At 54.3% G+C, this 84,345-nt stretch carries 78 protein-coding genes and 3 tRNA genes; 50 read left to right on the plus strand and 31 right to left on the minus strand.

All coding sequences use genetic code 11. From position 1 onward, the window contains the following. Window positions 1-218 precede the first annotated feature (218 nt). On the plus strand, window positions 219-1,259 hold the full coding sequence (locus tag VMX96_07495) for a hypothetical protein (GenBank protein HUU63741.1): 1,041 nt from the start codon (window positions 219-221) through the stop codon (window positions 1,257-1,259). Window positions 1,260-1,304: 45 nt separating this feature from the next. Here the strand turns inward: VMX96_07495 and VMX96_07500 are convergent, their stop codons facing one another. From VMX96_07500 to VMX96_07520, 5 genes are all read right to left on the minus strand, one after another. Beyond that, a complete protein-coding gene (locus VMX96_07500) occupies window positions 1,305-1,502 on the minus strand; it encodes a hypothetical protein (GenBank protein ID HUU63742.1) in 198 nt (65 codons plus the stop codon). A gap of 119 nt (window positions 1,503-1,621) precedes the next feature. Beyond that, window positions 1,622-3,034, minus strand: a complete 1,413-nt coding sequence (locus VMX96_07505; protein HUU63743.1) for a CoA-binding protein — start codon at window positions 3,032-3,034, stop codon at window positions 1,622-1,624. Window positions 3,035-3,573: 539 nt separating this feature from the next. Then, window positions 3,574-4,842: a 4Fe-4S dicluster domain-containing protein gene (locus VMX96_07510; GenBank protein HUU63744.1), complete on the minus strand. Its 1,269-nt coding sequence runs from the start codon at window positions 4,840-4,842 to the stop codon at window positions 3,574-3,576. Window positions 4,843-5,128: 286 nt separating this feature from the next. After that, on the minus strand, window positions 5,129-6,868 hold the full coding sequence (locus VMX96_07515; protein HUU63745.1) for an NAD(P)/FAD-dependent oxidoreductase: 1,740 nt from the start codon (window positions 6,866-6,868) through the stop codon (window positions 5,129-5,131). 187 nt (window positions 6,869-7,055) lie between these two features. Then, complete coding sequence (locus VMX96_07520) at window positions 7,056-7,223, minus strand: hypothetical protein (protein ID HUU63746.1); 168 nt, start codon at window positions 7,221-7,223, stop codon at window positions 7,056-7,058. Between the two features lie 139 nt (window positions 7,224-7,362). On the opposite strand from VMX96_07520, the gene rpsO reads away from it, so the two are divergent. From rpsO to VMX96_07550, 6 genes are all read left to right on the plus strand, one after another. Then, a complete protein-coding gene (rpsO, locus tag VMX96_07525) occupies window positions 7,363-7,626 on the plus strand; it encodes a 30S ribosomal protein S15 (protein HUU63747.1) in 264 nt (87 codons plus the stop codon). Window positions 7,627-7,642: 16 nt separating this feature from the next. Next, a complete protein-coding gene (locus tag VMX96_07530; protein HUU63748.1) occupies window positions 7,643-9,871 on the plus strand; it encodes a polyribonucleotide nucleotidyltransferase in 2,229 nt (742 codons plus the stop codon). 25 nt (window positions 9,872-9,896) lie between these two features. Beyond that, the gene (gene dapB / locus VMX96_07535) at window positions 9,897-10,688 is read left to right on the plus strand and encodes a 4-hydroxy-tetrahydrodipicolinate reductase (protein HUU63749.1); all 792 of its coding nucleotides are present in this window, start codon (window positions 9,897-9,899) and stop codon (window positions 10,686-10,688) included. 4 nt (window positions 10,689-10,692) lie between these two features. Beyond that, window positions 10,693-11,712 carry an aspartate-semialdehyde dehydrogenase gene (locus VMX96_07540; GenBank protein ID HUU63750.1) on the plus strand — a complete coding sequence of 340 codons (1,020 nt, stop codon included), beginning with the start codon at window positions 10,693-10,695 and terminating at the stop codon, window positions 11,710-11,712. Continuing rightward, a complete protein-coding gene (gene dapA / locus VMX96_07545) occupies window positions 11,712-12,602 on the plus strand; it encodes a 4-hydroxy-tetrahydrodipicolinate synthase (protein ID HUU63751.1) in 891 nt (296 codons plus the stop codon). Before VMX96_07540 ends, dapA begins: the two co-directional genes overlap by 1 nt. A 247-nt stretch (window positions 12,603-12,849) precedes the next feature. Next, window positions 12,850-13,107 carry a hypothetical protein gene (locus tag VMX96_07550; protein HUU63752.1) on the plus strand — a complete coding sequence of 86 codons (258 nt, stop codon included), beginning with the start codon at window positions 12,850-12,852 and terminating at the stop codon, window positions 13,105-13,107. A 168-nt stretch (window positions 13,108-13,275) separates the two neighbouring features. Here VMX96_07550 and VMX96_07555 read toward each other — a convergent pair whose 3' ends face one another. The 3 genes from VMX96_07555 to VMX96_07565 form a co-directional block, all read right to left on the minus strand. Then, entirely contained in the window at window positions 13,276-13,611 is a 336-nt protein-coding gene (locus VMX96_07555) for a hypothetical protein (GenBank protein HUU63753.1), read from the minus strand. Window positions 13,612-13,728: 117 nt separating this feature from the next. Next, window positions 13,729-14,940 carry an amino acid ABC transporter substrate-binding protein gene (locus VMX96_07560; protein HUU63754.1) on the minus strand — a complete coding sequence of 404 codons (1,212 nt, stop codon included), beginning with the start codon at window positions 14,938-14,940 and terminating at the stop codon, window positions 13,729-13,731. A 106-nt stretch (window positions 14,941-15,046) separates the two neighbouring features. Further along, on the minus strand, window positions 15,047-16,330 hold the full coding sequence (locus VMX96_07565) for an adenylosuccinate synthase (protein HUU63755.1): 1,284 nt from the start codon (window positions 16,328-16,330) through the stop codon (window positions 15,047-15,049). A gap of 800 nt (window positions 16,331-17,130) precedes the next feature. On the opposite strand from VMX96_07565, the gene VMX96_07570 reads away from it, so the two are divergent. From VMX96_07570 to VMX96_07670, 21 genes are all read left to right on the plus strand, one after another. Then, window positions 17,131-17,202, plus strand: a tRNA-Thr gene (locus tag VMX96_07570). A gap of 26 nt (window positions 17,203-17,228) precedes the next feature. Then, window positions 17,229-17,314, plus strand: a tRNA-Tyr gene (locus VMX96_07575). Between the two features lie 532 nt (window positions 17,315-17,846). Next, the gene (locus VMX96_07580) at window positions 17,847-18,251 is read left to right on the plus strand and encodes a hypothetical protein (protein HUU63756.1); all 405 of its coding nucleotides are present in this window, start codon (window positions 17,847-17,849) and stop codon (window positions 18,249-18,251) included. Between the two features lie 523 nt (window positions 18,252-18,774). After that, the gene (locus VMX96_07585) at window positions 18,775-18,909 is read left to right on the plus strand and encodes an NINE protein (GenBank protein HUU63757.1); all 135 of its coding nucleotides are present in this window, start codon (window positions 18,775-18,777) and stop codon (window positions 18,907-18,909) included. A gap of 71 nt (window positions 18,910-18,980) precedes the next feature. After that, complete coding sequence (locus VMX96_07590) at window positions 18,981-19,226, plus strand: hypothetical protein (GenBank protein HUU63758.1); 246 nt, start codon at window positions 18,981-18,983, stop codon at window positions 19,224-19,226. 967 nt (window positions 19,227-20,193) lie between these two features. After that, window positions 20,194-20,589: a gamma-glutamylcyclotransferase family protein gene (locus tag VMX96_07595; protein HUU63759.1), complete on the plus strand. Its 396-nt coding sequence runs from the start codon at window positions 20,194-20,196 to the stop codon at window positions 20,587-20,589. Window positions 20,590-20,793: 204 nt separating this feature from the next. Next, window positions 20,794-22,266 carry an NAD(P)/FAD-dependent oxidoreductase gene (locus VMX96_07600; GenBank protein ID HUU63760.1) on the plus strand — a complete coding sequence of 491 codons (1,473 nt, stop codon included), beginning with the start codon at window positions 20,794-20,796 and terminating at the stop codon, window positions 22,264-22,266. A 56-nt stretch (window positions 22,267-22,322) separates the two neighbouring features. Beyond that, complete coding sequence (locus tag VMX96_07605) at window positions 22,323-23,882, plus strand: NAD(P)/FAD-dependent oxidoreductase (protein HUU63761.1); 1,560 nt, start codon at window positions 22,323-22,325, stop codon at window positions 23,880-23,882. A 10-nt stretch (window positions 23,883-23,892) separates the two neighbouring features. After that, the gene (locus VMX96_07610; GenBank protein HUU63762.1) at window positions 23,893-24,444 is read left to right on the plus strand and encodes a DUF6125 family protein; all 552 of its coding nucleotides are present in this window, start codon (window positions 23,893-23,895) and stop codon (window positions 24,442-24,444) included. Further along, window positions 24,441-24,704 (plus strand): hypothetical protein, encoded by a 264-nt coding sequence (locus VMX96_07615; GenBank protein ID HUU63763.1) that lies wholly within the window; start codon window positions 24,441-24,443, stop codon window positions 24,702-24,704. Before VMX96_07610 ends, VMX96_07615 begins: the two co-directional genes overlap by 4 nt. A gap of 286 nt (window positions 24,705-24,990) precedes the next feature. Continuing rightward, the gene (locus VMX96_07620) at window positions 24,991-26,184 is read left to right on the plus strand and encodes an ABC transporter substrate-binding protein (protein HUU63764.1); all 1,194 of its coding nucleotides are present in this window, start codon (window positions 24,991-24,993) and stop codon (window positions 26,182-26,184) included. Between the two features lie 94 nt (window positions 26,185-26,278). After that, window positions 26,279-27,163, plus strand: a complete 885-nt coding sequence (locus VMX96_07625) for a branched-chain amino acid ABC transporter permease (protein HUU63765.1) — start codon at window positions 26,279-26,281, stop codon at window positions 27,161-27,163. Then, window positions 27,163-28,146, plus strand: a complete 984-nt coding sequence (locus VMX96_07630) for a branched-chain amino acid ABC transporter permease (protein ID HUU63766.1) — start codon at window positions 27,163-27,165, stop codon at window positions 28,144-28,146. The genes VMX96_07625 and VMX96_07630 overlap by 1 nt, the downstream gene beginning before the upstream one ends. Beyond that, entirely contained in the window at window positions 28,143-28,913 is a 771-nt protein-coding gene (locus VMX96_07635) for an ABC transporter ATP-binding protein (protein HUU63767.1), read from the plus strand. The genes VMX96_07630 and VMX96_07635 overlap by 4 nt, the downstream gene beginning before the upstream one ends. Beyond that, a complete protein-coding gene (locus tag VMX96_07640) occupies window positions 28,913-29,671 on the plus strand; it encodes an ABC transporter ATP-binding protein (GenBank protein HUU63768.1) in 759 nt (252 codons plus the stop codon). Before VMX96_07635 ends, VMX96_07640 begins: the two co-directional genes overlap by 1 nt. Window positions 29,672-29,716: 45 nt before the next feature. Further along, on the plus strand, window positions 29,717-31,549 hold the full coding sequence (iorA, locus tag VMX96_07645; protein ID HUU63769.1) for an indolepyruvate ferredoxin oxidoreductase subunit alpha: 1,833 nt from the start codon (window positions 29,717-29,719) through the stop codon (window positions 31,547-31,549). Then, on the plus strand, window positions 31,546-32,160 hold the full coding sequence (locus VMX96_07650; GenBank protein HUU63770.1) for an indolepyruvate oxidoreductase subunit beta: 615 nt from the start codon (window positions 31,546-31,548) through the stop codon (window positions 32,158-32,160). Before iorA ends, VMX96_07650 begins: the two co-directional genes overlap by 4 nt. Next, window positions 32,157-33,461: a phenylacetate--CoA ligase gene (locus VMX96_07655; protein HUU63771.1), complete on the plus strand. Its 1,305-nt coding sequence runs from the start codon at window positions 32,157-32,159 to the stop codon at window positions 33,459-33,461. Before VMX96_07650 ends, VMX96_07655 begins: the two co-directional genes overlap by 4 nt. 165 nt (window positions 33,462-33,626) lie before the next feature. Beyond that, window positions 33,627-34,025 carry an amino acid-binding protein gene (locus VMX96_07660; GenBank protein ID HUU63772.1) on the plus strand — a complete coding sequence of 133 codons (399 nt, stop codon included), beginning with the start codon at window positions 33,627-33,629 and terminating at the stop codon, window positions 34,023-34,025. Between the two features lie 39 nt (window positions 34,026-34,064). Next, complete coding sequence (locus VMX96_07665) at window positions 34,065-35,936, plus strand: aldehyde ferredoxin oxidoreductase family protein (GenBank protein ID HUU63773.1); 1,872 nt, start codon at window positions 34,065-34,067, stop codon at window positions 35,934-35,936. After that, window positions 35,911-36,375 (plus strand): 4Fe-4S dicluster domain-containing protein, encoded by a 465-nt coding sequence (locus VMX96_07670; protein ID HUU63774.1) that lies wholly within the window; start codon window positions 35,911-35,913, stop codon window positions 36,373-36,375. The genes VMX96_07665 and VMX96_07670 overlap by 26 nt, the downstream gene beginning before the upstream one ends. 41 nt (window positions 36,376-36,416) lie before the next feature. On the opposite strand, the gene VMX96_07675 is transcribed toward VMX96_07670, so the two are convergent. The 4 genes from VMX96_07675 to VMX96_07690 form a co-directional block, all read right to left on the minus strand. Continuing rightward, window positions 36,417-37,604: a pyridoxal phosphate-dependent aminotransferase gene (locus tag VMX96_07675; GenBank protein HUU63775.1), complete on the minus strand. Its 1,188-nt coding sequence runs from the start codon at window positions 37,602-37,604 to the stop codon at window positions 36,417-36,419. Window positions 37,605-37,873: 269 nt separating this feature from the next. Then, window positions 37,874-38,890 (minus strand): 3-deoxy-7-phosphoheptulonate synthase, encoded by a 1,017-nt coding sequence (gene aroF / locus VMX96_07680; protein ID HUU63776.1) that lies wholly within the window; start codon window positions 38,888-38,890, stop codon window positions 37,874-37,876. Between the two features lie 48 nt (window positions 38,891-38,938). Continuing rightward, a complete protein-coding gene (locus VMX96_07685; protein ID HUU63777.1) occupies window positions 38,939-39,343 on the minus strand; it encodes a PaaI family thioesterase in 405 nt (134 codons plus the stop codon). After that, a complete protein-coding gene (locus tag VMX96_07690; GenBank protein ID HUU63778.1) occupies window positions 39,336-39,509 on the minus strand; it encodes a hypothetical protein in 174 nt (57 codons plus the stop codon). Before VMX96_07690 ends, VMX96_07685 begins: the two co-directional genes overlap by 8 nt. Window positions 39,510-40,295: 786 nt before the next feature. Here VMX96_07690 and hpt point away from each other — a divergent pair. The 16 genes from hpt to VMX96_07770 all read left to right on the plus strand — a co-directional run bounded on the left by hpt (window position 40,296) and on the right by VMX96_07770 (window position 52,279). Beyond that, window positions 40,296-41,774 (plus strand): hypoxanthine phosphoribosyltransferase, encoded by a 1,479-nt coding sequence (hpt, locus tag VMX96_07695; protein ID HUU63779.1) that lies wholly within the window; start codon window positions 40,296-40,298, stop codon window positions 41,772-41,774. Between the two features lie 579 nt (window positions 41,775-42,353). Next, window positions 42,354-42,827, plus strand: coding sequence for a PPC domain-containing DNA-binding protein (locus tag VMX96_07700; GenBank protein ID HUU63780.1), 474 nt, complete (start codon window positions 42,354-42,356; stop codon window positions 42,825-42,827). Window positions 42,828-43,174: 347 nt separating this feature from the next. Continuing rightward, window positions 43,175-44,017, plus strand: a complete 843-nt coding sequence (locus VMX96_07705; protein ID HUU63781.1) for a hypothetical protein — start codon at window positions 43,175-43,177, stop codon at window positions 44,015-44,017. Window positions 44,018-44,537: 520 nt separating this feature from the next. Further along, entirely contained in the window at window positions 44,538-45,191 is a 654-nt protein-coding gene (locus VMX96_07710) for a LysE family transporter (GenBank protein HUU63782.1), read from the plus strand. A gap of 147 nt (window positions 45,192-45,338) precedes the next feature. Continuing rightward, window positions 45,339-45,698 (plus strand): helix-turn-helix domain-containing protein, encoded by a 360-nt coding sequence (locus VMX96_07715; protein HUU63783.1) that lies wholly within the window; start codon window positions 45,339-45,341, stop codon window positions 45,696-45,698. A gap of 1,093 nt (window positions 45,699-46,791) precedes the next feature. Then, window positions 46,792-46,863: transfer RNA gene (locus VMX96_07720), tRNA-Thr, on the plus strand. A gap of 17 nt (window positions 46,864-46,880) precedes the next feature. Beyond that, on the plus strand, window positions 46,881-48,083 hold the full coding sequence (gene tuf / locus VMX96_07725; protein ID HUU63784.1) for an elongation factor Tu: 1,203 nt from the start codon (window positions 46,881-46,883) through the stop codon (window positions 48,081-48,083). Window positions 48,084-48,094: 11 nt separating this feature from the next. Continuing rightward, window positions 48,095-48,262, plus strand: a complete 168-nt coding sequence (gene rpmG, locus VMX96_07730; protein HUU63785.1) for a 50S ribosomal protein L33 — start codon at window positions 48,095-48,097, stop codon at window positions 48,260-48,262. Window position 48,263: 1 nt separating this feature from the next. After that, complete coding sequence (secE, locus tag VMX96_07735; protein ID HUU63786.1) at window positions 48,264-48,488, plus strand: preprotein translocase subunit SecE; 225 nt, start codon at window positions 48,264-48,266, stop codon at window positions 48,486-48,488. Window positions 48,489-48,640: 152 nt separating this feature from the next. Beyond that, window positions 48,641-49,174 (plus strand): transcription termination/antitermination protein NusG, encoded by a 534-nt coding sequence (gene nusG, locus VMX96_07740; GenBank protein HUU63787.1) that lies wholly within the window; start codon window positions 48,641-48,643, stop codon window positions 49,172-49,174. Between the two features lie 31 nt (window positions 49,175-49,205). Beyond that, the gene (gene rplK / locus VMX96_07745; GenBank protein ID HUU63788.1) at window positions 49,206-49,628 is read left to right on the plus strand and encodes a 50S ribosomal protein L11; all 423 of its coding nucleotides are present in this window, start codon (window positions 49,206-49,208) and stop codon (window positions 49,626-49,628) included. Then, entirely contained in the window at window positions 49,628-50,341 is a 714-nt protein-coding gene (rplA, locus tag VMX96_07750) for a 50S ribosomal protein L1 (GenBank protein HUU63789.1), read from the plus strand. The genes rplK and rplA overlap by 1 nt, the downstream gene beginning before the upstream one ends. Before the next feature lie 16 nt (window positions 50,342-50,357). Next, a complete protein-coding gene (locus tag VMX96_07755; GenBank protein HUU63790.1) occupies window positions 50,358-50,564 on the plus strand; it encodes a DUF2892 domain-containing protein in 207 nt (68 codons plus the stop codon). 248 nt (window positions 50,565-50,812) lie between these two features. Next, window positions 50,813-51,337, plus strand: coding sequence for a 50S ribosomal protein L10 (gene rplJ / locus VMX96_07760; GenBank protein ID HUU63791.1), 525 nt, complete (start codon window positions 50,813-50,815; stop codon window positions 51,335-51,337). A 220-nt stretch (window positions 51,338-51,557) separates the two neighbouring features. Next, entirely contained in the window at window positions 51,558-51,938 is a 381-nt protein-coding gene (gene rplL, locus VMX96_07765; protein HUU63792.1) for a 50S ribosomal protein L7/L12, read from the plus strand. A 29-nt stretch (window positions 51,939-51,967) separates the two neighbouring features. Further along, entirely contained in the window at window positions 51,968-52,279 is a 312-nt protein-coding gene (locus tag VMX96_07770) for an antibiotic biosynthesis monooxygenase (GenBank protein HUU63793.1), read from the plus strand. Window positions 52,280-52,323: 44 nt separating this feature from the next. Here VMX96_07770 and VMX96_07775 read toward each other — a convergent pair whose 3' ends face one another. Next, window positions 52,324-52,497: a hypothetical protein gene (locus VMX96_07775; protein ID HUU63794.1), complete on the minus strand. Its 174-nt coding sequence runs from the start codon at window positions 52,495-52,497 to the stop codon at window positions 52,324-52,326. A 211-nt stretch (window positions 52,498-52,708) separates the two neighbouring features. Between VMX96_07775 and VMX96_07780 the strand changes: the two genes are divergently transcribed. Then, window positions 52,709-54,148 carry an NAD-dependent epimerase/dehydratase family protein gene (locus VMX96_07780; GenBank protein ID HUU63795.1) on the plus strand — a complete coding sequence of 480 codons (1,440 nt, stop codon included), beginning with the start codon at window positions 52,709-52,711 and terminating at the stop codon, window positions 54,146-54,148. A 5-nt stretch (window positions 54,149-54,153) separates the two neighbouring features. Further along, window positions 54,154-54,738 (plus strand): rhomboid family intramembrane serine protease, encoded by a 585-nt coding sequence (locus tag VMX96_07785; GenBank protein HUU63796.1) that lies wholly within the window; start codon window positions 54,154-54,156, stop codon window positions 54,736-54,738. Window positions 54,739-54,999: 261 nt separating this feature from the next. Here VMX96_07785 and VMX96_07790 read toward each other — a convergent pair whose 3' ends face one another. From VMX96_07790 to VMX96_07800, 3 genes are all read right to left on the minus strand, one after another. Then, a complete protein-coding gene (locus tag VMX96_07790; protein HUU63797.1) occupies window positions 55,000-55,866 on the minus strand; it encodes a GIY-YIG nuclease family protein in 867 nt (288 codons plus the stop codon). A gap of 122 nt (window positions 55,867-55,988) precedes the next feature. Continuing rightward, window positions 55,989-56,636, minus strand: coding sequence for a hypothetical protein (locus tag VMX96_07795; GenBank protein ID HUU63798.1), 648 nt, complete (start codon window positions 56,634-56,636; stop codon window positions 55,989-55,991). Between the two features lie 37 nt (window positions 56,637-56,673). Then, a complete protein-coding gene (locus VMX96_07800; GenBank protein HUU63799.1) occupies window positions 56,674-57,147 on the minus strand; it encodes a hypothetical protein in 474 nt (157 codons plus the stop codon). A 434-nt stretch (window positions 57,148-57,581) separates the two neighbouring features. Between VMX96_07800 and VMX96_07805 the strand changes: the two genes are divergently transcribed. Beyond that, window positions 57,582-58,463: a serine protease gene (locus VMX96_07805; GenBank protein ID HUU63800.1), complete on the plus strand. Its 882-nt coding sequence runs from the start codon at window positions 57,582-57,584 to the stop codon at window positions 58,461-58,463. Window positions 58,464-58,532: 69 nt separating this feature from the next. Here the strand turns inward: VMX96_07805 and VMX96_07810 are convergent, their stop codons facing one another. Further along, complete coding sequence (locus VMX96_07810) at window positions 58,533-59,111, minus strand: Maf family protein (GenBank protein ID HUU63801.1); 579 nt, start codon at window positions 59,109-59,111, stop codon at window positions 58,533-58,535. Window positions 59,112-59,194: 83 nt separating this feature from the next. Here VMX96_07810 and VMX96_07815 point away from each other — a divergent pair, with 83 nt between their 5' ends. Further along, window positions 59,195-60,562 (plus strand): malic enzyme-like NAD(P)-binding protein, encoded by a 1,368-nt coding sequence (locus VMX96_07815; GenBank protein HUU63802.1) that lies wholly within the window; start codon window positions 59,195-59,197, stop codon window positions 60,560-60,562. Window positions 60,563-60,723: 161 nt separating this feature from the next. Here VMX96_07815 and VMX96_07820 read toward each other — a convergent pair whose 3' ends face one another. Then, window positions 60,724-62,532 carry a Maf family nucleotide pyrophosphatase gene (locus VMX96_07820; GenBank protein ID HUU63803.1) on the minus strand — a complete coding sequence of 603 codons (1,809 nt, stop codon included), beginning with the start codon at window positions 62,530-62,532 and terminating at the stop codon, window positions 60,724-60,726. A 359-nt stretch (window positions 62,533-62,891) separates the two neighbouring features. After that, window positions 62,892-64,880, minus strand: coding sequence for an anaerobic carbon-monoxide dehydrogenase catalytic subunit (cooS, locus tag VMX96_07825; protein ID HUU63804.1), 1,989 nt, complete (start codon window positions 64,878-64,880; stop codon window positions 62,892-62,894). Between the two features lie 574 nt (window positions 64,881-65,454). Here cooS and larB point away from each other — a divergent pair. Continuing rightward, window positions 65,455-66,198 (plus strand): nickel pincer cofactor biosynthesis protein LarB, encoded by a 744-nt coding sequence (gene larB / locus VMX96_07830; GenBank protein HUU63805.1) that lies wholly within the window; start codon window positions 65,455-65,457, stop codon window positions 66,196-66,198. A gap of 6 nt (window positions 66,199-66,204) precedes the next feature. Here larB and rpoC read toward each other — a convergent pair whose 3' ends face one another. The 8 genes from rpoC to meaB form a co-directional block, all read right to left on the minus strand. Continuing rightward, window positions 66,205-70,071 carry a DNA-directed RNA polymerase subunit beta' gene (gene rpoC, locus VMX96_07835; GenBank protein ID HUU63806.1) on the minus strand — a complete coding sequence of 1,289 codons (3,867 nt, stop codon included), beginning with the start codon at window positions 70,069-70,071 and terminating at the stop codon, window positions 66,205-66,207. Window positions 70,072-70,073: 2 nt separating this feature from the next. Further along, window positions 70,074-73,859 carry a DNA-directed RNA polymerase subunit beta gene (gene rpoB / locus VMX96_07840; protein ID HUU63807.1) on the minus strand — a complete coding sequence of 1,262 codons (3,786 nt, stop codon included), beginning with the start codon at window positions 73,857-73,859 and terminating at the stop codon, window positions 70,074-70,076. Between the two features lie 374 nt (window positions 73,860-74,233). Continuing rightward, a complete protein-coding gene (locus VMX96_07845; protein ID HUU63808.1) occupies window positions 74,234-74,746 on the minus strand; it encodes a hypothetical protein in 513 nt (170 codons plus the stop codon). A 4-nt stretch (window positions 74,747-74,750) separates the two neighbouring features. Then, window positions 74,751-76,154 carry an NAD(P)/FAD-dependent oxidoreductase gene (locus VMX96_07850; GenBank protein ID HUU63809.1) on the minus strand — a complete coding sequence of 468 codons (1,404 nt, stop codon included), beginning with the start codon at window positions 76,152-76,154 and terminating at the stop codon, window positions 74,751-74,753. Between the two features lie 261 nt (window positions 76,155-76,415). Continuing rightward, the gene (locus VMX96_07855; protein ID HUU63810.1) at window positions 76,416-77,873 is read right to left on the minus strand and encodes a radical SAM protein; all 1,458 of its coding nucleotides are present in this window, start codon (window positions 77,871-77,873) and stop codon (window positions 76,416-76,418) included. Further along, window positions 77,860-78,633, minus strand: a complete 774-nt coding sequence (locus VMX96_07860) for a DUF166 family protein (GenBank protein HUU63811.1) — start codon at window positions 78,631-78,633, stop codon at window positions 77,860-77,862. The genes VMX96_07855 and VMX96_07860 overlap by 14 nt, the downstream gene beginning before the upstream one ends. A gap of 13 nt (window positions 78,634-78,646) precedes the next feature. Beyond that, entirely contained in the window at window positions 78,647-80,128 is a 1,482-nt protein-coding gene (locus VMX96_07865) for a CoA-binding protein (GenBank protein ID HUU63812.1), read from the minus strand. Further along, complete coding sequence (meaB, locus tag VMX96_07870) at window positions 80,019-81,020, minus strand: methylmalonyl Co-A mutase-associated GTPase MeaB (GenBank protein HUU63813.1); 1,002 nt, start codon at window positions 81,018-81,020, stop codon at window positions 80,019-80,021. Before meaB ends, VMX96_07865 begins: the two co-directional genes overlap by 110 nt. 525 nt (window positions 81,021-81,545) lie before the next feature. On the opposite strand from meaB, the gene VMX96_07875 reads away from it, so the two are divergent. Then, window positions 81,546-81,797 carry a translation elongation factor-like protein gene (locus VMX96_07875; protein HUU63814.1) on the plus strand — a complete coding sequence of 84 codons (252 nt, stop codon included), beginning with the start codon at window positions 81,546-81,548 and terminating at the stop codon, window positions 81,795-81,797. On the opposite strand, the gene ribE is transcribed toward VMX96_07875, so the two are convergent. The 4 genes from ribE to VMX96_07895 all read right to left on the minus strand — a co-directional run. Then, the gene (gene ribE / locus VMX96_07880; GenBank protein ID HUU63815.1) at window positions 81,787-82,257 is read right to left on the minus strand and encodes a 6,7-dimethyl-8-ribityllumazine synthase; all 471 of its coding nucleotides are present in this window, start codon (window positions 82,255-82,257) and stop codon (window positions 81,787-81,789) included. The two genes, VMX96_07875 and ribE, sit on opposite strands and share 11 nt — an antisense overlap. Before the next feature lie 24 nt (window positions 82,258-82,281). Beyond that, window positions 82,282-82,587, minus strand: coding sequence for a DUF6506 family protein (locus VMX96_07885; protein ID HUU63816.1), 306 nt, complete (start codon window positions 82,585-82,587; stop codon window positions 82,282-82,284). A 19-nt stretch (window positions 82,588-82,606) separates the two neighbouring features. After that, the gene (locus tag VMX96_07890) at window positions 82,607-83,830 is read right to left on the minus strand and encodes a bifunctional 3,4-dihydroxy-2-butanone-4-phosphate synthase/GTP cyclohydrolase II (GenBank protein ID HUU63817.1); all 1,224 of its coding nucleotides are present in this window, start codon (window positions 83,828-83,830) and stop codon (window positions 82,607-82,609) included. Window positions 83,831-83,911: 81 nt separating this feature from the next. Then, on the minus strand, window positions 83,912-84,345 hold a 434-nt coding region (locus VMX96_07895), incomplete at its 5' end, for a riboflavin synthase (GenBank protein ID HUU63818.1).

Genomic DNA, 84,345 nt, shown 5'->3' on the forward strand with positions numbered 1-84,345 from the left:
TATTTGCTAAATGCGGTTTCGCCGATTGGCACAATCCATGCAATCGCCCCTCCACGGTTCGGGTGCTTGACAGGGGCAGCCCAGCTAGCTAAAGTGTCCACGGCTAATATGTGTTAAGGATGCTGATGACTCACGCAAACAGAACCTACTTATTAAATTTTGGTGCAATTATTAATTTCCTCTATGTAAAACAACCAAGTGCATGAAGGAGGGAGATTATGAAAGTAATTTGCCAAGAACAAACCGTTAGGGAGATCGCAGAGCCTCTAACTATCGGCCAATCCGACGATGCCTGGCATCCGATAGAGGACCCGAACTATATCGAGTGGTGGTACTTCGACATAATGAACGGAGACGGGAGCATTATTAGAGGCCAGTTCTATATTTCCGGCGATGTTTCCCGGCCGCGAAGGGTAAGGACTGGTGTCAGGGCCAGCTACGTTAGGCCCGACGGGACTGAGCTCCAAATAGATGAGAAGTTCCCCTACTCATCCTTTAAGTCTTCAACCGAAGTCTGTGAGGTTGAAATCGGTAAAAACTTCATTAGGGGAGATATTTCTCATTGCGAGCTTCATATCGAGAACGGAGAGAAATCCCTGGACCTGCAACTCGATGCAGGAATTAAAGGCATCAAAAGCCACGCTTGCTTTGGCGACGAGACGAAGTGTATGCATTGGGTTGTCCCGCAGCCACGTGGCAAAGCCAAGGGCACCTTCAGAACAAAGGAGGAAACCCTCAGTATCGATGGGCTGGGATACCGCGACCACAACTGGTTAAACTTCTCTCCCCTCGACGTTATAGCATACTGGGACTGGGGAAGGGTCTACGATGAGGAATATACTATTATCTTTGCGGATATCGTTACGAGTAAGAAATTCGATAATGCCAGAATAAAGCCCCTCATAATTTACGATACGGGCAAGCTGCTTTATATGACATCAGAAACCAAGAAATGGAGCCTTACTAAAGCTGATATGAGGTTCGACCCGATGGCTCAGATGGAACTTCCCCAGACACATCTAGTGAAGCTTCAGGATGAAGATTTATCCCTGGAGATGAATCTGCGTCTGGAGAAGGTCTTTCAAAAGATAGACCCTCTGTCTGATTTCAACCCGCTGGTAAGATTCCTCATCCGGACCTTTAAAGCGAAACCTTCGATTATCTCACTCTACTCCGTCGGCCCGGGAACATTAAACCTGGCTGGACGAGAGAATGCTTTGACCTGCACCGCAGTACACGAGCTTGTCCGCAATACCTGATTATACACTCGCACTTCATCCAGGTTATCAAAGCATGGGTTCTGCTCAATTACCATGTATGCTTCTATGTCCTTTTCTCATACCCCCCTGGGTAATAGCCAAACTAGCAAGCCCCGCAATATTGAAAACAGCGAATGTTACGGTGGCAGCTCTCCCCCAATCAAAAGCAAACTCATTTATTAGAAGACCGAGAGTGCCGATCAGGAGTAAAATAAATCCAATTAGTTTAACGACTTCCCTCATAGATATACCTCCGAGCCCCAATTGCATAAATGGCGGATATAACTATCAAAATAGGGTGTCAACCAAAACTGGTAAGAATCAAGGCGCGCACGCCCTGACCGCTTCGCCAGGGTAGCTAGCTATGGTTTTTTCCTGCCGCGCCTTTCATGGTACTCCACATATCTATTTATGGCCCGCGCCGCCCTGTAAACCGAAGGGTAGAAGGGCACCTTGCGCTCTGCGCACATTGTCCGCATGGTCTCCAGAGTCTCCAAGCCGTAGCTAGCTTCTACTCCATGGACAACAACAGCGGCCGGCTTCTGCAGCCCGTGGAACGCCTCTAATATGCGGCCTCTCACTTCTCTGCAGAACTGTCGATAGAAACCTTCTATAAAAGGCTCGATCTCCGGAGCAATCTGCCACAGAAACATATCCGGCTCTGCCCAGCCATCAATGCGCTTTATTGCAGCAGCCCAGTCATTGCGGTAATTACCCAAGTCAAAGGGATTTCTCAGCATGCTGCCTGCCACGGGGACAATGCGTTCAATCTCAGTCACCAGCGCCTCTGGAGCTGGGGGAAGGGTAAGACCTCCGCGCTCGCATTCGTCTGAGGCCCGTACGCTGGCACCACCCCCTAGACCCACCACAGCTACCTTTCGCCCCCGGGGCAGGGGAAAGAACTGGAAGGTTACCAGCAGGTCAATCATCTCCTCTAAGTCCTCCACGCGGATGGCGCCGGTCTGCCTTAGTAGCGCTTCCCATATCGCGTCATTTCCAGCCAGCGCCCCGGTATGGGAGAGCGCACCGCGGCTACCTGCTGCGGTGCCGCCTTTCTTGATAATAATCACCGGCTTTTTCGCTGCCGCTTCAATAAGCACCCTTCGCAGACGCTTCCCATCCCTGGTTCCCTCGATATAGGCAGCAATAACCTCCGTCTCCCGGTCATGCGCCAGATATTCCAGTAGGTCGGTTTCACTGATGTCGCTGGCGTTCCCGTAGCTCACCACCTTGCTGAAGCGCACCCCCCGTGCGGCTGCCCCCCGCACCACCAGGATCGAGTAGCTTCCGCTCTGAGAGATGAAGCCCACATTCCCCGGCTCCCGGGGGAAGTCAGCGCAATAGGAGATACCGGAGCGGGGATAGTATATCCCCATACAATTAGGGCCTATGATACGGATGCCACCGCTGCGGGCGATAGAGACCAGCTCGTCCTGGAGCCTACTTCTATCTTCCTCACCGGTCTCGGCAAAGCCTGAGGTGTAGAGGTGAACAGTATTCACTCCCTTGTCAACGCAATCTTCGAGGAGCTGACGAGTTGCCTCCGCAGGAATAAGAGAGATAACGTGATCAACCGGTCCGGGGACATCCCGTACGTTGGGGTAGGATTTCAGACCCGACACTTCGTCCCACTTGGGATTGATCGGGTAGACTTCGCCTTTATACCCGAACTGGGCCAGGGTATCTAAAAATAGATTGGTAGCGGCGTTCCAGGGGCCCATGCTCGCGCCAACCACCGCTATCGAGCGGGGCTGGAATATATAGTCCAGTGTCATATTATATCTAAGCTTTTCGCTAGTTCCTCTCGGAAAAGTGCCTCCCCCTTTTCAGGAGAGGCACTTTAAATCACATTAATTCATCTATACCTATTTTACTTGGAAACTCCCCCAATAGCAAGGATTTGCACTTATCCGGTACATTGGCGATACACACCGCTAGCCAGCTTTTCCCTGTCATTGCGAGGATCCCTCCGCCTTGCGAGAGTCCGATTTATCGGACGATTTAGGCCGAGGAGTCACCGTTTAGGCCAAAGTGTCGGGGCCGAAGGTCGGCCGACACAGTCGTGCCCCGACCTGTCGGCCTAGTAGGGTATACGAGGGAGAGATGTACGGGGGGAGTCCCCCGATATAATCGGGGGCAGGGGTCTCTATGACTTATCGGAGTATAAATACGTATCAGGGTGGGTGGGTAAAGGTGAGATTGTTTCGCGGAGTTTACCCTGAGCAAGATTCTTCGATCGCTTTATTCCCTCAGAGTGATAGAAAGCGAATGAGGGGGAGCCAACCACTGGTGGGCTAGTCCACCGTCGCAGTCCTCAGCCATCAACGGTACCCTGCCTCAGTTCCGGATGAGAGTAGTCCGTGGTTTGCCCATGATTATAGAGCCTGTCAAATAGTGTATAGTATTCCATCTTGGTCAGAGCATTGAGAAATCTTGAGCGGATCTGGCGCTGGGCCAGTAGCCTTTTTACCGGTTCCAGAGAAAGGAATACGCTCAAGAAGCGGCGCAACAGATCATGCGTCCAGAGCGTATAATCATCGAAGAGCACATTCTGCAGCCTTCCCGTTGAAATGGCGCTCAGAATGAAGCGCTCAAAGGTATCCTTCGGAACAAACGCAGTCTCTTTCCTTCTTGCCATGATACGGCTCCCGCTGGGGCAGAACCTGACACAGACACCGCAACCAATGCACCTCGTCGCATCAACGCAGGCATAGTTGCTACCATTGCTGTCTTCGCGTAGTTTGATGGCGTCCACGGGACACCGTTCAACGCAATCGCTGCACCCCGTGCAATCTTCCTCTCCGTGCTCGGAGACAAAGTTGGTGGTGATCCTGGCGTTGTATCCCAGCTTTCTGTAGGCAACTAGAGCCTCGCAACAACAAGAGCAGCAATTGCAGATCCAGTTGACCCCTTCCTGGACATTGTCCCCGATTTGGACCAGGCCCAGTTCCATGCATTGTTCGAGAATCCGGTGGGCTTGCCTCTGGCTGATTTGTCTGGCTATCCCGTGTTTGGCAAGGCTTTCCGCTGACTTATTGAAGGTGAGGCAGACTTCCTGTGGATTATTGCAGGCTTTCCCCAGATGCTCCATCTTATGGCGACAGTAGCAGATACCCACGGTAATGCAGGTAGCTGTGTCTATTATGTGGCTGGCTCGTTCGTAATCGAGGACAATCACCCTGTCTTCCTTTTCGATGGTGTCTTCGTACACCAAGGCCCTCAGTATGCTTGGTTCAATGGAGAATATCTTTCGTATGAAATCTCCTTCGGTATTAACATACTGGTAATAGAGTTCAGACAACACTTGCTTATCGAAACGGCCATCCAAACGCATCAAGGAGAATTCGAAGAATCCTGCCATTGTGGGTGTAAGGATATAGGCCTGTGTTTCACCGGTGGCGAAATCGAAGAGGATGCCTTTATCAGCCAATGTATTTAGTATCACTCTCGTCTCATTGCTTGACTTCTTGAAGAGTTTGGCTGCCTCTTCGACGGTGAAAAGGTTGATGGGAAGAACAGAGACAAGATCAGCCTCCCCTTCCGTAAACAGGATCTCCAGTATCTTCAAGAGGGTCTTCGACATGGGAGCACCCTGTGGTGGCTGGTCTAGCCTTCTCTGCAACCTATCAAGGCTTCTTGAGGTTACGTGTGCCATAGCGTCTAGGCGTTCTACCGCGTTTTAATCCCCTCATAGGTTCTCCGAGCATAGAGTAAATACGGTTCGTTGTTGCGCCAAACCCGCTCGCAGATCAACTATCCGATAGAAATGCGGTGATGTCCTCTCACTCCAGTAGATTCTGGGCCACCGTGCGCCGAGCGTCATAAAATTGCCCCCCATTCGCCCTTTTTATGGTCGACCGGCACCGGCGCTATCTACCCGTCGCCTTGCCCGACTCCTCCAGCTTTTTAAGGATCATCAGCCATTGCTGATAAAGGGACTCGGGCTCCTCTTTCCCCGGTTCCTGCCACGGCCCCGGCAGTTTCATGTCCTTGGCGATGATCTTGTAGCAGCTGTACACCTCGGTCACCCCTGAGTTGGCACCCACGTGCCAGGCAGCACCGGTGGCATAAAGGTTCTTGATGGGGGTCCTGTGGTTTGCCAGCTCCGGGGTCGGCCGCTTGTCCTCTACCTGGTGGGTGACGCGGTCGAGGACCCCTATCGACCCGTCGGGCATCAGGTTCTTCATCCGCAGGTGGTCATACGGAGAGTTGTAGTCGCACCCGATGACGTTGTCCCACGTCATATTGGGGGCATGCCTCTGCCACAGGGTCATCAGGTTTTCGGCGTACTGCTTTTTTATGTCCAGCCACTCCCGCTCGGTGTGCATGCTGGCTGGTGGCCCGAGCTGCTCGTTGTTGGCGACGTGCTTACCTGGCGGCGCGTATGAGGGATCGGCCAGGCTGTGGCACCACACGGTGGGGCAGTAGTCATCCAAGCTCGGAGGGAACATGCCCAGCCTTGAATAATGGACCTCCCTGGCGATATGCTCGGGGTCTGGATCCTCCGCCAGCCCCAGCCAATATGTGTCATTGATGTCGGGGTTGAATGCGGCAGCCTCATACCTTGGCGCCTCATGGAGGGCAAAGGTATACCACATCAGGCAGCCGAAAGAGGTTTCCAGAAGCTCCACCCGGCGCGCCAGCTTCTCGTCAACATGCTCCCTGCCGATCAGGTCGAATATAAGCTGCTGCGGATTTAAAGTGCTCACCACGAGCTTTTTTGCCTTTATCTCACTACCATCGCTGAGGCGGACGCCCTTAGCCTCGCCGTTCTCGATGATAACCTTCTCAACCTCGGCTCCGAGGAAGAATTTTGCCCCATCGCGAACCAGTATCTTGTGGGCGGCATGGGCTACCTGGTGGGTTCCTCCGGGGCAGAAGGCTATCGACGGCAACATCGCTGCCAGGCCGAAAGTCCACTGTCCTTGCCCCGGTTGGGTGGGATCTATCGCCCCGGAAAGCACGAACCTCAGGTTACAGTACTGCACCTCCGGGCTTTCCCATAGCTCCTTCACATTCCGCGTGTGGGGAGATGAGAGCACCAGCGCGTCCGGATCCACGCCCGCCCCAACCTCTACCAGCAATGGGTATACCGCTATTTGCCTCTCCAGCACCTTGGGATCGGCTTTCTCCTCCGCGGGCATGAAGAAGTAATCCATCTGCACGCGCTGGAACTCTGGGCTGAGCCACATTTTCCTCATCCTGAGCCACTTCTCGGCATCCTTTTCCGAGAAGCGGGCGATTTCCTTCGCCGTCCGCTCCTGGCTCATGTCATACTTCTCGCTGTAGATTGCCAGGCAGTTCTGATTTTTACGAAATACGGCTCCATCGCTGCAAAGGTGCTGGTCGATCTTGGCCCCGTAGTCCCAGAACTCGGGGAAATCACGCCACAGGGGAACGTAGTAGAAGGGTAACTGTATCGAGGCGTGGGTATTACCACGAAAGCCTGGGGCTGCGATTTCCTCGGTGGCCAGGCACCCGCCGATCTCGTGACGCCGCTCAAGTATACCGACACTCATGTCGGCATACTTGACCAGGTACATCGCAAGGAACAGGGCCTTATTCCCGCCACCAACTATCACTGCATCAAAGGTCTCATCAGCCATCATATCCCCCTTAACTTAAATAGTGGCAAGCTTACCGCACTAACTCTTCCCTAACTAAAACAAAAATCAGGTATATGAAAAAAACCATTGCCTCCATTCCCCAGAAAATCCAATTATAAGGCTCAGAAGCTCTCCCTCACCCTAGACCACATAGCAATTACTGACACCCTTTACCCTGGCTTTGGGCAATTTACCCCACAAAATATAGTCTGCCACCCATCTCTATTGCCATGTAATAACCTGTTGGATCGTGATTTCCCATAAAAGCAATCGATGGATTCATGTCCGGTGCCCAATAGCGCTGGCTAAGGATAGCACCCTGCTCCACGGCAGTCAATCCCACGTACTCGTCCAGCACCCTCGTTATACATCACCGCTACTCTATCATGTATGTGTATCATCGCGAATGAATTAAATCAATCTTACCTTTTCCCACAACCACCCGGTTTGGGGTTATTTACATGGTGCATTGATTATGTTATAATGCTCATTCTGAAATGGAGAAGGAAAAAAGGCAGACCATTATAGAGGATTTTCGACTTCACGAGGAGGACACCGGCTCCCCCGAGGTTCAGGTCGCCCTCCTTACAGAGCGGATAAATCGCCTGACCGAGCACATGAGGGTTCACCGCCACGATTATCACTCCCTGCGCGGGCTTCTTATGATGGTGGGGCAACGGCAGCGACACCTAACGTATTTAAACCGGATCGACCCTCAGCGTTACCGCTCGGTAATTAAAAGGCTCGGTATCCGAAAGTAAGGAGGTTAACCCGACAATGCCGCAGATTTTTGAGTGTCTGTTAGGCGACCGTTCCCTTATTATCGAGACAGGAAGGCTTGCCAACCAGGCTGGTGGCTCGGTCACTGTTCAGTATGGTGATACCCTGATACTGGCTACCGCCTGCGTCTCCAGCGAGCCACGCGAGGGGGCCGATTTTCTCCCCTTGACCGTGGACTATGAGGAGAAACACTATGCTGCTGGCAAGATCCCGGGGAGCTTCATCAGAAGGGAAAGCCGCCCCAGCCAGGATGCTATCCTCGCCGACCGGCTCACCGACCGCTCGCTCCGCCCCCTCTTTCCCAAGGGCTTCCGTAACGAGATCCAGGTGGTTATCACCGTCCTCTCTGCGGATCAAGAGAACGACCCCGACGTGCTGGCCATAGTTGGCGCCTCGGCAGCGCTCTCGATCTCCACCATCCCCTTTGAGGGACCAGTGGGAGCGGTACGTGTCGGTTGCCTCGATGGGGAGCTGGTACTCAATCCCACCTTCACCCAGCTGATCAGTAGCTCTCTGAACCTCGTAGTCGCCGGCACCAGCGATGCACTGGTCATGGTGGAGGCAGGAGCAAAGGAGATACCCGACCAGCTCATCCTTGATGCCATCAAGTTCGGGCAGCAGGCGAATCTGGATATCACCAGGCTACAACAGCAAATCATCGATGCCTGTGGCAAGCCCAAGATGGATTTCAAGCCCACCGAGGAAAACCCTGAGGTGGAGGAAGCGGTCTCCGCCATTACTGGAGGCAGGCTTAAGGAGTTGGTCTACAGGCCGAAGGCGGAGCGTGAGGAGGCACTCGCCACCATCAAGAAGGAGCTTTCCCGGGAGCTGGAGGAGAAGTTCCCCTCTAAAGAGATTAAATCCGCCCTCGATTCCCTGTTACGCAGGGAGGTGAGGTCCCAAATCCTGGAGCGGGGTGCTCGAGTCGGCGGTCGCGGGTTGAGCGAGGTTCGTCCCATCTCCTGTGAGGTTGGCCTCCTACCCCGCACTCATGGCTCGGCGCTATTCAGCCGCGGAGGCACCCAGGTACTCACCACCACCACGCTGGACTCGGTAAGAAAGGAGCAGCTTATCGATACCATCAGCCCTGAAGAGACCAAGCGTTTCCTGCATCACTACAATTTCCCTCCTTACTCCAACGGCGAGGTGAAACGTATGGTTGGGCCGGGGCGACGGGAGATCGGACACGGTGCCCTGGTGGCAAAGGCCCTTGCCCCCGTGCTTCCCAGTGAGGTGGATTTTCCCTATACTATCCGCCTGGTCTCCGAGGCGCTCTCCTCCAATGGCTCCACCTCTATGGCCAGCGTGTGCGCCAGTGCCCTGTCCCTTATGGATGCTGGCATTCCCATAAGTGCACCCGTAGCTGGGGTGGCCATGGGGGTTATCGCCGAGGATGATAAATTTGTCCTGCTCACCGATATCGAGGGGCTGGAAGATGCCTATGGCAATATGGATTTCAAGGTGGCGGGAACGGCCCAGGGGATCACCGCCCTCCAAATGGACATCAAGCTCAAAGGGATCCCCTACCAGGTTATCGAGAACGCGATTAAGCAGGCCAACGATGCCCGCCGCTTCATCCTGGATAAGATGAGCCAGACCATAAGCTCCAGTCGCCCCGAGCTCAGCAAATATGCCCCCCGGATGTACAAGATAACCATTGACCCCGCTAAGATCGGTACCGTCATCGGCCCCGGGGGCAAGATGATAAGGTCTATCACCGAGGAGACTAAGGCTACCATAGACGTTGAAAATGATGGCACTGTAATTATCGGCTCCACCAGCGAGGAGGGGGCACAGAAGGCGATCAAGATCATCGAGGATTTGACCCGGGATATAGAGGTTGGCGCTACGTACACCGGGAAGGTGACCCGGGTGATCAACATCGGCGCCTTCGTGGAGATCCTCCACGGCAAGGAGGGGATGGTCCATATCAGCGAGCTTGCCGACTACCGGGTGCCCAGCGTTGAGGATGTGGTCAAGGTGGGCGATGAGATTACGGTCATGGTCACCGAGATCGACCGCATGGGGCGGGTAAACCTCTCCCGCCGCGCCGTACTTCAGGGGCTCTCAAAGACGGACATGGTGAAGGATACCGCGGCACCAGGCTTTCCCGGAAAATCATATAATCCTCCCCCTCGGTCCCGGGGCGGTAATCTGGAGCGAAGACCCGGAGGAGGGCCGCCGCGGCGTTTTCCAGATAGAGGCAGGAAACCTCCCCAGAGGTAATCGGGTAGCGAGGTCTTATCCAACGATGATAAGGGTACTGGTTCATGGTGCCGAGGGGAGGATGGGGTGTGAGGTTCTGCGAGCCCTGTGCTCCGATACGGAGCTAGAGGCAGTGGGCGCGGTTGATTTGAAGGCAGATCGAGAGCACCTGCCCCTTCCCGACGAATCCGGCAAGATCCCTTCCTCTCGAGACCTGGAGACCATCATTTCACAAACAAGGCCCGATGTGATGGTGGATTTCACCATCAGGGATGCTACCATGCCTGCAGTGCGCCTCGCCGGCGGGCACGGCGTTAATCTGGTTATCGGCACCACCGGCCTATCACCGGAGGACCTTGACGAGATCGAAAGGTTAACTCACCAGAACGATATCGGCGCAGTGGTAGCCCCTAACTTCTCCCTAGGGGCGGTTCTGATGATCCATATGGCGAAACTGGCAGCCAGATATTTCGATTACGCCGAGGTCATCGAAAAGCACCATGAGGGTAAGGCCGATGCTCCATCGGGCACCGCCCTGGCCACTGCACGGGCGATGGTGGAGACACGGGGAGAGCCCTTTTTATATCCCGCGCTGAAGAAGGAGATCCTCAGTGGCACCCGCGGCGGGCAGGTCGATGGAATCAGCGTGCATAGCGTACGTCTTCCCGGGTATTTAGCACATCAGGAGGTGATCCTGGGGGCAACGGGGCAGACTCTGAGCATTAGTCATGACGCGATAAGCCGCGAGTCGTTCATGCCAGGGGTTGTCATGGCAGTAAAACATGTGGTAAAAAATAAGGGGCTTGTCTATGGCCTTGAGAAACTGCTAGGATTATAGGGATATGGTAATAAAAAAATGCAACGTTGCCATAGTGGGCGCCACCGGACTGGTGGGGCAGGAGTTTATCAAGGTGCTGGGGCAGCGCAATTTCCCCATGAGCTCACTTCAACTCTTCGCCTCGGACCGCTCCGCAGGACGCAGGCTCACCGTCGATGATGAGGAGATAGAGGTTAAGGAGACCACGCCACAGTCTTTTGATGGAATAGACATCGCACTGTTCTCCGCCGGCTCTGAAATCAGCCACCACTTCGCCCCCATCGCGGCGCAATCGGGGGCAGTGGTCATCGATAATAGCGCTGCCTTCAGGATGGAGCCCGATGTTCCCCTGGTGGTTCCCGAGGTCAATGCCGACGACATAAAGAATCATAGTGGGATCATCGCCAACCCAAACTGTTCCACCATTCAGCTGGTGGTAGCTCTCTACCCCCTGCACAGGGTCAATCCCATCAAGCGCTTCATCGTTGATAGCTATCAAGCGGTTTCGGGTACCGGTGCTGCCGCCCTGGAGGAACTAAGCGAGCAAGCCAGGGCTGTGCTGGAGGGACGCAGCGTGGTGCCCCATGTCTACCCCCACCAGATCGCATTCAACGTACTGCCAGAGATCGACCTCTTCCTGGACAATGGTTACTCCAAGGAAGAGTGGAAGTTGGTAGAGGAAAGTAAGAAGATCATGCATGCCGAGAATATAGCCATTTCGGCTACCTGTGTGCGGGTTCCCGTATTCATCGGTCACAGTGAGGCTATCCATATCGAATTTAGCGAGCCGATGTCCCCTGACACAGCGCGGCGCATCCTCGCCGAGGCACCCGGGGTCAGGGTGCTCGATGACCCCAATATTAGCCTCTATCCCCAGCCCTGGTCTGTCGCGGGCTCGGACGAGGTATTCGTGGGACGCATACGCCGTGATGCCTCCAACGATCGTGGCCTGGTCATATGGGTGGTTGCCGATAACCTCAGAAAAGGGGCTGCCCTCAATGCCATCCAGATCGCGGAGATAGCGGTGGAGAGGAGCTGGATATGATGACTGAGCTGGGCAGACTGCTCACCGCTATGGTAACCCCCTTCGATGAAGAAGGCAGGGTTGACTATGAGCAGATGAAGCGCCTATCCCTAGCGCTCTTGGACTCGGGGAGCGACGGGCTGCTGGTTTCCGGCACAACGGGGGAACGCCCCACGCTGACCGATGAAGAGCAACTTAAACTATTCGCCACGGTGAAGGAAACGGTGGGGGCAAGAGGGACGGTGATGGCCGGCACGGGAAGCAACTGCACCAGGGAAGGCGTGGAGATGACCAGAGCGGCGGAGCGGGTCGGCGTGGACGCCATACTGCTGGTAGTGCCCTATTACAACAAGCCAACCCAGGAGGGGCTGTACGCCCATTTCAAGGCCATCGCCCAAAGCACCTCACTGCCCTGCATCCTCTACAACGTGCCCAGCCGCACCGTCACCAACCTGGCACCAGATACCGTGATCAGGCTGAGTCAGGTCGATAATATAGTTGGTATCAAGGAGGCAAGCGGCAACCTGGGCCAGATTGCCAAGATCATCGATGGTACCGGTAAGGATTTCCTGGTCTATAGCGGCAACGATGGCGATACCTTTCCCATCATGGCCATGGGTGGCTACGGGGTTATAAGCGTGGTCTCACACCTGGTGGGCAATCAGATGCAGGATATGCTCCAGAAGCTGGTTAGCGGCAATATGAAAGAGGCAGCGGCGATTCATCATCGCCTGCTTCCCCTGATAAACGCCCTCTTCGTCGTTTCCAACCCCATCCCCATCAAATACGCCCTGAACCATGTGGGATTCAGTGTGGGCAATCCTCGCCTGCCCCTCACCGAGCCCGACGAGAAGTCGGCGGCTACCATCGAGGCGACGCTCAAAAACTACCGCATCGACCTAAAAGTTTGAGGGTCCGCCCCCACAAGGTATAGTTCCGATGAAGCCAATCCTAGTCGAATAGGTTTACCATCTCAGCGAGCCGGCCTCGCTATCTGTGCCCGAAGGGACACCATTACAGGAAGTCGTCGCCAGACTCGCCCAAGAGCCAGAACTTCGGGCGATTTTTCTTGTGGATTCGCATCAAAGATTCGCCGGGACGATTAGGCGTGCCGATCTCCTAAAGTGGTTATATTTTCAACTTTTCGGAAAGTTAGGAGTGGAAAAGGGATCTACTGGGGAGATCATTCATCTCGCATTTGCCACAAGGGCGAAAGACCTGGCACGCGGCGATTGGCGCTACTTCGGTGTCAAGGTAAGCGACACTATACAGGATGCCTTAGAGCGAATGATCGCCTGTGGAGATGCCATTATTCCCGTGCTGGATAACGAAGGCAAGGTTCTAGGCGACCTCAGAGTTACTGAGATCCTTATAAAGGCGCTTGAATTCGGGAAGCTAGACCAGCCTCCAGATTAAAGATAACTGCGCAAACGCCTAAGCGGGTTAACGAACTCGCTCACCATTATGGTCTGCTCCCACTGCTCACTACGAAGATTATGCTAGCAGGGCAACTAAATAACTCCTCAAGCCCCTCCATATAATAGGTGAGCGCCGCTCTTGGTAAATCCTCAAAGCGCCGTTATTTTACCAGAATTCTACGTTCTGGTTCTGGACGTATTGCCCCTCCTGGAGAATGGCCGTAATCTCCCGCCTCGCTTCCTTATCGGCGACCGGCTCCACCTCGGAAACCGGCATACCTGTATCGTTGACCCTATATTTCCAGTTTACAATGTATCCGGGCACAATAGCATAGGCGCAGCCACCGGTGCCACAGCAACTGGATTCAATAACCCCGAGCCCGGTTATACAAAGCGCCTCTTTCCCATCGTGCTCCAGCCTCAGCTCATTCATTGGAGTATAGTACCCCGCCAGGGCATTTACATCCTTACCAAGCTCCTGGTGAACGTATTCCATCTTCATCTCAACTCCCTCCCAAAACTGAGGCCGACCACAGGTCGCCGGCCGTGCTGAGGCGGCGCTCAGAAGTTTTCAACCCTTTTTTAAACGTTTAAAATGTTCATAGCGGCTAGCTCACCATTATGGCGTGCCATCCCCCGGAGCAGGATACGACGCCGAACCGGTTGCAAGGCTCTCCGGGAAAATGATAACGATATTTCCATCTTGAATCTGAACTGCCACCATGGGGCAATAGGCTATCCTTCCATCAGCGCCAAAATTAATTCGCCCGTAGAAGGTCTCGGCATCTAGTGCTCCCAGCGCATCTCTGACATCATCACGGTCAAGCGAACCTGCCTCCTCCAGGGCGAGCTGATAGCTCACCCCGCAGGCGCTGGCAGCAGCCGAGTGGTAATCCGGCTCCCTTCCGTACTCCTGCTGGAAAAGCTGGGCATAGCCTTCAGCGCTTCCGAAGACGGAGCCATTATAGGACACGTCAGGTACCCACTGTGAGGTGCCGAATACGTAATCGGCATCGGCCCCCAGATCATCGACGAAAGCAGGGTCTGAGGGTGCCACGGTGATACCGAACATTTCGGGGCTTAACCCCACATCCTTGGCAGTTTCGACGAAGGACAACGCCTCCTCGAAGTGTGCGGAGAAGAGCACCATATCCGGATCATCATCTGTAAGGTTACCCAGAATACCGGGCAGGTCGCCCTCCTGCTCGAATGTGGCAAATGAGATCACATCGTATCCCAGTTCCCCGGCATACTGCTCCGCCCCCTCAGCGGCACTTAAAGAGAATACGTCATCCGCAGATACTATGGCCACCGTATTCGGCCCCGGTTCGATGCCGGTCCCCCATTCCAGGATGCTGTCAAAATAATCGCTGGCTGGGTTCAGCAGCCCGAAGACGTACTCGAAGCCCGAAGTGAAGATTTCCTCCGCGGCGCCCCCGCCTTGAACCATGGGTACACCGTATTCATCCGCCACCGCAGCCGCTTCGAGGTTGGCACTGCTCCCGTAGGGGCCTAAGAGGAAATCTACCCCATCCTCGGTGATGAGCTTCTCCACCAGCTCGCCGGTCTGCTGGGTGTCGCTCTCATCATCGTAATATAGTATGTCGACCTGGTAGCTCTCGCCACCTATCGATATACCGCCCCCTGAATTCACCCTCTCCTTCCACAGTTCATACCCCTCTAGATAGAGGCTGCCCGTTTCCTCAAGCTCGCCGCTCAGGCTCAGCGCACAGCCGAACAGTACCGGCTCCGGCCCTTCACCGGCGCAGCCAGCAAGCGCCGGCGGCAGCAGGGCTACCAGTATCAAAGCGACTTTGACTCTGCGACCCAACACAGCTTCGCTCCTTTCGAAAAACAGTATCCAAACTAATATTATTCATTATAAGACCACCTCAGCATGATGCGCAACGGCTTTAAACCGCGGCTGGGTCGACCGCTCAAAATAGCTCGCTCACCATTATCGTCTGTTCCCGCCGCTCCCCCACGGAGATGATGCTTGCGGGGCAACCAAGCAGCCCCTCCAGCCTCTCCACATATTTGCGAGCCTCCACTGGCAGGTCCTCAAAGCGGCGGATGTCGCTGATGTCTGTTTTCCATCCGGGAAGCTCCTCATATACCGGCTCACACCTCGCCAGCTCGGCCACGCTGGAGGGGGGGCTGGTAATGGTCTTTCCCTCAATCCGATAGGCGATACATATTTTCATGGAGGACAGGATACTGAGTATATCCAGGCGGGTGAGGATAAATGAGGAAAAGCCATTTACGCGGGCGCTGAAGCCACCCACCACCCCATCGAACCAGCCGCAGCGTCGTGGACGCCCGGTGGTGGTGCCGCGCTCATGGGCATGCTGGCGAATCAGCTCCCCGGTCTCGTCCAGAAGCTCCGTGGGCATGGGACCGCTCCCTACCCTCGTAGTATAGGCCTTAAACACTCCAGCGATGCCATCGAGCTTCAGCGGGCTGAGTCCCACTCCGGAGCAAGCAGCCCCCGCCATGGTGGTGGTGGAGGTAACATAGGGGTAGGTGCCGAAATCAACATCGAGCATGGTTCCCTGTGCCCCCTCAAGCAAGATCTTATCCTTTCTCTCCAGAGCCTCCTGTACCATTAGATCGGTTTCCCTGATGAAGGGAGCAAAGAGCTCACCATAATGGCAGTACTTTTCATAGACCTCCTCCAGCACCAGCGGCTCAGAGTCAAAGACCCGGGTTAGGATACGGTTCTTCTGCTCTAGCACCAAGCTAAGCCTCTCCAGAAAGGCGCCCTTATCCAGAAGGTCACCGGCGCGTATCCCCAGCCGGCCCGCCTTATCCATATAGGCAGGGCCGATCCCCCTCCTGGTAGTCCCTATCGCTCCACTGCCGCGCGATTCCTCCTCCAGTCCATCAATCAGGAGGTGATAGGGCATTATCAGGTGAGCGCGGTCGCTCACAAAAAGCCTGTCCATTGATATATCCTGCCTCTTCAGCGCTTCGACCTCTTCGAAGAGCACGGCAGGGTCTATTACCACACCGTTGCCGATAATGCAGTTAACCCCTCTATGGAAAATACCCGAGGGAATAAGGTGCATCTTGAACTCGCCATATGGATTAATCACGGTATGGCCAGCATTGCTCCCCCCGGAGAAACGAACTACCATGTTCGCCTTTTCCGCCAATAGGTCTACGATCTTACCCTTCCCCTCGTCACCCCATTGCCCCCCAATAACAGCGATTACCGGCATGACATCCTCCTACCTATCTCCTCTAAATACCCGGTGAGCGCTCTATTCTTATCCTTTTCTGATCTCCCCACCACGCCCTCCCACTCTTTAGAACTCATAACTACGCCCACCCGACCACGCAGTATAACAGACGGGCACCCTTTTGATAAGGGGGCACACCAGGAGAAACCAATATTAGCCCCTCAGGTAGATAGGTGAAACATGGCAGCGTGGATTTCGCTTCATCTGCCCTCACGATCAACTCTGTGATGAGTCAGCCCAAGTGCCTAAAAGGTGGGTGGTAATAGACAGGTTTCTTCTCATTTTCTTCCTACAAAGGGGAGTCCGGAGGGGAATCCCCTCTGGCAGGGGTTTGGGGGTGTCCCCCAAGAAAAACATGTCAGGGCGGGTGGGTGGAAAAATACAAGTTCCTCCTTTCCAAAATCTTGCGAGCGCCGTGAAACAATCCTCACATTGGAATACTATCCCGGGGATTGCCACGTCCGGCGAGGCCGAAGCCTATATCAGGTAAGAATTACAAATGGGCAGTAACTACTCTGACCAACGTGCCCGACTGTTGGCCGTCCGAGGATCTGTACATCAAATCGAACGCCCGTGTTACAAGGTAAACCTGGAAATGTCCATAGCTGTATTCTGTGGCAACGACACCCACAATAGGCCAGCGATAGCGCCAGTACTAGTGTACCGGGGCGGAAAAACCATATTGACAACGATACTTAAAGGTGATAACTTTACTTAGTCAAAATCGTATTGCAATAAATACAGCACACTACTTTATAGCCCCTCAAGTTAAAAAGAATGCCCGAGTGGCGCAACGGTAGCGCAGCCGACTTGTAATCGGCAGGGTAGCGGTTCGAATCCGCTCTCGGGCTGTGTTATGTGCATGGCGAAACGGGGAGGCGGGGTGGGTGAGTGGCTAAAACCAGCAGACTGTAAATCTGCCGCCGACAGGCTTCGTAGGTTCGAATCCTACCCCCGCCACCATATTTTGCCTAACAGTTTGCTTAACTTTTGGCATTGCTCCCTCCCACCCCAACTCCAACTCCCACACTAACCCCATCAGAGCCAACATTCCCCAGTTCATCCTATGCTTCTATTGCCATTGGGGGATATGTTCATTCGATTGGCCTCTATCAAAATGATAGCCTACAGCATTTTATATCCGAGTCCGATATAATTGAGACTTGGGGAACCGGTGAGGCAGCATCTTATTCACTACTTCTCCTGGAGTATCAGCTTTCAGATTCCGGAAGCCAAAGAAGAAGCGTAGCAGTGGGAAGCGAGGTGGCTTTGTTAAAATACAGACGAGCAAGAATTCAATCGTTATCGGAACATTTAAGGAATTATGAGTTCCATAGCGTTACAAATTGATTCTGCCTATGCGCATGCGACTATCTAGGCAGATTATAGGTGGCTACCCGAGTATGTGTAGCCCCTTATATTTTTACCCACAGCATTGACAGCCTATGCTCCCCAGGAGTATGCTCACCACATCATAATATGAGGTGTTTAGTAATTGGAGGACGAAATAAGTCGTGTACTGCTCAAGTATGAGAAGTATATTTGGGAACATTCTAAAGCTCATGAACTCTGCGAAATAATTGCTAATCGAATCGAGAGAAGGGTTCATCGCCAGGTAACACTCCATGAATGGAAAACAGATATTGGATGGTCGTTTTATTCTACAAGGAATTTTGCCTCTGCTGGATGGAGGAAAGCAAAACAGTCATTGGTTATAGATACCAATAAGAAATGGGCAGACCGAGCAGGTGTTTCCGAACTTGCTGATGCTACTACAGAAAATGGCTGGCACGGGGAGCCAAGCTGCATTTGGTATGTGCAAGCAGGCGATGTTGAGAAGCGGGAAAGAGTAGCTGGATACCTAGCTCAGGTTTGCATAGCTCGGCATCGCCGAATGTAGGTCCACCAGGTTTATTGCGAAGGGCTATCCGAAAACCGAAAATGGGTGGCCCCTCTTTTCATACCCCATGCAACCTACCTTAATGCCGCCTTAGCTATAAAAAGCATACTAGTCACCTTGTGATAGGCATCCACAGCTCCACTGTTGCACCTATGAGGCTGCCACCAGCCCGCATCCAGCCAACCCGCATCCTTGAGCCTGACAGCCCTTACTACGGTATTGACGTGTGTCAAAGCCTCCCTACAAAAAACCAAAATATTGTCAGGGATTTCCCCACATAAAAAAATACAGACTTTCCCCACAAAAAATACAGACTTTCCCGACAGACAAATGGCGCATCTTGTGTTACCGTAAATGTGAGCGTTTCGCCAGGCACTTCCTGCAGATAGCCACAATCACATACGGGCAAGACTGAGGATTCACACAAAAAAGAATATCGGCTCAGGAAGTATGGTGACCTATGGTTTTGCCCAAAAAACCTTTAAGCGGGGTATCAAAGCCCAGCGCTGCAGCTACATAGATTCTGTGGTTTTTAGATATATTTGGAGCTCATAGGTTCTATCTAGGTGACTACGGCAGAGCAGTCGGCATGTTTCTCACGCTTGTAGGGTTTTTATTTGGGCTTTGGTCTACGCTTTCTTCATACCATCTGCGTTGAGGCTTAAAGAGGGTGAGGTACGGGAAGAAGTGCTTTTAGAAATCGCTGCGAGGAGGTCGAAGGAATAAACTATGTGGGTAGTAGGTCGCATTCTACTTGTCATCCTGATGGTCATCGGTGTTCTTCTGGTTGCGGCAGGTACAGCAAGCCTTGTAGGAGCTGATAGTTGGACTGGCCAAATATATGATATTAACATTGACTCTGGAGTTTTCATGGGAGTTGGGGATGGGGGAGTGGCTCTGGGAGTAATACTATTGGCAGCCAGTATTATAATGAAGCTAAGACCTACTAATTTGTATTTCTTACCTGCTTTTTAGGTTGGGGGGATAGGGCTTAGTGACTGAATAGCCTGTTCAGTTATAGAACACCCTTATCGCTCGGAAGTAAGCATTTTTACCGCCTGGAGAGCAATCCCACGAGTTAATGTAGTCGTTTATTGTGCCAGGCATTGTGGTTAGCCCTATAGCAGGAATAGCCTTTGTCAAAAAGGGTTTATAAAACCTGTTTATAGTTTCCAGCGATGTGCTATTTACCCTCTATTTTTGGAAAGAGGTCAATTGCACTATGCATATTAGCTACACTCTTCCCCCTGTTGGTGATATAATAGTAATCCGTTAGCGCCAGGCGCAATTTTCCGGACGGTGGATGCTTTCTTTGCTTAACCTGGGAGATGTATGGTTTGCTTAAATTGCTTAACTCCGCTATCTGGGAGGCAGTCATTTTGTTAAGCAATTTAGATACGTCTGAGCAGACCGTCAATCTGCCGCCGACAGGCTTTATAGGTTCGAATCCTACCCCCGCCACCATACAGGTAGCTTACCGGGATTGTCCCCGCGGCCCCAAATTAGGGTGCCACGCGCATTTAATTAATTTATCTGTCGCCCCCGTCCTTGAATCGCCCCAAACGCATCAAATTTCAACGGCTTAAGGGGTAATTTCAGAGTTCTATAACTTAATGTGGTGGGGATACAAATTATCAGCGACAACCTTGATTTAATCGTCAGCGTCGATACGCCCTGGTTAAATAGCGAAAAATCTAACCCTTTCTCACTCTAAAAGGTACGTTCAGTTCCGGTCAATCACCATATAAGAGATTGTGATTTTAATACAATTGCATCAGGCAGCAGTATTGTCCAGTCTATCCAATATCCAGCGGTGCTGTAACACTTCGGTGCAGCATGTGCTTTGCAGCTGTGAGAAAAATTTTAACCAATGGGCGTCTGGGGTTAGAGACGATGAAGAGCATCGGCAATAAGCGAGCTATACGGTGCGGGAGGGGATAGAGTGCATTACTTTGCGTATGCCTCAAATCTAAATCGCAGGCAGATGTCGGAACGCTGCCCCGGGAGCCAGCCCAAGTTCACCGCCACCCTGCCCAATCACCAGTTAATATTTGCCGGCTGGTCGAGGAACTGGCACGGAGGGGTCGCCAGCATCAAGCTATCTAAAGGGGAGAAGGTTATCGGTGCTGTCTACGAAGTGTCAGAGGGCTGTCTGGCGAAACTGGATATATACGAAGGGGCGAAATATGAACGGAGGTCTAAAACCGTATTTGCCGAGCTTGGTGAAGCGGTGGAGGTTGTAACCTACATCATGCGAGAACATTCGGAAGAAACCAAACCCTCACCGGAATACCTCGCTGTTATCCAGCAGGGCTACAGGGATTGGGGAATTGTCTAACGATAATGATATATATGCGCTAATATAACAAAATGCCTGTCCTGCCTGCACGACCTCACGCTGCAATTTTGTAACTACCCCTAGCACGATAACATATTCCGAAACTGCTGCTCCCTGTTACTGGAGCAAACATATCCGAAACCCCTTGATTTTCTATCTCCAGGTCTTTATGATAGCGCTACACCACAGCAACGGAGAATCAGGATGTCTGGTAAATATGACGTGATCGTGGTTGGGGCAGGCCCCGGGGGTGTAACATGTGGAGCACTGCTGGCCAAGCTTGGCCTTAACACCCTTGTGCTGGACAAGAACTCTCAGGTTGGCGGCAAGGCCATGACCCTTTCCAAAAGGGGGTTTCGATATGAATATTACCCAATCTGGCCATGTCCAGGTGCGGATTCCCAAATCCATGCCGCGCTGAAGGCGCTGGGGCTGGAGGAGCAGGTGGAGCTTATCCAGCCCGACCCCTTCGGACTCATGCACTATGAGACCCCGTTGGGCGAGATAAGGACCATGGTAATGCGTGGCCCCGGTCACCCCACGGACCAGCAAGAACTCTTCGGCCTACTTGGTGTAAAGGAAACTGAAATGGAGGAGGTTCTCCGACTGTTCGGGGAGATTGTACTGATGTCTCCCCAAGACCGGGACCTCCTGGACGATGTCTCCACCCTTGAGTTCCTCGACCGTTATAACATCCCGAGATCGGTTTATTCCTTCATCGCCACCCTCCAAAGCGAAGGCACCATAGAAGTCCCGGGCGACGTCGCCTGCGCATCCGAGGTGGTAAAGATCTTCCAGCAGCTCATCACCGGGGGCAGCGGGTGCTACCCTGCAGGCGGCCTCGGCGCAATGTATGAGGCCATAGCCGGAGCAGCCCGGGCAAACGGAGGTGACATTCGGTTAGAAACTAAGGTCGATCGAATAGTGGTGCAGAACGGGCGAGTGAGCGGCGTTCATACTGAGAAAGGTGATTTCTACGCACCCATAGTTGTGAGCAATGCGGGCATCCAGCCCACGGTGCTCAAGCTGGTGGGAGAGGAGCACTTCGACAGGAGCTATGTGAACTACGTGAGGGATCTGGTACCCAGTCTCGGCTTCGCCGGGGCCAGATACATCCTGAGCAAGCCGGTACTGGAATACCCCGTTTATATATATTTCTCCGATAATACCGTATCCACTACGGACCATATACTAGAAGAGGAGTCCGGTCAAATGCCCGAACAGATCTACGTGTTCGTCTCAACCAACTCACTCTTCCCCGGCATGGCTCCCCCTGGCAAGCAACTCGTGCACACCGGCATCTCTTGCCCCGCCGACCCTAAGGTTGACCCCAAGACCTGGATGGACAAGGTGGAGGCCGAGGTTGCCAGGATCTGGCCCGATGTGGTCGAGCACATTGAGGAGAGAGAGTACTACGGCTCGGCGCACATATCCGCTCTCAGCAGGGACTCAGTGGTTCCCGGCACTGGTGGTGAGTGCATCGGTCTGGGGCAGATAGTTGGTCAGTGCGGCAGGCACAAACCCTCAGCAAAGGCCCCGGTCGGCGGTCTTTTCTATGTCGGCGCCGATGCGGGTAGTACCGGTTTCTTTGCCAACAACCTGGCGGTAGCGTCCGGCCTGAACGTGGCCAAAACGGTTCTACAATACTTCAAGACGCATCCCGTTAGGTCGGTATAGAGCGATCCAGGGCACTTCTCGGGTACCTGCTAAAATAGAAAAAAGGGAGGCTTAAAATGGCTGACTACGATGCGATCGTTGTAGGAGCGGGCCACAATGGCCTTGCCGCTGCCACCATTCTGGCGAAAGCGGGCTTGAAGGTTCTGGACGTGGAAAAGAACGGATACGTGGGCGGAATGGCAGCCACCAGAGAGGTTATTAAGGGTTTCAGGCACAATGTCGGCGCCTGGGCATTCATGGTTTTCAGCCCACAACTTATGGAGGTCTTCGAGCTGGAAAAGTACGGCCTTGAGGTTTTCGAGCCCACAACCTCTTTTTGTAACTTTGGCGTCCCTGATGAAAACCCATTTGTCCTTTATAACGACCCGGGCAAACTGATAGAGCATCTGCAAAGGGATCACGGGGAAGGCGCTCTGGAGGGCATGATGGGCGTGCTTGAATTCTGCCGTCCCTTCGCCGAGGCGTGGAATGCAGCGCGCTTCGATCCGCCCCCCTCCATAGGCTCTATAATCGAGGCCGCTCCCAGCCCTAAGGTTAAAGACGCCCTGAGAAAGTGCTTCTATGCCAGCACCATGGATATAGTCGATGAGTTTTTCCCCGACCCACAGAAGCACAAGCTGATTAAGTCCATGTTTGCCGGGATGTCCACCGATGCAATTTCCCTGGGACCCTATGAACCGGGGACCGCCTTTTCCCTGGCTTACCACCTCGTTCCTGCCGGCATTGGACAGTTTTACAAGCTGGCTAAAGGCGGCATGGGTATGGTCTCGGAAGCCCTGAAGAGGTCCTTCGAGGAAAAAGGCGGTGAGGTCAGGCTCAATGCCAGGGTAAGGAGGATCCTGGCAGAAAACGGAAAGGCCACTGGGGTAGAGCTCAGTAATGGTGAAAGGATAACCTCCAGAGTGGTCCTTTCTAATCTCGATGCCTATGCCAGCTTCATAGGCCTGGTTGGGGAGGACAACCTGCCCTCCGATTTCGTTCGCATGGTCAAGAGGATAAAGTACGGTACCCCATTCATACAGGTTCATTGTACTTTGAAAGAGCTACCTGAATTCACTGGGGACCTTGCCTTTGTCAACGAGGACAATACCAGGTGGTTTATGAGCTATACCCGCGGCCCGGAGCACTATCAGCACTGTACAGACGCGATTAAATGGGGGAAGATACCTGAAGACCCGATGTTTGCTTACTATATCCCCAGTATTTGGGATGATAGCATGGCTCCAGCGGGCTATCACACAATTACCTTCTTTTCATTCTATTTCCCAATACTGCCCCCGGGAGATGAGCATGACCGGATGAAAGAAGAAGTAACAAACAAACTAATAGACAAAATGAATGAATATGCCCCGAATCTAAAGGACGCCATCGTGGACCGGGTAGCCTTCACCTCGATGCATTTCGAGAAGATGTGTGGCATTACCAGAGGCGATTACGCTCACGGCCTGCTTCTCCCCGGCCAGATGTTTGACTTCAGGCCGGTGGTAGGGTGGTCAGGATACAAGACACCGGTGGAAAACCTTTATCTCTGTGGTTCGGCCTGCCATCCCGGCCCGGGGGTGACAGCGGTACCAGGCTACAACAGCGCCCGCGAGGTGCTGAAGAACTGGAAGTAATGAGGCAATTGTGAAGGAAGAAAACGCCGGACGGCCAGTAGAATCCAAGGCACAATTGGAGGAGCTCTCCAAAGCGGAGCTTGTTGATCTCATCCGATTGTATTCCAAATTGTTCCTGGCGGTGGACGCCTTCTGGTATCTGGCAGTCAGGGAAAAAGTGGACGAGGATACCGCTACCGCCTGTGACATCTGGGTATGGGAGAAATATACCCCCTACGAGCTCAAAAGGCTGATGCCGCTCAGGAACATAAAAGGTAGTGACCTGGAAGCCTTCGCCACCGCCCTGGGCTTCTCGCCCTGGTTCGCCAACCTGAAATACAGGCTCACCCGCGAGGGTGAAAACAGGCTGACCTTTACCGTGCTGGAATGTCCCACTCTAGAGGCGCTAAAACGGGAGGGCTCAGGAAGGGAGAATGTCATCTGCCGGCAGGTAGACCCGAAGCTTTTTCAAATCATGATCCAGTGCTTCAACCCCAGGGGCAAGGCCACCCCAGTTGAGCTGCCTCCCCAGACAAACGGTAAAAGCATATGCTGCCGCTGGCAGTTCTCAATAGAGGAGTGAGAAGCAACCAGTGGGATACCCCGGTTGTCCTCCCGGCTCCCATGCTAGTGCTAGGCACATTCTGTCAACTGTACCTATCGGTGGCGCGGAAGCTCTATCCTATGTCCCCTCCCGTGTATCACATACTCGACCTAATACAGACGGCCATCGGGGAGCAGCCAGCGCTCCGACACTCGGAGCGGGCCGGCCAGATGATAAGGTACATGACCTTTAGCCTGCCCCGGATGGTTTCACCAGGGAGGAGCTGGGTCGAGGTCTAGTGCGCCACAGCAGCCCTGCCTTTGGCGATAGCAGACCATATCGTCATTACAAGCCTCAGGCGAAGTAATCGCCTCAGGCGTGGGTTTGAAGTAATGCCCACAGCCTATTAGTGCTGATGTCCTGGACACCGCGCAACGTAAACATTGCACCCCTTGTTTTTGTGTGCTATACTCTCTGCGAAATTGCACTTAGGAGGGGGTGGTATGTGACATATTTGGCAAGACAGGTATAGCCTGCCATAGTGTAATCAAAGAACGATATATAACATAAAAGGAGGGAAGACGATTGAAGAAGTACATGAAGTGGTCGGTAACCCTAACCCTGATGCTAGCACTGGTTGCAATGAGCAGCATGAGTTGCGCCCAAGAAACAGTAATAGAAGAAGGGGATACCTACAACGTGGGAGCACTATTTTCTACTACTGGCCCCGCTTCAAACCTTGGAGTACCTGAAAAGAACACGGTGGAGATGATGGTGGACCAGATCAACGATGCGGGCGGCATCAACGGACATCCTCTGGAGGTCACTATCTACAATGACGAGAGCCTTCCGGAGAAGTGCGCCACGCTGGCGAACACGCTTATCGAGGATGGTATGCTGGCCATAATTGGGCCCACCACCAGCGGGAATAGCCTGGCCATCCTCGATATTGTGACCACAGCAGAGATCCCACTGGTCTCCTGCGCCGCCAGCATCGACATTGTGGAACCGGTGGAGGATCGTTACTGGATATTCAAGACCCCGCAGACCGACAAAGAGGCGGTTACCGAGATATACACCTATCTCGAGGAAACAGCAAATATAACCAATATAGCCCTCATAACCGCCACCTCCGGGTATGGAACTTCCGGTAGGGGCATCCTCATAGCTGATGCTCCCGACTTCGGGCTCACTGTTGTGGATGACCAAACATTTGCTGAGACTGACACTATCATGCAGTCTCAGCTTACCCATATCGGGGGTACCGATGCGGAAGCGGTAGTTTGTTGGGCTACCGATAAGGAATCCGCCTCCGTCGCCAAGGACATGCAGACGCTGCAGATGGAGATCCCGCTGTTTTGCAGCCATGGAATAGCCAACATGGACTTTATTACCGCGGCGGGAGATGCTGCCAACGGGGTTATCTTCCCCGCAGGCAAGCTGCTAATCGCTGACCTAGTTCCGGCCGATGACCCTCAGAAAGAAGTATTGACGAATTATATAGCGGACTACGAGGCTCTCGGCGAGGGAACTTTCAGCACATTTGGCGGACATGCCTACGACGCCCTCAGCATGGTGGTTATGGCTCTTGACGGATTAGATGAAGGTCTAACCATCACGGAAGCCAGGGCTGCAGTCAGAGATGGGTTAGAAGGGATTACAAATTTCGCTGGCACCGGTGGTATCTTCACTATGTCGCCTACCAACCACCTGGGAATGGCTCCCGGCTCTCTGGCCATGATCGAGATCGTCAATGGGGAGTGGACCTGGCTCAAGTAAAAAACCGACTGTCTGATAGACTCTGGATGTGACCAAGGGGGAAAGTGCAGCTTTCCCCCTTGTTGTCTGGTAATACCGTAAGGAGATCTGACGTTTGTCAGCAGACCAGTTCCTTCAGTACCTCGTATCCGGTCTTACCCAGGGCAGCATCTACGCCCTGGTAGGCCTGGGTTTTACCATCATTTATGCCGTAACCCGCATCATTAACTTCGCCCAGGGCGAATTCGTGATGCTGGGGGGCATGCTATCATTTACACTCGCCTGCTCCGCCGGGATACCCCTGGCTCCCGCCCTGCTCCTTTCAGTGCTCATCGCAGCAGCTATTGGCGCCATTATGTATCTACTCGCCATCCGCACCGCCAGGAAGGCTTCGGTTATCAGCCTTATCATCACCACCATCGGAGTCGCTATCTTCATTCGCGGAATCGCCGGGGTGCTATGGGGTGTGGACTACGTACGCCCCCCATTCTTCACCGGGGATGAATCCATATCCTTCCTGGGTGCCTACATTCACCCCCAGGCACTGTGGATAATCGGCACCACGCTGGTGGTGACCATTCTGCTGCACCTCTTCCTCACCCATACAATGGTGGGTAAGGCGCTTAAGGCATGTGCCATAAACCCAAGGGCATCGGGCCTGGTGGGAATCAATACCAGAGCAATGTCTCTCATCGCCTTCGCCATAGCGGCAGCCCTGGGCGGTATCGGCGGGGTGGTCATGGCCCCGCTCACCCTTACCTCGTACAACGTAGGTGTCATGCTGGGGCTCAAGGGCTTTGTGGCAGCATCCATCGGCGGCTTCAAGAGCCCGGTTGCAGCGGTTATCGGGGGCCTTATGCTGGGAATCGTTGAGTCCCTGGCAGTGGGACTGGACTGGGGCCCATTTACCTCGGCATATAAGGATGTCATCGCCCTGGTGGTCCTGCTTCTAATACTGGTAATCAGGTCGGGCAGGCTGGCGGCGGAGGAGGCAGGCTGATGCTGGCAATGGTAAAGGGTAAGTGGGTTTATCTGGTGATTGCCGCCCTGCTGGCGTTCCTGATATTGATACCCTTCGATTGGTTCCTGGGTCACTACACCACCCTTATGATCTTCATCGGCATCAGCACCATGGTTACGGTGGGGCTGTGCCTCCTGATGGGCTATACCGGGCAGGTATCTCTGGGACAGGCCGCCTTCTATGGCCTAGGCGCCTATTTCTCCGCCGTCCTGAGCAAGACCTATAGCGTCAACCCCTGGCTGGCAATGCTGATAGCAGCTATAGCTACCGGCGCCTTTGCCTATGTCATCGGCTATCCCATCCTCAGGCTCAGAGGTAACTACTTGGCCATGGCCACACTGGGACTGGGCCTGATCATGTGGATCCTGTTCGGGCAACTTAGCCAATTCACCGGCGGACCCGATGGCATGGCAGGAATTCCCTACCTTTCCATCGGCGGTTTTGTCTTCGATACCTCCTTCAAACGGTATTTCCTGGTCTGGTTCTTCTGCCTGGCTATACTTTTTATCTCACAGAACATCGTCAGATCGCGGTCAGGCAGGGCGCTCAGGGCCATTCACGGCAGTGAGGCTGCCGCCGAGTCGATAGGCATCAATGTTGCCCGGTTCAAGGTAAAGATCTTTGTGCTGAGCGCCGTCTATGCCTCACTGGCAGGAAGCCTCTTCGTCCACCACCTACGCTTCGTCAGCCCCCAGTCCTTCGACTTCCTCGCCTCGGTAAAGTTTGTGGTGATGGCGGTGATAGGGGGTCTGGCGAGTATCTGGGGCGCTATCTTCGGGGCCGGCACCACCCGTATGCTGAGCGACGAGCTGCTGCTCGGGTTCGGTGAATGGGATGTTGTTGTCTATGGAGCCATCCTGGTCATAGTGATGATCTTCATGCCCGAAGGTCTTTTTGTTAAACTCAAGGAGCTTATAGGGCGATGGCGACTGAGGTATGCTGAGAGAGGGTCTGAAACGTGAGCGAATCAATACTGGAGACTAAGGGCCTGAGCAAGGCCTTCGGGGGCCTCGTAGCTCTGGATAAATTGAACCTTGCAATTGAGAAAGGCACGATCACTGCCATCATCGGCCCCAACGGGGCAGGGAAGACCACGCTCTTCAACGTTATCACCGGTGTCTACCCGGCTAGTGACGGCGAGATACTTTTTGAGGGCACGCCGCTCAAGGACGCTGCACCTCATAAACGGGCGGCGCTGGGCATCGCACGTACCTTTCAGAATGTCCTCCTGTTCGGCAACATGACCGTCCTGGAGAATATAATGACAGGCCAGCACCCCCGCAGCCACTACGGCTTTCTGGGGGCTGCCCTCCGCCTTCCCCGTGCTCACCGTGAGGAGGAGACCATCTCCTTAAACGCCATGAAATACCTCAACATGGTGGGACTGGGAACATTCGCCGGGCAGAATGCCATGAGCCTGCCGCTGGGCCAGCAGAAACTGCTTGCTATAGCCCGGGCCCTGGCCACAGAGCCACGGCTTATTCTGCTGGATGAGCCCGGAGCCGGGCTGAACACGCTGGAGAAGCGGGAGCTGAGCGACCTCATCCACCGTATCCGGGAAACAGGGATCAGCGTCATGCTGGTTGAGCATGACATGCCTCTGGTAATGGGCATTGCCGAATGGATCATCGTGCTGGACAGCGGACAAAAGATAGCCGAGGGCACCGCCGCTCAAGTTCAGAAGGACCAGAGGGTCATCTCCGCTTACCTGGGGGAGGAGGAGGACTGATGCTGAGGGTTGAAAACGTATCTGTGGCCTACGGCCGGCTCATAGGGCTCAGAGAGGTTTCCATAATGGTAAACGACGGCGAGATCGTCACCATCATGGGGGCCAACGGGGCCGGCAAGAGCAGCCTGCTGAACGCCATATTCGGGGTGGTGCCGCTTAAGAGTGGCAGCATCTGGCTGGATAGCCACCAGATTTCCGGACTCTCCTCTCACCAGACGGTGAGGCTAGGCCTGGCCTATATTCCCGAAGGAAGAGAGCTCTTCGGAGCCATGTCGGTGAAGGACAACCTGACTATGGGTGCCTACTCCCAGTGCGCCCGCAGCCGGCTGAGCACTCTGGGGTATATCGGATGGTTCCTGCGTCGCCCCGCCGTTCAGTCCAATCTGGAAATGGTACTACGGCTTTTCCCCATACTCAGTGAACGGCAGAATCAGAAGGCAGCCAGCCTCAGCGGTGGGGAGCAACAGATGCTGGCTATCGCCCGGGCGCTAATGTCCTCCCCCCGGATGCTTCTGCTGGACGAACCCTCCCTGGGACTGGCGCCTACACTGGTAAGGGAAATCCTGAAGCTTATAGTCAGGCTGAGAGATGAGGGGATTACCATACTCCTGGTGGAGCAGGATGCTACTGCAGCGCTCAAGATTGCCGACCGTGGATATGTCATGGAAAGGGGGCGAATTTCCATCGAGGGTAGCGCCAAGGAACTCCTGGGTGATGACAGGGTCAGGCAGGCATATTTGGGTAAAAGCGTAGCCTAGGCTATCATAGGCATGGTAAAATAAAAAGACATGGCATGATATACCATGAAAAAGCTACTTTCGGGTAATGAAGCCATAGCCCTGGGAGCATATCACGCCGGCGTAGTGGTAGCCACCGCTTATCCCGGGACGCCCAGCACCGAAATACTGGAAAACATCGCCCGCATGGATGGTGTTTACGCCGAGTGGTCAACCAATGAAAAGGTAGCACTGGAGGTGGGGATGGGGGCGTCCTATGGCGGTGTAAGAGCCCTGGTATCCATGAAGCACGTCGGGCTCAATGTGGCCGCTGATCCCTTTTTCGCAGTTTCTACTACGGGTGTTGTCGGCGGGCTGGTAATAGTCTCCTGCGATGACCCCGGAGAGCATAGCTCCCAGGGAGAGCAGGACAACCGTCACTTCGCCAGGATCGCCAAAGTGCCCATGCTTGAGCCCACCGACAGCCAGGAAGCATACGAACTCATGGATTGGGCCTTCAGTATCAGCGAGGAATTCGACACACCGGTGCTGCTGCGCTCCACCACCCGCATATCTCACTGCAAGACCGTGGTCGATGTAACAAAGGAGCGGAAAGCCGATTTAAGACAGCCCGGCTTCATCCGCTCTCCAGAGAAATACGTGATGGTTCCCTCAAACGCCCGGGTCAGGCGGCATGCCATGGAGGAGCGCATCAAAAAACTGCAGGCCTATGTGGAGGACTTTCCCCTGAACCAGATGTTGCTGGCTGACCGAAGGCTCGGGGTGATATCCGATGGGGTTGCATACCAGTACGCCCGGGAGGTATTCAGTGATGCCTCCCACCTCAAATTGACCACCATCTATCCTATCCCGGCTAACCTGATTCGCAGGTTCGCCCGGGAGGTGGAGAGGGTGGTTGTAGTGGAGGAGCTGGACCCTTACCTCGAAGACGAGGTGCGCCGCCTGGGCATTGCGGTCACGGGCAAGGAGTTCATCCCCATAATAGGAGAGCTTAACCCCGAGATAGTTGAGGACGGCGCTATTCAGGCAGGTTTACTCTCGGCTTCACCCAAGCCTCCTCCTAAATCCAGGAGACCAGCACCGCAACTACCGCCACGGCCGCCGCTGCTCTGTGCTGGCTGCCCCCATATCGCTACCGAGTTTGCCCTGAGAAGACTGGGCTTTTACAACCCTAACCCCAACGAAGAACTGTCCCTTAAAAGGAAAATACCGGCGCAACTGAAGAAAGGCGGCCTCATTGCTACCAGCGATATCGGGTGCTATACTCTAGGTGTATATGCTCCCCTGTTCGCTCTGGACACCTGCGCCTGTATGGGCGCCAGTATAGGACAGGCGCTTGGGCTGGAAAAGGCGGGGGTTCCAAACAAGATTGTAGCCGTAATAGGTGACTCCACCTTTATGCACTCAGGTATAACCGGTCTTATCGACGTCGTTTACAACGAGGGAAGTACCACTGTCATAATCCTGGATAATGAAACCACCGCCATGACCGGGCATCAAGGTCATCCCGGTACCGGCATCTCAGCCAAAGGGACCAAAGCCGGGATGGTAAAGCTGGAGGCGCTGGCACGGGGGATCGGGGTTAACGATGTCAACGTGGTCGATGCCTTCGATCTAGCGCTTATTGAGTCCACCTTAAGCCGGTGCATTGAGAACGATGAACCCTCGGTCATAATAGCCCGGGGACCCTGTCCGCTTCGTGTCAAATCATCGGGAAAGCCATTCAAGGTAGATAGCGAGAAGTGCAATAGCTGCTATGCCTGTCTGCGCATTGGTTGTCCCGCCATATCCGTCTCCGGCGACAAGGCCTGGATAGACGCCGGCCTGTGCGTAGGCTCCGGTTGTGGTATCTGCGCTCAGGTCTGTCCCGAAGAGGCCATTTCGGAAAGCAAGGAATGAGGGACGTAAACGTGCTGATGGTGGGTGTCGGTGGCCAGGGAGTCATCCTGGCCAGCGACGGCATGGGCGAGATTGGCATGAATAACGGGTACGACGTCAAGAAGTCGGACACACTGGGCATGGCACAGCGGGGCGGGAGCGTTGTGAGCCACATCCGCTGGGGCAGGCAGGTCTTCTCCCCCATGATTAAGAAAGGGAATGTCGATTTCTTAATCGGTTTCGAACAACTGGAGTCGGCCCGCTGGGCACCCTACCTGAAGTCCGGCGGAGTAGCTATAGTCGCCGATGTCACCGTTGTCCCGGTGTCGGTCGTGGGCAGCACTATGTCATACCCGAGCTGGGAGGAAATCGAAGGGATTCTGTCCCAACATACCCACCAGACATACCTGATCCCGGCAAGCAGAATTGCGACTCAAGCAGGAAATCCCAGAGCGCTCAATATGGTGATGCTGGGTTCCTTATCCGTATTCCTGGAACTGGAAACAGAGGCCTGGACCGAGACTATGCGCCGTAGGTTACCGCCTAAGTTTGTGGAATCCAGCATTGAGGCTTTCATGAGAGGAGCGGATGAAGTTAAAGCAGTCATACAAGCAAAGGAGATTAAGAAATGATTCGCGACCCTAAACACGAGACAATGCCGAGAGCGGACCTGGAGCGGCTTCAACTGGAGCGCCTGAAGCTTAAGGTTAGCGAGGTTTATAACAAGGTCCCCTTTTACCGCCGAGCTTTCAAGGAAAAGGGGGTCACCCCGGATGACATCAAGACCCTGGCTGATTTGAGCAGGCTGCCGTTCACCAGCAAGCTGGACTTCCGCGATAACTATCCCTACGGGCTTACGGTGGTCCCTCTGGAGCAAATAGTGCGAATCCATTCTTCCAGCGGCACAACGGGTAAGCCAGTAATCGCACCCTATACCCAGCGCGACGTCGATACGTGGTCAGAGATAATGGCTCGCACGTTAGCTACCGCCGGCACCACCAAAGACGATGTGCTGCAGAACGCCTATGGCTACGGGTTGTTTACCGGTGGTCTAGGTTTTCACTACGGCGCTGAACGCCTTGGCGCACTGGTAATCCCCACCAGCAGCGGAAACACCAAGCGCCAGATTCTCCTGTTGCAAGACCTGGGTACCACTGTTATCACCTGTACCCCCTCGTATGCACTCATCCTTCACGAAACCGCCAGGGATATGGGCATTGACCTGCGCGATACCAGGTTGCGCCTGGGCATACTCGGTGCCGAGCCCTGGTCCGAGCAGATGAGGAGGGACATAGAGGAGAGGCTCGGTATACTCGCCATCAATGTCTACGGCCTGACAGAGATTATCGGGCCGGGAGTATCGGTAGAGTGTCCTCATAAGTGCGGAATGCATATCGCCGAAGACCATTTCCTGGTCGAGACCATCGATCCGGAGAGCGGAGGGCAGTTGCCCTATGGGGAAGAGGGGGAGCTTGTGATAACGACGCTTACTAAGGAAGCCCAACCGGTAATCAGGTTCCGCACCAGGGATATCATCAGTCTAAATCGGGAGCCGTGCGAGTGCGGACGAACGATGGCAAGAATGTCACGAATAACCGGACGCAGTGACGATATGCTAATCATTCGGGGTGTAAACGTTTTTCCCTCACAGATAGAGAGCGTTCTTCTTGATGTTGAGGGGGTGGAACCGCATTACCTGATAGTTGTAGACAGGCAGCACGCATTCAAGTCCGACGAACTGGAGATATGGGTCGAGGTATCCGAGGAGGTGTTCTCCGACGAGATGCAGAAGATGGAAGGCTTGGAGAAAAGGCTCCGCTCCGAGATGGACAGCGTACTGGGCATCTCAGCACGTATTAAACTGGTGGAGCCCAGGACTATCGAACGTACTGAAGGAAAAGCCAAAAGGGTAGTAGACCGGAGCGAGCTATAATCAGAACATCTCCGGCCTTTGGTTTTGTATTTTGAGAATTAGAATTTTTTAATTTGTTTAGTATTTAGAGCTTAGTATTTCGAGTTTTTAAATGCCCTGTTAGCAGTTCATTAAGACTATTTAATCAGTCGCCAGCAACATAAAGGCTAAGGGAGGAAATCGGATATGAGAATAAAGCAGGTTTCCGTTTTTGTGGAGAACGAGGCAGGTCGGCTAGAATCCATCCTCGAAGCCCTCCAGAGAGAAGAGATCAACATACACGCCCTATCGGTAAGCGATACTGCGGAGTTTGGCATAGTGCGCATGGTTCTGGATAATCCGGATAAAGGGCTTGATGCGCTGCGGCAATCCGGTTTCACCACTCGCGTAGACTGGATGCTGAGCGCTTATATACCCGATGTCCCCGGCGGGCTGCTAAGCAGTGTGGCCAAGCCAATGGCCGAGGCCGGGATCAACATCAAGTACTTCTACGCCTACATCGGGCAGGCTGGAGAGAACCGGGCGCTGGTGGTACTCAAGCCGGATGACCTGGAAAAGGCGGAGAAGGTTCTGGGAGCAAGGTAAGACCGGGCAAGGGAAGCCAAGTTCAACGTGGAGGCTGATTTGTATCTATACCACGGAAAAATCCTCATAATCGATTTAACCACACAGGAGGTAAGGGTTGAGGAGCTCAGCCCATCACTGCTAAAGGGCTATCTGGGGGGCGTTGGACTGGCAACGCGCCTGCTTTACCAGTACTTACCAGCCGGTACGGGTGCACTTTCCCCCCATAACCCTCTGGTGTTTGCCAGCAGCGCCCTGGCTGGCACCATCATACCCACCTCCAACAAGCACGCTATAGCAACCAAGTCACCACTGACTGGACTTATTGGTGATTCCCTTTCCTCTAGCTTCTGGTCCCAAGCGTTAAAGAGAACCGGATTCGATGCTATCGTCATAACCGGAGCGGCAGCATCACCCATCTACCTTTTCATAGATAATGACATCGTTCACTTCAATAAAGCAGAGCACCTGTGGGGAAAGGGAAGCCCGGAGACCGAGCACTATATCAGGAGACATATCGGAGACGACCGGGTGAAAGTAGCCTCCATCGGTCCCGGCGGTGAGAATCTGGTTCGATATGCTTGTATAACCAACGATAGTAACCGGCAGGCAGGGAGGACAGGGACAGGGGCGGTAATGGGCTCCAAGAAGCTCAAGGCGATTGCCCTGCGTGGTACCAGGCCAATCAAGGTCTACAGCATGGAGGAGGTTGAGAGGATAAGTATTGACATAATTCATAAGGCCGAGGGGCCGGACACGGAAAAATACCGCGTACTGGGGACACCGGCCAATATTCTGGTGCTAAACCGCTTATCGGCACTGCCAACGAGAAACTTCCAGCAGTCCAGCTTCGAAAAGGCGGAAAATATAAGCGGTGAATACCTGGCCGAGCACTACCTTACCAAGGTGATGGCCTGCGCCGCCTGTCCGGTGGCATGTGGTCACATATACAAGGTAGCAGAGGGAAACTATGCAGGAACACAGTGGGAGCTTGACTACGAATCGCTCTACGCCCTGGGGCCGCTTTGCGGCGTGGACCACATACCGGGCATACTGAAGGCAGCAGAGCTTTGTGACTACTACGGCATAGATACCATCAGTACCGGAAGTTGTATAGCCTGGGCCATGGAATGCTTTGAGAAGGGCCTGTTGACAAGGGAGGATACAGAGGGAATAGACCTAACCTTCGGCAATCACAGAGCTCTGGTAGAGGTTATACCGAAGATCGGCGAACGCAGCGGTATTGGAAACCTGCTGGCTGATGGTGTTAGAATCGCTTCCTCCAATCTGGGGAGAAACTCGGAGCACTGGGCGATGCACTCCAAGGGACTTGAGTTTCCAGGCTACGATCCCAGAGCTATGAAAACCTTAGCCCTGGGGTTCGCCGTGGGTCTCAGGGGTGCATGCCATAACCGCTCCCCCGCCTATGAAGTGGATATGTCCGGAGAGGTAGACAGGTTCAAGGGTGAACCGGGGAGAGGCTCCAGGGTGAAGGAAAAGGAGGATTTCGCCGCTGTTCTCGACTCACTGATTATCTGCAAGTTCATCCGAAAGTGCTTCGGCGATTTATATACCGAGGCTGCCAACCTCTACAAACAGGCAACAGGTCTGGATATGACCCCGGCCGAGCTGAAGGGTGCAGGTGAGCGCATAAACAACATAAAGAAAGCCTTTAACATCCGTGAGGGATGGAAACCCGGTGACGACTGGCTACCACCTCGCTTGTTCAGCGACCCCATAACAGAGGGCGAGGGAAAGGGCACGGTGCTGACCGAGGCCGAGCTCAGGCTCATGATCGATGATTACTACCAGGCCCGGGGCTGGACCGCCGAAGGCCTGATACCGGAGGAGAAACTGCAGGCACTGGGGATAGAGGATCCCATCGCACCGTGGAAAGGATTGGAGTATGGAACGCAGGTATATAAGCTGTGACCCTGAGCTTTGCAGTGGGTGCGGGCTCTGCGAGATGGTTTGCTCGGCAGAAAAGGAGGGGGTTTTCTGCCCCGAGCTGTCCCGTATTCACCTGGTACACATTGATGAAAAGATGGCCGTAAGTATAGCCTGTCGTTTCTGTGAGAACACACCATGCATAGAAGCCTGTCCCCGCGAAGCGCTGGAGTGGGACGAGGTGAACAACGTCATTCGCGTTGACAAGATGCGCTGCACCGGGTGTGGCTGGTGCATAGAGGCCTGTGACTTCGGCGCTATCGTCCTGAATCGCTCCACCAAGTCGGTGGTGCTATGCGATCTATGCGAGGGGCGCTCTCAGCCAAAATGCGTGGAGCTATGCCCCAGGGAAGCACTCAAGGTGTCAACACTGGAGATCGAAGCCCAGAGCGCGCGGGGGGAAGCGGCGAGATCCCTGCTTTAGGCCTACCATCATATATGAAGCAGTCTCAAACCTGACACAAGCTAGCAGATACCAAACTTTCTGGCTGCCGCCCCAAATCCCAATAAAGACCCCTTGATAACAGGGTCCTCCACGCAGTATGAAATGCGGAAGTATCCGGGAGCACCAAACCCCCTCCCCGGCACCACCAGGACATTATGCTCCTGCAACTCCCTAACGAAGGCTACATCATCTGCAATCGGTGACCTGGGGAATATATAGAAGGCACCCATTGGCTTTACCGTAGAGTAGCCCATCTCGACAAGGCTACTATATAAAAGGTCCCTCTTTCCCCTGTACGTATCTATATCAACGGATGCGTGCTGCAGACGCTTCACCACATTCTGCATTAATGCTGGAGCATTAACAAAACCGAGCACGCGATTGCAGAACACCAACCCGTTTATCAACTCACCCCGACCGTCATACTCAGGATTCAACGCGATATACCCGATGCGCTCACCAGGCAAAGCCAGGTCCTTGGAGAAAGAAGTGGCTACGATTGTCCTGGGATGGTACTGAAAGACATATGGGCACTCCACCCCATCGTATACCAGCCTGCGGTAGACCTCATCGCTAATAAGGAAGATCTCCCTCCCATACTCAGCTTCTTTCCTGGCCAGCAGCCCGCCAATCCCGCTCAGTATGTCGTGGCCATAGACAGCACCGGTGGGATTATTAGGGGAGTTCACCAACACCGCTTTCGTTCTGGGCGTTATATTTTCCTCCAGAATCTTCAAATCAGGTATAAACTGGCTATCAGTGGGGATGATTCGGGGGAGAGCCTGAGCATTTTCTATATAGTATATATATTCGACAAAGTAGGGTGCGAAGATTACTACCTCATCGCCAGCCTCGATGATAGTTTTCAACACCACATTTATCCCTCCGGCAGCGCCACATGTCATCACTATCTCATCCCGGGTAAATTGTAGTCCGGTCTGGGATAAAAGATATTCAGCGACGGCCTCACGCGTCTCGGGATAACCGGCGTTGGGCATATATCGGTGCATCCCGGGACCCGGCTGGTTCACCCACCGGCGAAGCTCCTGGCGAAATTCGTCGGGCGGCTCCATTACCGGATTACCCAGGGAGAGGTCGAAAACATTGCTCTCACCCAGTTTCTTCTTGAGAGCGATCCCCTCTTCAAACATCTTCCTGATCCAGCCACCCTCCGCCATCTGTTGCCGCAACCTCGGTGAAACTGACATTAGCCTGCCTCGCACTTAATCAATGGCTCAACAGTTACTGGTTTTCGGCGCTCGCCTGTTATTGGGCCCCCTCGTGATCCTCACCTCGGGACTAGAGGTATCCGGTAACGAAAGGCACTCTAGAACCACCCTCTATTGATTTGCTTCTTGCCCCTCTCCGGGTGGATTGAAGCACCTGCTCAATTAAACGCCGGAGTATACGATGCGGGACAGGCCCATGATCCCTATAGTGGTCACGTAACTGAAGCCTTCTTAACCAGCGGCCAGCCCTAGATGTACCTGCCCACCGCCTCGGCTATGGGCTTCAGCTCGGCCATCAGCCGCTCGAAGTTCGGGATGGTAAGCGATTGCAGGCCATCGACGAGCGCTTCTTCCGGATTGCGGTGTACCTCTATCAGGAGACCATCCGCCCCGGCGGCTATCGCAGCCCTGGCGATGCTGGGCACATAGGCATAGTGTCCCGCAGCGTGGCTGGGATCCACTATGACCGGTAGGTGGCTGAAGTGCTTGACCACCGCAATCGAACTGATGTCCACGGAAAACCGGACACTATCCTCGAAGGTTCTGACTCCGCGCTCACACAGGATTATTCGCCGATTGCCCTCAGCCATTAGATAATCGGCCGCAGTCAGCCACTCGGTGACAGTAGCGGAAAGCCCCCTTTTCAGCAGGATGGGATGCCTCAGCTTGCTCAACTCCTTGAGCAGGGCGAAGTTCTGCATGTTGCGGGCGCCGACCTGCAATATGTCAGCGTGCCTGGCGATCAAGCCTATGTTCTCGATGTCAACCACCTCGGTGATAACCGGAATGCCAAGCTCAGATTTGACCCGGGCCAACATCGTCAAAGCATCCTTTTCCAGTCCCTGGAAGCTAAAGGGCGAGGTGCGGGGCTTAAAGGCGCCACCTCTAACCACCGCAGCCCCCAGATCCCTGACCGCCCTGGCCGTCTCCATAAGCTGCTCCTCACTCTCCACGGCGCAAGGGCCGGCCATTACTACTACCCTCTCCCCCCCTATTTCCACGCCAGACACATTCATTTTACTTGGCTTGGGATGGAACTCCCTTGAGGCAAGCTTATACGGCTTCATCACACGGGTGACGCCCTCAACCCCGGGTAAAACGGCGAAAACATCGGTCTGTACCTTGCCGGTATCGCCGCCCAGGATAGCCACCACCGTCTTTTCGGTGCCCAGGTTCAACTGCACCTCAAAGCCAAAGGAGTGTGCCCTTTCCACCACGTGATCGACCTGATCTTTGCTGGCGTCCCTTCTCATCTCAACAATCATCTCTTCTCACCCCTCAAGTATTCTCCATGAACAACCGTAAAGCCACGGTCAGCCTCGTGCCCCCATAGAGACAGTGGTTCCCGTGGCCCGGGCAATTATTTTCCCCTTGGAATCGAAGACCGTCATCTCCGATACCCCTACTCTCTTTCCTGCATGCAAAACCCTGGATTCAGCATAGATGGTCTCCCCAACCGGCGCTGCGGCAAGGAAATGGATGTTCATCTGGACAGCAACGTGTATATTCTCCAGGGTATTGCATGCGCAGCCAAAGGCCTGGTCAAGTAGGGTGGCGATAACGCCACCGTGAATCATATTATCCCAGTTCAGAAACTCCCTTTTTAGCTCGAGCTTCACCCTGGCATATCCCGATGACAGCTCCACCAGGCTCATGCCAAGATGAACCGCGCAGGGTGAGTTATCGAACCGCTGACGCATCTCCTTAATTTCAATCATCCCGCTTGCTCCTCTCAACTCTCGTGACGACTCGTTTCAACGCCACCGAGCAAGATTGTAGCAACAAAGGAACGCCAGTGCAACCATCGAAGCCGGCCCCCAGAAGCCTTCCGCCAGCCGAAATACCTCCGTGCGGTCGCCGCTCGCCCATGCAGGTGCTTTTCAATCCCTCACCTCCTCTCGATAACACCCTCTTTCACACTAAATAGTGTAGAGCCAGTCAACGGGTTATTGACAAATGAGACTAAATGTGGTCTAATATCTTAAGAGGCTTATTAATACCACTGAGTTATGCCTCGGGAGGTGTTTCATGAAGCTTCACAAAGTATATGGAGTCTGGCAGGTGGACAAGTGACGCCCTGCCGGTGGCAGGGCAAAAGAGGCTCGAAATCAGCTCGATGAAGTGAATTGAAGGTCATTAAGTTTAAAAATAGAGGCCTCATGCGGTGGTGAACACCGCGAGTGAGTTGAGATCGAGAAAAAATTGGAAAATTGAATAGAAGGCTTTTTGCGGAGGGCACTTTAAAAAGTGCCCTCCGCCTTTTTTTAGAAGATGTCTGAATTGTTACTTTGTCAGCCTAAAAGAAAAAACAGTTGTAGAAAAGCTGCTATAGTAGAGGTGCAGGATACTTCCTACCGGGGGTCTCCCCGATGTATCGGGGCAGCTTTAAAAAATCCCCCAATCTTGGGGGATTAGGGGGTTGATTGAGACTATTTCAGCAGTCTCTTATTATTAGCAATCGTGGTTAACAACTGACAACCGCCCCACTGTCGTCTACGATGTCTCCACCGTAAATCCCCGCTAAGTTGCTCCTCGCGCTACTGACAAGCACGGCGCAAAGAGCCGTTTACACTACTTCAATGCCTGGACTTGACAGCTTGAGTGTGGACGGCTTAGAGTAATGCCGGACTCAATTAGCGTCATCCCCTCTTTTTAGCGAGGGCACGTACAATGGAACAGCATATAGCTGCTTACTATAAAGTGCTCCAGCAACTTGCTACCGAACCCGTATCCAGCGATACGTTAAGGGATAATCTAGCCACTGTCGCCAGGAAGACCGCCGCAGCAATGAAAGCAGCAGGCTGCTCAGTGCTTCTTTTCGATGCCCAAAGACGCAGCCTGCTGCACGCCGTCTCATATGGTCTAAGCGATTGGTATCTACGCAAAGGATTCCTCGATGCGGATAAAAGCCTGAGCGATACCCTTAAGGGTAATGTGGTAACCGTGCTGGATGCTGCTACCGACACCCGCATCCAATACAGGGAAATGGCCCAGCGCCAGAGGTTCGCTTCCGTGATCAGCGTACCGCTCAAGCAAGGTGAAAATGTCATAGGCGCGCTGAGGGTCTACACTCACGAGCAACGCCATTTCTCCACTGACGATACTAAGTTCTTGACTGCAGTGGCCGGTCTCGCTGCCACCGCTGTAGAAAATGCCCAGCTCCACCAGCTAACTGCAGGTATTCCCGTGACATCGAGCGACGCGCTGCCATCACAAACTGGCTCGCCGGGAATTCCTCGGGATTTGATCCGACCGGTCTCCTTCTTCCATCCTTCAGAGGAGGAGTTTGCCAGGCTCCTTGACTTCTATAAGATAGGGTGGATGTACGAGCCCCGCTCATTCCCCCTGAGGTGGAATAATGACAGGGTGGAGGAGATGTTCACCCCGGACTTTTACCTGACCGAGCTGGACCTTTATATAGAGCTCACCACCCTGAAACAGGATTTACTCAGGGAAAAGAAGCGCAAGATGCGTCTTATGAAGGAGCTCTACCCCGAGGTCAATATCAAGCTCCTCAACAAGAGGGATTATCACCGCCTGCTTGCCAAGTACGGATATGGGCCTCTGGGGCGGGCCGAGGTAGATGTGGAAAAGGTATTCCTGAGTGCCAGTCAAATACATAGCAGGGTGCGTCAACTAGGAAAGGCGATCTCTCGCGACTATGCTGGAAGGAGTCCTCTCCTGGTAGGCATTCTCAAAGGCGTCGTATGTTTCATGTCGGACCTGATGCGCAGCATATCCCTGCCGCTAAGCGTGGACTTTATAGCCATTTCCTATTACGGTGACTCGCAGACGGAGAACGTGCGAATCATTAGTGGCGTGGATAAAAGTATAGCCGGTGTTGACGTTATAATGGTAGAGGATATCGTAGACACGGGTATGACGTTGAACTTTGTGCTAAACCAACTCGCCACGCACAAACCTGCCAGTCTCGAAGTGTGCACCCTTTTGGACAAGAGGGTTCGCCGATTGGTGGATGTTCCCATAAAGTATGTAGGCTTCGAGGTGCCTGATGAGTTCGTGGTGGGGTATGGATTAGATTACAACGGGGAATTCAGGAATCTACCCTTTATTGGGACGCTGACCCCTCTTCAGCCCACGACAAGCGGTGGTGGAGACCAGACTGGTGGCTCACATAGCGGCGAATAAATAGAAAAAGCCCCGAGTAACCTTGCCCTCCCGGGTTCCTTCCTTCTTCGACACACTTCCCCTCGAGCTTCCATGTGCCCGGGTAGGTTCCCATTCTTTTGACCTGATTACTCAGGGCATTGTTTATAATACCATAAGAAAAACCATTTGTCAATAGCCCACTCTCGAACTTGAGGAATCTCTTGCAATTCCATGAGCCGCTTACCCTGTTTTTGCGTGGAAATAAAACCCCTATCGATCGTACAGGGCGCACATTTCTCCGTCCAGCTTTTAAAAATGTGACTGGCGCTTCGGCCAAGGTCGGTGGCGACAGTCTGCTGCTGGGAACAACAGGCTGCTTCGAATTGCTCATCGAAAGTTGCTTTCGCCTGAAGGGTGTCAGCAAAACCTCCCATTCACAACTCGCAACTACACTCTGAAGCGGCAAGATCCTTACCTCCCCGGGAGGCTTGACACCTGCGGTACAACTATTTAGAGTATTCGTTACTGAATGAACATCGTTGACAAGGCATGGTAGCACTTACAGCAATTAGCAGGCCCGACAATTATCACCGCAACTGAATATTGAGGAGGCTTTCGATGAAATCATGTGAAGGACGTTTGGGACGAGTTTTTATAATACGGCTTGAGGATGGCGACGAGGTGCCCGCTTGTATTGAGGTCTTCGCCGAAGAGAAGGGTATATCGGTAGGTCAGGTTATCCTAGTGGGCGGTATCGGGGACGGTGAAATCGTCGTGGGCCCCAGACGCTCGAACGAAAGACCGCCGCAGCCAATGCTGCTACCGGTTGACGGCGCCCATGAGGTGGTTGGAGCAGGTGTGCTCGCCCCCGGGGAAGACGGGAAACCAACCTTACACATACATGCTGCGCTGGGACGCTCGGGCAATACCATGTGCGGGTGCCTGCGGCCCGGCGTTACTACCTGGCTTGTTGGTGAAGCTATCCTGTTTGAAATCCTGGGCGTGGATGCAGCACGTGTAAGGGATGAGCAGAGCGGTTTCGCTCTACTGGATGTTGAAACCAAAGTGGGCAGTGCGGAGAAGAGAGCTTAGACCTCCGGGCTTGGGCTGATAACATATGTAACCCTATACTTCACTCTGTTGGATGAAATGTGCCACGGGATTATTAAAAAATGAGCATGCCCTGCTAACTGAGAGGAGCTTCGGGCCGAGATAACGAACTGGCAGTCATACCGATAATGACCGTGACGCCGGCCGCGCAGGAGAATGACCGCCTCGAGCCTGCCCATCTTCTCCATATATCTATATATTATGATATCATGAGCCCTGATACGGGATAACAAATAACAGTTTGTCCGCTGTTAGTAAAGATTATATTCGACGTTGGCCTAACCGTTTAATAAATTATTCGCTGGCGGGCGTAACCTTAGGGCTAAACTATGTCTAAAAGCAAGGCTAAAAAGCAAAAGGAAAAGCTCCAAAAAAGGGTCTTCCCCCGATTTTTATGGCTGGCTATACCGCTGGTGATAGCTGCCATTGTTGCCTCTGTATATCTCTATCCCACAGGCCAGCCCTCCCCGGAAAATAACGGAGAGCCAAGGGCAGCCATCGTTGACCAGCTCTACAGCATGCAGCCAAACCAGGCATTTATCAATAAGAGTACAGAAATTCTGGAGGCTTACGGCCTTGAAGTTCACCTCTATCAGGGTGATGAGGTCACCGTTGACCTTTACGGCAAGTTGCCATCCTATGGCTACCGAGTTATAATCTTCCGCGCCCATGCCGGATTGCTTTACCACGAAGAAGACTCACAAGCAATAGTAAGGGAGGCAACCTGTATATTTACCAATGAACCATACAGTGAAACGAAACACATCAGCGAGCAGCTAAACGGGGAACTCGCCAGGGCAAGGGTCGCCGAGGGCTACCCCACCGTCTTTGCCATAGGGGCCAGATTCACCAAGCACAGCATGGAGGGGGAGTTTGATAACACGGTTGTCATCATGATGGGCTGCAACTGCCTCCACTTAACGGATCTAGCACTGGCCTTTTATGAAAAAGGGGCCTCAAGCTATCTGGGCTGGGACGGCCTGGTTGGGCTGGATTATGTCGATGATGCCACGATAACTCTGCTGGAGAAGCTCCTGTCTGAGGAGCTTTCAATACAATCAGCAGTAGATGACACTATGGCTGAGGAGGGACCGGACCCGAACTACGGTTCAGTGCTCAAATACTACCCCACGCAAAGCGCTAACCAGAGCGTCACTGAGCTGTTAAAATAAAGAGAAAGCGATGTCATCGTCCGACTTCCCGCCCTTTTCCAGTCTTTTCCCACCCACCCCCACCCTGATAGGTATCTGTCAATGACCCAGGCAAATTGTTTCGTTGCATTAATTTTGAGACTCCAAAACAAGTTCGGAATGACAGGAAGGAGGCGAACCACACTGTCATTGCTTGGCAATCCCCACATATCATGACAGAACAACACTGTGACCCGATACCCGCCGCGTGGCCTCGATCCGCCGGGTAGGCTGGCCGACGTCGGCCAGCCTACCCATTGTCATGCTGAACTTGTTTCAGCATCCCATGTTTCACGATAGAACACCACTGAGATTGCCACGTCCCCCGACCCCGATCTATCGGGGGACGCTTCGGCCCTTATCGGGGTCCTCGCAATGACGGTTGTTTTGCACGCCGCAGGCAGTTGCATATCATTGCCACGCCCCCCGTATATACATATAACTCAAATGTAATGAGCGAGCGCAGCCAATTGACTTTGTCACCGCTACATGACAAACTGAAATGGTGGCTGCCAGCCTCTTCCTCATTTTCGGTACCGCCTTTGTCGTCGGACTCTCCGGTGCTATTATGCCCGGGCCTGTGCTTGCCGTTACCATCAGCGAGTCGGCGAGGCGGGGGTTTCGTGCCGGGCCGCTCCTGGTCCTGGGCCATGCCATAGTCGAGCTGCCATTGGTAGTGGCCCTCGCCTGGGGACTGAGCGAGGTTCTGGAGCAAAGCCTGGTAGCGGGGATAATCGGGGTGGTCGGCGGCCTCGTTCTGCTGGGAATGTCGTACGCCCTGCTGCGCCAGTCCCGCCGGGCGGTATCTCCACTGGAGGTCAGCTCTCGGCCACATTCGCAGGTGCACTGGCTTATTGCCGCCGGTGCGCTGTTGAGCGTGGCCAATCCCTTCTGGCTGTTATGGTGGGCCACCGTGGGCACCAAGTTTGTATTGTGGTCCCTGGCAGCAGGGACAATAGGGGTGGCCATCTTCTTCATAGGCCATATCCTTTCCGACCTGGGATGGTATAGCATGGTGTCATTGGTCATCGCACGTGGAAAGCGACTGATGAGCCTGAGGGTTTACCGGGGGTTGCTGCTCACCTGCGGCCTGTTCCTTATCGGGTTGGGAGTTTACTTTGTGGTCTCGGGTGCTATGTTCCTTACGGAGGTCTAGGCTAGCCCCCATCCCGTCATCGAAGTAGCACAAGTGAACTACCCCCCAGCAAGCTGACGGGTATTCTCGCTAATTTCTATAAAAATTATTCTCTCCGACTACCCCTTGACAAAAGCACTACCCTGGGTGTACCCTTATCCAATCCCAATGTCAAGACAGGGCCTTTCTATAAAAGAAGCAGCATCCGCAATGGGGTTATCACCCAAAACGGTTAGGCGGCTCATAAAGGACGGTAAGCTCCCCGCCGAGCTCTACAATGGCAAATACGGAAGGGAGTACCGCATCCTGGAAATACCACCCCACCTGATAGCCAAAAAGACCCTGGACAATAGCTCTACCCAGGGTATGGACATGATAAGGGAGCTACAGGAAAGAAACCTGCAGCTTGCCGGCCAACTGGGGGCGGCGCAGGAGCGAATACACAACCTGGAGAACCAGGTCAAGTTGTTAACGATGCCACGCAGGCCCTGGTGGAGACGAATGTTCAAAGTGAGAATTGGCGAGTAATAACCCTCAGTATCTGGGTATAGATAGACTCCCTGCTTTCTTGAGCCACGGAAACGATATGGCTGGCATGGCGATGCACCACAGCAACGTCAACATCTTAATATATGCTATCCCAATAATACTTAGTCATGGCGAGAGTCATGTGTCCGAGTAAGTATTGGAAAGCGGAATAAAATACCTCGCTCCCGCCCTAGGATTACCCCAAACGCTTCAAATTTCGACGGCAGGGGCGCAGTCCACATAGTTCTGAAGTGTTGGCTACCTGACTGTTATTCCGATAGCTTGATTTGATCTTTATTTTGAAATAGCTACATGTTTCAAAAAGATGGGGTAACGTTGATCTGAAGCTACGTTATTACTTAACAAATATCCCGATGTTTGATAGGATTGCAGGCTTTCTACTATTGGTCCGCAATGAAGACAGTAACCCCGATGAACACAGATAACGCCACCGCATTTTAGGCAATGCCACCGCTCTTTGTCATTTCTAATAAAGGCACTTAAACCGAAGCCAAAACTTGTCCATTTAAACCTCCTCAGTGGTCATAAGATAGTACATATAGGCAACGACTAAACTTAGGAGCCAGATAGGATGCCAATCAGTCAATAGCCAGTTCCAAAAATCATTATACTTTTGCTCGGGATTGTTTTTCTCAGCTCTCATTACACTTCCTCGATATCGATACCGTAAATTTCCTTCATTTGCTGCTTTTTAATTGAATACTCCACAGCCGGGGCATTTCCTTTCCTTTCTAAGATAAGCGAGGCGAATGCCACAATTCATACCACATGGAGCTATAAGTTGAGTTCCTTGCGACATATATCAGACTCCTTTTTAGAACATATTGAGTCTGACTTGTATTATACTTGCTTTTCATGCAGTCCACGTTAACCTGATAAAACCACATGAAACGTTTCAGTTTATCCTGATAGTTGTTTATCGTCGCTTGCGATTTTGCCTCACAGCAGCAATTAATGATGTAACCCTCGGCTAAAGATGTTATACTATTAACGGGGACTGCGTTTTTTATAAGAATGCGGTCTCCAACTTGACTTTTCATTTCGGTTACCTTAAAATAGCTACGATTCGGCCGCCCACATAGCTCAGTGGTAGAGCACCTTCTTGGTAAGAAGGGGGTCGTCAGTTCAACTCTGACTGTGGGCTTATGTTGAGGAGGAAAAATGTCAAAGAAACTCTTTGAGCGAACCAAGCCCCATGTTAATGTGGGGACCATCGGTCACGTCGATCACGGCAAGACCACACTGACCGCAGCGATAACCAAGATACTAGCCAGTGCGGGCATCACTAAGTATCGCGCCTTCGACTCCATCGATAATGCCCCTGAAGAGAAGGCCCGGGGGTTGACCATCGCCATCGCTCATATCGAGTATGAGACGGAGAAGCGCCACTACGCACACGTCGATTGCCCCGGCCACGCTGACTATATCAAGAACATGATCACCGGGGCAGCTCAAATGGACGGCGCCATCCTGGTGATCGCTGCCGATGATGGGGTGATGCCGCAGACGAGGGAGCACCTACTGCTGGCACACCAGGTAGAGGTGCCCTATATTATTTGCTGCATAAACAAGGTGGATTTGGTGGATGACGAGGAGCTTTTAGAGGTGAGCGAGCTCGAGTTGCAGGAGGAAGTGCTGCCCCATTACGGCTTCCCCGGCAAGGAGGTACCGATAGTAAGGGTGAGTGCCTTAAAGGCACTGGAGTGTGGCTGCGGCAAGCGGGAGTGTCAGTGGTGCGGCCTTATCTGGAAGCTACTGGATACCCTGGACGACTACATCCCCACCCCGGCGCGAGACAAGGACAAGCCCTTCCTCATGCCCATCGAGGACGTCTTCAGCATCAAGGGGCGGGGGACGGTGGCCACCGGACGGGTGGAGCGCGGGGTGATAAAGCCGGGGGAGGAGGTGGATATCGTGGGGCTCAGAGATACCCGCAGGGCTGTGGTCACCAGCGTGGAGATGTTCCACAAGACCCTCGCCGATGGGGAGCCCGGTGATGCCGTCGGCTGCCTGCTCCGCGGGGTGGAAAGGGAGGATATATTGCGGGGCATGGTGCTGGCAGCCAAGGGATCGATTAAGCCACACACCGACGCCGAGGCTGAGATATACGTCCTCACCAAGGAGGAGGGAGGCAGGCACACCCCATTCTTCACCGGCTACAAGCCTCAGTTCTTCATCAGAACAACCGACGTAACCGGAAGCATCGAGCTGCCCCAGGGTGTAGAGATGGTGATGCCCGGCGATAATATCAAGATGAAGGTGAAGCTCATCGAGCCTGTTGCCATGGAGGAGGGGCTGAGGTTCGCCGTCAGAGAGGGTGGCCGCACCGTAGGTGCTGGCGTGATCACCAAGACTATAGACTAGGGTAATATAGATTGGCTAAGAAGGGAACTGCCCGGATTATAATTCATCTCGCCTGCACCGAGTGCAAGGACCGGACATATACCACCAGCAAGAACAAAAGGAACGATCCGGAGCGGCTGGAGCTGAAGAGGTATTGCCCCCGCTGTCGCACCCACCAGGTCTATCGAGAGGTGCGCTAGGATGAGAAGGCAGGCTACGGCGGGAGGGTCGGTATTCCCCCGGATTCGTAGGTATATCGCTGAGGTCGTCGCTGAGCTAAAGAAGGTAACCTGGCCTACCAGAGAGGAAGCAAAGCGGCTCACCAAAATGGTTCTCATAATCGCCGGTGCGATAGGGCTTATTCTGGGGACGTTCGATTACGGCTTCACTCATCTTATGGACTGGATAGTAAGCATAGGAGGATGAGGCAGGGAGAAGCGGGAAACAAACCCTGGTGAGGGGTTTTCCTTTTGTCCCGAATTTTTTCGTTCTCCTCGATCCGTTAACCAAGATCGAGCTCCAATTTCAAGGCAATGGCTGAAAAAGAACGTGGGTTAAAGCGCAAACAAGGGAGAGAGATGGTAGAGGATGAGCGGAGATGGTATGTGATTCATACCTACTCCGGATACGAGCACAGGGTTCAGACCAACCTGGAGCACCGTGTCAGTTCGATGGATGCCCAGGATAAGATCTTTCAGGTGGTCATCCCCACAGAGAATGAGATCGAGATAAAGCATGGGCAAAAAAGGACAGTGGCCAAGAAGGTCTTTCCCGGCTACATCCTAGTAGAGCTGATGCTCGACGATGAGAGCTGGAATGTAGTGCGTAATACACCAGGGGTTACCGGCTTCGTGGGCTCCGGTGTAAAGCCAACCCCCCTGAATGACGAAGAGGTTAACACTATCTTCAACCAGATGAAGGCTGATACGCCACGGGTTAAGGTTGGCTTCCACCCGGGTGAGAGCGTGCGGGTGGTAGATGGCCCCTTTATTGACTTCATCGGGGTGGTCGATCATATCAATGCGGAGAAGGGCAAGGTAACGGTGCTCATCTCCTTCTTCGGGCGGGAGACGCCGGTAGAGCTCGACTTCCTACAGGTGGAGAGGATTTGAAAACACGAAATTTTTTCATTGAGGCAAGGGATTGGCTAAAAAGATAACGACGGTGATAAAGCTCCAGCTCCCCGCGGGGCAGGCAAGCCCAGCCCCGCCGGTGGGCCCTATCCTGGGGCAGTATGGCTGCAACATCATGGCCTTCTGCAAGGAGTACAACGAGCGCACCTCCTCCCAGGCAGGTTCCATTGTCCCTGCGGAGATTACCGTATATGCCGACCGCTCTTTCAGCTTTAACCTCAAGACCCCGCCGGTCGCCGACCTGCTGCGGAGAGCGCTCAGCGTGGAGAAGGGGAGCGGCGTGCCCAACATGGAAAAGATCGGCACGCTGCCCAGGGAGAAGCTTCAGGAGATCGCCAGGCTTAAGATGAAGGACCTCAATGCCGCCGACATGGATGGTGCACTGCGGATGATAGAGGGCACGGCAAGGAGCATGGGGATCGAGGTGGAATAATGGCCAAGCACGGCAAACACTATAAGGATGCTACTAAGCTGGTGGAGCGTACCAGGGAGTACGACCCTCAAGAGGCCATCGCGCTGGCAAAGCAGGCAGCCTATGCCAATTTCGATGAAACGGTGGAGCTTCACCTCCATATGGGTCTCGACCCCCGCCATGCCGACCAGCAGGTGAGAGGGGTCGCCAGCCTCCCTCATGGACTGGGCAAGCAGGTCAGAGTACTGGTGTTCACCCAGGGAGAGGGGGTGAGGACCGCCGAGGAGGGAGGGGCGGAGCATGTGGGCTGCGACGACCTGGTGAAGCGCATCGAGGACGGGTGGCTGGAATTCGATGTCGCCATCGCCACCCCCGATGTCATGAACAAGGTCTCCAAGCTGGGCAAGATCCTGGGACGTCGGGGACTGATGCCCAATCCAAAGTCGGGAACCATCGTACCACCCCAGGACCTGCCCCGCGCTATAAGCGATGCCCGAAAGGGACGGGTCGATTTCAGGATAGACAAGACAGCGGTGATCCACCTCCCCGTGGGCAAGCTGAGCTTCGACAACGATAAGCTGCAGGAGAATCTGGCAACCCTGATCGAGACCGTGATGAGAGCCAAGCCCAGCGGGTCCAAGGGTCAATATATAAGGAGCGCCACGCTCTGCACATCGATGGGGCCGGGGATCAATCTCGACCTGAAGCCAACCATGGAGCTGCGCGCTCCGTAAAGAAAAGAGGTAAGTGATGCAGCGGAATGAAGGGTCCGTTGACCGAATTGTGCGGCTGGTTCTGGGTGCAGTAGCGCTGATTCTGGCATTTCTCATTCTCGATGCGGGTAGCGGGGCAGTGGGAGGGGTGGTGCTGGCGGTTATTGGAGCGATAATACTGCTCACTGCAGCGACAGGATGCTGTCTGCTGTACAATTTATTTCACTTTTCAACAATAAAATAGCAGGCGTGCCCAAGTGCCATAGAAAGCGGGTGCCTTTAGGGCTTAATATCTGCCCGCCCAGGCGAAAGGGAGAGTCCCTGGGTCTATGGCGCAGGGACTTTTTTCGTCCCTTTCGTCTGCCTTTTTAAAAAAAGATGCGCCTCCGAAAATCGCTGCGGAAAAGTCCGCAAAGATAAGGGGATTTGGGGGTTCACTAATACTATTTCAGCAATCTCTAAATATATATAACAAAGTTTAAGGGGTGAGATATGCGTCTAGAGGAGAAGAAGCAGGCAGTTAGCGAGCTTGCCCAGAAGCTTGAGCGCTCCAGTATAGTCATCACCACCAGCTATCGCGGGATCACGGTGGCGGAGATGACCGAGCTGCGGCGTAGACTGCGCCAGAAGGAGATCGAATACCGGGTGATCAAGAATACCCTGGCTGGTTTTGCCGCAGAGCAGGCGGGCAAGGCAGAGCTCAGCAGTATCATCGAGGGACCGACCGCGCTCGCCTTCGGCTATGGCGACATGGTGGTGCCGGCCAGGGCGCTAACCGATTACATCCGCTCCGCTAAAAGCCAGCTCAGGATTACTGGTGGGCTGGTGGAGCAGCGGGTGCTCAGCGCCGCTGAGGTAGCAACTCTAGCTACCCTGCCCCCGAAGGAGGTGCTGATCGCCAGGCTGCTCATCGGGATGCAGGGGAGCATCCTGGCCCTGGTCAATGTGCTCAATGCAAACCTGACAGGCCTTATAAACGTGCTGGTTGCACGCAGAAATCAATTGGAAGGAGGATAAAATGACTGAGGAGCAAAAGCAGATAGTCGAAGCGAAGGTAGAGGAGAAGGCGGAGGAGACGGTCGAGGTCAAAGCGGAGGAGAAGACAGAGAAGCCGAAAAGGCAGAAGGCAAAGGCTGAAGCAGAGGCTAAGGCGGAGGAGAAACCAGAAGAGCCCAAAAAGCAGAAGGAGACCGGAAAGGCGGCGCCTAAGCCTGCCGCGGCCAGGGAAGGGAGAGCGATGACCAAAGATGAGCTCATCGCTGCCATCAAGAACATGACCGTGCTTGATCTCAGCGAGTTGGTCAAGGCACTGGAGGCGGAGTTCGGCGTCAGCGCTGCCGCTCCGGTGGCGGTAGCAGCATCCGCCGCTTCTACCGAAGAGGCCGCACCCGCTGAGGAGGAGGAGAAGGTAGAATTCACCGTTACGCTCAAAGCTGTCGGCCCCAACAAGATCAGTGTGATCAAGACGGTGCGTGAGGTAACCGGCCTGGGGCTAAAAGAATCTAAGGACCTGGTGGAGGCTGCCCCCACAACGGTGAAGGAGAGCGTTAGCAAAGAGGAGTCCGCCACGATAAAGGAGAAGCTGGAGGCCACCGGCGCCACCGTCGAGGTCAAATAGCTGATAAAAGATAGAAAGGGGTTGCGAAAATGACGGTAAAGATTGTCATAGAACGAACGGCAAAGCCGGACCAGCAAGGCGAGCTGCTTCTGCTACTTAGGGAACTGCGGGCGCACGCCATCCAACAGCCGGGCTATATATCGGGAGAAACGCTGACCTCGGTGGATAGATCTGGAATGCATCTGGTCATCAGCACGTGGCACAGCCTGCAGGACTGGAGAGCCTGGGAGAACAACCCCCAGCGGACGAAGATCTCAGCCCAGATCGAGCCCCTGCTGACCAACCCGTCAAAAGTGGGCGTTTACGTGGAACCATGGGCCTCGCTGCCTGAAGGTATCTGAAGTGGTGCTGAGGTGCGGAGCTGTGGTAGAATATCACATCCGGATCAAGCGGTGAGCGGGGCGTGTATCAATCCAGGGAAGCTCAGCTCAGGGCGTAGCTTTAGCTTGCACGGAGGCTGAGCTTCACCCAGCCCGAACCGGAGGACATCGCCGTGACCGGGCAGATCGCAGCCGTGGTGATTGTGCTGGACCACATGATAATCGGCGGAAAGTGCCATTCGAGCCTTAGAGCGCAGGGGGACGGCACTAAATAGGACAAAAGAGATGGCTTTTTAAACACGACCTTCTCATTACAGTGGAGAAGTTGGCCCGTTGGAAAGCCTATCTTAAGCCCAGTAGTAGAGCCATTACTACAGCAATTTTGGCAGCCTGGTCGGGGGAATTTATTCAAGTTTTAGCTTCATGCAACAGGCCTAGAAGGATGAGAAAATGGTAAAGAAAAAGGTGCTTCTGACCGGCGCATCGGGCTCTATGGGCGGTGAAGCCTTCAAAGAGCTACTCAGGAGAAGAGATCGCTACGACACCGTGCTTCTGCTCAGACCCTCCAAGAAAAACAGGAAGGCCTTTGCCAAGTATGAGGGGCAGGAAGGATTGACGATAGTGTGGGGAGACCTATGCAACTTCAATGACGTCCTGCAGGCGGTTAACGGAGTAGATCACGTCCTCCATCCGGCAGCGTTCATCTCCCCGGCGGCGGATTACAACCCGCCAATGTGTAGAAAGATAAATACAGGGGGCACCGAAAATATCGTTGAAGCGATCAAGAGGCAGCCAGACAATGGCGACAATGTCCGGCTGGTAAGCATCGGGTCCGTCGCCGAATACGGAGACCGCCTTCCACCGGTTCAATGGATGAAGGTCGGCGACCCCCTCCAACCAAGCGTTGGTGACTACTACGCCACAACGAAAATGGGTGCGGAGAGAGCGGTTATAGAATCGGGCTTAAGATACTGGGCCATAATGCGGCAGACCTTTATCGCCATCCCTGCTGTATTCTCTCTTATGGATCCCATCATGTACCACCAGCCCCTCAATACCCACATCGAACTTATAACCGGCGAGGACGCAGGATACGGGCTGGTCCAGACCATGGAGTGCCCCGATGATTTCTACGGCAGGGTATACAATATGGGAGGTGGCCCCTCATGCAGGATGCTCTATAGCGACTATCTAAGGGAATTCATGAAAATCTTCGGTCTGGGGGATTACCGAAAGATACTGCCCCGCAACTGGTTCGCTATAAGGAACTTCCACTGTGGCTGGTATGAGGACAGCTGGATCCTCAACAAGTACCTGGGGCACTGGCGGCAGTCATTCGAGGACCAGTTGAAGCAAGTGGAAGGTGCCGCCCCGTGGTATTTGAAACATGGTGGAAAGCTCGCCCCTGCTTTCATAGTGAGAGCATTTATGAAGAGAATGGCGGACCCATTGAAATGGATAAAAAGCAACGATAAAGAGAAGATCTGCGCCTTTTTTGGCAGCCGCCAGGCGTGGGAGAACATCCCCGGCTGGGACGAGTATGTTGTTGAAGAAGAGGACAAGGAACGGCAAACCAGGGAAGACCCTCTAACCAAAGAGTATACGCTAGTAGATATGCAGGCGCTGGCTAATTCAAGGGGCGGCAAGTGCCTGTCAACGGAGTATACCGATATAAAATCGAAGCTCAACTGGAAATGCGGCTTCGGACACGATTTTGATGGTACCCCCAGGCTTATTCTATCAGGGCACTGGTGCCCTGAGTGTGTGCCCCCGCCGTGGAACTGGGATGCCGTCGCCAGGGTCGACCCTGCCATAGCCGATTTCTATTACCACAACCACGATAAAGACGAATCTCAATGTGTTGAGTATTTATACTGCCCCCACGAATGATATAGATGCCTTACACAAGCTATCGCCGTTATGCCGAGGCCCCCATACTTTTCCTGATAGCCTTAAACGTCGTACTATATATAGCGACACTTGCCGACCCTGACCTCCTCTACACCCTCGGCCTGCAGCCGTCAACCTGGATGGAAAGGCCCTGGACCTTAATAACCAACCTCTTCGTCCACGGTGGCCTATGGCACATCGCAGCCAACATGCTAACCCTGTACTTTTTCGGAAGGTACCTCTGCATGATGGTCGGAGACGCCCGGTTCCTCACCCTTTACTTCCTCGGCGGGATAGCGGGCAACTTCCTTTACATACTGCTGTCCTCATCCAACGCCTGGGTTATAGGCGCATCCGGGGCCATCTTTGCCATAGCCGGGGCACTTACCGTGATGGCACCGAAGATGAGAGTTTTTATATTCCCCATACCGGCCCCCCTCCCCCTATGGGTAGCGGTCATCGGCGGCTTCGTCGTGCTCTCCTTTTTCCCCAACGTGGCGTGGCAGGGTCACCTCGGCGGCCTCGCCATAGGCCTGGCAGCGGGCTATTTCTTCAAAAGTCGCAAGCGTAACATGCCGTTCTTCCGCTAGTCCCCATCATGCTGAACCTGGGCCGTGACCCGGCTACAGGTATATTTAAGCCCAATGTCGGAGTTAGCCTCGAAACGTTACGCAAATATCCAGACTTTTTCGGTATCTATAAAGAGGCATTCTTTTGAAAAACGCTCGATTTATACGTAAAATACAGTTGTGCGAATCCAGCCAGCTTCATTAGTGTTAGAGCTATTGGAATGGAGTGAAGATACCGCCTTGTCAATTAATACGACCGCATTCACCGATATACATTCAAAGTTACCGATCTATCTTGTCATTAGCAAGTTTGTAATCTGAAAAATCTGAAATGTAATCGACCTTGCTTTTATTTCTAATTAAGGTCGCAAAATCCCTAATCATCATTCGTTCAATCTGAACACGAAATCGTGATAAGCTATCAGGTAAAACATCATATCGGAAATAATTCCAATCCTTTATCGAAGGATATGGTCGAGATAATCGTTCTATAAGGTCTTGCGCCTCACCAATATATAACAGCCTTTGCTCTGTATCTAACAGCATGTAAATGACATTTCCAGCCCCTAATTCATACTGTAATTCTTCCCTCTGCCTCCAATCCTGTTTATAAATGCGGTCGCTGCCTTTATCTTCCAACTCATCAGATATTTGTTTTATTGCTGGTGACCCAATTAATCGTTTAAAAAGATTGGGGAAACTTGGTTTCTGTGTGTAATAGCTAACGAATCGAAATTGCTTTTCATCTTGGTCGTATTCGATATCAAGAAACTCCCAGAATGGAATACTATCTTCTACATCAGTATTATCCTCTGTGGAAAGCTTCTGTTCGAGGGATCTCATGTAGCTCATTAAAAAGGTATTCTTTAGCTTTAGTGATAACTCTTCATCGAAAAAGAGTTGGTATACGGTACTTCTTGCTTGCTCATATGTAACTATCTTAACCCAACCGTCATATTTCTTGTTAATATACTTTATGGTCACGTCTACGCCTGTACTACGTTTGTGGGAGGTATGCTTAAAAAGCTCAGGTATCCCCCACAGTTTGCAAACCCAATTAGGAATTGTCGTCCCATTGTATTCGAACAAAGACTTATCGACTTTCTTCCGCCACATTGGGTAGTCTATATTCGATCTTTCACGTCTCATTCTGCAATTCCCTCCGTTTACCCCGCCCGTTGTCCTTGCATTCTTATTGTTCTTTGTATTCTGGTGATACGGTACAGCGTGGCCTCGCCGGTTACCATTGACAAGGCCAACGTTTGAACTTGTCAGCTTACCCAAATGTTTAATTGGCTTCTAAACTGGAGGAATTTCTCGGCGATTGCGTCTCCGACATAGATAAAATAATTCGCATCTGAAAAATCGCAGAAGTAGTCATGACTCTCTAAGAATTTACCACGCGCAATGCTTGCGTGTAGCAGTGGAATGATGTTTGTAACTGTTGGATCGAATGATTCAATTGCATCTCTAAACTGTTCACCAAGTGTCCGCGTGTTCCAAGATTTATAAGGAGCATGTTTCCCTGAACTCGTTGCCCGCCTCGTGAACTCTAATGAAAAAGCACCGAAGCAGAAGATTACTTGCGGATTATGCGTTTGCACATCAGTGTTGAAATCTTTTACAGCTTGTTGTAAATATTCAGACCATAGGAGGTCTAGCTGGGCTGGTTTGTATTGGGTATTCTGTATTGCGTTTCTCACATAGAATTTGCTCTGGTCAATATGGAGCTTGGCTGCTTCAAATACCTTATCTTGGATTTCGAGCAAGATGGGCGTCCAAATGTTGTGTCGAGCTGGATGACGTGAATCAAGTGGTTCTTGGAGCCTGCTCTCCCAGTTCTTAGGGTTAGAATCTCCCACGAGCCATATTGCGCTTTTAGTATCGCCTTGTGCTCTGGCCATCATCTTTTGAACCATAATATTAACCTCACGAGTTCCATTTTTATATTAGGTGTTATGTTCCGTATGCTATTGCCATTTGCATTGCACGAAGAATCGGGAACCCCTCGGGGACTGCTTCCTTCATGGGGTGTTGCGAGCTAAGCTTTTTAGTATTCTTTTTTATAAATACTGGGATAAGTTCTATCTCGATATCCTGGCCCCAGTTAAGGTCTGCCTTGGTTGAATGAACGTATCCAACTACTGCAATTCTTTTTATTTTACTGACTTTATGACCCAGGATGTCTTCATATTCTCTTGTAGTAAGTATGAATTTCTTATTTAGGAACTGACGTTTGCGTTCCTCCCATGAATTGGCATCTCCTGACGTTTCTATATGTATCAAGGTATTCTTGGATCGATCGTATGCCAACACGTCTAGCTCTACGTCATAGCCACCTTTTTTTCGCTTGCGCGTTCTCACGTTTGATCGGACGAAGTATCTATCATACTCATACCATTCAGCTACGAGCTGTTCTAAGAAGTTCATTGATATACCCTCCTTTAGTATTAGATTGATTATAGCATAGGAGTGTTACTTTCTTACCAGAATTGCTTTCTATATCCTTATTCTGCTGTAAGCTAAATGCCACTTGGCCATGCTTAAATAACTCGCCCTATTCCCTCTCTCCCCAGAGAAGCAGCGTAGCCTTGCCTTGCCCGATGGGGCCTCGCTCTAGGCCTGGCAGCGGGCTATTTCCTCCGCGGACGCAAGCGCAACATAATATTCTTCCGCTAGCCCCCATTATGCTGAAATTATCCATACAGATGGGTAACACCATAAAATGATAGCATCCGCATCATCGCCATGAGCGAGTACCTGCTGAAGAGCGGAGCCGGTTCATCCAGCTTGACAGACAGCGCCCCTTGATATATTCTCCTCGCACACGAGACTCAACTGCGCATTTCCTGAGGGAGGTAAATATGTTCGTTGATGCGATTGAGACGGTGGCAGCTTTCACACGCACTATTCATTCGATAAGCCGTAACTATGCATCTACCGATGTCCAACCTGGTGCTGCGACCCTTTTCTTTGTCAATTCAGATGGCTGGGCGCTAACTTGTGCTCACGTAGCAAAGCAACTCCAGTTGGCAGAGGAAATCAACAAGAAATACGAAGCATTCAAAAATGAATTGGCCTCTCGTAAGGGAGAAAAAACGGAGAAACAACTCCGAAAGGAGTTAGAGAGGAAATATGGCTATTCCAAGCGAACTACTGTTGAGCTTCGCAATCGCTTTATGAACTGTATTGAAGGCGAATTGAATATTGAAGCCCGTCTCCACCAGACGGTGGATATAGCACTACTGAAATTCCAATCCTTTGATCAATTGTTGTGCAACAAGTTTCCGGTATTTCCAAAGGATACATCCGGTCTAAAGCAAGGCAAGTCTATTTGCCGGCTAGGCTTCCCATTTCCCGAATTTACCAACTTCACTTACGATAAAACTAATGATAGTATTCGCTGGACTCAAAGTGGGCGAATAGATACACCCCGTTTTCCTATTGAAGGTATGGTGACCCGAAATGTTAAAGACAAGGGCGCTCTGGTTGCATTCGAGCTGAGCACACCAGGCCTGCGTGGACAAAGCGGTGGGCCAGCATTTGATGTAGATGGGAAGGTCTGGGGAATGCAGTCGCGTACGAGTCATCTCGATCTTGACTTCGATGTTGATCAAGAAGTGATACGAGGCGGTCTACCAAAGCGTGTTCAAGACAGCGCATTTCTACATGTAGGGATCTGCATACATGTAGATATCTTGAAATCCTTTATGCAGGATAATGGCGTTAATTTCAAAGAAGGATAAGCAACCCATTGACAATAGACACCTAACCCCCTGGGTGCGACCGACCGCTAATGGGTGGCTTATAGAATTTCAGTCTAACAACCCCCCACTCAACTCCTCCCTCCCCTCGCACTGCTGGCACTGGGGAGGCAGCGCCCACAGGGGCCGCACCCTCAGCGAAACGCCGGCCCGTTTTAGCATCCCCGCCAGGGTGCAGAGCGGGAGCCCCACCACGTTGAGGTAGCAGCCATCCACCCGCTCCGCCGGCTTGAAATACGGGTCCTGGATGCCGTATGCCCCGGCCTTATCCAAAGCGTCACCTGAAGCTATGTAGGCAGCGACCTCCTCATCGGAGTAGCGGCGCATGGTGACTGTAGTTGTAGCGTGGCCTACATACGAGTGCCCTCCACTCAGCACCGCGACGCCGGTGATAACGGTGTGCTCCCCTCCCCGCAGAAGACACAGCATATCGCAGGCCTCCTCAGCATCGCGGGGCTTTCCCAATATGGTGCCGTCATGGACAACGATTGTATCAGCGGCAACCACCGTTTGCCCCCCATTTGCCCCTGAAATCGCCTCTGCCTTTTTCAGCGCCAGTCGCTCCGCTGCTTTGCGCGCTTGTAAGTTTAACTCTATGAAGAGTACAATAACCAGGGACAGGGCAGTCACTTATAGGTAGTTCGGTGAGTCAAGGGATGATTGTGGCTCAGGTTCTAGTAATCGAAGAGAATTGAGAAGGAACAAAAGTGAAAATCAACTATAATATTATCAGGACCTTGCGCTGCAAAAACGCTAATATTCCGGGCACATTGGGCCAGTTGACGACAGTCATTGGTAGAACTGGCTCAGAGATTAGAAACATATCAACCGTCCATCTGGGGCATCATTATACCGTGAGGGACATTGAGGTACTCATTGAGAACGCAAAACACCTTGAACAACTAGTAAAAGAAATATCTGAGATTGGAGGTGTATCAGTTCTCCAAGTCAGAGATGATGTACTCGAACTTCACAAGAACGGAAAAATCAAGATGATAAGCACTGTTCCCGTCAACTCTCTGGATGACCTCTACAGGGTCTATACCCCAGGGGTGGCCGAGGTATGTAGGCTGATAATGGAGCAGGAGAGCTTGAAGTATACGTACACCAATATTGGCCATTCAGTAGCTATTGTTACCGATGGGTCTGCCGTCCTCGGATGGGGCAATATCGGCTCTGTGGCAGGAATGCCGGTTATGGAAGGGAAAGCTGCTCTGCTCCAGCAGCTGGTGGGGATTAGCGGAATACCTATCCTATTAGACAGTACCGATCCTGATGAGATCGTGGAAACAGTGAAACATATTGCTCCTACATTTGGCGGAATACAGTTAGAAGACATAGCATCACCACGTTGTTTTTCTATTGAAGATAGGCTAAAGAAAGAGCTGAGTATTCCTGTTATGCACGATGACCAGCATGGCACCGCTGTGGTAACGTTGGCAGCTTTGATCAATGCGTGCAGGCTCAGCGGTATCACGCTCGAGGAGGCAAGGATTGGACTCATTGGTCTGGGTGCTGCTGGTCTTTCCATAGGCAGGTTTCTCTTGCGATACACGGGTAATCCTACGTTTGGCGTGGCGAAAACGGAGGCCAGTAAAAAACGACATGCTGAGCATGGAGGTATTCCTTCCAGCCTTAGCGAAATAATGGAAACGGCTGATATAGTTATCGCTACTACCGGTGTAGTGGACCTAATAAAGCCCGAGATGGTAAGACGTGGCCAGATTATTTTCGCGCTATCTAATCCGTATCCAGAAATCACTGCGGAGCTTGCCATAGCATCTGGTGCCACTTTCGCTGTCGATGGTAGGACAGTGAATAACCTGCTGGGCTATCCTGGGATTTGGCGGGGAACACTAGATGCAGAAGCTACCGAGATCAATTACGAGATGTACAAAGCTGCAGCTCTAGCTATTGCAGGTGAGGCACATCAGGATGAAATTGTACCTAAGTTGTTAGATCCCAAGGTACACCTGGCGGTGACTCATAGCGTGGCGAAGGCTGCTATAGAATCGGGCGTTGCTGAGCGCCAACTTGACGAGGATTACTTTGAAGATACCGATTTTATAGGACCTTTTTAAGGATATAGTATGCCATACGAAATGACTGTTTATAATAAGAGATTGCTGCTGAAATAGTCTCAATCAACCCCCAGCCCCGATATAATCGGGGCGCCTCTTTTTCAGCAATCTCAAAATATTAACCATAACCAGAACTTCACCTCTATAAGCAACCACTTCGTTCATAACCTACCACACAATGCCTCCCTCCCCTCGCACTGCTGGCACTGTGTCGGCAGCGCCCACAGGGGCCGCGCCCGCAGCGGAACGCCAGCCTCCCTTAGCATCCCCGCCAGGGTGCAGAGCGGGAGCCCCACCACGTTGAGGTAGCAGCCATCCACCCGCTCCGCCGGCTTGAAATACCGGTCCTGGATGCCGTATGCCCCGGCCTTGTCCAAAGCGTCACCTGAAGCGATGTAGGCCGCGATCTCATCATCGGAGTAGCGGCGCATGGTGACTGTAGTTGTAGCGTGGCCTACATACGAGTGCCCTCCACTCAGCACCGCGACGCCGGTGATAACGATGTGCTCCCCTCCCCGCAGACGACACAGCATATCGCGTGCCTCCTCAGCATCGCGGGGCTTTCCCAATATGGTGCCGTCATGGACAACGATTGTATCGGCGGCAACCACCGTTTGTGGCCCCTTCGCCCCTGAAATCGCCTCTGCCTTTTTCAGCGCCAGTCGCTCCACCACCCGCTCCACATCTTCCGCACTGGCAGGTAGAGCCTCATCCCCAGGTGGGGCAACCGCCTCGAAATCCAGACCCAGGGCAAAAAGAAGCTCGCGGCGGCGCGGCGATGCTGATGCCAGCACCAGCCCGGGCGATACATCGCCCCGCACCAGGGTGGCGACGCACTCCACGTGGTAGGTCTGGGGGAACATATCCACCGGCTGCACCGCCACCAGGCGATAGCCCCCCTGACATAATATCTCAAGGTCGCGCGCCAGGGTCGCTGGCTCGCAGGAGACATAGATGAGCCTCTGCGGTGAAAGCTGAATAAGTGCGGCGAGCGCCCTGCGGCGGCAGCCCGCGCGAGGCGGGTCGAGGATGGCGACATCGGGAACCACCTCAAGCTGTGGCAGCACCTCCTCTGCCCTCCCCTGGAGCATTTCAATGTTATCCAGCCCGGCCATATTCTCTGCGGCATCCTTTACTGCCGCTGCCGAGTCCTCGATGGAGATCACCCTGCCGACCAGGGGGGCGAGCAGAGCGGCGAAGGTGCCCACCCCGGCGAAGACATCGATTAGAAGCCCCGTGCCATCGGGATGGAGATAGTCACGGAGCAGCTCGACCAGCCTCTCCGCCTGTGGTGTATTCACCTGGAAGAAGGAGGGGGAGGCGATGCGAAAGCGCCGCCCCAAGAGCTCCTCCTCATAGCTGGGCTGTCCCGATTCGATTACAGGAAGCTCCGGCTGGATGAGCCGCTCCCCGGTATTAACCCCGTAGCGCATCGCCACCTGGCTGGCACCGGCACACCTCCCCTGCAGCGTGGCGAGAGTGGAGTTGATCCAGGGGGTCATCAGGTGGCATAGATCGACGGGGATAAAATCACCGGTATTTTTGTGGACAAAGCCCAGCTGCCCCAGGGGGTTAACGGAGAAGCGGGCGTGATTTCGGTAGTACCACGGCTCGGGGGAGGGCAGGGTTTCCAGCACCGGGGCGTCGGGTAGATTGCCCCGCTCCATAAGCTTCCGCTCCACCATCCCCCTCTTGAGCGCCAGTTGAAAGGGGTAATCGATATGCTGCCACTGGCAGCCGCTGCACCTGCCGAAGTTCGGGCAGCGGGGCGCTATGCGGTGGGGCGACTCCGTTATAAGCTCCACCACCTCGCCCACAATATGGCGCTTCCCCCGCTTACCCAGCACCACGGCCTCCTCGCCGGGGATGCCGTTGGCGGCGAACACCAGCTCACCATCGTGCCGGGCGAGGGCGTCGCCCTGCGGCGCGATGTCGGTGAATTTTACCCTCAGCCGCTCCTCTGGAACCATTTTCTAGACCTCATCTTTGCGCTATTAAAATCAAGCCTGTACCCTTCATACTTAGTCATCCCAAGGGCTCTTTAGCAGAAACCCGATATCCGCCACTCATTCTACTGCCCTAAAAGGCAACTTTCTTTTGTCATATTCGACTCTTTAGAGATTTCTGAAATAGTCCCAATCAACCCCCTAAGTCCCCCAATCTTGGGGGACTTTTTTTAAAGCGGCCCCGATATAATCGGGGCACCTCTTTTTCAGCAGTCTCCTTCATACAACCGCTTTAAATTATAGTGGCTTCCTCCAGTATAAAAAAGTCGCCTCCCCATTGCGAGAACGGAGAAGCGACTAAATCGAACAGTTTGGGTAAAGGGTTACTTAGACCGGCTATAGGCACCGGCGGCAAACTCCTCATCGGAGGCATAATCGCCGGGGAGGTAGGTATCGCTCTTAGCATACCGGGTGGGATTGTATACCTCCAGCTTAAGCGCTGCCCTCTTGGCATCGATATGCTCCAGCGCCTCCTTCACCGCCTTTTTATGATCCGGCTCGAAGTAATAGGCTGCGCCCACCTTCTCCTTCCAACCCTCGGTAATTATCCGGGTAACCGCTTCACTGCCGGCAACGGGAGAGCCTACCCCCATCCAGGTGGTAACGCCGGAGGCAACAAAGTAGGCTCCAATAGAAAGGGCCTTCTCGCTCATCCACTCCGGGGCAAAGCCGGCTACCGGAAGGTCGCTGATGTCCTCGCCGAGCCCGCCTTCATTGGCACACTGGGCAAGCACGGTGAGGATCCGCGTGTTATCGACGCAGGAGCCCATATGGAGCACCGGCGGGATGCCGATCGTCTGGCACACCTCCCTGAGCCCTGGCCCGGCGAAGTCCATCACCTCCGCGGTGAGCAGTCCCTGCTTGGCGCAGGCGATGGCGTTGCAGCCAGTGGTCACCACCAGCACGTCGTTTTTGAGCAGCTCCTTCACAATGTAAAGATGGGGATCATCCTGGGTGACCCTGGGGTTGTTACAGCCAACAACGCCGGCGGCGCCTCGAATCCTCCCCGCCATAATTGCATCGTTCAAGGGGCGGAAGGACTCGCGGTAGATACCTCCCTGCATATAGGCGATATACTCATGGGAGAAGCCGGCTATCAGGTGGTCGACATAATCAGGGATAAGCATCTTCTTTTTATCCCGATTGGGGAAATTATCGATGGCCACTCTAATGATCTGCTTCGCGATCTCCAGGGCTTTATGCTCATTGAACTCCATGCGCACCGCCCCGGTTATATGGGCCTTTGGCGAAGTGGTGATAAGCTTGGTATGGTAATGGTCGGCGACCTCCTGCAGCCCCTGCATGATACACTGGATGTCCACCACCATGGCCTCTATCGCCCCGGTAACGATGACCAGTTCCTGGGAAAGGAAATTGCCCACCACAGGGATCCCCTGTCGCATCAGGATCTCGTTGGCGGTGCAGCAGATGCCCATCAGGTTTATCCCCTTTGCCCCCTTGGACTTGGCATATTCGATAAGCTCGGGGTCGCTGGAAGCAACCACGATCATCTCGGAGAGGGTGGGCTCGTGACCGTGCACCACCACATTCACCTCATCCTCCTTCAGGCCGCCAAAATTGCTCCTGGCAGCCACCGGCCCCGGGGTGCCGAAGAGGATGTCGCTAATATCGGTGGAGAGCATCGAGCCCCCCCAGCCATCGCCGAGGGCGGTTCTCATGGCATGGTCAAGAATATGCTCGGCGTCCTGGTCATTCCCCATGTGGGTGCGATGGAGGGTCTCCACGACCTCTCGGTCGATGCCTCTGGGGGTAATGCCCAGCTTTTTCCAGATTTCCTGGCGCTTTTGCGGAGCGCGCTTGACATAGAGGATCTCCCCCTCCTGGCGACCGAACTCGGCAAGCGCCTTTCGGCCCACCTCGAGGGCAAGCTCTTCTTTGCTTTTCCCCTCCGCTTCCACCTCCAGATAGCGGGCCACCGCCCTAAGCTTCTTCTCATCCTTTATCTTGTAATCGGGGGCCTCCCCTTCAGCTGCGGCGATAAGGGTGTGCGCCATGTCGCGGCCGTGGTCGGAGTGGGCTGCCGCCCCGGCAGCGATCTCCCGAGCCAGGTTCCTTGCCGCTACGGTCTCCTTGGTCGCCCCGCAGACCCCAACCGTTGTCTTGCCGGTGAGGCGGCAGGGTCCCATGAAGCAAATCTTACAGCAACTTCCCTCATGCCCGATAGGGCAGGGCTTGGTGGTCTGCGCCCGCTCGAAGGCGGTGGAGATTCCCTCAGCCTCCGCCTTGTCCAGGATCTCGATTACCGCCGGGTCTATGGTCCTCTTCTTGGATTCCTTCTTCTCTTCGGTCATTTACATTCCCCCCATAGTCTCTGTGTTAAATTTCACAATTCTATTATAGCAGGTAACTTTTGCCCAGGTCAACATCTTCAGCCTGATTTTCTCAAGTCAACTCCTTGCACTCGTTGGGTAAATACAGGCAAATCACCTGGGTTCCACGACTTCCCTGGCAGCACCATATGCCCGCATTGTGAGTCTAGCGACTCCCTTTATATTTCGGCATATTTCGGTGCGAAACGAAGAATCCCAATCGTATATTTCGGTCGCTTTGCTCCCTCGTACTATGAGACCGCTGAAAAAGAGGTGCCCCGAGGCCGACAGGTCGGCCGACACTTCGGCCTATAATCGGGGCCGGGGGTCTCCCCGATGTATCGGGGCAGCTTTAAAAAGTCCCCCAAGATTGGGGGATTAGGGGGTTGATTGAGAATATTTCAGCAGTCTCACTATATTGAGATGAAGTGGAAAGGGTAACAAAGAGACCGTCTGTGGTGTCATTCATCTGAATGAGGTCACTTTCCCTCCCGGCTACTTTATGCCAAGTGCTTTCAGTGTTATAATTCGCTCATCACCGAGCAGGGGGACGGAGATCGATAACGAGCGCCTGCACCAATTGCTGGCCCGGGTGAAGTCGGGGGATGTGAGCATCGATGATGCCCTGGCTCAGCTTGCCAGCCTTCCCTATGAGGAACTGGGTTTCGCCAAGCTAGACCATCACCGGGCACTCCGTCGCGGCTTCCCGGAGGTGGTTCTCGGTCTGGGGAAAACCGCCGGGCAGGTTGCGGAGATCGTCGAGCGGCTCGCCTCCCGCGCCGATAAGGTGCTGGTTACCAAGGTGACAGAGGAGTGCTTCAATGCGGTGCGCCGTCACACCCCCGATGCCGAGTATCATCCGATTGCCCGGGCTATCACGGTAAACCGGGCTAAAAAATCCACTCATAACCGCGGGATCATGGTAATAAGCGGGGGCACCGCTGATATTCCGGTCGCTGAAGAGGCAGCTCTCACCGCGGAACTGATGGGTAATGAGGTGGAGCGATCCTACGATGTTGGCGTCGCCGGGATTCACCGGCTGCTGGACCATCTGCCGCAACTGCGCCAGGCAAAGGTAATTGTGGCGGTAGCTGGCATGGAGGGGGCCCTTCCCAGCGTGGTCAGCGGTCTGGTATCGGTGCCGATAATAGCGGTACCCACCAGCATAGGCTATGGGGCCAGCTTCGAAGGGTTAGCGGCACTTCTTACGATGCTAAATTGCTGCTCCGCCGGGGTATCGGTAGTTAATATCGATAATGGCTTCGGGGCGGGCTACCTAGCTGCTCTGATCAATCTCTAGCCCCTCCTAGATGGCTTCCTCTTCGATAACTCCCTCCTCAATGGCTATCTCCTCGAGGGATATGGGCTCCGGAGGCTGCAGTTGGATCTGGGCCTCTGCGGAAAGGTGACAGCGTGCCGGTATCAGTTTGCCGATAATTACATTCTCCTTAAGCCCCTGAAGCTTGTCCGTCTTACCAGCAACTGCTGCCTCGGTAAGCACCCTGGTGGTCTCCTGGAAGGAGGCGGCGGAAAGAAAGCTATCTGTATTCAGCGAGGCCTTGGTAATCCCCAGAAGCGCAGGTCGGGCGGTTGCTGGTTCTCCCCCCTCTGCAAGCACCTTGGCGTTAATGTCCTCATAGACAAAGCGGTCTACTAACGCCTCGGGAAGCAGATCGGTTTCCCCCGGCTCCTCGATGCGAACCTTGCGCAGCATCTGGCGAACGATGGTCTCGATATGCTTGTCATGGATATTTACCCCCTGCGTGCGATAAACCTGCTGAACCTCATCCACCAGGTACTCCTGGACCGCCTCCCTGCCCATAATACGCAGCAAATCCTGGGGATTAATCAGCCCCTCGGTAAGCCGCTGCCCCGCCTGGACCCAGGTGCCCGGCTCCACCATAAGACGAGATGCAGCGGAGAGAGGATATACCCGCTCCTCCTTCTCTTCATAAGAGATGGAGAGCTGATCCTTCTCCACGCTCACCGTGCCGGCTACCCTGGCGATGATGGGAGGGACCTCCACTGTCAGGGCACGCTTGCTAACCGGTGGCTTAGCCAGCACCTCCCCCACATCCACCCACTGGTCACTCGTGACCCTGGCCTTCCATCTAGCAGGTAGCGGGTACTCATCGCTATAACGCTCGGTGCTTGACACCCTGATCCAGCGGCCCCCCCCTGCCTCCACCTCCACTTCCTCCACCAACCGTCCTCCCCCTTCATCCACCTCCTCCACCCATCCGTCAATTTCGGCTATGATGGCCTGAACCTTGGGGGTCCTGGCCTCGAAGAGCTCTTCCACACGGGGGAGACCACTAATGATATCCAGTCCGGCCACCCCCCCGGTATGGAAGGTGCGCAAGGTTAGCTGGGTCCCAGGCTCCCCGATGCTCTGGGCTGCAATAACGCCCACCGCATCTCCCATCTCCACCAGGTGTCCGCGAGCCAGGCTCCTCCCGTAGCAGAACTGGCAGATACCATGCCTCGCTTGACAGCTCAGAGGTGACCTTATGTAGACCTTGGTGATCCCCGCCTGGTTGATCTCCTTGACCTTCTCCTCATCGATCTCCTGGTTCCGCTCCACGATGGTCTCCCCACTCTGGGGGTGAACTATTTTGGCGGCGGCAATTCGCCCCAGGATGCGCTCGGCAAAGGGCGCCAGTATACGCCTCTCCTCTGTCTCATAGATCCAAAGACCAGCGGTGGTGCCACAGTCCTCCTCAAGGATGATCAAATCCTGAGCCACATCGACGAGCCGTCTGGTAAGGTAGCCACTGTCCGCAGTCCTGAGCGCGGTGTCCGCCAGCCCCTTCCTGGCTCCATGGGTGGATATGAAGTACTCCAGCGCTGTTAAGCCCTCCCGAAAGCTTGAACGAATGGGGAAATCAATGATCTTCCCCGATGGGTCAGTTATCAGGCCTCGCATGCCCGCCATCTGCCGTATCTGGGCAATATTCCCCTTAGCCCCTGAGGTTGCCATGAGGTATATAGAGCCGTAGCGGTCCAGCGACTCGGCGATGGCATCGGTTACCTTATTCGTGGCCTCCGACCAGAGCTCGACCGTGCTGGCATAGCGCTCATCATCAGTGATCAGCCCTCTCTGGAACTGCTTATCCACCTCGGCCACCCTTCTCTCCACCTCATCCAGGAGTTTCTTCTTGCCCGCCGGTGCTTCTATATCATTCATGGCGATGCTGCTCCCCGACCTGGTGGCATAGCGAAACCCCAGGCTTTTAACACTGTCGGCCACCTCAGCAGCCCCTTCGTCACCCACGCGTTTAAAGCAATCAGCAACCAGCTGCTTGAGCGACTGCTTATCCATCGCCTTATTGATGAAGCCAAACTCCCCGGGGAGCACCTCATTAAAGATGATGCGACCGACGCCGGTTTTCAGTCGCTCTCCACCCGTATCCGTGACCTCGATCTCTGCATTCAGGTGGATGATCCCCAGTTCATGGGCCAGCTTCGCCTCCTCAAAGCTGCCGAAGCGCATACCCTCCCCCTTAGCCCCGGGCTTGATCATGGTAAGGTAGAAGCATCCTAGAACAATATCCAAGGTGGGCGCGATTACCGGCTCCCCGGAGTTGGGTAGCAGCATGTTATGGGTTGCAAGCATTACCTCTCTGGCCTCTATAACCGCAGCCCTGGATAGGGGCACATGAACCGCCATCTGATCACCGTCGAAGTCAGCATTGAAGGCGGAACAGACCAGGGGGTGAAGCTGAATGGCACTGCCATTTACCAAGACTGGCTCAAAGGCCTGAATACCCAAGCGATGCAGGGTAGGGGCTCGATTCAAGAGGACCGGCCTGTCCTTGACTACCACATTTAACGCATCCCATACTTCCGCCCGCTCCCGTTCCACCAGCCGTTTGGCGCTTTTGATATTATGTGCATGTCCATGGAGGATCAGGCGATGCATCACAAAGGGCTTGAACAGCTCCAGGGCCATCCTCTTGGGCAAACCACACTGGTGGAGCTTCAGCTCCGGGCCAACCACAATCACCGAACGCCCGCTATAGTCCACCCTCTTGCCCAGCAGGTTCTGTCGGAACCTCCCCTGCTTCCCCCGAAGCATATCCGATAGCGACTTCAACTTGTGATTACCGGAACTGGTAACCGCCCGCCCCCTCCGGCCGTTATCGATGAGGGAGTCCACCGCCTCCTGTAGCATTCGCTTCTCGTTACGTACTATTATCTCAGGGGCACCCAGATCCAGGAGCCTCCGCAGCCTGTTGTTACGATTGATCACCCGCCGATAAAGGTCATTGAGGTCTGATGTGGCAAACCTCCCCCCATCCAGCTGAACCATGGGACGAAGGTCTGGAGGGAGCACCGGGAGCACGGTTAATATCATCCACTCCGGCTTATTCCCGCTCCTCCTTAGCGCCTCCACCACCTTGATCCTTTTGTTCGCCTTCTTCCTTCGCTGTCCGGTGCTGGAGCGGATCTCTTGGTAGAGCTTCTCGCGAAGCTCAGCTAAATCGAGGTTGGTGAGGATATCCAGTATAGCCTCGGACCCCATGCCTGCCCTGAAAACATCGGGATACCTATCCTTGAGCTCGCGATACCTGTTCTCGGCAAGCACCATCACCGGGTGAAGCTCCCTCAACTCATCGATTCTGGCATTAAGCTCTTCCCACAGGTGCTGACCTCCCTCCTCCACAAGTTTCTCTTCCGCAGTCACCATGCTGGACTCAAGCCTGGCGATCTCCTGGTACGTCCGCTCTATAGCCTCCTCCCTCGCCTTATAATCCACATGGGTAATGATATACTGGGCAAAGTAAAGCACCCGCTCCAGGTTCCGCGGTGAAATGTCCAGCAGGAGGCCCAGGTTGCTCGGGGTCCCCTTCACAAACCAGATGTGGCTAACCGGAGCGGCTAGCTCAATGTGCCCCATCCGCTCCCGGCGCACCTTGGCGCGGGCTACCTCAACGCCACACTTATCGCAGACAATGCCCCGGTATCGCACCTTCTTGTACTTACCACAGTAGCACTCAAAATCCTTTGTCGGCCCGAAGATACGCTCACAGAAAAGCCCATCCCGCTCCGGCTTAAGGGTGCGATAGTTGATCGTCTCCGGCTTGGTCACCTCTCCCCACGACCAACTCCTGATCTGCTCCGGCGAGGCCAGTGATATCCGTACTGCGCTAAAATCATTAACCTCAAGCACTGCTATCTCCTTCCTGATCCCGGTACCTGCCACCCGGGAATTTCTCCACCCAAATCCTCGACCAGGGCGACGCTCTCCTCCTCCTCATTTAAGACCTCCACCGCAAGCCCCAAGCTCTGCAGTTCCTTGACCAACACCTTAAAGGATTCGGGTACCCCCGTCTCCCAAATAGCATCTCCCTTGATGATGGACTCGTAGGTCCTGGCCCGTCCTGCCACATCATCTGACTTGACCGTCAGTAGTTCCTGAAGCACATGAGCGGCACCATAGGCCTCCAGAGCCCAAACCTCCATCTCACCAAAGCGTTGTCCGCCGAACTGGGCCTTGCCGCCCAGTGGCTGCTGGGTAATTAGGGAGTAGGAGCCCGTGGAGCGGGCGTGGGCCTTGTCCTCGACCAGGTGGCTTAGCTTCATCATGTAAATATAGCCGACGGTCACCGGCTGATCAAAGGGCTCCCCGGTACGACCATCGTAAAGTATTGTCTTCCCCCCAGCGGGCAGGGGAAGCCCCTTCTCCCGGGAAGCCCGCTTCGCCTCCTCCATCATCTCCTTGTCACCGAGCCCCTCACTGCTGACCCCAATATCCTCCAGCCACAACCTTAGGCAGGTCCGTTTCGCCTCCCCCTGGTATTTATCGCTGAATACCCGCGAGCCATCGTAGCCCCGCTGCCCGACCCATGCCTTTGCCTGCTCCAGGTCGAAAGGTTTTCCCTCCTCTGGATCGAGCTTAAGCGCCCCGGCGCGCTGGGCAATCCATACCTGAGCCAGGGCATCCTCAATGGCCTCGGGACTAGCACCATCGAATACCGGAGAGAGCACCCTGAACCCCAGGGTATGTGCCGCCCATCCCAGATGGGTCTCTAGCACCTGTCCCAGGTTCATCCTCGAGGGGACACCGATAGGATTGAGAATAAACTCTACCGGCCTCCCATCCGGCAGGAAGGGCATATCCTCCGGGGGCAATATGCGAGCTATCACCCCCTTGTTGCCGTGTCGCCCCGACATCTTGTCCCCCTCAGATACCTTCCTCCACTGCGCCACCCATACCCGCACCAGTTTATTGATCCCCGGTGGAAGATCCTTCATATCATTTGGAGATTCGCGAGAGAATACCTTGACACCGATAACCTTACCCCATTCCCCATGAGGCACCCTGAGCGAGGAGTCCTTTACATCCCTGGCTTTATCCCCGAAGATGGCGCGCAGCAGTTTCTCCTCCGCGCTGAGCTCTGTTTCCCCCTTAGGGGTGATCTTCCCCACCAGGATGTCCCCAGGCTTCACCTCGGCGCCGACCCTCACAATACCGTCATCATCAAGATTCCTGAGGCTCTCCTCGCCAACATTGGGTATATCCCTGGTGACCTCCTCCTTCCCCAACTTGGTATCCCGGGAATCGATCTCATGCTTCTCGATGTGGATCGAGGTGTACTTCTCCTCCCGAACCAGGCTCTCGCTTATGACTATAGCATCCTCGAAGTTATAGCCCTCCCAACTCATGAAGGCACAGAGAACATTCTGCCCCAGGGCGAGCTCACCTTTATCTGTAGAGTAGCTATCGGCCAGTATCTCGCCCTTACTTACCCTCTCCCCTTTTACTACCAGGGGGTGCTGGTTTACGCAGGTGCCCTGATTTGAGCGGGTGAATTTTATCAGGGGATAGCTATGCTCCCTTCCATCCTCACCCCGAATTACAATCTCCCCTGCGGTGACCGAGGTCACCTCACCATCGTGCTCGGCAATAGTCACCTGTCCACTACCACAAGCAGCCTGCGCCTCCATTCCGGTACCAATGATCGGAGACTTGGGGCAGATCAGTGGCACCGCCTGTCGCTGCATGTTCGAACCCATAAGGGCGCGGTTGGCATCATCGTGCTCCAAGAAGGGTATCAGGCTGGTGGAAACGCTCACGATCTGCTTCGGCGAGACGTCCATGTATTTCACCTGCTCCGGCGTCTCTTCATAAAACCTGCTCCCCTTCCTAACCTCGATCCTCTCATTGACGAACTGACCGCTCTTATTTAGAATTTCACTAGCCTGGGCGATAGCGTATTTCTCCTCCTCATCCGCAGTGAAATATTTAACATCATCAGCATCACTGGAGACAAAGGGCACCACCCTCACTTTCTGAACAGCGAGCTGAGCAAGCCTCCCTGCGATCTCTGCAGTTACCTTGGTGCTTCGCTTAACCACGGAATGCCCCTTATCATCAAAAACCTCCTCCGACACCACCCGCCCCACTAGATCCGGGGAGTTGCTCTCCAGCTCCATGATCACCCTTCGGTAGGGGGTCTCGATGAGCCCATACTCGTTGACGATGCTATAGGTGGCCAGCGATCCGATGAGGCCGATATTAGGCCCCTCAGGGGTCTCTATTGGGCAGATCCTGCCGTAGTGGGAATGATGAACATCCCTCACCTCGAAGCCAGCGCGCTCCCGCGACAGCCCCCCGGGTCCCAGCGCGGAAATACGGCGCTTATGGGTAAGCTCTGCGAGGGGGTTGGTTTGATCCATAAACTGGGATAGCTGGGAGGCCCCGAAGAACTCCCGTATCGCCGCAACCACCGGGCGCACATTGATCAGCGCACTGGGGGTCACCGATTCGAGGTCGATAATGCTCATCCGCTCCCTTATTACCCGCTCCATGCGAAGTAGCCCCAGACGGAACTGGTTCCGGACTAACTCTTCCACGGTCCTCACACGCCGGTTTCCCAGATGGTCTATATCGTCGGGGGGATCGACACCCTTGCTCACCATGATTATGTGCCGTACAATCTCCACCATGTCCTCCCTGGTAAGCACCTGCTGATTCAGGGGAAGGTCAAGCCCGAGCCTCTTGTTCAGCTTGTAGCGACCCACCTTGCCCAGGTTGTAGCGGCGGTAATTGAAGAGTAGGTTATCGATCAGGCTTCGGGCGTTTTCCAAAGACGGTGGGTCACCCGGCCTGAGGCGTCGATAAAGCTCAATGAGAGCCTCCTCCCTGCTCCTTACCAATGGGTCCCGTTCCATGGTTGCCTGGATAAAGAGGTCGCCGTCATCCACATCCTTAAACAGCGCCAGGATGTCCTCATCGCTGCTATATCCCATGGCGCGTAGCATTGTGGTAATGGGGATCTTTCGTTTCCCATCGACCTTTACCGAGATTACGTCCTTGTTGCTGGTCTCGAACTCCAGCCAGGCACCGCGCTCCGGAATAAGCTTGGCAAAGCAAAGCCGGCGACCGGTGGTAACGTCCTGCTCCAGTGTAAAGGAAACACCGGGCGAGCGGATAAGCTGGCTTACCACCACCCTCTCTGCCCCGTTAATGACAAAGGTTCCCTTTGGCGTCATCAAGGGGAAATCGCACATGTATATGTCCTGCTCCTTGATCTCCCCGCTATCCTTGATCACCAGTTGCACCCTGACCTGCAGGGGGGCAGAGTAGGTTATATCACGCTCTCGGCATTCTGCCTCCGAGCGTTTCGGGGGAGCGGCATCTCGCATGTAGCGCCAGAAAGAATCATCCTCTTCAAAGAAGGGCATATTCGCCTCGTTTTCCTTACCAAACCCGTAGCTGATGAAACGCAGATCGAATCGGGAGCCGGTGAAGTCATGTATAGGGGAAATCTCATCGAAAAGCGACTGCAGTCCGCCCTTCACCTCGGGGTTTCCCCTGTCAGGCTGCTTATCGCAAAACCTGCGGTAGGAATCTAGCTGGATCTGGATTAGATTGGGCATATCTATGACATGGGAGGTCCTGGAATAGGATTTCCGGGGCACCGCTTTTGAGGAAAGGGGAATGGTAACAGTCACAAAAAGCCTCCTTAAAATGAGATAAAATTACCCACAAATGAAATAGATGAACGGAAGTTAACGATGTTGAGGAAATAAATAAGAAATAGAGGTATCCATTAGGCAAATGTTAATGATACAACAATATGAAAAATATGTCAATATATTTTTCGACATAATTATAATTTCGGGGTAAATGGATAATTTTTTCCAGGTGACGGGTCTGCTGCCCTCTGACTGATTTTTGCGATGCTATCCATCCTGATATCTCATCCATGAATCTTTCCCCTGAAGAGCAGGGATAATGATTGCACCCCCCTCATGGTGCACCGATGCTCTCTATCCATCTGCTATAGAGATAAGCGGTGCAGGCGTCAAGGCGGGCATCGCAAAGGTCATGGTTGAACATCTCCAGGCAGGATAGCAGCAAGTCGCCCTCTGAGAGAAACGATGCCCGCCGGCATTTCCTTCCCGGGTATATGCCCGCCGAAAAGCTGCACCTTTGCGGCGTAGGGATAGACCTCGATAACCCAGCAACCCCCTGTAGTTATCTCATCCTTAAGCGTGACCGCCCGATAGACCACATTTTTCATAATCGACCTCTTTATGGTATAGTAGCAAGGGGTGCCGTGGCGGGAGAGATCCCTTTCGCACCCCCTCCCCTTTGAAGGCGACAGCGGCTGGCCGGGACAGCTCTCCTCGAGGCGGCAAAGCCCTTTGGGCAGGCTAAGGGGAGCATAGATGGCAACTATGGAGGGATGGTGGCATTCTATCGCCTCGATAATCTGACCATCGCTCAAGAGAAAACCGAACCCATCGAGGTGAAGCCCCACATAAAGCGCCACGCAGGCGGTTTGCTTTTTCTCCCCGTTGGTGAGGTCGGGGCCGATGAAGTTAGCCCTTACCAAGGCGCTAGGAATCGGTTGCGATCCCCGCTCGCTTCATTATCTCCCGTGCCACAACCACGCCCGAGGCCGATGCCTGGACCAGGCCGCGGGTAACCCCGGCACCATCCCCGGCGGCAAATAGATTGGCTATCTCGCTCTCCAGGCTCTGGCTGAGGGCAAGCCGCGATGAATAGAACTTGACCTCGATCCCGTAGAGCAGGGTGTGGCGCGACGCTACGCCCGGTGCAAGCCTGTCCATGGCATCCAGCATCTCGATAATGCCCTTCAGGTGGCGATAGGGAAGGGCGAAGCTCAGGTCGCCTGGAGTGGCGCTCCTAAGGGTAGGCCGTATGATACCCCTCTCGATGCGCTCCGGGGTGGAGCGCCGTCCCTCCATAAGGTCGCCAAGCCGCTGCACTATCACGCCCCCACTCAGGATGTTTGCCAGATGAGCCAGGTGACGACCATAGGCGATGGGGTCGCGGAAGGGCTCGGTGAAGGTTGTGCTCACCAGGAGGGCAAAGTTGGTGTTTTTTGTCTTGCGTTCCGCGTAGCTATGCCCGTTTACCGTGGTCACCGGGTCGCTGCCCCCGGTGGACTCCATGGTCACCTCACCTGCCGGGCACATGCAGAAGGTTCTGACCCGGTCATCGAAGGCTTTGGAATAATACTCCAGCTTGCACTCGTACAGGGCGTCGGTTAACTCGCTGAGGACCGCCTCAGGCACCTCCACCCTGACCCCCACATCGACGGGGTTAATCTGAAGGGTGAGCCCCAGACGCTCGGCCTCGCGGACCAGCCAATCAGCCCCCTCCCTTCCCGGGGCGATGAGCAGATAGCGGCACTCGAACCTCTGTCCATCCTTGGTCTCTATACCCTTGACGGTTCCATTCTCAGTGAGGACGGTATGCGCCACGGTGCCCAATTTAACCTCGACCCTGCTAGAGAGGAAGTCGCGCATCGCGCATAGCACGGAACGAGAGCGCTCCGTGCCCAAGTGGCGTACTGTCATCGGGATAAGGCGCAGGTCTGCCAATGTTGCTCTGCGCCCCAGCTCCTCAATCTCATCCCCGCTGCCATATACCCGGTTTGAACCGCCAAACTGGAGATAGCTGCTATCGACGTACTGCACCAGCTCCCGGGTCTTATCCAGCCCGACGTAATCCACGAGCCTACCACCCACATCAGCGGAGAGGGTGAGCTTTCCATCGCTGAAGGCGCCAGCGCCGCCCAGTCCACTGACCAGGTCGCATGGGGTACATGGCGGACAGCTAATCCCCTTTTCCATAAAGGGGCAGACGCGAGAATCGATGTCCTTGCCCTTCTCCACGAGCAGGATGCTCAGGTCTGATGCTTTACAGAGTTCCAGAGCGGCAAATAGGCCCGCTGGCCCTCCGCCCACGATAACCACATCGTATTTATCCGGCAACTCTCTCTCCTTGCCTATTCTAACTGAGTCTTAATTAGGTTGTCAAAGGGACTTGCTCATCCAGCACATTAATGACACGAAGCAGTTCACCCGATTTTCCCTGCCATTGCGACGACCCCTGTCGCTCTAACAATCTAATATTTTCCAACTCGCCCGGCCCGTGATGTTTTATTTGGGGCACACCCCTTTATAACTCCCGTATTGTGAAACCATCCCCCAATCCCCAATCACTAATTGCTAATTGCCAATTACCATTAACCCTCACCCACCAAGCCGCCTCAGGATGTCCCAGAAGGCCCCTCGATAGCCATCCCGGATGGCGTTCGTGAGGAGAGTGTTCTCATTGTAGTTATAGTTCCGGTCGTCGACGTCACCCCCCATGAAGAAAAACCGCTCATCGCCAGCGACAAGGCCGGCCAGATACCCCAGGGCATCCTCCCCGAGCGCCGAAGACAGATAGAAGACGGGGGCAAAATATTTCTCGTCCCTTACTCCTCGAAGGTTGGGGTTTTGCTCTACAGGCCCCTGCCTGCGCACCATGGCCGCCAGCCTGGTTCCAGGGAATATACGCACCCCTAGGCTAGCGCCTACCCTAAAGGGGGATAGCCGTTTCATTGTCTCAATGGTCTCCCTCAGCGAATTGCGGGTCTCCCCGGGACCGCCGAGGAGCAGGTCGTACATAAAAACGATGCCCTGTTGGTGGCATAGCTGGGTGGTTCGCGCCACATCCTCGACGGTGAAGTCCCGCTTCAGAGTGCGCAGCATCCGCTCACTTGCGCTATCGACGCCAAAGTCGATGCCGGCGCACCCCGCCTTCTGGAACAGTGTGACAAGCTCCTCACTAAAGGGGGCGGGGCTACAGTATGCATACCATCTCACCCGGGAGGCTAACCCCCTGTTTACGATTTCACGGCATATCTCCCCGGCGTGAGCTGGCGGTAAATTGAACTCGCTATCGCAAAAGTGTAAATGGTCAATCCCCATCTGGAGCAGCACCTCGATCTCATCGACTACACTCCGCGGGTATCGCCGACGCACCCTCCTCCCCTTGGCCAGAGGGTCAGCGCAATAGATACATCGTCCGGTGCAGCCCCGCTTGGCCTCGATGCTGCCCATGCCCCCCTCCAAAAAGTAACGGCGGTTGTCCACCGCGTTTCTTTCCGGGGCGGGCATACCTTTTAGATCTATGTATTTGGGGGCATTGAGATGGAAGCCCTCTGTAACACGACACACCAGACCGGGGACCCCGTGGTAGTCCTCCCCGCCCACCATATTCCTAAGCAGCAAAGGGAGCGAGTATTCCCCCTCCCCCAAGATCCCCAGGTCGAGGCCGCAGTACTGGAGAATGTCCTCGGGCATGATGGAGAACCCCGACCCGCCAAGTATTATGTGAGCCGAGGTGTGCGCCCTGATACAATCGATTATCTCCTTGAGCCTGGGGATAAGGAAATCCCTGGTGATAAGGGAGGTGTCGTCGGTGTTTCGCAGGGTGATGGCGACGGCGAAGGCGCTTTTTGAAGCGAAATAGCCCTCGATCTCTCGAGCGAAATCCTCGGTATTTGGGCAAAAACAGAGATCGAGGAGGTCAACCTCAAAGCCGCTACCAGCGAGGGATGAGGCGAGATAGTCCAGAGCAATGGGCGCTACCGGCGGCCTCATCCGGTTAGGGTTAACCAGGAGCACCCTACGAGCCAGCGCTTTCTCCCTATCCGGACACATAGCCCTCCGCGGTCATATAGGGCACCGGCTTTTTGAAGGGCTTCACCTGCTCGCCCACCTCGTCCCTTATGATGAAGCCGGCGACGTGCATCAGGGTATCGAAAAGCCGGTCATCGATCTGCTCCTGAACCATGGCGGCCAGGCAGGGATAGTGGTGGTGGAGCATACCCGCCTCGAACTCAGCCTCGTCCGCGGAGACCCCCACCAGCCCCTGAGCCACATGCCTGGCGCTTCCGCATGCTGCGTCCCGGATAACGTCCACCGCCTCTATCTTCCTGGTCTCCGGGTTCACCGTTATCTTGAGCTGCGGCTTTCCGAAGTGCCGGGCGAAGGATGAAATAAGCTCGTTATCATAATTCCTGGAGCTGCGGCGATAGCCGTAGCTATCCAGTGTCAGGGTGCAGAAGGGCTTGGGGAAGACGCTGGCAATGCCCATGGCGTCGAGCTCACGCTGGAGCTGATTTGCCAACCCCGGGGGCAGCCACGCCGAATTATCGATGGGGGCGATGACCGCCCGCGCCCCGCTCAAGCTGGCCATTTCGGGAACCAGCTGTGCCGCGCCGGGTGACTCGCCCAGGTAGAGTAGCAGGTCTGCCCGGGGCAACTCTTCGGGGAGGAATTCCTCAGGCTCGTCTATAATCTGGGGCAGGGCGCGCGGCGGGGTGAAGACCTCGACTGTCCAGTCCGATGGACCATGGCTCCGTATATTTTCCACCTTCCGCGTGCCGAAATTGCCCTGCACAATGGCTAGAATTCGCAATGAATCATCTCCCTCACTCGCCCGAGCGGAAGCGCTGGTAGGCCACCATCCTGCCCAGCACCTTAGCTGCCCTGCGTCCGTCAGGGTAAAATGCAATCCCCCTGGTGGGCAACGGCTCCTCCATCACCGTCCTCAGCGCAGGCGTGGTGACGAAGACCGCTGGCTTGCCGGACTCTCTCACCGCCGCCAGCACCAACTCCACATAATCGGGCATCCAGCTACCGGCGGTGATGAGCAATATATCCACCCCGTCATCCTTCCCCAGCACCTCAATGGTATCGATATAGACCTGGCGGTTAAACGTGGACTGCATGCCCAGGTCCACCGGGTTATCGGTGCAGGTGCCCACGGCAGGGACAAACTCCGTCAGCCTCTTCCCGGTATCCTCGGAAAGCTCGGCGATCTCCAGCCCATATTCAATGCAGGCATCGGCGATGGCCACCCCCATGCCTCCCATTCCAGTAACTATAGCGACCCTGTTGCCCCCGGGCAGTTTAAGAAAGTAGAATGCCTGGAGGTAGTCAAGCATCTCCTCCGCACTATCCACCTTTATCATGCCCGTTTGCTGGAAGACAGCCTTCCACACCGCAGCCGAACCCGAGAGTGCTCCGGTGTGGGAGGAGGCGGCGCGTGAGCCCACATCGCTTGTCCCGCCCTTCCACAGCATGATGGGCTTTTTCCTGGAGACCTCTCTGGCAAGCCGGTAGAAGCGTGGTCCTTCGACCACCCCCTCCAGGTAGGCTATTATGATGCCGGTCTCCGGGTCCTGGCCGAAGTACTCCAGCAGGTCCGACTCATTTAGGTCACACTCGTTCCCGAAGCTTATGGCCTTGCTGAAATGGATCCCCTGAGCCGCCGCAGCCACGGGGAACATCACCGAAAGGGAGCCGCTCTGGGTGAACATGCCCACCGTGCCACTCTCTCTGGGCAAGACACCGGCAAAGTTAACCAGGTTGGAAGCAGGACAGTAAATGCCAACGCAGTTAGGCCCGATGAGCCTGGTACCATTCTTACGCGCAATCCCAACAAACTCTCGCTCCAGCCTTCTGCCCTCTCTATCCTTCTCCCCGAAACCCGAGGTACATATCACCACCCCCTGGATGCCCTTCAGGGCGCAATCACGTACCACACCGGGCACCGTTTCCCGCGGAGAGAACACCACCGCCAGGTCCACGTCCCCCGGTATATCCTGCGCCCTGGGGTAAGCCTTCACCCCGCACACCTCCTGCTCGCTGGGGTGAACCACGTAAAGCTTGCCCCTGTCAAAGCCCTGCTGAATAAAACCTCTCAGAAAAAACTGTCCCAGGTTCCCGTCGCTGTTGGAAGCCCCTACGATAGCCACCCCCCGCGGGTGGAAGATTCGCTCCAGCTCATCTATAGTTTTCCTATTTTTCAGTCTCTTCCCCTTCCCGCTCCAGTGTGTCGCGCCAAGTTTGAAGCAGGGCCTTGCTGGCGAGGAGTTCATTAGTGGCAGAATAAGGGTCGATGTCGCCATGTTCCACCCTCTCCAGTGATGCGGTTAGCTGCTCGCTTTTCCTTATGAGCGCCAGGATGCGCTGCCTGACGCTCCGCTCCACCACCTCCAGGAACTCCGCCCTCCGCTGCGCCTTGCGGCGAATGTCAAGCTGCCCCGCCTCCTCAAGCGCCTTTCGGTGGTTTGTGATCTTCTGATACAGCCTATCGATTCCCACATTATTTACCGCCTCGGTGGTGAGCACCGGTACCTCCCACCACTCATGCTTGGGGTTGAGACGCAGTACCTGCCTCAGGTCATCCGCCACCATATCCGCCCCTTCCCGGTCCGCTTTGTTGACCACGAATATATCGGCGATCTCGAGGATGCCGGCCTTCATCGCCTGAATGGCATCGCCCGCCTCCGGCACCAGCACCACCACCACGGTGTCCGCCGCATCCATGATGTCGAGCTCGGTCTGCCCCACGCCCACCGTCTCCACCAGAATGAAGTCCTTGCCGAAGGCATCCATGAGCTTGAGCACCTCCTTTGTGGTGGGCGATAGCCCCCCCCTCCCTTCCCTGGTAGCCATGCTGCGGATGAAAACCCCCTTATCCAAGTAGTGCTGCTGCATCCTGATGCGGTCGCCGAGCACCGCCCCCCCCGAAAATGGACTGGAAGGGTCGCAGGCGATCAAGCCCACCGTGTACCCATCCGCCCGTATAAGAGCGGTCAACCTGTCGGCGATGCTGCTCTTGCCCCCTCCCGACGGGCCGGTAATGCCCACGACGTGGGACTTTCCCAGATTGAAGTTTATCTGGCTCATAATCCGGGGCACCTCGGGGGCATTCCGCTCGATCATGGTGATAAGCCGTGCCAGGCACTGCTCGTCCCCACCGATCATCTTCTTGACCATTTCCTCAACATCAAGCAATTTTATAAACCCCTTTAATTATTATAGCCTATGAGCTCTCCTTATCCAGCTAAAAAACTATAGCACACCGCCCCCGTTACGTGTCAAGGAATTTGGGGGATGGTAAATGGTTATTTGTTTGAACTGGTACATCATAAACCGACCCTGAGGTCATTTCGTCCCCAGAGACCGAACTGTTGGCCGCTACTTATACCTAAATCGCCGTCATCGCGACCCCGATATATCGGGGGTGGCAGTCCCCACGTCACATGACAGAACAACACTGAGACCCAATACCCGCCGCGTGGCCTCGATCCGCCGGGTAGGCTGGCCGATTGCCCGATCAAGTTGGGCAACAGGCTTGGCCAGCCTATCCATTGTTATGCTGAACTCGTTTCAGTATTTCGACCCTCTATTATAGCCGGGAGCCACGGTAAAACCTTATACTAATGACAGAGAGCCTTCAAGATATTGATTTGCCTTTTATAGACAGGTATACTGTCGAAAGACAGGCATGTTAGTCTGAAAAGGAAGGAGGGCAAGATTGTGGAAGAGGAAATCGGCAGGGTCAGCGACTTCTTTGCCCAACCGGTGGTGGCAGGGATCGATCTCACCGGTCCGCTCCAGGTTGGGGACAGGCTTCACATCGCGGGACACACCTCCGACCTGGAACTCATCGTCCAGTCCATGCAGATAAACAATGCGGACGTTCAGGAAGCCAGGCCGGGGGATTCCGTAGGGATCAAGGTACCTGACCGGGTGAGGCGGGGGGATAAGGTCTATAAGGTCACGGAGTGATCGTCCGAATCAGGTTCGCCATCTCAATGGCGCTTTCCGCCGCCTCAAAGCCGGCGTTGCCCATCTTTGCCCCCGCTCGCTCGATAGCCTGCTCCAGTGTGTCGGCGGTGACCACACCATAGGTTACCGGCACTCCGGTCTGCAAGCCAACCTGGGCTATCCCCTTGGTTACCTCGGTGGCGATATAGTCAAAGTGTGGTGTGCCACCCCTTATCACGGCGCCCAGGCAGATAACGGCGGAGTAGCTTCCCATTTCCGCCATCTTTTTGGCGATGAGCGGTATCTCGAAGGAGCCTGGGGTCCAGGCGACCTCGATGTCCTTCTCTTTGACACCGTGGCGCAGTAGCGCATCCTCCGCCCCCTTAAGAAGCCTGGCGGTGATGAACTCATTGAAGCGGGATACAACAACCCCGAACCTCAAGCCCGCGCCGAGAAGCGTGCCTTCATATTTCTTATTCAATATCTCCTCCTCTTATAAGTAAGCCTAGCCAGAGAAAACCTCGTCGCTGCTCTTGCCTAGGGTGGCATGAATATCGAAGCGAACCGCGCCCACCGACGCCCTGCCCCGCACCGCGTCGGCAATCCTGCCGGTCATGCTGTGACCAAAGCCGCCGCAGAGCTCGATTACACCACACCCCTCACCCACCAGTTGCTCTGCCTTATCGAGAGCCTGGTCCATGTTGGCCACAAATTGGATGACGAGTTCCACAAACTCCGTGCTCAGCACGCTACGGTGCTTATCGGGGTCTGCATCGGGCACTATAACCATGAAGGCCATTTTCATTGCCATGTTTCCTCTCCTTTTATAATCAGGGCTCCTGCTTCACGGTCTTCTCCAGCTCCAGAAGGTGTCCCAGCTTCCGTTGTTTGGTCTCCAGGTAGCGCAGATTGATGGGGTTGGGACTTACAATGATCGGCAGTGTCTCAACCACCCTTAGCCCGTAGCCCTCGACACCCACCACCTTCCTCGGATTGTTGGTAAGAAGGCGGATGTCCCTGAGACCGAGGTCCACCAGTATCTGAGCGCCGATGCCGTAGTCGCGAAGGTCGGCTGGGAAGCCCAGCGATTCATTGGCCTCCACGGTGTCCATCCCCTCATCCTGGAGTGCGTAGGCTGCGATCTTATTGTGCAGCCCGATCCCCCTCCCCTCCTGCCTCATGTAGAGGAATACCCCCCGCCCCTCTTCGGCGATAGCCCGCATTGCCATGGCGATCTGGTCGCCGCAATCGCACCTCAGACTGCCGAAGACATCGCCTGTAAGGCACTCGCTGTGCACCCGAACCAGCACCGGTTCCTCCCCCGATATATCCCCCTTCACCAGAGCGACATGCTCATCGGGGTCGATGGTACTGCGATAGGCGATGGCTATAAAATCGCCATACCTGGTGGGCAGACTTGCCTGGGTCACCCGGCTAACCAGCCTCTCATGGCGCCGGCGATAGGCGATTAGATCAGCAATGCTCACCACTTTAAGCCCGTGCTCTGCGGCAAAGGCCTCGAGCTCAGGGAGACGAGCCATGGTGCCGTCTTCATTCATGATCTCGCAGATGACGCCGGCGGGGTATAGTCCGGCGAGTCTTGCCAGGTCAACGATAGCCTCGGTATGCCCCACCCTCACCAGCACTCCCCCCTCCCTGGCGCGCAGCGGGAAGGTGTGGCCGGGGCGAGCCAGGTCATCGGGCTTGGTCGCCGGGTCGAGCACCGCCTTGATGGTTGCCGCCCTATCATGGGCGGAGATGCCGGTGCTAACCCTGTGTTTCGCCTCTATGGATACGGTAAAGGCGGTCTCATGCTTTGAGGTATTCTCCCCAACCATCATGGGGATGCTCAGCTCATCCAGCCGCTCCCCGAGTACGGGCAGACAGATGAGCCCGCGACCATGCTTCGCCATGAAGTTGATGGCATCCGGGGTGACCTTCTCCGCCGCCATGGCCAGGTCGCCTTCATTCTCGCGAGCCTCATCGTCGATTATTATTACGAACCGTCCCGCCTTTATGTCCTCGATCGCCTCCGGGATTGTTGCGAGTCCCATTTACCATCTCCTTTTTAAACCGTCAGCAAACTCTACACACTGCCTTTTATTTATTATTGCTAACAACTGCTGCCTGCTTTATCACGCCAGAAAGCCGTGCTCGGCCAGAAACTCCTTCGTTATCCCCGTGTCCCCCTCCCTCAGTCGCTCCACATACTTGGCGATGATATCCACCTCCAGATTCACCGTATCCCCGGGCCTCCGCACACCGAGGGTGGTGTTCTCCAGCGTATATCTTACCAGCGAGACACCGAACGAGGTAGAATTACATTGTACCACAGTCAGGCTCACCCCATCCACCGCGATGAAGCCCTTCTCAACCACATACCTCATTATCTCCGGACGTGCTTCAAATTTCAAGAGGAGCGCCCCCCCCTGCGGGGTCACCGAATGAACCCGGCCCACGCCATCGACATGCCCCTGGACGAAGTGCCCGCCGAAGCGTCCGCCCACCGCCAGGGGGCGCTCCAGGTTCACCCCATCGCCGGAGTGAAGCGCCCCCAGGTTGGTGCGCC

The organism is Dehalococcoidia bacterium (assembly GCA_035528575.1).
Classification (GTDB): domain Bacteria; phylum Chloroflexota; class Dehalococcoidia; order E44-bin15; family E44-bin15; genus DATKYK01.

Bases quoted from the DNA above. Each gene is read 5' to 3' on its own strand.
- VMX96_07495 (HUU63741.1), top strand. From the start codon at position 219: ATGAAAGTAATTTGCCAAGAACAAACCGTTAGGGAGATCGCAGAGCCT.
- VMX96_07500 (HUU63742.1), bottom strand. From the start codon at position 1,502: ATGAGGGAAGTCGTTAAACTAATTGGATTTATTTTACTCCTGATCGGC.
- VMX96_07505 (HUU63743.1), bottom strand. From the start codon at position 3,034: ATGACACTGGACTATATATTCCAGCCCCGCTCGATAGCGGTGGTTGGC.
- VMX96_07510 (HUU63744.1), bottom strand. From the start codon at position 4,842: ATGTCGAAGACCCTCTTGAAGATACTGGAGATCCTGTTTACGGAAGGG.
- VMX96_07515 (HUU63745.1), bottom strand. From the start codon at position 6,868: ATGATGGCTGATGAGACCTTTGATGCAGTGATAGTTGGTGGCGGGAAT.
- rpsO (HUU63747.1), top strand. From the start codon at position 7,363: ATGGAGAAGGAAAAAAGGCAGACCATTATAGAGGATTTTCGACTTCAC.
- VMX96_07530 (HUU63748.1), top strand. From the start codon at position 7,643: ATGCCGCAGATTTTTGAGTGTCTGTTAGGCGACCGTTCCCTTATTATC.
- dapB (HUU63749.1), top strand. From the start codon at position 9,897: ATGATAAGGGTACTGGTTCATGGTGCCGAGGGGAGGATGGGGTGTGAG.
- VMX96_07540 (HUU63750.1), top strand. From the start codon at position 10,693: ATGGTAATAAAAAAATGCAACGTTGCCATAGTGGGCGCCACCGGACTG.
- dapA (HUU63751.1), top strand. From the start codon at position 11,712: ATGACTGAGCTGGGCAGACTGCTCACCGCTATGGTAACCCCCTTCGAT.
- VMX96_07555 (HUU63753.1), bottom strand. From the start codon at position 13,611: ATGAAGATGGAATACGTTCACCAGGAGCTTGGTAAGGATGTAAATGCC.
- VMX96_07565 (HUU63755.1), bottom strand. From the start codon at position 16,330: ATGCCGGTAATCGCTGTTATTGGGGGGCAATGGGGTGACGAGGGGAAG.
- VMX96_07590 (HUU63758.1), top strand. From the start codon at position 18,981: ATGTGGGTAGTAGGTCGCATTCTACTTGTCATCCTGATGGTCATCGGT.
- VMX96_07600 (HUU63760.1), top strand. From the start codon at position 20,794: ATGTCTGGTAAATATGACGTGATCGTGGTTGGGGCAGGCCCCGGGGGT.
- VMX96_07605 (HUU63761.1), top strand. From the start codon at position 22,323: ATGGCTGACTACGATGCGATCGTTGTAGGAGCGGGCCACAATGGCCTT.
- VMX96_07630 (HUU63766.1), top strand. From the start codon at position 27,163: ATGCTGGCAATGGTAAAGGGTAAGTGGGTTTATCTGGTGATTGCCGCC.
- VMX96_07640 (HUU63768.1), top strand. From the start codon at position 28,913: ATGCTGAGGGTTGAAAACGTATCTGTGGCCTACGGCCGGCTCATAGGG.
- iorA (HUU63769.1), top strand. From the start codon at position 29,717: ATGAAAAAGCTACTTTCGGGTAATGAAGCCATAGCCCTGGGAGCATAT.
- VMX96_07650 (HUU63770.1), top strand. From the start codon at position 31,546: ATGAGGGACGTAAACGTGCTGATGGTGGGTGTCGGTGGCCAGGGAGTC.
- VMX96_07655 (HUU63771.1), top strand. From the start codon at position 32,157: ATGATTCGCGACCCTAAACACGAGACAATGCCGAGAGCGGACCTGGAG.
- VMX96_07660 (HUU63772.1), top strand. From the start codon at position 33,627: ATGAGAATAAAGCAGGTTTCCGTTTTTGTGGAGAACGAGGCAGGTCGG.
- VMX96_07670 (HUU63774.1), top strand. From the start codon at position 35,911: ATGGAACGCAGGTATATAAGCTGTGACCCTGAGCTTTGCAGTGGGTGC.
- VMX96_07675 (HUU63775.1), bottom strand. From the start codon at position 37,604: ATGTCAGTTTCACCGAGGTTGCGGCAACAGATGGCGGAGGGTGGCTGG.
- aroF (HUU63776.1), bottom strand. From the start codon at position 38,890: ATGATTGTTGAGATGAGAAGGGACGCCAGCAAAGATCAGGTCGATCAC.
- VMX96_07685 (HUU63777.1), bottom strand. From the start codon at position 39,343: ATGATTGAAATTAAGGAGATGCGTCAGCGGTTCGATAACTCACCCTGC.
- hpt (HUU63779.1), top strand. From the start codon at position 40,296: ATGGAACAGCATATAGCTGCTTACTATAAAGTGCTCCAGCAACTTGCT.
- VMX96_07700 (HUU63780.1), top strand. From the start codon at position 42,354: ATGAAATCATGTGAAGGACGTTTGGGACGAGTTTTTATAATACGGCTT.
- VMX96_07705 (HUU63781.1), top strand. From the start codon at position 43,175: ATGTCTAAAAGCAAGGCTAAAAAGCAAAAGGAAAAGCTCCAAAAAAGG.
- VMX96_07710 (HUU63782.1), top strand. From the start codon at position 44,538: ATGGTGGCTGCCAGCCTCTTCCTCATTTTCGGTACCGCCTTTGTCGTC.
- VMX96_07715 (HUU63783.1), top strand. From the start codon at position 45,339: ATGTCAAGACAGGGCCTTTCTATAAAAGAAGCAGCATCCGCAATGGGG.
- tuf (HUU63784.1), top strand. From the start codon at position 46,881: ATGTCAAAGAAACTCTTTGAGCGAACCAAGCCCCATGTTAATGTGGGG.
- secE (HUU63786.1), top strand. From the start codon at position 48,264: ATGAGAAGGCAGGCTACGGCGGGAGGGTCGGTATTCCCCCGGATTCGT.
- nusG (HUU63787.1), top strand. From the start codon at position 48,641: ATGGTAGAGGATGAGCGGAGATGGTATGTGATTCATACCTACTCCGGA.
- rplA (HUU63789.1), top strand. From the start codon at position 49,628: ATGGCCAAGCACGGCAAACACTATAAGGATGCTACTAAGCTGGTGGAG.
- VMX96_07755 (HUU63790.1), top strand. From the start codon at position 50,358: ATGCAGCGGAATGAAGGGTCCGTTGACCGAATTGTGCGGCTGGTTCTG.
- rplJ (HUU63791.1), top strand. From the start codon at position 50,813: ATGCGTCTAGAGGAGAAGAAGCAGGCAGTTAGCGAGCTTGCCCAGAAG.
- rplL (HUU63792.1), top strand. From the start codon at position 51,558: ATGACCAAAGATGAGCTCATCGCTGCCATCAAGAACATGACCGTGCTT.
- VMX96_07770 (HUU63793.1), top strand. From the start codon at position 51,968: ATGACGGTAAAGATTGTCATAGAACGAACGGCAAAGCCGGACCAGCAA.
- VMX96_07775 (HUU63794.1), bottom strand. From the start codon at position 52,497: ATGGCACTTTCCGCCGATTATCATGTGGTCCAGCACAATCACCACGGC.
- VMX96_07780 (HUU63795.1), top strand. From the start codon at position 52,709: ATGGTAAAGAAAAAGGTGCTTCTGACCGGCGCATCGGGCTCTATGGGC.
- VMX96_07785 (HUU63796.1), top strand. From the start codon at position 54,154: ATGCCTTACACAAGCTATCGCCGTTATGCCGAGGCCCCCATACTTTTC.
- VMX96_07790 (HUU63797.1), bottom strand. From the start codon at position 55,866: ATGAGACGTGAAAGATCGAATATAGACTACCCAATGTGGCGGAAGAAA.
- VMX96_07795 (HUU63798.1), bottom strand. From the start codon at position 56,636: ATGGTTCAAAAGATGATGGCCAGAGCACAAGGCGATACTAAAAGCGCA.
- VMX96_07800 (HUU63799.1), bottom strand. From the start codon at position 57,147: ATGAACTTCTTAGAACAGCTCGTAGCTGAATGGTATGAGTATGATAGA.
- VMX96_07805 (HUU63800.1), top strand. From the start codon at position 57,582: ATGTTCGTTGATGCGATTGAGACGGTGGCAGCTTTCACACGCACTATT.
- VMX96_07820 (HUU63803.1), bottom strand. From the start codon at position 62,532: ATGGTTCCAGAGGAGCGGCTGAGGGTAAAATTCACCGACATCGCGCCG.
- cooS (HUU63804.1), bottom strand. From the start codon at position 64,880: ATGACCGAAGAGAAGAAGGAATCCAAGAAGAGGACCATAGACCCGGCG.
- VMX96_07855 (HUU63810.1), bottom strand. From the start codon at position 77,873: ATGTGTCCGGATAGGGAGAAAGCGCTGGCTCGTAGGGTGCTCCTGGTT.
- VMX96_07865 (HUU63812.1), bottom strand. From the start codon at position 80,128: ATGGCGACATCGACCCTTATTCTGCCACTAATGAACTCCTCGCCAGCA.
- VMX96_07885 (HUU63816.1), bottom strand. From the start codon at position 82,587: ATGGCAATGAAAATGGCCTTCATGGTTATAGTGCCCGATGCAGACCCC.
- VMX96_07890 (HUU63817.1), bottom strand. From the start codon at position 83,830: ATGGGACTCGCAACAATCCCGGAGGCGATCGAGGACATAAAGGCGGGA.